At 63.1% G+C, this 112,345-nt stretch carries 108 protein-coding genes and 2 tRNA genes (1 of these 110 cut by a window edge); 48 read left to right on the top strand and 62 right to left on the bottom strand.

Annotated features, from left to right (window positions below):
- Positions 1-15: 15 nt before the first annotated feature.
- From NKH90_RS06870 to NKH90_RS06810, 13 genes are all read right to left on the bottom strand, one after another.
- Complete coding sequence (locus NKH90_RS06870; RefSeq protein ID WP_352469451.1) at positions 16-525, bottom strand: NUDIX hydrolase; 510 nt, start codon at positions 523-525, stop codon at positions 16-18.
- Between the two features lie 130 nt (positions 526-655).
- Complete coding sequence (locus NKH90_RS06865; protein WP_352818280.1) at positions 656-961, bottom strand: hypothetical protein; 306 nt, start codon at positions 959-961, stop codon at positions 656-658.
- Positions 962-1,082: 121 nt separating this feature from the next.
- On the bottom strand, positions 1,083-1,775 hold the full coding sequence (locus tag NKH90_RS06860) for a response regulator transcription factor (protein WP_352818277.1): 693 nt from the start codon (positions 1,773-1,775) through the stop codon (positions 1,083-1,085).
- Positions 1,772-4,513: a DUF4118 domain-containing protein gene (locus NKH90_RS06855; protein WP_352767753.1), complete on the bottom strand. Its 2,742-nt coding sequence runs from the start codon at positions 4,511-4,513 to the stop codon at positions 1,772-1,774. The genes NKH90_RS06860 and NKH90_RS06855 overlap by 4 nt, the downstream gene beginning before the upstream one ends.
- Before the next feature lie 53 nt (positions 4,514-4,566).
- Entirely contained in the window at positions 4,567-5,136 is a 570-nt protein-coding gene (gene kdpC / locus NKH90_RS06850) for a potassium-transporting ATPase subunit KdpC (protein WP_352818274.1), read from the bottom strand.
- Between the two features lie 12 nt (positions 5,137-5,148).
- Positions 5,149-7,242, bottom strand: a complete 2,094-nt coding sequence (gene kdpB, locus NKH90_RS06845; RefSeq protein ID WP_352818271.1) for a potassium-transporting ATPase subunit KdpB — start codon at positions 7,240-7,242, stop codon at positions 5,149-5,151.
- A gap of 213 nt (positions 7,243-7,455) precedes the next feature.
- Positions 7,456-9,159 (bottom strand): potassium-transporting ATPase subunit KdpA, encoded by a 1,704-nt coding sequence (gene kdpA, locus NKH90_RS06840; protein ID WP_352818268.1) that lies wholly within the window; start codon positions 9,157-9,159, stop codon positions 7,456-7,458.
- A 25-nt stretch (positions 9,160-9,184) separates the two neighbouring features.
- On the bottom strand, positions 9,185-9,559 hold the full coding sequence (kdpF, locus tag NKH90_RS06835; RefSeq protein ID WP_352767747.1) for a K(+)-transporting ATPase subunit F: 375 nt from the start codon (positions 9,557-9,559) through the stop codon (positions 9,185-9,187).
- Between the two features lie 45 nt (positions 9,560-9,604).
- A complete protein-coding gene (locus tag NKH90_RS06830) occupies positions 9,605-11,086 on the bottom strand; it encodes a hypothetical protein (RefSeq protein ID WP_352767745.1) in 1,482 nt (493 codons plus the stop codon).
- A gap of 108 nt (positions 11,087-11,194) precedes the next feature.
- Positions 11,195-11,377, bottom strand: a complete 183-nt coding sequence (locus NKH90_RS06825; protein ID WP_352469832.1) for a hypothetical protein — start codon at positions 11,375-11,377, stop codon at positions 11,195-11,197.
- Complete coding sequence (locus NKH90_RS06820; RefSeq protein WP_352469459.1) at positions 11,377-11,565, bottom strand: DUF3606 domain-containing protein; 189 nt, start codon at positions 11,563-11,565, stop codon at positions 11,377-11,379. Before NKH90_RS06820 ends, NKH90_RS06825 begins: the two co-directional genes overlap by 1 nt.
- Before the next feature lie 232 nt (positions 11,566-11,797).
- Entirely contained in the window at positions 11,798-12,028 is a 231-nt protein-coding gene (locus NKH90_RS06815; protein ID WP_352469460.1) for a hypothetical protein, read from the bottom strand.
- Positions 12,029-12,400: 372 nt separating this feature from the next.
- The gene (locus NKH90_RS06810) at positions 12,401-12,835 is read right to left on the bottom strand and encodes a DUF3597 domain-containing protein (RefSeq protein WP_352539401.1); all 435 of its coding nucleotides are present in this window, start codon (positions 12,833-12,835) and stop codon (positions 12,401-12,403) included.
- Between the two features lie 321 nt (positions 12,836-13,156).
- On the opposite strand from NKH90_RS06810, the gene NKH90_RS06805 reads away from it, so the two are divergent.
- The 4 genes from NKH90_RS06805 (at position 13,157) to NKH90_RS06790 (ending at position 15,714) form a co-directional block, all read left to right on the top strand.
- On the top strand, positions 13,157-13,582 hold the full coding sequence (locus tag NKH90_RS06805; RefSeq protein WP_352465923.1) for a cupin domain-containing protein: 426 nt from the start codon (positions 13,157-13,159) through the stop codon (positions 13,580-13,582).
- A gap of 120 nt (positions 13,583-13,702) precedes the next feature.
- On the top strand, positions 13,703-14,302 hold the full coding sequence (locus tag NKH90_RS06800; protein WP_352818264.1) for a YdeI/OmpD-associated family protein: 600 nt from the start codon (positions 13,703-13,705) through the stop codon (positions 14,300-14,302).
- A 462-nt stretch (positions 14,303-14,764) separates the two neighbouring features.
- Positions 14,765-15,037 carry a hypothetical protein gene (locus NKH90_RS06795; RefSeq protein ID WP_352818262.1) on the top strand — a complete coding sequence of 91 codons (273 nt, stop codon included), beginning with the start codon at positions 14,765-14,767 and terminating at the stop codon, positions 15,035-15,037.
- Between the two features lie 269 nt (positions 15,038-15,306).
- Entirely contained in the window at positions 15,307-15,714 is a 408-nt protein-coding gene (locus tag NKH90_RS06790) for a hypothetical protein (protein ID WP_023675307.1), read from the top strand.
- A gap of 202 nt (positions 15,715-15,916) precedes the next feature.
- On the opposite strand, the gene NKH90_RS06785 is transcribed toward NKH90_RS06790, so the two are convergent.
- Positions 15,917-16,006, bottom strand: a tRNA-Ser gene (locus NKH90_RS06785).
- Between the two features lie 430 nt (positions 16,007-16,436).
- Here NKH90_RS06785 and NKH90_RS06780 point away from each other — a divergent pair.
- From NKH90_RS06780 to NKH90_RS06765, 4 genes are all read left to right on the top strand, one after another.
- The gene (locus NKH90_RS06780) at positions 16,437-16,760 is read left to right on the top strand and encodes a hypothetical protein (RefSeq protein ID WP_352469464.1); all 324 of its coding nucleotides are present in this window, start codon (positions 16,437-16,439) and stop codon (positions 16,758-16,760) included.
- A 66-nt stretch (positions 16,761-16,826) separates the two neighbouring features.
- The gene (gene msrA / locus NKH90_RS06775; protein WP_352469465.1) at positions 16,827-17,489 is read left to right on the top strand and encodes a peptide-methionine (S)-S-oxide reductase MsrA; all 663 of its coding nucleotides are present in this window, start codon (positions 16,827-16,829) and stop codon (positions 17,487-17,489) included.
- A 215-nt stretch (positions 17,490-17,704) separates the two neighbouring features.
- Entirely contained in the window at positions 17,705-18,694 is a 990-nt protein-coding gene (locus tag NKH90_RS06770; RefSeq protein ID WP_352469466.1) for a BMP family lipoprotein, read from the top strand.
- Positions 18,695-18,807: 113 nt separating this feature from the next.
- Positions 18,808-19,248: a GNAT family N-acetyltransferase gene (locus NKH90_RS06765; protein ID WP_352469467.1), complete on the top strand. Its 441-nt coding sequence runs from the start codon at positions 18,808-18,810 to the stop codon at positions 19,246-19,248.
- A gap of 12 nt (positions 19,249-19,260) precedes the next feature.
- Here the strand turns inward: NKH90_RS06765 and NKH90_RS06760 are convergent, their stop codons facing one another.
- On the bottom strand, positions 19,261-19,470 hold the full coding sequence (locus NKH90_RS06760) for a SlyX family protein (protein WP_352469468.1): 210 nt from the start codon (positions 19,468-19,470) through the stop codon (positions 19,261-19,263).
- A 181-nt stretch (positions 19,471-19,651) separates the two neighbouring features.
- On the opposite strand from NKH90_RS06760, the gene NKH90_RS06755 reads away from it, so the two are divergent.
- From NKH90_RS06755 to deoA, 6 genes are read left to right on the top strand one after another with little or no spacing between them, the layout of a single operon-like run.
- A complete protein-coding gene (locus NKH90_RS06755; protein ID WP_352818257.1) occupies positions 19,652-21,184 on the top strand; it encodes an ABC transporter ATP-binding protein in 1,533 nt (510 codons plus the stop codon).
- Positions 21,181-22,320 carry an ABC transporter permease gene (locus NKH90_RS06750; RefSeq protein ID WP_352469470.1) on the top strand — a complete coding sequence of 380 codons (1,140 nt, stop codon included), beginning with the start codon at positions 21,181-21,183 and terminating at the stop codon, positions 22,318-22,320. Before NKH90_RS06755 ends, NKH90_RS06750 begins: the two co-directional genes overlap by 4 nt.
- A 1-nt stretch (position 22,321) precedes the next feature.
- Positions 22,322-23,293: an ABC transporter permease gene (locus NKH90_RS06745; RefSeq protein ID WP_352469471.1), complete on the top strand. Its 972-nt coding sequence runs from the start codon at positions 22,322-22,324 to the stop codon at positions 23,291-23,293.
- A 6-nt stretch (positions 23,294-23,299) separates the two neighbouring features.
- Positions 23,300-23,692 carry a cytidine deaminase gene (gene cdd / locus NKH90_RS06740; RefSeq protein WP_352488680.1) on the top strand — a complete coding sequence of 131 codons (393 nt, stop codon included), beginning with the start codon at positions 23,300-23,302 and terminating at the stop codon, positions 23,690-23,692.
- Positions 23,689-24,507, top strand: a complete 819-nt coding sequence (locus NKH90_RS06735; RefSeq protein ID WP_352448279.1) for a purine-nucleoside phosphorylase — start codon at positions 23,689-23,691, stop codon at positions 24,505-24,507. The genes cdd and NKH90_RS06735 overlap by 4 nt, the downstream gene beginning before the upstream one ends.
- Positions 24,507-25,826 carry a thymidine phosphorylase gene (gene deoA, locus NKH90_RS06730; RefSeq protein WP_352818252.1) on the top strand — a complete coding sequence of 440 codons (1,320 nt, stop codon included), beginning with the start codon at positions 24,507-24,509 and terminating at the stop codon, positions 25,824-25,826. Before NKH90_RS06735 ends, deoA begins: the two co-directional genes overlap by 1 nt.
- Here the strand turns inward: deoA and NKH90_RS06725 are convergent, their stop codons facing one another.
- The 3 genes from NKH90_RS06725 to NKH90_RS06715 all read right to left on the bottom strand — a co-directional run bounded on the left by NKH90_RS06725 (position 25,827) and on the right by NKH90_RS06715 (position 28,220).
- On the bottom strand, positions 25,827-26,387 hold the full coding sequence (locus NKH90_RS06725; RefSeq protein ID WP_352818250.1) for a TIGR02281 family clan AA aspartic protease: 561 nt from the start codon (positions 26,385-26,387) through the stop codon (positions 25,827-25,829).
- A 100-nt stretch (positions 26,388-26,487) separates the two neighbouring features.
- Entirely contained in the window at positions 26,488-27,117 is a 630-nt protein-coding gene (upp, locus tag NKH90_RS06720; RefSeq protein ID WP_023675320.1) for a uracil phosphoribosyltransferase, read from the bottom strand.
- Between the two features lie 128 nt (positions 27,118-27,245).
- Positions 27,246-28,220, bottom strand: a complete 975-nt coding sequence (locus NKH90_RS06715) for an adenosine deaminase (RefSeq protein ID WP_352612969.1) — start codon at positions 28,218-28,220, stop codon at positions 27,246-27,248.
- A 167-nt stretch (positions 28,221-28,387) separates the two neighbouring features.
- Here NKH90_RS06715 and ubiE point away from each other — a divergent pair, with 167 nt between their 5' ends.
- From ubiE to coaBC, 3 genes are all read left to right on the top strand, one after another.
- The gene (ubiE, locus tag NKH90_RS06710; protein ID WP_352818247.1) at positions 28,388-29,164 is read left to right on the top strand and encodes a bifunctional demethylmenaquinone methyltransferase/2-methoxy-6-polyprenyl-1,4-benzoquinol methylase UbiE; all 777 of its coding nucleotides are present in this window, start codon (positions 28,388-28,390) and stop codon (positions 29,162-29,164) included.
- 64 nt (positions 29,165-29,228) lie between these two features.
- Positions 29,229-30,803, top strand: a complete 1,575-nt coding sequence (gene ubiB / locus NKH90_RS06705) for a 2-polyprenylphenol 6-hydroxylase (RefSeq protein WP_352469478.1) — start codon at positions 29,229-29,231, stop codon at positions 30,801-30,803.
- Between the two features lie 65 nt (positions 30,804-30,868).
- The gene (gene coaBC, locus NKH90_RS06700) at positions 30,869-32,326 is read left to right on the top strand and encodes a bifunctional phosphopantothenoylcysteine decarboxylase/phosphopantothenate--cysteine ligase CoaBC (protein WP_352818243.1); all 1,458 of its coding nucleotides are present in this window, start codon (positions 30,869-30,871) and stop codon (positions 32,324-32,326) included.
- On the opposite strand, the gene NKH90_RS06695 is transcribed toward coaBC, so the two are convergent.
- The 4 genes from NKH90_RS06695 to rpsU all read right to left on the bottom strand — a co-directional run bounded on the left by NKH90_RS06695 (position 32,323) and on the right by rpsU (position 36,080).
- Positions 32,323-33,780, bottom strand: coding sequence for an MFS transporter (locus tag NKH90_RS06695; protein ID WP_352818240.1), 1,458 nt, complete (start codon positions 33,778-33,780; stop codon positions 32,323-32,325). The two genes, coaBC and NKH90_RS06695, sit on opposite strands and share 4 nt — an antisense overlap.
- A 410-nt stretch (positions 33,781-34,190) precedes the next feature.
- Positions 34,191-34,664: a DUF992 domain-containing protein gene (locus tag NKH90_RS06690; protein ID WP_352469481.1), complete on the bottom strand. Its 474-nt coding sequence runs from the start codon at positions 34,662-34,664 to the stop codon at positions 34,191-34,193.
- 136 nt (positions 34,665-34,800) lie between these two features.
- The gene (locus NKH90_RS06685) at positions 34,801-35,646 is read right to left on the bottom strand and encodes a tetratricopeptide repeat protein (protein ID WP_352469482.1); all 846 of its coding nucleotides are present in this window, start codon (positions 35,644-35,646) and stop codon (positions 34,801-34,803) included.
- Positions 35,647-35,807: 161 nt separating this feature from the next.
- Positions 35,808-36,080: a 30S ribosomal protein S21 gene (gene rpsU / locus NKH90_RS06680; protein ID WP_023675331.1), complete on the bottom strand. Its 273-nt coding sequence runs from the start codon at positions 36,078-36,080 to the stop codon at positions 35,808-35,810.
- Positions 36,081-36,287: 207 nt separating this feature from the next.
- Here rpsU and NKH90_RS06675 point away from each other — a divergent pair, with 207 nt between their 5' ends.
- The gene (locus NKH90_RS06675; RefSeq protein WP_352448269.1) at positions 36,288-36,575 is read left to right on the top strand and encodes a type II toxin-antitoxin system RelE/ParE family toxin; all 288 of its coding nucleotides are present in this window, start codon (positions 36,288-36,290) and stop codon (positions 36,573-36,575) included.
- A 1-nt stretch (position 36,576) separates the two neighbouring features.
- On the top strand, positions 36,577-36,867 hold the full coding sequence (locus NKH90_RS06670) for an addiction module antidote protein (RefSeq protein ID WP_352448268.1): 291 nt from the start codon (positions 36,577-36,579) through the stop codon (positions 36,865-36,867).
- Positions 36,868-37,002: 135 nt separating this feature from the next.
- On the opposite strand, the gene NKH90_RS06665 is transcribed toward NKH90_RS06670, so the two are convergent.
- The 3 genes from NKH90_RS06665 to NKH90_RS06655 all read right to left on the bottom strand — a co-directional run bounded on the left by NKH90_RS06665 (position 37,003) and on the right by NKH90_RS06655 (position 38,757).
- A complete protein-coding gene (locus tag NKH90_RS06665) occupies positions 37,003-37,389 on the bottom strand; it encodes an SET domain-containing protein (protein WP_352454023.1) in 387 nt (128 codons plus the stop codon).
- Positions 37,390-37,517: 128 nt separating this feature from the next.
- Positions 37,518-38,276 carry an SDR family oxidoreductase gene (locus tag NKH90_RS06660; RefSeq protein ID WP_352469483.1) on the bottom strand — a complete coding sequence of 253 codons (759 nt, stop codon included), beginning with the start codon at positions 38,274-38,276 and terminating at the stop codon, positions 37,518-37,520.
- A gap of 106 nt (positions 38,277-38,382) precedes the next feature.
- The gene (locus tag NKH90_RS06655; RefSeq protein WP_352777097.1) at positions 38,383-38,757 is read right to left on the bottom strand and encodes a YrdB family protein; all 375 of its coding nucleotides are present in this window, start codon (positions 38,755-38,757) and stop codon (positions 38,383-38,385) included.
- Between the two features lie 199 nt (positions 38,758-38,956).
- On the opposite strand from NKH90_RS06655, the gene NKH90_RS06650 reads away from it, so the two are divergent.
- The 6 genes from NKH90_RS06650 to NKH90_RS06625 are packed head-to-tail and all read left to right on the top strand — an operon-like array spanning position 38,957 to position 44,776.
- On the top strand, positions 38,957-40,210 hold the full coding sequence (locus tag NKH90_RS06650; RefSeq protein WP_352818235.1) for a sarcosine oxidase subunit beta: 1,254 nt from the start codon (positions 38,957-38,959) through the stop codon (positions 40,208-40,210).
- Complete coding sequence (locus NKH90_RS06645) at positions 40,210-40,632, top strand: hypothetical protein (protein WP_352818233.1); 423 nt, start codon at positions 40,210-40,212, stop codon at positions 40,630-40,632. Before NKH90_RS06650 ends, NKH90_RS06645 begins: the two co-directional genes overlap by 1 nt.
- An 8-nt stretch (positions 40,633-40,640) precedes the next feature.
- Positions 40,641-40,937 carry a sarcosine oxidase subunit delta gene (locus NKH90_RS06640; protein ID WP_023675338.1) on the top strand — a complete coding sequence of 99 codons (297 nt, stop codon included), beginning with the start codon at positions 40,641-40,643 and terminating at the stop codon, positions 40,935-40,937.
- Positions 40,934-43,927 (top strand): sarcosine oxidase subunit alpha, encoded by a 2,994-nt coding sequence (locus tag NKH90_RS06635; RefSeq protein WP_352818230.1) that lies wholly within the window; start codon positions 40,934-40,936, stop codon positions 43,925-43,927. The genes NKH90_RS06640 and NKH90_RS06635 overlap by 4 nt, the downstream gene beginning before the upstream one ends.
- Complete coding sequence (locus NKH90_RS06630; RefSeq protein WP_352818227.1) at positions 43,920-44,498, top strand: sarcosine oxidase subunit gamma; 579 nt, start codon at positions 43,920-43,922, stop codon at positions 44,496-44,498. Before NKH90_RS06635 ends, NKH90_RS06630 begins: the two co-directional genes overlap by 8 nt.
- Before the next feature lie 53 nt (positions 44,499-44,551).
- Positions 44,552-44,776, top strand: coding sequence for a hypothetical protein (locus NKH90_RS06625; RefSeq protein WP_023675341.1), 225 nt, complete (start codon positions 44,552-44,554; stop codon positions 44,774-44,776).
- Between the two features lie 102 nt (positions 44,777-44,878).
- On the opposite strand, the gene NKH90_RS06620 is transcribed toward NKH90_RS06625, so the two are convergent.
- Positions 44,879-45,118, bottom strand: a complete 240-nt coding sequence (locus NKH90_RS06620; protein ID WP_352818223.1) for a DUF680 domain-containing protein — start codon at positions 45,116-45,118, stop codon at positions 44,879-44,881.
- Between the two features lie 177 nt (positions 45,119-45,295).
- Positions 45,296-45,937 carry a TetR/AcrR family transcriptional regulator gene (locus NKH90_RS06615; protein WP_352818220.1) on the bottom strand — a complete coding sequence of 214 codons (642 nt, stop codon included), beginning with the start codon at positions 45,935-45,937 and terminating at the stop codon, positions 45,296-45,298.
- Positions 45,938-46,126: 189 nt separating this feature from the next.
- On the opposite strand from NKH90_RS06615, the gene NKH90_RS06610 reads away from it, so the two are divergent.
- Positions 46,127-46,828 carry a hypothetical protein gene (locus NKH90_RS06610; protein ID WP_352682470.1) on the top strand — a complete coding sequence of 234 codons (702 nt, stop codon included), beginning with the start codon at positions 46,127-46,129 and terminating at the stop codon, positions 46,826-46,828.
- A gap of 41 nt (positions 46,829-46,869) precedes the next feature.
- Here the strand turns inward: NKH90_RS06610 and NKH90_RS06605 are convergent, their stop codons facing one another.
- The 3 genes from NKH90_RS06605 to NKH90_RS06595 form a co-directional block, all read right to left on the bottom strand.
- Positions 46,870-47,364 (bottom strand): MaoC family dehydratase, encoded by a 495-nt coding sequence (locus NKH90_RS06605; RefSeq protein WP_031211357.1) that lies wholly within the window; start codon positions 47,362-47,364, stop codon positions 46,870-46,872.
- 39 nt (positions 47,365-47,403) lie between these two features.
- Positions 47,404-48,219, bottom strand: coding sequence for an SDR family oxidoreductase (locus NKH90_RS06600; protein WP_352818215.1), 816 nt, complete (start codon positions 48,217-48,219; stop codon positions 47,404-47,406).
- 505 nt (positions 48,220-48,724) lie between these two features.
- Positions 48,725-49,552 carry a MurR/RpiR family transcriptional regulator gene (locus tag NKH90_RS06595; protein ID WP_352469495.1) on the bottom strand — a complete coding sequence of 276 codons (828 nt, stop codon included), beginning with the start codon at positions 49,550-49,552 and terminating at the stop codon, positions 48,725-48,727.
- Positions 49,553-49,699: 147 nt separating this feature from the next.
- Here NKH90_RS06595 and NKH90_RS06590 point away from each other — a divergent pair, with 147 nt between their 5' ends.
- The 13 genes from NKH90_RS06590 (at position 49,700) to NKH90_RS06530 (ending at position 64,661) form a co-directional block, all read left to right on the top strand.
- Positions 49,700-50,524 (top strand): N-formylglutamate amidohydrolase, encoded by an 825-nt coding sequence (locus NKH90_RS06590; RefSeq protein ID WP_352818212.1) that lies wholly within the window; start codon positions 49,700-49,702, stop codon positions 50,522-50,524.
- Between the two features lie 22 nt (positions 50,525-50,546).
- Positions 50,547-52,109: an amino acid permease gene (locus NKH90_RS06585; protein ID WP_352448255.1), complete on the top strand. Its 1,563-nt coding sequence runs from the start codon at positions 50,547-50,549 to the stop codon at positions 52,107-52,109.
- Between the two features lie 100 nt (positions 52,110-52,209).
- The gene (locus NKH90_RS06580; RefSeq protein ID WP_352469498.1) at positions 52,210-53,580 is read left to right on the top strand and encodes a glutamine synthetase family protein; all 1,371 of its coding nucleotides are present in this window, start codon (positions 52,210-52,212) and stop codon (positions 53,578-53,580) included.
- A 180-nt stretch (positions 53,581-53,760) separates the two neighbouring features.
- Positions 53,761-55,149, top strand: a complete 1,389-nt coding sequence (locus NKH90_RS06575) for an aldehyde dehydrogenase family protein (protein ID WP_352818209.1) — start codon at positions 53,761-53,763, stop codon at positions 55,147-55,149.
- 42 nt (positions 55,150-55,191) lie between these two features.
- The gene (locus NKH90_RS06570) at positions 55,192-55,683 is read left to right on the top strand and encodes a DUF2569 domain-containing protein (RefSeq protein ID WP_352818206.1); all 492 of its coding nucleotides are present in this window, start codon (positions 55,192-55,194) and stop codon (positions 55,681-55,683) included.
- Between the two features lie 38 nt (positions 55,684-55,721).
- Positions 55,722-56,894 carry an iron-containing alcohol dehydrogenase gene (locus NKH90_RS06565; RefSeq protein ID WP_352818203.1) on the top strand — a complete coding sequence of 391 codons (1,173 nt, stop codon included), beginning with the start codon at positions 55,722-55,724 and terminating at the stop codon, positions 56,892-56,894.
- 242 nt (positions 56,895-57,136) lie between these two features.
- Positions 57,137-58,243 carry an ABC transporter substrate-binding protein gene (locus NKH90_RS06560; protein ID WP_352469502.1) on the top strand — a complete coding sequence of 369 codons (1,107 nt, stop codon included), beginning with the start codon at positions 57,137-57,139 and terminating at the stop codon, positions 58,241-58,243.
- A gap of 64 nt (positions 58,244-58,307) precedes the next feature.
- Positions 58,308-59,222: an ABC transporter permease gene (locus NKH90_RS06555; RefSeq protein WP_023675356.1), complete on the top strand. Its 915-nt coding sequence runs from the start codon at positions 58,308-58,310 to the stop codon at positions 59,220-59,222.
- Positions 59,219-60,010 (top strand): ABC transporter permease, encoded by a 792-nt coding sequence (locus tag NKH90_RS06550; protein WP_352454042.1) that lies wholly within the window; start codon positions 59,219-59,221, stop codon positions 60,008-60,010. Before NKH90_RS06555 ends, NKH90_RS06550 begins: the two co-directional genes overlap by 4 nt.
- A gap of 16 nt (positions 60,011-60,026) precedes the next feature.
- Complete coding sequence (locus tag NKH90_RS06545; RefSeq protein ID WP_352818200.1) at positions 60,027-61,091, top strand: ABC transporter ATP-binding protein; 1,065 nt, start codon at positions 60,027-60,029, stop codon at positions 61,089-61,091.
- A 162-nt stretch (positions 61,092-61,253) separates the two neighbouring features.
- Positions 61,254-62,804 (top strand): cation:proton antiporter, encoded by a 1,551-nt coding sequence (locus NKH90_RS06540; RefSeq protein WP_352818197.1) that lies wholly within the window; start codon positions 61,254-61,256, stop codon positions 62,802-62,804.
- Between the two features lie 89 nt (positions 62,805-62,893).
- A complete protein-coding gene (locus NKH90_RS06535; protein ID WP_352818194.1) occupies positions 62,894-63,808 on the top strand; it encodes an endonuclease/exonuclease/phosphatase family protein in 915 nt (304 codons plus the stop codon).
- Between the two features lie 7 nt (positions 63,809-63,815).
- Positions 63,816-64,661 (top strand): EamA family transporter, encoded by an 846-nt coding sequence (locus NKH90_RS06530; protein WP_352818191.1) that lies wholly within the window; start codon positions 63,816-63,818, stop codon positions 64,659-64,661.
- Here NKH90_RS06530 and NKH90_RS06525 read toward each other — a convergent pair whose 3' ends face one another.
- The 13 genes from NKH90_RS06525 to NKH90_RS06465 all read right to left on the bottom strand — a co-directional run bounded on the left by NKH90_RS06525 (position 64,662) and on the right by NKH90_RS06465 (position 79,349).
- Positions 64,662-64,973, bottom strand: a complete 312-nt coding sequence (locus tag NKH90_RS06525) for a Dabb family protein (protein WP_352448247.1) — start codon at positions 64,971-64,973, stop codon at positions 64,662-64,664.
- Between the two features lie 11 nt (positions 64,974-64,984).
- Positions 64,985-66,613, bottom strand: coding sequence for a GMC family oxidoreductase (locus NKH90_RS06520; RefSeq protein ID WP_352818187.1), 1,629 nt, complete (start codon positions 66,611-66,613; stop codon positions 64,985-64,987).
- Between the two features lie 12 nt (positions 66,614-66,625).
- A complete protein-coding gene (locus NKH90_RS06515; RefSeq protein ID WP_352818185.1) occupies positions 66,626-67,387 on the bottom strand; it encodes a 3-ketoacyl-ACP reductase in 762 nt (253 codons plus the stop codon).
- The gene (locus tag NKH90_RS06510) at positions 67,384-68,904 is read right to left on the bottom strand and encodes a GMC oxidoreductase (protein ID WP_352818182.1); all 1,521 of its coding nucleotides are present in this window, start codon (positions 68,902-68,904) and stop codon (positions 67,384-67,386) included. The genes NKH90_RS06515 and NKH90_RS06510 overlap by 4 nt, the downstream gene beginning before the upstream one ends.
- 5 nt (positions 68,905-68,909) lie before the next feature.
- Positions 68,910-70,025, bottom strand: a complete 1,116-nt coding sequence (locus NKH90_RS06505; protein ID WP_352818179.1) for an ABC transporter ATP-binding protein — start codon at positions 70,023-70,025, stop codon at positions 68,910-68,912.
- A 4-nt stretch (positions 70,026-70,029) separates the two neighbouring features.
- A complete protein-coding gene (locus NKH90_RS06500) occupies positions 70,030-70,974 on the bottom strand; it encodes a carbohydrate ABC transporter permease (RefSeq protein WP_023675367.1) in 945 nt (314 codons plus the stop codon).
- A complete protein-coding gene (locus NKH90_RS06495) occupies positions 70,971-71,930 on the bottom strand; it encodes a carbohydrate ABC transporter permease (protein WP_352469510.1) in 960 nt (319 codons plus the stop codon). The genes NKH90_RS06500 and NKH90_RS06495 overlap by 4 nt, the downstream gene beginning before the upstream one ends.
- 144 nt (positions 71,931-72,074) lie before the next feature.
- A complete protein-coding gene (locus tag NKH90_RS06490; RefSeq protein WP_031194023.1) occupies positions 72,075-73,328 on the bottom strand; it encodes an ABC transporter substrate-binding protein in 1,254 nt (417 codons plus the stop codon).
- A gap of 59 nt (positions 73,329-73,387) precedes the next feature.
- Positions 73,388-74,899, bottom strand: coding sequence for an aldehyde dehydrogenase family protein (locus NKH90_RS06485; protein ID WP_352501929.1), 1,512 nt, complete (start codon positions 74,897-74,899; stop codon positions 73,388-73,390).
- A 14-nt stretch (positions 74,900-74,913) separates the two neighbouring features.
- Positions 74,914-75,690 (bottom strand): enoyl-CoA hydratase/isomerase family protein, encoded by a 777-nt coding sequence (locus tag NKH90_RS06480; protein WP_352818174.1) that lies wholly within the window; start codon positions 75,688-75,690, stop codon positions 74,914-74,916.
- A complete protein-coding gene (locus tag NKH90_RS06475) occupies positions 75,683-77,284 on the bottom strand; it encodes an acyl CoA:acetate/3-ketoacid CoA transferase (RefSeq protein WP_352818171.1) in 1,602 nt (533 codons plus the stop codon). The genes NKH90_RS06480 and NKH90_RS06475 overlap by 8 nt, the downstream gene beginning before the upstream one ends.
- The gene (locus NKH90_RS06470; protein ID WP_352818168.1) at positions 77,281-78,297 is read right to left on the bottom strand and encodes a Gfo/Idh/MocA family protein; all 1,017 of its coding nucleotides are present in this window, start codon (positions 78,295-78,297) and stop codon (positions 77,281-77,283) included. Before NKH90_RS06470 ends, NKH90_RS06475 begins: the two co-directional genes overlap by 4 nt.
- The gene (locus NKH90_RS06465) at positions 78,294-79,349 is read right to left on the bottom strand and encodes a LacI family DNA-binding transcriptional regulator (protein WP_352818165.1); all 1,056 of its coding nucleotides are present in this window, start codon (positions 79,347-79,349) and stop codon (positions 78,294-78,296) included. The genes NKH90_RS06470 and NKH90_RS06465 overlap by 4 nt, the downstream gene beginning before the upstream one ends.
- A 244-nt stretch (positions 79,350-79,593) precedes the next feature.
- Between NKH90_RS06465 and NKH90_RS06460 the strand changes: the two genes are divergently transcribed.
- Positions 79,594-80,748: a dihydrodipicolinate synthase family protein gene (locus tag NKH90_RS06460; RefSeq protein ID WP_352818162.1), complete on the top strand. Its 1,155-nt coding sequence runs from the start codon at positions 79,594-79,596 to the stop codon at positions 80,746-80,748.
- A gap of 161 nt (positions 80,749-80,909) precedes the next feature.
- A complete protein-coding gene (gene fcl, locus NKH90_RS06455) occupies positions 80,910-81,872 on the top strand; it encodes a GDP-L-fucose synthase (RefSeq protein ID WP_352814368.1) in 963 nt (320 codons plus the stop codon).
- Between the two features lie 66 nt (positions 81,873-81,938).
- On the opposite strand, the gene NKH90_RS06450 is transcribed toward fcl, so the two are convergent.
- Positions 81,939-82,013, bottom strand: a tRNA-Val gene (locus tag NKH90_RS06450).
- A 104-nt stretch (positions 82,014-82,117) separates the two neighbouring features.
- The gene (gene cpdR, locus NKH90_RS06445; RefSeq protein WP_006199474.1) at positions 82,118-82,480 is read right to left on the bottom strand and encodes a cell cycle two-component system response regulator CpdR; all 363 of its coding nucleotides are present in this window, start codon (positions 82,478-82,480) and stop codon (positions 82,118-82,120) included.
- Between the two features lie 153 nt (positions 82,481-82,633).
- Here cpdR and NKH90_RS06440 point away from each other — a divergent pair, with 153 nt between their 5' ends.
- Entirely contained in the window at positions 82,634-83,575 is a 942-nt protein-coding gene (locus NKH90_RS06440; protein ID WP_352539364.1) for an N-formylglutamate amidohydrolase, read from the top strand.
- A 328-nt stretch (positions 83,576-83,903) separates the two neighbouring features.
- Entirely contained in the window at positions 83,904-84,677 is a 774-nt protein-coding gene (gene hisN, locus NKH90_RS06435) for a histidinol-phosphatase (protein ID WP_352818158.1), read from the top strand.
- Positions 84,678-84,822: 145 nt separating this feature from the next.
- On the opposite strand, the gene NKH90_RS06430 is transcribed toward hisN, so the two are convergent.
- Together NKH90_RS06430 and NKH90_RS06425 are read right to left on the bottom strand one after the other, a co-directional pair.
- Positions 84,823-85,281, bottom strand: a complete 459-nt coding sequence (locus tag NKH90_RS06430; protein ID WP_352469520.1) for a styrene oxide isomerase — start codon at positions 85,279-85,281, stop codon at positions 84,823-84,825.
- 133 nt (positions 85,282-85,414) lie between these two features.
- Positions 85,415-86,389, bottom strand: coding sequence for an alpha/beta fold hydrolase (locus NKH90_RS06425; RefSeq protein ID WP_352818154.1), 975 nt, complete (start codon positions 86,387-86,389; stop codon positions 85,415-85,417).
- A gap of 475 nt (positions 86,390-86,864) precedes the next feature.
- Between NKH90_RS06425 and NKH90_RS06420 the strand changes: the two genes are divergently transcribed.
- Positions 86,865-87,329, top strand: coding sequence for an Hsp20 family protein (locus NKH90_RS06420; RefSeq protein WP_023675381.1), 465 nt, complete (start codon positions 86,865-86,867; stop codon positions 87,327-87,329).
- A gap of 90 nt (positions 87,330-87,419) precedes the next feature.
- Here NKH90_RS06420 and NKH90_RS06415 read toward each other — a convergent pair whose 3' ends face one another.
- On the bottom strand, positions 87,420-88,472 hold the full coding sequence (locus NKH90_RS06415) for a threonine aldolase family protein (protein WP_352767672.1): 1,053 nt from the start codon (positions 88,470-88,472) through the stop codon (positions 87,420-87,422).
- A 475-nt stretch (positions 88,473-88,947) separates the two neighbouring features.
- Here NKH90_RS06415 and gltB point away from each other — a divergent pair, with 475 nt between their 5' ends.
- Both gltB and NKH90_RS06405 read left to right on the top strand, forming a co-directional pair.
- A complete protein-coding gene (gltB, locus tag NKH90_RS06410; RefSeq protein ID WP_352818151.1) occupies positions 88,948-93,678 on the top strand; it encodes a glutamate synthase large subunit in 4,731 nt (1,576 codons plus the stop codon).
- Positions 93,679-93,821: 143 nt separating this feature from the next.
- The gene (locus NKH90_RS06405) at positions 93,822-95,276 is read left to right on the top strand and encodes a glutamate synthase subunit beta (RefSeq protein ID WP_352818148.1); all 1,455 of its coding nucleotides are present in this window, start codon (positions 93,822-93,824) and stop codon (positions 95,274-95,276) included.
- A 22-nt stretch (positions 95,277-95,298) separates the two neighbouring features.
- Here NKH90_RS06405 and NKH90_RS06400 read toward each other — a convergent pair whose 3' ends face one another.
- Positions 95,299-96,546, bottom strand: coding sequence for an SGNH/GDSL hydrolase family protein (locus NKH90_RS06400; protein WP_352818145.1), 1,248 nt, complete (start codon positions 96,544-96,546; stop codon positions 95,299-95,301).
- Between the two features lie 26 nt (positions 96,547-96,572).
- Positions 96,573-97,799 (bottom strand): lytic murein transglycosylase, encoded by a 1,227-nt coding sequence (locus NKH90_RS06395; protein ID WP_352564889.1) that lies wholly within the window; start codon positions 97,797-97,799, stop codon positions 96,573-96,575.
- Between the two features lie 207 nt (positions 97,800-98,006).
- Between NKH90_RS06395 and galU the strand changes: the two genes are divergently transcribed.
- The gene (galU, locus tag NKH90_RS06390) at positions 98,007-98,912 is read left to right on the top strand and encodes a UTP--glucose-1-phosphate uridylyltransferase GalU (RefSeq protein WP_352469528.1); all 906 of its coding nucleotides are present in this window, start codon (positions 98,007-98,009) and stop codon (positions 98,910-98,912) included.
- A 132-nt stretch (positions 98,913-99,044) separates the two neighbouring features.
- Here the strand turns inward: galU and NKH90_RS06385 are convergent, their stop codons facing one another.
- The gene (locus tag NKH90_RS06385; protein ID WP_502896416.1) at positions 99,045-100,784 is read right to left on the bottom strand and encodes an outer membrane beta-barrel protein; all 1,740 of its coding nucleotides are present in this window, start codon (positions 100,782-100,784) and stop codon (positions 99,045-99,047) included.
- 177 nt (positions 100,785-100,961) lie between these two features.
- On the opposite strand from NKH90_RS06385, the gene NKH90_RS06380 reads away from it, so the two are divergent.
- Positions 100,962-101,963 (top strand): KpsF/GutQ family sugar-phosphate isomerase, encoded by a 1,002-nt coding sequence (locus NKH90_RS06380; RefSeq protein ID WP_352777220.1) that lies wholly within the window; start codon positions 100,962-100,964, stop codon positions 101,961-101,963.
- A 7-nt stretch (positions 101,964-101,970) separates the two neighbouring features.
- On the opposite strand, the gene NKH90_RS06375 is transcribed toward NKH90_RS06380, so the two are convergent.
- The 11 genes from NKH90_RS06375 to NKH90_RS06325 all read right to left on the bottom strand — a co-directional run.
- The gene (locus NKH90_RS06375; RefSeq protein WP_352454064.1) at positions 101,971-102,435 is read right to left on the bottom strand and encodes an NfeD family protein; all 465 of its coding nucleotides are present in this window, start codon (positions 102,433-102,435) and stop codon (positions 101,971-101,973) included.
- A 10-nt stretch (positions 102,436-102,445) separates the two neighbouring features.
- Positions 102,446-103,396: an SPFH domain-containing protein gene (locus NKH90_RS06370; RefSeq protein WP_352539357.1), complete on the bottom strand. Its 951-nt coding sequence runs from the start codon at positions 103,394-103,396 to the stop codon at positions 102,446-102,448.
- Positions 103,397-103,527: 131 nt separating this feature from the next.
- Positions 103,528-104,592 carry a ferrochelatase gene (gene hemH, locus NKH90_RS06365; protein ID WP_352767130.1) on the bottom strand — a complete coding sequence of 355 codons (1,065 nt, stop codon included), beginning with the start codon at positions 104,590-104,592 and terminating at the stop codon, positions 103,528-103,530.
- Positions 104,593-104,742: 150 nt separating this feature from the next.
- The gene (locus NKH90_RS06360; RefSeq protein ID WP_352767132.1) at positions 104,743-106,770 is read right to left on the bottom strand and encodes a 5'-nucleotidase C-terminal domain-containing protein; all 2,028 of its coding nucleotides are present in this window, start codon (positions 106,768-106,770) and stop codon (positions 104,743-104,745) included.
- 190 nt (positions 106,771-106,960) lie between these two features.
- Complete coding sequence (gene omp10 / locus NKH90_RS06355) at positions 106,961-107,335, bottom strand: outer membrane lipoprotein Omp10 (protein WP_023720183.1); 375 nt, start codon at positions 107,333-107,335, stop codon at positions 106,961-106,963.
- A gap of 187 nt (positions 107,336-107,522) precedes the next feature.
- A complete protein-coding gene (locus NKH90_RS06350; RefSeq protein WP_352742062.1) occupies positions 107,523-108,968 on the bottom strand; it encodes a homospermidine synthase in 1,446 nt (481 codons plus the stop codon).
- A 122-nt stretch (positions 108,969-109,090) separates the two neighbouring features.
- Positions 109,091-110,329, bottom strand: a complete 1,239-nt coding sequence (locus NKH90_RS06345; RefSeq protein ID WP_352818139.1) for a hypothetical protein — start codon at positions 110,327-110,329, stop codon at positions 109,091-109,093.
- Entirely contained in the window at positions 110,313-111,269 is a 957-nt protein-coding gene (locus tag NKH90_RS06340) for a heme-dependent oxidative N-demethylase family protein (RefSeq protein WP_352539353.1), read from the bottom strand. The genes NKH90_RS06345 and NKH90_RS06340 overlap by 17 nt, the downstream gene beginning before the upstream one ends.
- Positions 111,266-111,553 (bottom strand): YciI family protein, encoded by a 288-nt coding sequence (locus NKH90_RS06335; protein ID WP_352469536.1) that lies wholly within the window; start codon positions 111,551-111,553, stop codon positions 111,266-111,268. The genes NKH90_RS06340 and NKH90_RS06335 overlap by 4 nt, the downstream gene beginning before the upstream one ends.
- 17 nt (positions 111,554-111,570) lie before the next feature.
- Entirely contained in the window at positions 111,571-112,233 is a 663-nt protein-coding gene (locus tag NKH90_RS06330) for an aminotransferase class IV family protein (protein WP_352539352.1), read from the bottom strand.
- On the bottom strand, positions 112,182-112,345 hold the 3' portion of the coding sequence (locus NKH90_RS06325) for an aminodeoxychorismate synthase component I (protein WP_352539351.1). Its footprint extends 988 nt past the window's final position; 164 of the gene's 1,152 nt are visible here — the last part of the coding sequence; the start codon falls outside the window, past its right edge — the gene reads right to left on this strand; its stop codon occupies positions 112,182-112,184. Before NKH90_RS06325 ends, NKH90_RS06330 begins: the two co-directional genes overlap by 52 nt.

Raw genomic sequence — 112,345 nt, 5'->3', positions numbered from 1 at the left:
GCATGCCTCCATCTTCTATTGAGCGGGATCTTTTCCGAACGCCGGACTCTGCTTTTTGGGATTATGCTCCAGTTCGGCAATCCTGATGTTCCTCACCAGCGTCGAAAGATCCGGCTCGTCGATCAGCAACGCCGCGTCGGTCGGCGTCAGCCATGCCCGCTGCCGTCTCTTGGCTTCTTGCCACTTGGCAAGTTCCTCGGTTACCTCAAGCAAATAGACGACGACATCGACGCGAACGAAGCGGTTCGCCAGCCGCTTCCAGTAGTGGTAGGTGCCGGCAGGCTGTTTCAGTGTCTTGCCGAGAACACCGGCTTCTTCCTGTGCTTCGATGGTGGCTGCCTTGCGGCCGCTCTTGCCCTTCATCGGCCAGCCCTTCGGTACGATGAAGCGCCTCGTCGTTCGCGATGTGACCAGCATCACCTCGACATCGCCATGCTCGTTCAGCCGAAAGGGAATCGCCGCGACCTGGCGAACCCCGTCGCCCTTCCTTGCCTTGCGTACAACCTTCTTCTTGCTGGCTGCCATTCGATAATCCAGTCGAATCGGTGCCCAGACGGCAAGGGCAGCGTTGCAAACTCGCCCGCTTTCAATGGGGCGCAGGCGGAGCGGTTTCCCCAGTATATAAGTCGGCTAAATAAATGAAAGGGACCGGTCGTCAGCGGCAGGTGCTGACAAAGCCGCTCCCTGACGGCAGCAACTGGCAAGTTGGCCTCATCTGCGGCACCTCCTGCCGTTGCGGTATTGGGATTTGGCGATCCAGGGCACGGTACTGCTGTTGCTGCTGCTGGTATTGCTGCCGCCGCAGCCTGTTCTCCAACATCTGCAACTGGTCTTGCTGGATCAACACGTTGCGATCGGCGGGACTGCCGACCTGTGCCGATGCAGCAGGATTTACGCCCGACAGCATCGACGCAGTCAGCATTGCCGACCCTAAAAACGTCAATAGACGAAGCCGTGGCATTCGTTCATTCCCGCACAAAACCAATCTTCTTTTAATATAGGGCTTTTGTCCGGCGACGCCATGGCCGCCGCTGATTTGAAGCAGATTGGAAGAGGCATTTCGGCTTCGGATGCTCGTCGCGTCAATCGACTTCGCGCAGCCGGTATCCGACGCCGGTCTCGGTCGTGATATAGCGGGGCTGGTCGGGCGTCTTTTCAATCTTTAGCCTGAGTTGCCGGACATAGACTCTGAGATATTGAACGTCGGTGGAATCGCCCCAGACCTGCTTCAGCAGGAACTGGTGGGTGAGAACCTTGCCGGCGTGCTGCACCAAGGTGCGAAGAATGTCGTATTCCTTCGGCGAGAGCTTTATCTCCTTGTCCTCGATCTTGACGACGCGCTTCACCAGATCGACGGAGAGGTCGCCGGTCTGGAACACCGGTCTCTCACCCTGCTGCTGGAACTTGTGGCGAAGCGCGACGCGGATGCGTGCGACAAGCTCGTTCATACCGAATGGCTTGGTGACATAATCGTCGGCGCCGAGTTCGAGGGCCGAGACGATGCCGGCCTCGTCGGTGCGGCTGGAAAGAATAACCACGGGAATGTCCAGGCCATCATCCCGCCATTTGCGGAGCAGCTCATGCCCGCTCATGCCGGGCAGGCCGAGATCGAGCAGCACAAGGTCCGGCTTTTCCGTCGCGATGAGTTCAATCGCCGCCCTGGCGTTCGGCGCCTCGCTGATCGCATAGCCTTGGCTGCCAAGCCCGACGCGAAGCAGTTTCCGGATCGGCGGTTCGTCGTCGACCACCAATATCCTGACGTCCAGGCTCGTCATGCCAGATCGTCCATATTTTGATGGCCCGTCTCGGGTTCGCCGAGATTGGGCAGTTCCGCCGGCACCAGTTGCATCCTGATGGTGAAAACCGCCCCCGAGCGGTCGGACCTGTTTGCCGCCAAGAGCGTCCCGCCCATCGCTTCGATGAAGCCGCGGCAAATCGACAGGCCGAGCCCCGTGCCGGCACGCACCTGGTCACCCTTGCGCACACGGTAGAAAGTGTCGAAAACGCGCTCTAGATCCGCTGGCGGAATGCCTGGTCCCTCATCCATGATCTGCAGGATGACGAAGCCGTTGTCGGCCCAGGCTTGCAGGCGGATCGTCGAACCTGGCGGCGCGTATTTTGCAGCATTGTCGAGGAGGTTGAACAGCACCTGTTCGAACAGAACGGGGTCGACCCGCAACATCGGCAGATCCGATGGAATGTCGATCTCGGTCTTATGCTCGCCGACGATTTTGCGGGCCCGATACAGAGCTGAACCGACAATGTCGCCGAGATAGTGAAACGCATAGTTCGGCTCCATCGTGCCGGATTCGATCTTGGTCATATCGAGCAGATTGGCGATGAAGCGGTTAAGCCTCTCCGCTTCATCGAGCACGGTCGACAGCAGTTCCGCCCGGTCCTGCTCGGGAAGCGCGGCCTCGAAGTCCCTGAGTGTTCCGGCCGCGCCCATGATGGCGGCAAGCGGCGTTTTCAAATCGTGGGAAATGGAGGTGAGCAAGGCCGAGCGCAGACGGTCTGCCTCGGCCGCAAGCTTGGCCCGGTCAACATCGGCGACGAGCTGGATGCGCTCGATGGCGACCGCCGCCTGGTCGGCGAGCGCATCGAGCAGACGCTGCTGCTCGGGTGTCAGCAGCGGACCTTGCTTGTCGTTGTCGAGGCCGACAACGCCTACCGCCGTGCGTCCGGTCCGCAAGGGCAGATAGAGGCGCTTTGCTCCGGGCAGCGTGTCGGCGCCGCGCCCGGCGGCGCGGTTATGCTCCCAGGCCCAGCGGGCTGCTGCGATGTCGGCCTCGGCCAGCGTGTCGTCGGGTGGGTAGCCGGCTTTGACCGCAATCGTGCCGTTCTCCGGCAGAAGCAGCACCACGCGCAGCTTCAGCATCGAGGCGATCTGGAAGGCAGTCGCCCAGAGAACGTCATCAAGCGTCCCAGCGCCGGCGAGCTTCTTTGAGAAGAGATAAATATCTTCTGTGGCGCGTGCCCGCGAGCGCGCGGCGACCGCCTGACGCTGCACGCGCGCTGTTAGATTGCTGCCAATGACCGCAACAACCAGGAAGACAGCCAGCGCAACGATGCTCTCCGGATCCTCGATCGTCAGCGTGTAGCGTGGTTCTAGGAAGAAATAGTTGAAGGCAATGGCGCTGATGAGGCAGGCATACAAAGCCGGCCAGAGACCGCCGGTCACCGCCGACGTCAGGACCCCAATGAGAAAGATGATCGCCAGATTGCGGACGTCGAGAAACTGGTCGAGAAGGACGGCGAAGGCGAGCGAGCCAACAACATAGGCCGTGGCCCTGAGATAGGGCCAGATCTCGAACTGCCACTGCTCGTCCGCCGCCTTGACGGTCCTCGAAGTCGCCTCGGCGTTGCGTTCGTTTCCCGAAATGACATGGACGCTGATGTCGCCGGCATTGCGGATGAGATCGTAAGTGAGCGAGCCTTCGATCAATTCCCGCCAACGCGATCGGGTCGGCCTGCCGATCACGATATGGGTGAAGTTGTTCGCCGTCGCATGCCGAACGATGTCTTGCGCGACGTTCTGACCCGGAATGGTCGTCACCTCGGCACCGAGCTGCTCGGCAAGGCGCAGCTGCGTCGCCAGCCGATCCTTGTCCTCCTCGGGCATGGCCGCTGAATGAGGGGTATCGACATGAAGCGCCGTCCAAGGGGCGCGGAGCCGGTCGGCCAACCTCCGCGCATAGCGTACACGGGCCGCCCCGCCCGGACGCGCATCGACGCAGACGAGAACCCTTTCCCCCGCCGCCCAAGGCCCGGGTATCGCGTGGGCCCGCATGTGGGTCAGCAACTGCTCGTCGACCCGCTGGGCAGTGCGGCGGAGCGCCAATTCCCGGAGCGCCGTCAGATTGCCCGGCGAGAAATAGTTCTCGATGGCGCGCTGGGCGGTGCTGGGGATGTAGACCTTGCCTTCCTCAAGCCGTTTGATCAGATCGTCGGGGGTGAGGTCGATGATCTCGATGTCGTCGGCCTGGTCGATTATGGAGTCGGGGACAGTTTCCCGCACCCTGACGCGGGTGATCTGCGCCACGACATCGTTCAGGCTCTCGACGTGCTGGATATTCAGCGTCGTGTAGACATCGATGCCGTGCGTCAGGATTTCCTGGACGTCGAGATAGCGCTTGGGGTGACGGCTGCCGGCGACGTTGGTGTGGGCGAGTTCGTCGACCAGAACTAGCGCCGGGTGCCGGGCGAGGATGGCGTCGAGATTCATCTCCTCAAGGATCCGCCCCTTGTAATCGATCTCAAGGCGAGGAATGACCTCGTAGCCTTCGACCAGCGTCTGGGTTTCCTTGCGGCCGTGCGTCTCGACGATGCCGATCACCACGTCGACCCCGTCGGCCAGCCTGGCGCGGCCCGACATCAGCATCTCGTAGGTCTTGCCGACACCGGGGGCGGCGCCGAGAAATATCCTCAGGCGGCCGCGCTCCTCCCGCTCGGCATGCTCGAGCAGCGCGTCGGGAGAGGGCCTGGTTTCGGCGGTGCGTCTGTCGTCTGGCATACGGGTCAATCATGAACGGCGCCGGCTTCGGTGTCGATCCCGGCGCCGGTCCTTCACTGTTTCATGGCATCGTCCAGCGCAAGGTTGAGGGCCAGCACATTGACTACCGGCTCGCCGATGAATCCCAATTCGCGATCTTCGACATGGCTGTCGACAAGCGATTTGATCCTGGATTCATCGACGCCCCTGGCCTTGGCCACCTTGGCAACCTGAAAATAGGCCGCATCGGGGCTGATATGCGGATCGAGGCCGCTGCCGGACGTGGTGACCAGATTCATCGGTACCGGCTGGCTCGGGTTTTCGGCTCTCAGCTTTTCGGCGTCGCTCTTGATCCTGTCGATGAGCTTCGGGTTGGTCGGGCCGAGATTCGAGCCGCCCGAGGCGGCGGCATTGTAGCCGTCGCCGGCAGCCGACGGGCGGCCATGGAAGTAGCGGTCGCTTTCGAAAGCCTGGCCGATCAGCTCGGAACCGACGAGCTTGCCGTCCTTCTCGATCAGGCTGCCATTGGCCTGGCGCGAAAACAGCGCCTGGGCAATGCCGGTCATGCCGGTCGGATAGACCAAACCCGTCAGAATGGTGAAGAAGACGATCATGACGATCGCGGGCCTGATTTGATTGAGCATCGACGTGGTTCCTTAGGCGAGACCGAGAGCGGTGATGGCCATGTCGATCATCTTGATGCCGACGAAGGGCACTACGACGCCGCCAAGGCCATAGACAATGAGATTGCGGCTGAGCAGCGCACCGGCGCCGACCGCGCGGTATTTGACGCCCCTCAGCGACAGCGGGATCAGCGCAATGATGATCAGCGCGTTGAAGATGATGGCCGAGAGGATAGCGCTCTGCGGCGTCGCCAGATGCATGACATTGAGCGCTTGCAGCGGCCCGGCGGTCTGGCCCGGGGCGATGTAGAAGACGGCGAATATTGCCGGGATGATGGCAAAATACTTGGCCACGTCGTTGGCGATGGAGAAGGTGGTCAGCGAGCCACGCGTCATCAGCAGCGCCTTGCCGATTTCGACGATCTCGATCAGCTTGGTCGGATCGCTGTCGAGATCGACCATGTTGCCGGCCTCGCGCGCCGCGACCGTGCCGGTGTTCATGGCAACGCCGACATCGGCCTGCGCAAGGGCCGGCGCATCGTTGGTGCCATCGCCGCACATCGCGACCAGTTTGCCTTTGGCCTGCTCGTCGCGGATCAGCTTCAACTTGTCCTCGGGCGTCGCCTGGGCAAGGAAGTCGTCGACGCCGGCTTCCGCCGCGATCGCCGCCGCGGTCATCGGATTATCGCCGGTGATCATCACCGTGCGGATGCCCATGCGGCGCAATTCGGCAAAGCGTTCTGCGATGCCGCCCTTGACGATGTCCTTCAGATGGACGACGCCGAGCAGGCGCCCGTCGCGCTCGACCGCGAGTGGAGTGCCACCCGATTTGGCGATCTCGTCGGCGATCGCCTGAAGGTCGCGGACGGTGTCGCTGCCGGGGCGCATACTGCCTGTGGCAACGGTCGAGAGGTTGACGTGGGCAAGTACCGCATCGACTGCGCCCTTGCGGACCGAGGAGCCTTCCAGATCGACACCGCTCATGCGGGTTTGCGCGGTGAAGGGCACGAAAGTCGCGTGCAGGCTTGCCATGTCGCGGGCGCGGATAGCGTATTTTTCCTTCGCCAGGACGACGATCGAGCGGCCTTCCGGCGTTTCGTCGGCAAGCGAGGCAAGCTGAGCCGCGTCGGCCAGTTCCTGTTCGGTGACGCCCTTGACCGGACGAAATGCCGTCGCCTGACGGTTGCCCAGCGTGATGGTTCCGGTCTTGTCGAGCAGCAGCGTGTCGACATCGCCGGCCGCCTCGACGGCGCGGCCCGACATGGCGAGCACGTTGAAGCGCACCAGGCGGTCCATGCCGGCAATGCCGATAGCCGACAGCAGGGCGCCAATTGTGGTCGGGATCAGGGTAACGAACAGGGCGACCAGCACGGTCACCGAGATATAGCCGCCCGAATACGAGGCGAAGCTCGGGATCGTCGCCGTCGCCAGCACGAAGATCAGCGTCATGCCGACGAGCAGGATGTTGAGCGCGATCTCGTTGGGTGTCTTCTGGCGCTCGGCGCCCTCGACCAGCGAGATCATGCGGTCGAGGAACGTATGACCGGCAGCCGCAATGATGCGCACGCGGATCCAGTCGGACAAGACCTGCGTGCCGCCGGTCACCGCCGAACGATCGCCTCCGGATTCGCGGATGACCGGTGCGGATTCGCCGGTGATGGCCGCCTCGTTGACCGACGCCACGCCTTCGACCACCTCGCCGTCCGAGGGGATGATGTCGCCGGCTTCGACAAGCACGATGTCGCCGACCTTCAGGCTGGTGCCGGGCACCAGTTTGAACTTGCTGCGGTCGCCACCGTTCAACAGCTTGGCCTGCGTCTCGGTTCGCGCCCGACGCAGCGAGTCAGCTTGCGCCTTGCCGCGGCCTTCGGCCACCGCTTCGGCGAAATTGGCGAAGAGCACGGTGAACCACAGCCAGATGATGATCTGCAGCGTGAAGCCAAGATCGCCGCCGCTGGTAACGAGATCCTTGACGAACAGCACGGTGGTGAGCGCCGAGACGACGGCGACGACGAACATCACCGGGTTTCGCATCAAGGTGCGCGGGTTCAGTTTTCTGAAGGAACCGCCGATAGCGGGCCACAGAATGCGGGTATCCATGATGCTCACGGATTTCGACGGGCTCATTTGGTAGCTCCAGTGTCGATGTTGTTGACCGGTCGATCGTGTGCCGAACGAAGGTGCGGCGGCCCGTAAGCCAGCAGCCAGATCATGATCAAGGCTGCCGCAATAGCGAGGAATGTGGACAGCGTCGGGAAAGGAGGGGGCGTTTTCTCCCCCTCCGGCTCGGGGCGATGCCGGACCTTTCGAGGTATGATCTTGAACCAGGGCATCGCCGTTTCAGAATGTCTGACCGTGAATCATCGCCAGGTGCTCGACGATCGGTCCGACCGCCAGGGCCGGGAAGAAGGTCAGGCCGCCGACGATCAGGATGACACCGGCCAGCAGCCCGACGAACAGCGGACCGTCGGTCGGGAAGGTGCCGGCGGAGGCAGGGACGGTCTTCTTTGCAACCAGCGAGCCAGCAATCGCCAACGCCGGAATAATGACCAGGAACCGGCCCATCAGCATGCCGATGCCGAGCGTTACGTTGTACCAGGGCGTGTTGCCGCTGAGGCCGCCAAAGGCGGAGCCATTGTTCGCCGCGGCCGAGGTGTAGGCATAGAGAACCTCGGAGAAGCCGTGCGGGCCGGCATTGGCGATGGAAGCAACGCCGGTCGGCAGCACCACCGCGATAGCGGTGAAGATCAGCATTGCAAGCGGCAGGCAGAGCACGCCCAGCATAGCCATCTTGACCTCCTTGGCCTCGATCTTCTTGCCGAGATATTCGGGCGTGCGTCCGACCATCAGCCCGGCGACGAAAACGGCAATGACGATGAACATCAGGATACCGTAGAAGCCGGCGCCGACGCCGCCGACAATGACCTCGCCGAGTTGCATGTTGATGATGGGGATCATGCCGCCGAGTGCGGTGAAGCTGTCATGCATGGCGTTGACCGCGCCGCAGGATGCGGCCGTGGTGATGACGGCAAACAGTGCCGACAGGGCGATGCCGAAGCGGCTCTCCTTGCCCTCCATGTTGCCGCCGTCGACGCCCAGCGCATGGACGAGCGGATTGCCGGCGGCTTCTGCCCAGTAGCAGACGGCAACGCCGGCGATGAACAGCACGCCCATCGCCGACAGAATTGCCCAGCCCTGGCGCTGGTTGCCTACCATGCGGCCGAAGACATTGGTCAGCGCCGCGCCGAGGGCAAAGATCGTCACCATCTGGATCAGGTTGGAGATTGCATCGGGATTTTCGAACGGGTGCGCGGCATTGGCGTTGAAGAAACCGCCGCCGTTGGTGCCGAGCATCTTGATGGCAACCTGGGAAGCGACCGGCCCGACCGCGATAGTCTGTTGCGCGCCTTCGAGCGTCGTCGCGTTGACGTAGGCAGCGAACGTTTGCGGCATGCCGAGATAGACATAGACAAGAGTCAACACGATGCAAAAGGGCAAAAGCAGGTAGAGCGTGCCGCGGGTCATATCGACCCAGAAATTGCCGATCGATTTGCCTGAGGCTCTAGCAAAGCCGCGGATCAATGCGACCGCAATGGCGACGCCAGTCGCCGCCGACAGAAAATTCTGTACGGTCAAGCCGGCCATCTGCACGAGATAGGACATCGTGCTTTCGCCGCCGTAGTTCTGCCAGTTGGTGTTGGTCATGAAGCTGGCGGCGGTGTTGAAGGCCAGCCCAGGTTCGACGGCGGTCATGCCGGCCGGATTGTAGGGCAGGCCGCCTTGCAGCCGTTGCAGCAAATAGAGCACCAGGAAGCCGGCCAGGTTAAAGAACAGCAGGGCCGCCGCATAGGAGGTCCAGTGCTGCTCCTCGCGCTCGCTGGTCCCTGATATGCGGTAGAGCCCGCGCTCGAGCGGGGCCAGAATTGACGACAGGAATGTGCGCTCGCCGCTGAAAACGCGATGCATGTAGCCGCCGAGCGGCTTGGCCAGCAAAACGACGATCCCGCAATAGACGAGGATCTGCAGCCATCCGTTGATTGTCATGGGGTTGGCTCCTTGCCAGTGGAGATCAGAAGCGTTCCGGGCGAAAGAGGGCGTATGTCAGGTAGGCGAGAAGAAACAAGGTCACGGCGCCGCCGAGGATATAGTCGAATAGCATGTTACGATCCCCTAAACTTACAGCTTGTCGCAGGCTTTGATGTAGCCGAAGCATAGAGCAAAGAACGCGATTCCAATCGCGACAACAACTATGTCCATCATGAAATTTTCCTATATTGTGTTTGTTATTTGGAAAAAACTGTCCAAGCCCGTTCACCGCATCATGTCGGCGGCTGGATACATCGCTGCGGCGAATATGGATCAAAGTGCCATAAAGGTTCGAGACGGGACGCGGAGCAAAGAAATCAAAATCCCATAAGGATTTCGCCGCCTCGGCGCTGGCCACAGCTTCAGGAGGGAGGTGCGCACCGGCGCGCGAAGCTGCCGGGGCTCAGTCCGCGCGGGTGTAGATCACCGCGTAATCGTCCGCATAGGCCCGCTTCCAGCCCAGTTCGTCGAAGAACGGAATGCGGCTGTCGTCGGCGGTCAACAACGCCCAGCCTATCGTATATTTGTCGAGTTGGGCTTTCAGGATCGGCTTGCCCCGGCTGTGCCCAGTCCGCTCATCCGTTTCCGTAAAGCCGTTCAGGAAGAGCTGATCCGCGCGGCCGTCGATAAACGTCTTGACGCCGTGGAAAATCAGCGTGCCACCGAAATCGTAGGAGTTCAGCAGATTGCCCGACAGATTATGGGTTTGGGCAAAGGCCAGTGCGTCCCTCGCCGAGGTCTTCTGGCTCGGCGCGACCGGATAGGTCGTGAAGGCGGCAGCCGCCAAAACCAGCAAAACGGCAAGTCCAGCACAAATCCTGGAAAATTGCCGTGCGAAAAATTGTTCAAGTCCGTCACGCTTTTCCGCCGCCCATTTCTCGGCTGAAAGCGCTGGATATTGTTGCGCGACCTCGACGGCAAGGACCACCGGCACGAGAAGAAAGAATAGGTACATGAACCGTATGTGGGTGAGATAGACGTGCAACGTGAAGACAAGGAACAGCGCCTTGGCCCAGCCAATGCGCAATCTCGACACGAGCAGCCCGAAAAACGCCACCAGCAGGGCCACCTCCTGGAGGGTGTGCCGCGCGGCGTCGAAGGGCTGCCACTCCGCAATGTAAGGCACCGCCTCATTGCCATAGGCCACGGTGAATGTGGCGAGTATGGCCTTGACGCCATAGGGATTGAGCAGGCTGACCAGTGGGCAAAGCAGCCCGAAAAGGATCCACTTGGCCAGCAGCCGGGGGTTCGACAAGCGTGTGCGCATGACGAGATCGAGGCCGGCGAAGGCGGCGATGACGAAACCGAAGGTGAAGGTGGCATGGAGATTGGCCCACAGGCAAAGCAGCGCCAGCAGCCATAAGGGCGGCGCTTTCTCGTTGCGTGCGGCCTGGAAAAGACCGGCGGTCCAGACGACGATGATGGGCAAGGTAAAGATGTGCGGCCGGGCGACATAGATTGGCCCGATCAAGAGCGCGAGAACCAGCGTCAGTCCTATCGCCAGCGTCGGCTTCAACCACGCGCTGAGATACCACGACGTCAAGAAGACCGTCAGCGCGATTACTGCAGTCGCCAGCAGCACCACGCCGTTCCAGCCGCCGGCTTCAAAGGCAATTGCAAGGAGAACCTGGCTAAGCCATTCCTTGGCGATCCATGGCTGGCCGGCAAAAGTGTAGGAATAGATGTCGACGGTGGGGAATGTGCGGCTTGCCAGCATATCCATGCCGACCTTGATGTGCCACCAGCTATCGGGATCCTGCAGGAGGGAGGTGGCAAAGGCGAGGAGCGCCGCCGCCATCACGACCGCCGCCACCAGGCAAAACATCAGCCTCACATGCCGTATGTCGTCTATCGACGGCCTCGCCTCACCAGATATCCCGCGCATATGGCATCCCTGAGCCGCGATAGCGGAAGGGATAGGCCGAACTTGTTAGAAAACCGATAAGCCGCAGGATAGCGGCCTCTATGCCGCGCGTCCAACCGGCTGGGCGGCTCAGCCCTCGGCCTTGAAGTTCTTGGCTTCCTTCTCGACCTTCGGGCTGTCCTTGCCGTGCTTGCGCATCAGATCCTTCGCCTGCTTCGGCGAAACGTCGGTGGTTTCGGCCAGGCGCAGAGCCTCCTTTTCGTCCAGATCGCGCGTCTTGCGGTCGGCCATTGCGGTTTTCTTGTCAGCCATTACGACGCTCTTATGCTCTCGGCGATTTCGTTCAGCACCTTGCGGTCGGTGCCGTGGCGCTTGATCAGCGTGCGTGCCTGCTCAGGGGTAATGCCCGCTTCCTCGGCGAAGTGACGTACCTCGTAGTCTTCGCCGCCCGCCATTCGTGAGCGGTCGCGACTGTCGGTCTTGGTTTTGTCGTCGGCCATGGCAGCTCTCCTCATCTCAACGAGAGCATAACGGGCAAGATTTCAGCGAGTTCCTTCGAGCGTGTCGCCCAACTACCGGCTTCGGGCATGACCCGGCATGAGCAGCGGTTTTGCTCAAAGCAAGGGCTTGGTGCCAGGCCGACCTTCACGCACAAACAGGCCGGCCTCTTTGGCGGCGCTGCCACCGCCCGCCATGCTCCTGGGCGCAGCCTGATGTTCGTTCCAGATTGTTTTAATGGGAGCGATGGTCGAACACGACGCCCATGGTCCTACCAACCGCCGTCATGACGATAAGCTCGACCAGATCGTCGTCACTGTTGCCGCAGGCCGGAGCCGTCCTGCGAACGATGTCCAGCATCGCCCTCGTCGATATGGTGTCGCCGGCACCAAACCGTGAAAGCGCAGATGAAACAAGCTCTTGGGCTGTCAAGTCGGCGACCGTCACCCGCTTCACCACGTTCATTGGCTTCCTCCCACCATGAACCCTCTCCCGGGAGAATGATACGCCGAACGTCGCGTTTCGCCAGCAAAATGGTGGTCCTACCAGCGCGTGGGCAGCGACCGAAATCGTCGGTTTTGCGGGAGGCAATCCGGGCGCGAGGCGGCAGCGCTTTGTGCCATGCGACTTCCCATGGACCCAATCCCGGCGGCCGGGATCGGTCTCAGTTTTATCTAATGGCAGTCTGATGCTTGGCAGTGTGGTCTGCTCGGTTGCGGCCGAAGCCGGCGCAGCAAGAACCACGGTGCGGGCAGAACCGGTCTGTCTTTTTCGTTTGACGCAATTCCGCACGGAAAACCGTTCACACGTTTTCCTGGAATTGCTTGTCTTGTGACTCTAGGCGGCCAGGTCGCTCGGAAGCTTGCCGCCGTTCTCGGCCAGCTTTTTCATCAGTGCGTCGTGCAGCCACAGATTCATCGTTACAGTGTCGTTCATATCGCCGGTGTAGTTCAGCTCGTGGGCAAGCTCCTTGCGGGCGCCGAGGCTGCTGTCGATATTCAGAGCCTTCATCAGGTCGACGATCGAATTCTTCCAGTTGAGTTTCTGCCCCCTCGCGGCCACCGCCTTGTCGAGAATGGCAGCGATGTCCGGGGCAGAGGACGGCGCGGCCGGCGCGGCCGGAGCCGGGGTTGCAGCCGGGGCGGATCGGGTAGGCGCCGTCGGCTGGGTGGCCGTGCTCGAAGCAGGCGCGGGAGACGGTTGCGCCGGCGGCGCTTCGCCCGCAACCGCGTTTCCGAAAATCGCACCTTTGATACTGTCGAAAATGCCCATTGCTATCTCCTGTATTGGCTCGACGGTGTGTTGCCCTGACGGTCGGTGAGGCGACCGTTGCCGAATGCCGCATTGAGCGCCCTGGTTGTACCGGACCACGAACGCAACGCAGGGGCAACTCAAAACTGACTAAAAGGTAAAGGCTTGGTTGCATTGGGGTATCGGCTCAGTGATCCGGCCCGAGAGTAGAATAGGTCGGATCGCGGCCCGACAAATCGTCACGCGCAATGCACGAGGGAACGGTCAGCAGCCAGTTTTGCTGACGCAGACCAGAAAAATCATCTAGATTCGTGTTCGCAATTCGCTGAGAGGAACGAAGCCATGACAGCAGTCGTCGCATCCGACAGGCTCGAACGTTCGCTGGTTTGGGCAGAGGACGATCCGTCGGTCAAATGGGCCGGCGCTTTCGCGGTTTACGGCGGGCACGGCACCACCCAGTCCTCGGTCATTGTCTACGAGATCGAGCCCGGCAAGCGGCTCGGCTGGCACAGCGACGCCACCGAAGAGACGCAATACATCATCGCCGGCACCGGCGAGCTACACATTGAGGGCGGCACCACCCACCCGGTCGGGCCGGGCAGCGTCCTGGTACTTCCGACGCCGGTCAGGCACGACCTCGTCAACACCGGCACCGAAACCCTGCGCGCCGTCGCTTTCTTTGCGGCGGCGATGTTCACGCAGACATTCGACAACGTCATGCTGCCGCCGAAATCCCATGTCCTCGGAACGCCCAATCGTGCGGGCTGAATGCGTGCCGGCGAGAATCACCAGGCCTGCGGATTGCGGACTCGGAGCTGAGGTGAGCGCGCGCGCGGCCGGCAAGCGGTTTGGCGTCGTTACGCGCCTGCGTCGTGGGCGGACCGGCTGATGGCGCCCGTCAAGGTCGACCCCGCCAAGGTGCGCGAGTTCAGGGATGCCGAAAGCTTCCATGCCTGGCTTGGCGAGCATCACGACAGCGAGGACGAAGTCTGGATCAAGATCCATAAGCTCGATTCGGGACTGCCGTCGATCACTCCGAAGCAAGCCATTGACGTGGCGTTGTGCTGGGGCTGGATCGATGCCGTGCGCAAGGCCTTGGACGGCAAAAGCTACCTGCAGCGCTACACCCCGCGCGGCAAGAAGAGCACCTGGAGCCAGATCAATGTCGACAATGTCGCCCGGCTGATCGAGGAGGGCCGGATGACCGAGCACGGGCTGAGGCAGGTCGATGCGGCCAAGGCCGACGGCCGCTGGGCGCGCGCCTACAAGAGCGGCAAGGGGATGAAGATCCCCGACGACCTCCAGGCGGCAATAGACGCCGAGCCCACGGCGAAAGAGATGCTGGCAAAGCTCAGCGGCCAAAACCGCTTCGCACTCGCCTTCCGCATCCACAACATGAAAACCGAAGCCGGACGCAAGAAGAAGATCGCGGCGTTCGTGGAGATGCTGAAGCGCGGCGAGACGATCTATCCGCAGGGCAGAAAGTAACATCTGACGAGGCGTGCCGGCGCTGCGTCTTGTGCTTGTCCCGGTCGGCGAGCCTCGAATGCGGCCGGATCACTGCTCAGGCCCACCTTCGATCCAGGCGATGTCGCCGACGATTTGTTTTCTACGAGCGTCGCCCGGCACTTCGACACCAGCTCTCATTCGTTTAGTTGATGCAGGAAAAAGTCTCGTCCTCACAGTCGGCATAGTATATTAGCAGGCGCTGTTATGAGGTTTTTGCCCGTTCAGGAGCCGACTGGCACGTGGGCCGTGTTTGATGCGGCCGTGGATGTGCCTGCGGATTTCGCTGGCAGTTGCCTTATCGGCTTGCCGCGGGAGCGGGCGGAGTGGCTCGCAGCAAGAGCCAATCGAGATGCTGCAAAAGGCACTTCGATTTGCCCGTTGTCAGCTGCCGGACCGGCACAAGCCGCGGTTCTTAGACTTAGACCGATAGGAGAGATTTCGATGATGCAAGAAACGGTAATGGCGGCTGCGTTGGCAGCCAGGAATCAGGAAGCGGATATTCGTGGTGTCTTCGATATCACCAACAAAACCGATGCGCCAATTGGCCCCCGCCGATTGGGCGAGGCTATCCACTTTGTCGCCAATGCACCTATCGTTGGCTATGATGTTCACGCCGCCGTCATCAGATATGGCCCAGTCGGAACCCCCAGCCTCAGAGCAACAGATTGCGCACAGCTGTGGGAGAAGTTCGGCGAGGCCTTGCTGCAACACTGACGGGCAGACCTTTGGCGCGTATGGCACCACCATCGTGCAGGACACTTCCCTGGCGAGAACGACATGCAAGCCTGGCCGGTAATGTTGCAATTAAATTAGCGTGAGTGCATATTTTTTGCTGGCTGGACTCGCAACCGGCCAGGCCCGGCGGCCGGCCGCCAACGGGCTGTCAGGCCGGCGACAAATGGCTCCGCAGGCCCGACGGTCCCTTGGCAAGATCGCCGGAACCACAGCATGATGCGGCGGCAAAACGGGTTTGGGAGAATGACATGCCTAAGGTTTCGGAACTCTTTTTCAAGACAGCCATCATCTTTCTTATTCTGGGAATTGCAGCTGGCCTGCAGATGGCAATTTCAGGCGATCACGGCGCGTTTCCGGCTCACGCGCACATCAACCTGCTGGGGTGGGTCACCAGTGCAATATTCGGCGGCTATTATGCGCTGAACCCGGCGAAGGCTGCCCGCAGGAGCGCGATGATCCACTATGGCGTCTACAATCTCGGCCTGGTCGTGATGCTGCCGGCTCTTTACCTGATGCTGCAGGGAAATCCGGCGCTCGAGCCGATCGTCGCCACCGGCTCAATGATCGTCGCTGTCGCCGTGCTTATCTTTGCCTTCGTGGTTTTCTCCGCCGAAACAGAGCGCTCAGTCTCGGGGATACAAGCGGTCCCGCGCTAGACGGGGCGGGCGATGGTGCCGAGTCGACCAAGCCCGCGCTTCTGGTGAAGCGCGGGCCGATTGGTTGTAGGCTGATCTGAGGTAAGAGTGCGGCGAAGATGAAAGCCGCTCGCGCCCCCCTCTGCCTGCCTCAAGATACTGCATCGCAGCGGCAGTCGCCGTCCAGTGTCCCTTCAGACTCGGCGAGCCGGTGAGATTTAACTGGCGGAGAGAGCGGGATTCGAACCCGCGTTACGGTTTCCCGTAAACACACTTTCCAGGCGTGCGCCTTCAACCACTCGGCCACCTCTCCGTCTTTTTAGCATTTTCGACGCGGCCGGTTTCGCCGCGCGGGTTGGGGAGATGCATCTCCTTTGGGATTCCGGTGCCGGAATTCCGGCCGTGGGCGCCGTCAACCAGCGGATACCCTTTCCCCGCACCTGAGCCGTCAAAGCAACAGGCGCGGGGCTCATCTAGTCGATCCGGTGCCGAATGCCAAGACATAACGGCAGTCTATTCGCTTTGCCGGATACGGATGCTCAGCCCATGCCGCTGGGGCACCCGTTGGGAGCCTATCGAAAGGAGCGGCGGAGGTGTGCTTGCCGTCACCGGCGCGCCACCGGTCCCGGCGAACCGGCGGCCGCAGGTTCAACTTCGCGTGTCGCGATTGCGGATAAAGCACGCAGATCCTATTTAACAGTCCACACGACATTCTGATAAACTCCTGGGGAGGAAGGGTCCGGATGTTCCGCTTTATCTTCCGTCTTGCCGCAATGATCGCGCTTTCGGTTTCGGTCATCATGGCCGTGCTCGATGCGACCCGCTCGGTGGCGGCTTCGGCGCTGGTGATGACTCCGCTCAACACCAGCTGGCTCGCGGTTTCGCCGGATACGCGCAGCGCCTTCGAAAGCTTCGTCCGCGACAAGGTCAACCCGCTGCTGTGGGACGGTGCCATCGCCTGGGTGCTCAGCCAGCCCGGCTTTGCCGTGTTCGCGGTGCTGGCGTTCATTCTTTATGCAATCGGTTACAGGCGGCAGCGCCCCAGCGGGCGGTTCGCCGCAACCTGACATTTCCAGCCTGACCCGGTGATCCCGTACCCGGAAGGCTCAACCAAGAAGAAAAGGAAGCCACACATGTTTCTCAGCGACATGCTGAACAAGAAGCTCAACCTGCCGAAACCCTCCGAGGCGTTGCCCGGCCGCGACCGGCCGATCCCGACGGCATCGAAGCACTTTGTCTCGAACAGGCCGCTCAAGGGTCCTTATCCCGAAGGGATGGAAACGGCGATGTTCGGGCTGGGCTGCTTCTGGGGCGCCGAGCGCCTGTTCTGGCAAGTCGAGGGCGTATGGGTCACGGCGGCCGGCTATGCCGGCGGCGTCACGCCCAACCCGACCTATCAGGAAACCTGCACGGGCCTGACAGGCCATGCCGAAGTCGTGCTCGTCGTCTACGATCCCAAGATCGTGTCCTATGCCGAGCTCTTGAAGCTGTTCTGGGAAAGCCACGACCCGACGCAAGGCATGCGCCAGGGCAATGATGTCGGCACCACCTACCGTTCGGCGATCTATACGTTCAACGACGCGCAGTACCAGGCGGCGCTCGCCTCGCGCGATGCCTACGAGGCTTCGCTGCGCGGTGCCGGACGCGGCAAGATCACCACCGAGATCGCGCCGGCGCCGGAATTCTACTTCGCCGAGGAAGACCACCAGCAATATCTGGCGAAGAACCCTTACGGCTATTGCGGCCTGCAGGGAACCGGCGTCACCTGCGCCATTCCGGCCGCCGTCTCCGCCTGATTTTATGCCCCTGACGCAAGGAATATGCTGTGGCGCCGCGATGCGGCGCCATGCTTTTCCAAAGGGTCAAAATTCCACGTGAATTTTGTTTCGGGCCGTGCCAGATTGACCCGAAGCGGGAGGAAGACACTCCTGCCCGACACCGTATGCCTGCCGGAGAACCGGGCCGGCATGCGGTGCATAATGGACAAATAACCGACAGGGGTGTGGATCACATGAAACGTATCGTTCTCGGCCTCATGGCCGCAGCTGCAATGGTTCTTCCGGCCTTCGCCGCGGACATTCAACCCGCGATCCTCTATGATCTCGGCGGCAAGTTTGACAAGTCGTTCAACGAGGCATCCTTCCACGGCGCTGAAAAGTTCAAGACCGAGACCGGCATCCCCTATGTGGAATTCGAGGTCAGCAACGCCACCCAGCGCGAGCAGGCGCTGCGCCGTTTCGCCGAGGACGGCCGCAACCCCATCGTCATGGCGGGCTTCTCGTGGGCTGACGCGCTTGACAAGATCGCAACCGAGTTCCCCGACACCAAATTCGCCATCATCGACATGGTCGTCGACAAGCCCAATGTCCGCTCCCTGGTCTATAAGGAGCAGGAAGGCTCGTACCTCGTCGGCGTGATGGCGGCGATGGCTTCCAAGACCAAGAAGGTCGGCTTCGTCGGCGGCATGGATATTCCGCTGATCCGCAGGTTCGGCTGCGGCTATGTCGGCGGCGCCAAGGCGGCCGGGGCCACCGACGTCATCCAGAACATGACCGGCGATACGCCGGCAGCCTGGAACGATCCGGCCAAGGGCGGCGAGATCGCCAAGACGCAAATCGACCAGGGCGCCGACGTAATCTACGCAGCGGCGGGCGGCACCGGTGTCGGTGTGCTGCAGGCAGCGGCCGACGCCGGCAAGCTCGGCATCGGCGTTGATTCCAACCAGAACGGCCTGCAGCCCGGCAAGGTGCTGACCTCGATGGTCAAGCGCGTCGACGTTGCCGTCTACAACACCTTCATGGATGCCAAGAACGACAAGTTCACGGCGGGCGTCAACGATCTCGGCCTCAAGGAAGGCGGCGTCGACTACGCCATGGACGACAACAACAAGGCGCTTGTCGACGATGCGATGAAAGCGGCGGTCGAAAAAGCCAAGGCCGACATCATCGCCGGCACCATCAAGGTGCACGACTACATGTCGGACAATGCCTGCCCGTATTGATCCGCCGGCACTGATTGCGAACCGCCGGGCGTGGTCCCGGCGGTTTTGTTTTGGCAAACGCCGGTGAACCATCAACCCCCCCGGGGACGCAGATGCAGCCGACAGTCGAACCGATGCGCGAGCGCGATGTTGAGGCAGTCGCGCAATTGCGCCTTGCCGCCTTTTTTGATGGCACCGCAAGGACGCTCGAAGATGACATCGCCGGCCTTCGCAAGCTGCTGGCTGGTGACGGATTCGAGACTTCCCTGGTTGCCCGGATCGGTGATGTCCCAGTCGGTACGTGTTTGCTGGTCCGCCGTGAACTGGAGCTGGCGCATGAACTGACGCCATGGCTAGCCGGGCTGGCTGTCGCTCCGAAGCACCAGCACCAAGGGATCGGCACGGCACTGGTTAGGGCGACCGAAGCGCGCGCAGCATCGGCCGGCGTTGTCGAATTCTATCTTTATACCTGGCAGGCGCGCGATTTCTATGCGGCGCTCGGCTGGATGACGGTCGAAACGTTCGAACAAGATTGCGCACCCATGTTGCTGATGTCGCGAAGGCCCAGCCTATAACCGTTGCTCGCCTCACCAGTGCGGCGGCTTGGTCACCGGCACGTCGGGCGCGGCCTGTTCCTCCAGCGCCAGGAAGCGCTCGGCCAGCGCGTCCAGCTTGCGCTGCATGCGCTCGATCACCTTCCACTGCTCGGCGATCTGGCCGGACAGTTCCTCAATGATCTTCTCCTGCTCGGCGGCGCGGATTTCCAGCGTCGTCAGCCGGTCCTCGGGCATGGTCATTTGAAATCCTCGATCAGGCGATTGTGCAGGGTGCGGCCACGTTGGAAATTGACAAGCATGGCGGGATTTGTCGAGAGTGAACCCTGCTCCGGCCAATTGGTAGGGACCCAATTGGCACAGACTGGGCGTCATGCTAGGCGTTTGACCAAGCGGTAAAAAAATAACAGTGGGAACAGGCTGCATGGCGCAAGCCGCAATCGAGCTGATCGGCATCGACAAGAGCTTTGGCGCCGTGCGCGCCAACCGCGACATCAATCTGGAGATTATGCGCGGCACTATCCATGGCATCGTCGGCGAAAACGGCGCCGGCAAGTCGACGCTGATGTCGATCCTCTATGGTTTCTACCAGGCCGATTCCGGCGAGATCCGTGTCGGCGGCCAGCCGGCATCGATCAAGACGCCGAACGATGCGATCGCGCTCGGCATCGGCATGGTGCATCAGCATTTCATGCTGGTCGACAATTTCTCGGTGCTGGAAAACGTCATTCTCGGCGCCGAAAGCGATGCGCTGCTGAAGAAGAGCATTGCCAAGGCGCGTTCCGAGCTGGAGCGGCTCGAGCGCGAATACGGGCTCGAAGTCGATCCCGACGCCATCATCGAGGAGTTGCCGGTCGGCCTGCAGCAACGCGTCGAAATCCTCAAGGCGCTCTATCGCGGCGCCGAGATCCTGATCCTCGACGAGCCGACAGGCGTGCTGACGCCGGCCGAGGCCGACCACCTGTTCCGCATCCTCAAGCAGTTGAAGGAGCAGGGCAAGACGATCGTGCTGATCACCCATAAGCTGCGCGAGATCATGGCGATCACCGACACGGTCTCGGTGATGCGCCAGGGCACCATGGTGGCGACACGCGAAACCAGGAAGACCACGGTCGAGGAGCTGGCCGAGCTGATGGTCGGCCGGCGCGTCCTGCTGCGCGTCGAGAAGGGCGAGGCGAAGACCGGCGGCGTCAAGCTCGCGGTCGAGAACCTGACGGTCAAGGATTCCCGCGGCGTCACCATGGTCGACGACGTCTCTTTCGATGTCCATGCCGGGGAGATCGTCGGCATTGCCGGTGTCGCCGGCAACGGGCAGTCCGAACTGCTCGAGGCGATTTCCGGCATCAGGCATGCCGTTTCGGGCTCCGTTATGCTCGACGGAAAGCCGATCGACCTCACCGGCGCCGCCGATCCCGGTGAACTGCGCGAGCGCGGCCTCGCCCATGTGCCGGAGGACCGCCATCATGTCGGCCTGGTGCTGGCCTTCGAGGAGAACGAGAATTCGATCCTCGGCTACCAGGACGACGAGCGCTATCTGAAGGGGCCGTTCCTTGACATTGATGCCATCCGTAACGATGCCAGGGACAAGATCGTCAAATATGACATCCGCCCGGCGGACTGCCGCCTCAAGACCGCCAATTTCTCCGGCGGCAACCAGCAGAAGATCGTGCTGGCGCGGGAAATGGAACAAGATCCCGGCGTGTTGATCGTCGGTCAGCCGACACGCGGCGTCGATGTCGGCGCCATCGAATTCATCCACAAGCGCCTCATAGCCATGCGCGACCAGGGCAAGGCGGTGCTGGTGGTTTCGGTCGAGCTCGACGAAATCCGCTCGCTGTCCGACCGCATCCTGGTGATGTTTGCCGGCCGCATCGTCGGCGAACGCGGCCCCGACGCGACCGAGGGCGAGCTCGGCCTGCTGATGGCCGGCGTCGAGCAGCGCGAGGCGGCGGAATGAGCACTCCCTATGCCAAGCTGCCGGCCTGGGCCGACTACGTGCTGATCCCGCTGATCAACCTGTTCGTCGCCTTCGTCGTTGCCGGCTTCGTCGTCATATTGGTTGGCGAGAACCCACTGCGCGCAGCCGTCGTCCTGGTCGAGGGTGCCTTCGGCCGCGGCCAAGGCATCGCGTTCACGCTTTTCTATGCCACCACCTTCATCTTCAGCGGGCTTTCGGTGGCGGTTGCGGCGCATTGCGGCCTGTTCAACATCGGTGGCGAGGGCCAGGGCTATATCGCCGGTCTCGGCATCGGCATTGTTTGTCTGGCCTTCGACAGCTTCCTGCCTTGGTGGCTGACCTTCCCGATCGCCATTATCGCCGCCGCGGCGATGGGCGCGCTGTGGGCGCTGATCCCGGCCTATCTGCAGGCCAAGCGCGGCTCGCATATCGTCATCACCACCATCATGTTCAACTTCATCGCTGCCAGCGTCATGGTCTATGCGCTGGTGGGGATGCTGAAGCCGCCCGGCTCGATGGCGCCGCAGACGCGCACCTTCCTCGAAGGCGCGCAATTGCCGAAGCTCAACTGGGTCATCGAATTGTTCGGCGCCAAAATCCGTTCGGCGCCATTCAACGTCAGTTCCCTGCTGGCGCTAGCCATGGCCTTTCTGGTGTGGGTGCTGATCTGGCGCACGAAGCTCGGCTACGAGATGCGCACCTATGGCCACAGCCCGAAAGCGGCGCGTTATGCCGGCATTTCGGAGATCCGCATCATCATCATTGCGATGATGATCTCGGGCGCGCTGGCCGGCATGATGGCGCTCAACCCGACGATGGGCGACCAGCACAATGTCGCGCTCGAATTCGTTTCGGGCGCCGGTTTCGTCGGCATCGCGGTGGCACTGATGGGACGCCTGCACCCGGTCGGCATCGTGCTGGCGGCGATCCTGTTCGGCATGCTCTACCAGGGCGGCGCCGAGCTCGCCTTCGAGATGCCGGTGATCAGCCGCGACATGATCGTCATCATCCAGGGCCTCGTGATCCTGTTCGCCGGCGCGCTCGAGCATATGTTCCGGCCCTACGTCCAGGCGTTGTTCGCCTCGCTCAGCCCGAAATCGGTCGGCATGGAAGCGGTCAAGGGGAAGGGCGCCTGAGATGGATTTCTTCAACGCTATCGTGCAGGTCCTGGACTCGACCATCCGCCTGTCTGTGCCCTTGCTGCTCGCCTGTCTCGCCGGCCTCTATTCGGAGCGGGCCGGCGTCTTCGACATCGGGCTCGAGGGCAAGATGCTTGTCGGCGCCTTCGCCGGTGCGGCCGCCGCCTCGGTCTTCCACTCGGCCTATCTCGGCCTCGGCATGGCCATCCTCATCTCGGTTGCCTTCGCGCTGATCCACGGCTTTGCCTCGATCACCCATCGCGGCAACCAGATCGTTTCCGGCGTCGCGATCAATTTCATTGCCGCCGGATCGACGATCATGCTCGGCCAGGCCTGGTTCCAGCAAGGCGGGCGCACGCCGGCGCTGGCCGCCGGCGAGCGCTTCGAGGCAATCATCTGGCCGGGCGCAGAGGCGCTCAGGAGCGTTCCGATTCTCGGGCCGATCTATTCGGAACTCATCTCCGGCCATTCCGTGCTGGTCTATCTCGCCTTCCTGGCCGTGCCGTTCACCTGGTGGGTGCTGTTTCGCACCCGCTTCGGCTTGCGCCTGCGCGCCGTCGGCGAGAACCCGGCCGCGGTCGACACCGCCGGCATATCAGTCGCCTGGCTGCGCTATCGGGCGCTGATCTGCACCGGCGTGCTCACCGGCATTGCCGGAGCCTATCTGTCGATGGTGCAGAATGGCGGCTTCGTGAAGGACATGACCGCCGGCAAGGGCTATATCGCGCTGGCCGCGCTGATCTTCGCCAAATGGAAACCGGTCAACGCCATGTTCGCCTGCCTGCTGTTCGGCTTCCTCGACGCCGCGTCGATCCGCCTGCAAGGCACGCCGCTGCCGCTGATCGGCAAGGTGCCGGTGCAATTCATGCAGGCGCTGCCCTATGTGCTGACCGTCATCCTGCTTGCCGGCTTCATCGGCAAGGCAATCCCGCCGCGCGCCGGCGGCGTGCCTTATGTCAAGGAACGCTGATCTATTATGGCTCATGATCTGTTCGAAGCGGCGAAAGCCGCCATGGCCAAGGCCTATGCGCCCTATTCGAAATTTCCGGTCGGCGCGGCGTTGCGCACCGAGGACGGCCGTGTCTTCACCGGCGCCAATGTCGAGATCGCGTCCTATCCGGAGGGCTGGTGCGCCGAAACCACCGCACTTGCCAACTACATCATGGGCGGCGGCGGCAAAATCACGGAAATCGCCGTGATCGCCGAACGCGTGGCAAAATGCTCGCCCTGCGGCGGCTGCCGGCAGCGGCTGGCGGAATTCTGCCGGCCGGAGACGAAGTTCTATCTCTGCGATGATAGCGGCGTGGTCGAAACCGTGACCATGGGCGAGTTGCTGCCATACGGGTTTGAAGGCGATGTGCTGAAATGAAGGAAGCGCTCGATCACCTCGTCGAAAGGCTGGACGGGCTGGCGCCGACTACCGCCTTGGTGCTGGGGTCAGGGCTTGGCGGGCTTGTCGACCAAGTCGAGGATGCGGTGCGCATCTCCTACGCCGACTTGCCGGGGTTTCCCCGAAGCGGAGTCAGCGGCCATGCCGGCGAGGTGGTGGCGGGGCTCTTTGCCGGCACGCCGGTGCTGATGCTGTCCGGCCGGGCGCATTATTACGAGCACGGCAACGCGGCGGCGATGCGGCCGGCACTCGAGGTGCTCGCCGGCCTCGGCATCTCCAGGCTGATCCTCACCAACGCCGCCGGTTCGGTCGATCCCGGGATGGGCCCGGGCTCGGTGATGCTGATCACCGACCACATCAATTTCTCGGGCTCCAACCCGCTGATCGGCGAACCGAGCGACCGCCGTTTCGTCGGCCTGACCGAAGCCTATGACGCCGGTCTCCGCTCCGCCATCGAGCAGGCGGCGAAGGCCACCGGTACCACGCTGCACAAGGGCGTCTATATGTGGTTCTCCGGCCCATGCTTCGAGACGCCCGCCGAGATCCGCATGGCGCGCGTCATGGGCGCCAACGCGGTCGGCATGTCGACGGTGCCGGAGGTCATTCTCGCCCGCTTCCTTGGGCTGCGCGTCGCCGCCTGTTCGGTCGTGACCAACCTTGCTGCCGGCATGACCGGAGCCGAGCTGTCGCACCAGGAGACCAAGGACATGGCGCCGGTTGGCGGTGCGCGGCTGGCGACCATTCTGCAGCGTGTTTTTCAGGACGGGCTTCCGGAGCACAGGGTCGACGCCTGATGCTTCCCCAGGAAATCATCCGCCGCAAGCGCGACGGCCAGAAGCTCTCGGCTGAGGAGACAGCGTTCTTCATCGAGGGTCTGACCGCCGGCACAGTCACCGACGCGCAGGTCGGCGCCTTTGCCATGGCGGTGTTCTTCAACGGCATGAGCCGCGACGAGGCGGTGGCGCTGACTATGGCGATGCGCGATTCCGGCGATGTGCTCGACTGGTCGGATCTGCCCGGCCCGGTCACCGACAAGCATTCGACCGGCGGCGTCGGCGACAATGTCTCCTTGATGCTGGCGCCGATCGTCGCTGCCTGCGGCGCCTATGTGCCGATGATTTCCGGCAGGGGTCTGGGCCATACCGGCGGCACGCTGGACAAGATGGATGCCATCCCCGGCTATATCAGCCAGCCGGATGTTGCGCGCTTCCGCAAGACGGTGCTCGAAACCGGCTGCGCCATCATCGGCCAGACCGCCGATCTCGCACCCGCCGACGCCAGGCTCTACGCCATCCGCGATGTGACGGGAACGGTCGAATCGGTGCCGCTGATCACTGCTTCGATCCTGTCGAAGAAGCTGGCCGCCGGCCTCAATTCGCTGGTGCTTGACGTCAAGGTCGGCAACGGGGCCTTCATGGAGAAATCGCGCGACGCAACCGCACTGGCCAACAGCCTGGTCGACGTCGCCAATGGCGCCGGCCTTAAGGCCTCGGCGCTGGTCACCGGCATGAACGAGCCCCTGGCGTCCGCCGCCGGCAATGCGGTCGAGGTGCGCAACGCCGTCGATTTTCTCACCGGCCGCTTTCGCGACCGGCGGCTGGAGGACGTGACGCTGGCGCTGGCCGCCGAGATGCTGCAATCGGCAGGCCTGGTGTCGTCCAACCAGGGCGGCCTGCGCCGCGCCGCCGAAACGCTGGCCGGCGGCCGCGCCGCTTCCATCTTCGCGCGCATGGTGGCGGCACTGGGTGGTCCCGTCGACTTTGTCGACAATCCGGAAAAATATCTGCCGAAAGCGGCAACGGAATTCGCGGTCAAGGCGAGCGCGAACGGCTTTGTCACCGGCATCGCGACCCGCGAGATCGGGCTTGCCGTGGTCGGGCTTGGCGGCGGGCGGACGCGGCCCGACGACAGGATCGATCACGCCGTCGGCATCACCAGGCTGTTGCCGGTCGGCGCTGAAGTGCGGGCCGGCGAAGCGCTGGCGCTGGTCCATGCCCGCAATACCGGGGATGCCGAAGCGGCCGCGGCCGCGGTGCTTTCGGCCTATACCATCGGCACTTCCAAACCGGCCACGGAGAAAACCGTCATCCGGCGGATCCTGCCGCGCGGGTAATCACTGAACCAGCAGCAGCTTGCCGTCTTCGACCTGGTATTTGTCGAGCCGCTGCAGAAAGCTCATGCCGATCAAGTTGGTGTGCAGCGCCCTGTCGTCGAGCACGACGGCCTCGACGCCCTCGACGGTGATCTTGCCGATCTGCAGGCGGTCAATCGTCACCACGGCGGCCTTGATCGCACCATTGGCGGTGTTGACCTGATGGCTGAAGTCCGTCGAATTGAGCGAGATGCCGATCCTGCGCGCGGTCGAGGTGTTGATGGCGACGAGCGTCGCACCGGTATCGATCATGCCGTCGACCTGGCGACCGTTCAACTTGAAGACCGACATGAAATGCCCGCGCGCGTCCGCGGTGACGACGACCTTGCGGCCGAGCGGCTGCGGCGTTGCCGGCCTGTCCGGGACGGCGGCGAGATTCAGGTTGGTTTGAGTGTCGGCCGGCCTGGCTCCGATGGCGGATTTCAACAGCCGCTCGATTACCTGTGAATTGGACTGATACACGATCGGCAGCGATGCCGACGTTCCGGCAAACACGCCAAGGATGAGGAGCTTGCGCAGCATGGACCGGCCTTTGTGGTTGCCGATCCTTAGTCCGACATGGTGATTGCCGCTTTAACGAGTGCGGAAACCAGCCGTTTGCGTAAACAATCGGTAAACGGATCTATTTGGTGCCGTACATGCGGTCGCCGGCATCGCCGAGACCCGGCATGATGTAGCCCTTTTCGTTGAGTTGGCGGTCGATGGAAGCGGTGAAGACCGGAACATCGGGATGCGCCTGGGTAAAACGCTCGAGGCCCTCTGGTGCCGCCAGCAGGCAGAGGAAGCGGATGTTGGTGGCACCGCGGCCTTTCAGCTTGTCGATCGCCGCGATCGCCGAATTGGCGGTCGCCAGCATCGGGTCGACGACGATCACCAGTCGGTCGGCGAGGTCGCCCGGCGCCTTGAAGAAATACTCGACCGCTTCCAGCGTCTCATGGTCGCGATAGAGGCCGATATGGGCGACACGCGCCGCCGGCACCAGATCGAGCAGGCCTTCGAGCAAGCCGTTGCCGGCGCGCAGCACCGAGGCGAAGACCAGTTTCTTGCCCTCCAGCGTCGGCGCCTCCATCGTTTCGATCGGCGTCTCGATGGTCGTCGTCGTCAGTTCCAGGTTGCGGGTGACCTCGTAGCCGAGCAGCAGCGAGATCTCGCGCAGCAGCCGCCGGAAGCCGGCCGTCGAGGTTTCCTTCTTGCGCATGATGGTCAGCTTGTGCTGGACAAGCGGATGGTCGACGACGGTGACGCCCTTCATGGTGTTCTCCAACTGCGCAAGTGAATGGTGAATGGTGAATAGTGAATAGTGAACTGGTTTGCGAGTCCTTGGTTGCGCGGAAAAACTCGCGGCTGACGGACCGAAGCGCCGGGTGAACCATTCACCATTCACCTGCCCTTGGCGCCGAGCCTGCCCAGCAGCACCGCCCTGGTCTTCCTGTCGACGAAGGCTGCCTCGATGGCCGTCCTGGTGACGGCGGTGAGCGCCTTGTCGTCCATCGCAAAATGCTCGGCAGCGATGTCGTATTCGCGTTTCAGCGAGGTCCAGAAGTAGGGCGGGTCATCGGAGTTGAGCGTCACCTTGCAGCCCGCTGCCCGCAAGGCGGGGAAGGGATGGTCGGCGAAGCTGTCGAAGATTTTCAGGGCGATGTTGGAGCCAGGGCAGCATTCGAGCACGACGCCTTCGTCGGCGATGCGCCGCACAAGCTCGGGGTTCTCGATGGCGCGCACGCCATGGCCGATGCGAGACGGGCGGATGTGGTCGAGTGCCGCCTCGACGCTCTCCCAGCCCATCAATTCGCCGGCATGGACGGTGATGCCGAGGCCGGCCTCGCGGGCGATCTCGAAGGCCCTGACATAATCTTCCAGGTCGCCTATCCGCTCGTCGCCGGCGACGCCGAAACCGGTGACCAGCGGATGCCCGCAGCGCGCGGCGAAACGCGCCGCCCGCTCGATCGATTCGACACCGAAATTGCGCACGCCGGTGACGATCATGCGGCCTTCGATGCCGGTCTTCGCCTTGGCGCGGGCCATGCCTTCGCCGAGCGCGTCGGTATAGGCCTTCGGCGACAGCCCGGCCTTGCTGGCATGGTCGGGCGAGGTGAAAACCTCGGAATAGATGGCGCCGTCGCGGGCGAGGCTGGTCAGGTAATGATCGGCCAGCCGCGCATAGTCTTCTTCGGTGCGGAACAGGTCCGACGAGAAGTCGTAGGCGGCGAGGAAAGAGGTGAAGTCGCGCCAGACGAAGGAGCCGTCCTGGATGTAGGGCGAGGCATCCTTGCCGTATTTCTCAGCTTGGCGGAGGACGAGTTCAGGCGCCGCTGCCCCTTCGATGTGGCAGTGCAGTTCTGCTTTCAAAGGCATTCAATTATCCCGTCAGGCTTTTTCTTATGACGCAAGTTCCTGTCGGAAAACCGTGTGACACTTTTCCGGAACCTGCTTCGAAGCGCGGCCGAACACCGCGCCTTAAACAATAGCGCCCGCACCATCGATCGGCTATGGTCCCGCCGATTTTATGGCGGATCAAAACGATGTCGGTTGAAAGAACCACTGCTGCGGGCGGCATGGAAACCTCTTATGGTTTCAAGCGGGTAGGGCCAGGCGACAAGCAGTCCCTGGTCAATGATGTTTTCCACAAGGTGGCGAACCGCTACGACCTGATGAACGACCTGATGTCGGCCGGCTTGCATCGATTGTGGAAGGACGCCATGGTCGCCTGGCTCAATCCACCGAAGCGGCCGGGCTGGAGCGTTCTCGACGTTGCCGGCGGCACCGGCGATGTCGCCTTCCGCATCGTCGAGGCGAGCGGCAGGCACGCTCATGCAACGGTTCTCGATATCAACGGCTCGATGCTCGCCGTCGGCCGCGACCGGGCCGAGAAAAAAGGCCTGTCGGCAAATACCGATTTCGTCGAAGCCAATGCCGAGGAACTGCCTTTTGCCGACGCTACTTTCGACGCCTACACCATCGCTTTCGGCATCCGCAACGTGCCGCGCATCGATGTGGCGCTTGCCGAAGCCTATCGCGTGCTGAAGCCTGGCGGGCGCTTTCTCTGCCTTGAATTCTCCGAGGTCGAGATGCCGCTGCTCGACAAGGTCTATAAAGCATGGTCGTTCAACGCCATTCCGCGGATCGGCAAGGTGGTGACCGGCGATGACGAGCCCTATTCCTATCTGGTCGAATCGATCCGCAAGTTTCCCAATCAGCAGAATTTCGCGGCGATGATTTCGCGCGCGGGCTTCGAGCGCGCCTCGTTCCGCAATTATTCCGGCGGCATTGCCGCGCTTCATTCGGGCTGGAAGCTTTGAGGCTGGCCCGCATTTTCCGACCTGCCTTGCGCCAGTTCAGGAAACCGGCAGGGCAAAGCCAGCCATGAGCAGCATCGGCGCTGGTTTCAGGCTCGTGCGGGCCGGCTGGGTGCTTGTGCGCGAGGGCGTCATCGCGGCTTTGCCCGGTGACGAGCTCTTCGGCTTGCCGAAATTCGGCTGGCGCATGGCCCGGCTATTCACCCGCCGTCGGGCGCTTGCCTATGAGCGCGGCGACAGGTTGGCCAAGGCGGTCGTGCGGCTCGGCCCATCCTACGTCAAGCTCGGCCAGTTCCTGGCGACACGGCCGGATGTCGTCGGCAACGATATCGCGCTTGATCTTGCCATGCTGCAGGACAAGATGCAGACCTTTCCCAAGGCCGAGGCCATAGCGGCGATAGAAGCATCGCTCGGACGCAAGGTCGGTGAGCTCTATGCCAGTTTTGGCGAGGCCGTCGCCGCCGCCTCGATCGCCCAGGTCCATACCGCTGAAACCCTGCAGGACGGCGTCGTTAGGCGAGTGGCGGTGAAGGTCATCCGGCCGGGCGTGCGCCGCCGCTTCTTTCGCGATCTCGAAAGCTATTTCCTCGCCGCCCGGCTGCAGGAAAAGTACATCCCGTCGTCGCGCCGGCTGCGGCCGGTCGAGGTGACGGAGACGCTGGCCCAGACTACCAAGATCGAAATGGATTTGAGGCTGGAGGCAGCGGCTTTTTCGGAGCTCGGCGAGAATACCAAGGACGATCCGGGCTTCCGTGTGCCGTCGGTCGACTGGGAGCGCACCGGTCGTGACGTGCTGACCATGGAATGGGTCGACGGCATCAAGATGAACGATATTGCCGGCCTGACCGCCGCCGGCCACGACCTGAAGGCGATTGCCGCCAACCTCGTTCAGTCGTTTCTGCGCCATACGCTGCGTGACGGTTTCTTCCACGCCGACATGCACCCCGGCAACCTGTTTATAGAAGCCGACGGCACCATCGTCGCCGTCGATCTCGGCATTGCCGGCCGGCTCGGCAAAAAGGAGCGCCGCTTCCTCGCCGAAATCCTCTACGGCTTCATCACGCGCGATTACCAGCGCGTCGCCGAGGTGCATTTCGAGGCCGGCTACGTGCCGCGCCAGCACAATGTCGCCGCCTTCGCCCAGGCGATCCGGGCGATCGGCGAACCGATCCACGGCCAGCCTGCCGAGACCATCTCGATGGCCAAGCTGCTGACGCTGCTGTTCGAGGTGACCGACCTCTTCGACATGGCGACGCGGTCCGAGCTGGTGCTGCTGCAGAAGACCATGGTCGTCGTCGAAGGCGTCGCCCGCACGCTCGATCCGGCCTTCAACATGTGGAAGACGTCGGAGCCGGTGGTGAGCGGCTGGATTGCCCGCAACCTCGGCCCGCGCGCCCTGCTGGCCGATGCGCGCGACGGTGCCAACGCGCTGCTGGCGCTGGCCCGCCAGGCACCGGACCTCGCCGCCCGCACCGAGCGGCTGTCGCGTGAGATCGACCTGATGGCCGAACACGGCCTGCGCTTCGACGAAAGGACCGCACGCGCGATCGGCAAGGCCGAGGCGCGCTACACCCGCTCCGGCCGGCTGGCGCTGTGGGTGATCGCATTGACGCTGGTGTATATCGCCTGGCGTATTTTCTAGCGCTTGTTGCAAAGTGATTGCATTGCTATCATTGCACTCAGCAATTCCGGGCAAGGTGCAATCAGATGGCCAGCATCACGATCCGCAACCTTGATGACGAGGTCAAGGACCTGCTGCGCCGACTGGCGGCGGAGAATGGCCGGTCGATGGAAGACCAGGCGCGGGTGATGATCCGCGCAGCGGTCGAAGGTCAGTTCGGTTCGGCCGGTCGCATCGACCAGATCGAGAAAACACTGCGCGAACTGACGAGTTCGCAGAGTCCAGCAGCGCCGGTGGTCGTCGTCTCCAGCCCGCGAGGCATCCTCTCCGGCAAGCGCATCCTGCTGATCATCGGCGGCGGCATCGCCGCCTACAAGGCGCTCGACCTGATCCGCCGGCTGCGCGAGCGCGGTGCTTCGGTGCGCGTGGTGATGACCGCGGCGGCGCAGGAGTTCATCACTACGCTGTCGGCCGGGGCGCTGTCGGCCGACCACGTCTTCACCGAATTGTTCGACCGGCAGGACGAGCACGACATCGGCCATATCAGGCTGTCGCGCGAGGCCGACCTTTTGGTCGTGGCGCCGGCCACCGCCGACCTGATGGCAAAGCTCGCCAATGGCCATGCCAACGACCTTGCCTCGACCGTGCTCATCGCCACCGACAAGCGAGTTTTGGTGGCGCCGGCGATGAACCCGAAAATGTGGGCGCATCCGGCGGTCCGCCGCAACCGTGCGACGCTGAGCAAGGACGGCGTCGCATTCGTCGGCCCGGCGAAGGGCGAGATGGCCGAGAGCAACGAGGTGGGCGAGGGCCGCATGGCCGAGCCGCTGGAGATCGTCGCCGCGATCGAGGCGCTGCTCGACAGCCGGCCAAAGCCGCTGGCGGGCAGGAAGATCATCGTCACCTCCGGGCCGACGCATGAACCGATCGACCCGGTCCGCTACATCGCCAACCGGTCGTCGGGCAAGCAGGGCCACGCCATCGCGGTGGCGCTGGCCAGGCTCGGTGCCGACGTGCGTCTCGTCTCCGGCCCGGTCGGCATTGCCGATCCGGCCGGCGTCGCTACGCTGCACGTCGAAACGGCCGTCGAGATGAAGGACGCCGTCGAGCAGCTGCTGCCGGCCGACGCGGCAGTGTTCGTCGCGGCTGTCGCCGACTGGCGCACTCAAAATTCGGCCGGGGAGAAGATCAAGAAGGTGGCGGGCGAGGGGCCACCGGCGCTGCAGATGGTGGAAAATCCCGATATTCTCGCCGGTGTCGGGCATCACAAAAAGCGGCCGATGCTGGTGGTCGGTTTCGCCGCGGAGACGCAGGACCTGGTCAGGAACGCCGAGGCCAAGCTTGCAAAAAAGGGTGCCGATCTTATCGTTGCCAATGATGTCTCGCATGAAGATGGTTCCCCGGGCGTGATGGGCGGCGACCGCAACAAGGTGCGGATCGTCTCGAAGGCCGGCGTCGAGGAATGGCCGGAGATGAGCAAGGACGAGGTGGCGACGCGGCTCGCGGCGCTGATCGCCGACCGGATGAAGACGGTCGTTGTCTAGTCAATCTCCCCCACGGAGATTGACAGCTTCGCCGGCTTCGTGTCGGTCGCCCCCGAAATCCGCAAGGCGGCAAGGCATCCCAGGATTCCGAGCGGGATAAACGCCAGGAACAGCCAGGCGGCGACACTTGCCGCGGCCTCACGGTTCAGGCCTTCGGAAAAGCCGCTGGCGTTGGCGACGATGCCGGTCAGTGCCGCCCCCACGGCATAACCGATGCGCTGCATGGTCGGCACAGCGGCCGAGGCGATCGTCTGCTCGCCTTCCTTGGCCGATGCCACGATGACACGCGTGACGAACGGCCAGGCGATGCCGAAACCGCCGCCTTGCAGCAAGGCACAAAGCAGGATCAACGGGATAGAGCCGGCCGGCACCGTATAGGCGAAACCGGCGACGCCCGTGGCGATCATCAGCGCCCCGCCGACGATGATCAGCCGCTCGCGTTCCGGCGGCGCATTGGCGACGAGGATCGACAGGATCGACCAGGCGATCGATTCGGCGGCGATGATGTAGCCGGTGGTCAGGATCGGAATGCCGTGCAGGCTGGTCAGAAGCAGCGGACCGTAGACGGTAAAGGAGCAGGTCGCCACCGAAAACGCCGCGACCATGGTCATGCCCGCGCCGACCGGCGAGCGCCATGAGAACAGCCGCGACGGGAACAGGCGCGAGCGCGGCTTCAGTGCATCGATATGGATGAACAGCGCCAGGCTGATCAGGCCGAGGGTGAGCAGCAGCGACGAGCGCAGCAGGGCGATGTCGATGCCAGCGGTGGCGATCAGCACGACGCTGACGGCGAGGCAGCCTAGTGCCGCAAAGGGGAAGGGCGGCGCCGAGCCGCCCGTCGCCTGCGGCCTCGTTGCTTCAGGCGTATCGAGCACAAGGAAGCTTGCCAGCGCCATGGCCGTGCCTCCGAGGGTAAAGACGCCGAAGGCCCAGCGCCAGGACGAGAATTCGGTCATGACCGCGCCGAGCACCGGCCCGCTGAAGGCGGCGACACCCCAGATCGCCGACATGACGCCGAAAAGCTGCGGCCAGATCGCGCGGGCAAACAGCCGCTCGACCGAGACGAAGGCGAGCGACACCAGCGCGCCGCCACCGAGCCCTTCGATCAGGCGGCCGCAGAGGAACAGCGGCATCGAAGGCGCGGTGGCGCAGACCAGCGCGCCGGCGGCATAGAGCATTGCGGCGACCATCATGTTGGTACGCAGCGCGACATAGCTCACCAGCCGTCCGGCGGCCGCACCGGCAACGAGGGCGCCGAGCTCGTAGATCGCCAGCGACCAGCCGACCAGTTGCACGCCGGCAAGTTCGCCGACCATGGCCGGCATGACCGTTGCCACCATGGTTTCGTTGGTGGCGTGCAGCAGGATGCCGAGGCTGATGAAGCAGAAGCGCGCCAGGTCGCCGCCCGCCCACAGCGCGCGCCAGTCGACCCTGTTTGTGCTTGTCTTGGTCATCCGGTCCCCCAGGCTTTCTCAGACGCTGGTCTGAAGTATTGGAGCGTTCTTTACGTCCAAATGAGTACATGCCGCAGTATGGGAGGACTTCTAGAACCTCAACCGTAGTTGAGATCAAGCGGTCTTGATCGCCGTTGACGTGGCGGATTTCAAAATTGTGCGGTGGGGGACGATCACGAGGCGTTGAGATTCTGGTCAGACCGAAGACAAGCAATATTGGATCGCCGCAATCTTCGGTGACGGTAACGGCATGAACACAGTTGCCATGCCGTGATCTTCGAGCGCCGCAACTTTGAACATCAGGGCGGCCCATCCTCTGCGGAGTGGGCCTGCCGGAATCTATGAGCCTTCGGCAGCCATTCGCAGGCCGACACCTACGCTCCCCGCCGCTCGGGAGCCATGCTGCGCCGTTATTTGAACGAGTGGATCAGGTCGAGCGAGGTGACGGCGACCGCCAGGTTGACGCCGGTCTGTGCCTGGACACTGAGCGGCTGCAGCGAAAAGGCGCTGTCGAGGCCGCCGACCAGGAGATTGGCGCCGCCACCGGTGACCACGCTGGCCTCGGCGTTCACGCCATAGTAGCTGCCGGCAAGGTCACCTTCATCGTGGTTGCGGGTCGCCGCCAGAACCGCCCATACCAGCTGGCCCTGATGCGTCCGGCCGACATCGACGCCGAGCTTGGAAATCACCCCGGTATAGACTTCAGAGGGGCCGCCACGATGCGGACGAAAGACACAGGAAACACCCTTGTTGGAGGTGACGAGATAGGCCGTGCCGCCGTCGATGGTGCAGTCGAGCACGCCGAGCTGGAGTTTGCTGGCGCTGGCGGGAGCGGCAACGACGGTCGTGGCGAGAACAGCGGCACAAGCGAGTTTCTTGATCATGGCAGGGTCCTTTCGAAATTGCCTTGTACAAACGGCTGAGCACGCCGAGCGTTCCGCCGAAAACTTGGCGCCAGCAAGGCGAAGCTAAACGCAGGGTTGTCGGAGTGCGGAAACGGAGGCCCGATTAACCGGCCGCTCAGCCGGCACTGGTGCGGGCCAGGCCGTCCTTGGCCGGCTGGTAGGTCGGATTGAGGTGCACGGCCTCGCGGTAGGATTTCGCGGCCCTGACCTTGTCGCCGCGCCGCTCGTAGATCAACGCCTGGTTGGACCAGGCCTCAGCATTCTTGCCGTCGAGCTTGATCGCCATGTTGAAGTCGGCGAAGGCATTGTCCTCGTCGTTCATGGCAAGGTAGGAGAGGCCGCGCCCGTTGTAAGGCTCGGAGGCGTCCGGCGCCAACGAAATGGCGGTCGAGAAATCCTCGATGGCAAAGGCGTGCTGGCCCTGACTCTGGTAGATCAGGCCGCGATTGTGATAGGCGCGCGCATCGGTCGTGTCGAGCTGGATGGCTTTCTGGAAATCGTTGAAGGCTTCCTGGACCCGGCCCGCCCTGCGGTAGAGATTGCCGCGGCCGATATAGGCGGCGTCATAGTTGGAATTGATCTGGATCGAGCGATTGTAGTCGGCGAGCGCGCTCGCCTGATCGCCGAGGAAGCGCTGGATGAGCGCACGGTTCGAATAGGCCTGGTAAAAATTCGGATTGAGCTGGATGGCGGTGTTGAAGTCCTTCAGCGCCGCCTGGTACTGGCCGCCGCGGCCATAGGCCGAGCCGCGCACATTGTAGGCTTCCGGATCCTGGGGGTTGCGCTGGATCACCGCCGACAGCGAGGAGATGTTCTCGCTCGAGCCTTGCGCCTTGTCGATGTTGTTGAACTCGCCGGTCGGAACACTCTGGCAGCTGGCAAGCGCCATCCCGGAAAGCAGGGCTGCCGTCAGGGCGAGGCCGCGCCACGCGGTTCTGCGCTCTACGGTGATTGCGTCCATGTCTGCCCTGTCCTTACTGCGCCGTCTGGTCCGTTCCCCCTCCGAACCGGCATCTCCCCCAACCGGTCCTCTCGGACCGGGTCGAACTCACAACAAAAAGGTGGCGGCGATTCCGCATCGCGCCACCTTGGATATCCTTGGAAAAGGACGAAAAATTGACGTCAGAACCGCGGCGGACGCGGAGCACCGGCACCGGCAGCACCGGCCGCGACCGGACGCGGCGTCATCGGCAGCAGGCCTTCGCGCTGGGCGCGCTTGCGGGCCAGCTTGCGGGCACGGCGCACGGCTTCCGCCTTTTCACGGGCGCGCTTCTCGGAGGGCTTTTCGTAATGTCCGCGCATCTTCATTTCGCGGAAGATGCCTTCGCGCTGCATCTTTTTCTTGAGCGCGCGAAGCGCCTGATCAACATTGTTGTCGCGGACGAGTACCTGCACGTGCAATCCTGTCTTTCGGGTTTGAAATCAACAGGCAAGCGGCCATAGCCGCAAGCCTCCGCGGCGCGTTACACCACGAATTGGGGCGGCTGATAGCAGAATCAAGGGGCTCTGTCCACAGCCGATTGAGAGGCGGTGCCGTCCGGGCGGGCACGACAGTCCCACATGGCGGCTTGATTTTTTCAATCTGTGAACTATAGTTCACGAGTGACCATCGTTGAGCAAACCGCCGAGTTCCGGGACTGGCTCAAGGGTCTAAACGATATGCGGGCGGCCGAGCGGATTGCGATCCGCGTGGCACGTATCCAGTCCGGACTGATGGGAGACGTGAAGTTCTTCGATGGCATCGGCGAGCTTCGGATAGACTACGGTCCCGGTTACCGACTGTACTTCGTCAAGCGCGGCAGCGCGCTCGTTATCCTGCTCTGCGGCGGCGACAAGTCCTCGCAGAAGCGCGATATCAGGAAGGCCATTGAAATGGCCAAGGAGATCTGAAATGCCCCACGAGACCTTGCCTTTTGATCCTGCCGAACATCTCGGCCGCGCGGAGGCCCAGGCCGAACTTCTTGCCGACGCCTTTGCCACGGGCGATACCGGCTATATCGCGAATGCTCTCGGCATAGTTGCCCGCGCGCGTGGCATGTCCAAGGTGGCGAAAGATGCCGGCGTCACCCGGGAGGCCCTGTACAAGGCACTGAGCCCCGATGGCGACCCGCGCCTCTCGACATTGCTTGGCGTGGTGAAGGCCTTAGGGGTGAAACTCACCGCCGAAAAGACCGAAGCCTGAGGCCGCCGAATCCCGAAACGAAAAAACCCGCCTCGGCGGCGGGTCGCTGGTGTGAATCAGCACCGTAGGGAAATTAATAGCATAGCTGCCGGCACAAAGCAAGAACAAAATTCGCCTTGGGCCAGATAGGCGCCGCTACGCCGTGGCCAGGTGGAGCTGCTCGAAACCCTCGAAGAACTCGCCGTAGTCGCAGGTTATTTCCTCGCCGGCGGCGATGTCGCGGGTCGCGGTGGCCCCGCCATATTGCGAAAAGTCGGTGTTCGGCTTGTCGGCGTGGTTCATGAAGCGGCCATTGTCGACCTCATACACCATGAAGCCCGGCCGGTCCGGACTGGGATAGGCATATCTGTCGAGCAATTCCTTGAGGTGCGGCGGCGCCGTCTCGTATCTTTCCATCGGGATCAGCCGGTCGAAGTCCGGATCGAGCCGCCAGATCTGCGCCCCTTTCCGGATCGGCTCGGCGGCGAACACGCCGACGCCTTCGATTGCGCTTGCAGCGATATAGGTCCTGATCAGCAGCATGTTTCCAACCCGTTTTCGAGGAGAAGACGGAATCGTCAAATCGCCGGGAAAAGCAAGACCGGTTTTTCCGGCATTGCGGCTGGCGGCCGACATTGCGGCTGGCGGGCCGACGCCAACCGCGAAACGCTTCACGTGCGGGTGATCGAGACACCGCCGTCGGCGAACAGTGCCGTGCCGGTGGTGAAGCTCGATGCATCGGAAGCCAGGTAAAGCGCCGAGCGGGCGATCTCCTCTGGCTCGGCGACGCGCTTCAAGGCATGCAGGTTTTCGACGAACGCCCGCGATTCAGGTGTGTTGAATGTCGCCGAAGGCGTGTCGGTGCCGCCGGGCAGCAGCGCGTTGACCCGGACGCCCTTGGCGCCAAATTCGGCGGCCAGCACCTGCGTCAATCCGATCAGTCCGGCCTTGCTCGCGGCATAGCTGGTCATGCCGGGCATGCCGACCGTGTAGCCGACGAAGGTTGAGGTGAAGATCAGCGAGCCGCCGCCGCGTTCGACCATCGCCGGCACCTGGTATTTCGCGCCGAGAAAGGCGCTGGTCAGATTGGTATCGAGTGTCTCGCGCCAGCCCTCCAGCGACAGCTCAGAAACCGGCCCCATCCTGCCGACGGAGCCGGCATTGTTGAAGGCGATGTCGAGCCCGCCGAATTTCTCGACCGCCAGGTCGACCAGGACTTTCGCGTAGGCCTCGTCACGGACATCGCCGGCAAGAGCGATAGCCGTGCCGTCGGCGTCTTCGATTTCGGCAACCAGCGCATCGAGTTCCGCCTGGCGGCGGGCGGCGACGACGAGCCTGGCGCCTTCCTCGGCAAAGAGCTTTGCCGTGGCGCGGCCGATGCCGGAACTGGCGCCGGTGACGATGGCGACCTTGTTGGTGAGTGTGAACATTTTCTGCATCCTTTTTTCGCGCCGGTTCTGGCCGGCAATTGGATGCTTGGTCGCAAATCGGGGCGGTGCGGACCACCCGATACCTGCGAGGTGGTGTCGGCCTGGACTATTGCCTGAGCAGCCAGCCGAGCCGATCGAGCGAAAATGCGTAGCTGACGGCGATCAGAAGGGCGACGGCAATGCCGGCTGTCGTGTAACCGGCCAGGTGGAATCCGGCAGCGCCGCCGAACAGGACGGCGAGTTCGAGCACCAGCCGCAAACCGCCCGGCACCGGAACCGGCGCCCGCCCCGAGCGGCTCGGATCGTTCGGCACCGCGAAGACTCCCCAGAGCGCGGCGGCAACGAACGGCAATGCCACGGCAAGGATCCAACTCCACATGCCCGCTGAGAGGCTCCAGCCCGCCATGCCGAGGCCGAGCAAAGCGGCGAGCTCCAGCAAGAAGCGCAATGTCAGGTTCCACCAGACGTTAGCCACCGCCATAATCCTCCGATCGTCAGGCGACGGATAGCGGTGGAAGGCAATTGCATCAACCTGCCCGGATGCGGCTTTTTCACCACGGCGCAAAACGGCAAGCGCCGTCGCAAACAGTGCAAGGCTGGCAGCGCCGTTTCGCTAGTGATACAGCTCGCGCGCCGGCGTTCGAGTGAATGCCCGGCCGTCATTTGCGAGGCCTGCGACGTTGAAGAAATACTCGGTATTCGCCATCGCCCGCGAGGCCATGCGCGGTCACAAGGGCTGGGAGGAACAATGGTCCTCACCGGAGCCGAAGAAGGAGTACGACGTCATCATCGTCGGCGCCGGCGGCCACGGCCTGGCCACCGCCTATTATCTCGCCACCGTGCACGGCGTCACCAACGTCGCGGTATTGGAAAAAGGCTGGCTCGGCGGCGGCAATACCGGCCGCAACACCACCATCATCCGTTCCAATTATCTCTATGACGAAAGCGCCGGCATCTACGACCATGCGCTGAAGCTGTGGGACGGGCTCAGCCAGGAACTCAACTACAACGTCATGTATTCGCCGCGCGGCGTCATGATGCTCGCCCACAACATCCACGACATCCAGGTCCTGAAGCGGCACGTCCATGCCAATCGGCTGAACGGCATAGACAATGAATGGCTGACGCCGGAGCAGGCCAAGGAATTCTGTCCGCCGCTCAACATTTCGCGCGATGCGCGCTATCCGGTGATGGGTGCAGCGCTCCAGCGCCGCGGCGGCACGGCGCGTCACGATGCGGTCGCCTGGGGCTATGCGCGCGGCGCCTCGGCGCGCGGTGTGCACATCATCCAGAATTGCGAGGTCACAGGCGTCAAGCGCGCCGCCAATGGCGCAGTCATGGGCGTCGATACGACGCGCGGCTTCATCGGCGCCAAAAAGGTCGGCGTGGTTGCCGCCGGCCACTCATCGGTGATCATGAACATGGCCGGCGTGCGCATGCCGCTGGAAAGCTATCCGCTGCAGGCGCTGGTGTCGGAGCCGGTCAAGCCGGTGGTGCCCTGCGTTGTCATGTCGAACACCGTGCATGCCTATATCTCGCAGTCCGACAAGGGCGAACTGGTCATCGGCGCCGGCACCGACCAATATGTCTCCTATTCGCAGACCGGCGGGCTGCACATTTTGCAGCATACGCTGGACGCCATCTGCGAGATGTTCCCGATCTTCACGCGCATGAAGATGCTGCGCTCATGGGGCGGCATCGTCGATGTGACGCCGGACCGTTCGCCGATCCTGGCCAAGACGCCGGTGCCCGGCCTCTATGTCAATTGCGGCTGGGGCACAGGCGGCTTCAAGGCGACGCCGGGTTCGGGCCATGTCTTTGCCCATACGATCGCCAGAGACGATCCGCACCCGATCAACGCGCCCTTCACCATCGAGCGCTTCCGCACCGGCCGCCTCATCGACGAGGCGGCGGCGGCAGCGGTGGCGCACTGATGATGACCGAGATGGCCGTCGCCATGCCGCTGATGCTCGCCGGCGAGCAAGGCCTGTTCCATATCCCCACGCCAGAGGAGGTGCGCCTGCAGCCCATCAGCCGCGCCGGCAATGAAGCAGATTGGCCGTTTTCCGTCGACGAGGGTGTACTCGCCTGCGCCTGGAGCGCCGGTCAGAGAGTGGTCACCTTTATGGAGAACCGGCCAGCCGATCGCGAGGAGGGCGAAAAATTCGAGCGGCGCTACGTCATCGTGACGACCGAACCGATGACGCTTTCGGTCGGCAATATGGCGTATCGCGACCTTTTCCGCCCGGTAGCCAGCATCGAGGAGCGCATCCGGCTGGTCGCGCCCTTCGTGACGATGGGCCAGAGGCTTTGCGACCAACCTGCCGGCGCTCGCGTCGGCCACGGCGAACTGTAGGACCAACCATGCTTCTCATCCGCTGCCCCTATTGCGAGGAAGAGCGTCCGGAGCTCGAATTCCGCAACGCCGGCGAGGCGCATATCGCGCGTTCCCCAAACATCGCCAGCGAGAGCGACGACGATTTTGAAAAGTTCTTTTTCATCCGTTCCAATCCCAAGGGGATCATCTATGAGCGCTGGCGGCACATGCATGGCTGCGCGCGGTTCTTCAATGCCGTGCGCGACACCGTCAGCGACAGGTTCCTGATGACCTACAAGGCGGGCGAACCGAAGCCCGTAAAGCTGCCGGGAGCCGCCAAATGAGCGCCACGTTCCGCATTGCCGGCGCCGGGCGGCTCAAACAGGCAAAGATAGCTGGCTTCAGCTTCGACGGCCGCCCCTATACCGGCATCGAGGGCGATACGTTGGCCTCGGCGCTGCTTGCAAACGGCGTCCATCTCGTCGGCCGCTCGTTCAAGTACCACCGGCCGCGCGGTTTTCTGTCGGCCGGCGCCGAAGAGCCGAACGCGCTGGTCGAGATCAAGCGCGACGCGGCACGCAAGACGCCGAACGTGCGTGCCACGGTGCAGGAGCTCTATGACGGATTGACCGCACAGTCGCAGAACCGATGGCCGTCGCTCGCTTTCGACGTCGGTGCGGTCAGCAGTATTGCCTCGCCGATGCTTTCGGCCGGCTTCTACTACAAGACCTTCATGTGGCCGAAGGCTGCGTGGAAAAACCTCTACGAACCCAAGATCCGCGCCGCCGCCGGTCTTGGCGTCGCTCCTGACCAGCCGGATCCCGACCACTATTCGGCGCGCTTCGCCCATTGCGAGGTGCTGGTGCTTGGCGGCGGTGCCGCGGGCATCGCCGCGGCATTGGCCGCGGCCGAGACCGGCGCGCGCGTCATCCTTGCCGACGAGCAGGCGGAATTCGGCGGCAGCCTGCGCTTCGAGAGCGGCGCGAAGATCGAAGGCCAGGACGGTTTTTCCTGGGCGCAATCGGCTCTCGCCAAGTTGAGCGCGATGGACAATGTCCGCGTGCTGCCGCGTACCACGGCCTTCGGCTATTACGCGCAGAATTTCGTCGGGCTGGTCGAGCGCGTCAGCGACCATCTGCAGAACCCCGGCCGCGACCTGCCGCGCGAGCGGCTGTGGCAGGTTCGCGCTAAACGCGTGGTACTGGCGACCGGCGCCATCGAGCGCCACATGGTGTTTGCCGACAACGACCGGCCGGGCATCATGCTGGCGTCGGCGGCGCGCACCTATCTCAACCATTACGGCGTCGCCGTCGGCAGGAATATCGGCGTCTATACGGCGAACGATTCCGCCTATGCGGCGGCGATCGACCTGAAAAAGGCCGGCATCAACGTGGCGGCGATCGTCGACCTGCGCGACAACCCGACCGGGCCGGCGATCGACGAGGCGAGGGCGCTCGGCATCGAGGTCAATTTCGGCCGCGCGGTGATCCGCGCCGGCGGCAAATTGCGGGTGTCGTCGATGACCGTGCAGCCGAAGAATGGCGGCGGCGAGCGCACCATCCCGGTTGACGCGATTCTGATGTCGGCCGGCTGGACGCCATCGGTGCATCTGTTCTCGCAATCGCGCGGCAAGGTCGCCTTCAATGACGAGACCAAGCGCTTCGTGCCCGGAATTTATGCGCAGGACTGCGTCTCGGTCGGCGTCTGCAACGGTACCGACGGGCTGTCGGCGACGATCGACGAGGCCTATGCAGCGGGCGCCAAGGCGGCCAAGGACGCCGGCAGCAGGCCGGCCAAGGGCTCCAAGCCGAAGGTCGACGCCGGCGAGAGCTGGTCGCGCGGCATGCTGGGTGCAGCACCCGGTGCCGGATCGGATACGACGGTCAAGGCCTTTGTCGACTTCCAGAACGACGTCACCGCCAAGGACATCCGCCAGGCAGTGCATGAGGGCATGCGCTCGATCGAGCACGTCAAGCGCTTCACCACCAATGGCATGGCGACCGACCAGGGCAAGACCTCCAACATGCACGGCCTGGCGATTGCCGCCGAGACGTTGGGCAAGCCGATCCCGCAGGTCGGGCTGACGACGTTCCGCGCGCCCTATACGCCGGTGACATTCGGCTCGATCGTCGGCCACGCGCGGGGTCCCCTGTTCGACCCGACCCGCAAGACGGCGATCCATCCCTGGACCGAGCGCCAGGGCGCTGTATTCGAGGATGTCGGCCAGTGGAAGCGCGCCTGGTATTTCCCGAAGCCGGGCGAGGACATACATGCCGCCGTCGACCGCGAATGCGTGACGGTGCGCAAGACGGCCGGCCTGTTTGACGCCTCGACGCTGGGCAAGATCGAGGTGGTCGGGCCGGATGCGGCCAAATTCATGGAACTGCTCTACACCAATCCATGGGAGAAGCTCGAGCCCGGCCGCTGCCGGTACGGCATCATGCTGCGCGAGGACGGCTTCATCTATGACGACGGTGTCGTCGGCAGGCTTGCACCCGACCGTTTCCATGTGACGACGACGACCGGCGGCGCGCCGCGGGTCATGAACCATATGGAAGACTATCTCCAGACCGAGTTCCCGCATCTCAACGTCTGGCTGACCTCGATCACCGAGCAGTGGGCGGTGATTGCCGTGCAGGGACCGAAGTCTCGCGACATCATTGCGCCGCTGGTCGAGGGCATCGACATGTCGGATGAGGCGCTGCCGCATATGTCGGTGCGCGAAGGCCGGATCTGCGGCGTGCCGACAAGGCTGTTTCGCATGTCGTTCAGCGGTGAGCGCGGCTTCGAGGTCAACGTGCCGGCCGATTATGGCGAGGCGGTCTGGGAAGCGCTATGGGCCGAGGGCCAGAAGCACGGAGCCTGTGCCTACGGCACCGAGTCGATGCATGTGCTGCGCGCCGAAAAGGGCTACATCATCGTCGGCCAGGATACCGACGGGACGGTGACGCCGAACGATGCCGGGCTCGACTGGGCCGTCGGCAAGAAGAAGACCGATTTCGTCGGCATTCGCGGCATGGCGCGGCCGGATCTGGTTGCCAAGGGCCGCAAGCAGCTTGTCGGCCTGAAGACGAGGGATCCCAAGGCGGTGCTGGAGGAGGGCGCGCAGATCGTTGCGGACCCGAAGCAGGCAATCCCGATGAAGATGATTGGCCATGTCACCTCGAGCTATTGGTCGCAAAATTGCGGCCGCTCGATCGCGCTGGGGCTGGTCGCCGGCGGCCGCGATCGCACGGGCGAGAGGCTCTATGTGCCGATGCCGGACGGGGTGATCGAGGTGGAGGTCACCGGCATGGTGTTCTTCGACGAGAAGGGGGAGCGCCTCAATGGCTAAGGCCGCTTTGAAAACCGACGCCGCCGGACCCTCAGTCGAACGCCGTCCGGCTCTCGCCGGCCAGTCGCTTTCCGCCGCCGGCGTTACACTTGCCGTGCTGCCGCCGGCCGAGCGCATATCGCTGCGCGCGCCGGAAGCCTCGATTGCGGCACTTTCGAAGGCGCTCCGCGTCGTCCTGCCGCAAAGGCCGAAAACCTCGGCGGCAAAGGCCGGACGCACGGCCTTGTGGCTCGGGCCGGACGAATGGCTGGTCATCGACGAGAACGGAAAAGATCCGCGCGCCGACTGCGCCAGCATTTCCGTACTGCATTCGGCGGTAGGCATCTCTCACCGCAACGTCGCCATATCGGTTACCGGTCCGGCTGCCGCGGCGACGATCAATGCCGGCTGCCCGCAGGATCTGTCGCTCGACGCCTTTCCGGTCGGGGCGGCGTCGCGTACCATTCTCGGCAAGGTCGAAATCGTGCTGTTGCGCACGGCGGCCGACGCGTTCCGCGTCGAATGCTGGCGTTCCTTTTCCGATTATGTCTTTACTTTTCTGTCGGAGGCAGCGCGCGACGCGGCAGCATAGGCATGCTCGCCGCGCCCGACCGTTCTGCGACAGCGAGCCGAGGGAGAATGCAAATGCCGCCGAACTCCGCGCCGAAGTCGCCGGTCAAGACGCCGGCCGTGCGCTCTTTCGAAGACGAGCAGCGCACTGGGACGGATATCGAAGAGGAACTCGAGGAAGGCCTCGAGGATACATTCCCGGCCAGCGATCCGGTGTCGATCACCGGAACGGCCATTCCCGGCGCACCTGCAAGACCCGGCAAGCCCAAAAGCGTGGTGGGACAGAAGCGCAAGAAGTGATCTGCGCGGGGTGACAAAAAGCAGGGCTGAGGCCGGCACGATGGGCGGCCGGAAATTCCTGCCGCCCTTTCGGTGCATCACCGCGTGTTGTCGCCCGTCGGCTCAGAAGCTGCTTGGCACGATCCACGGGTCGATGCCGATGCCGAGCCTCGGGCCCTTGCTGCCGGCCTTGTGGGCCGCGGCGTCCGCCTTTTCAAGCGATCCGGTCGGCGCGCAATCGAGCTTCACATCAGCCTTGGTGTCGATGCAGGCCGCTTCTTGCTTGCCTGTCTGACTGCTGCCGGCAAATGCGGCGCCAGAGAGCGCCAGCAGGGCGGCGAGCGTGAGGATTGCCTTCTTCATCGTCGGTCTCCGGTTCAGCTATTGAATTTCTCGTACATGTACGGTATTGCGTACAGATACGCCCTGAACTCCCGATGTTCAAGCAAAATCGTACGCGTACGGAGAATTGCCGAACGCTTGGCGCCGCAGCGCGGATCGTTCGGAGAAGATCCTGCAGATCGGGAGGAGCGCCGCTCTTCAGCAGTTGACCGGCGGCGTGAGCGGCGCAATCTCGTGCGCGGCGATGGCTTCGACCATGATGTCGCCGATCCGTGTGATGAACGTCGTCTGGTCGCCGAACGGGTAGAACGGGAAGGTGATCAGCAGCGAGATGGCGCCGTGGCCGACCGCCCACAGCATGGTGGCGATGGCGCGTGGATCGCCTTTGAGCCTGCCGGCGGCAACGCAGGCTTCGACCCTCTCGATCAGCACTTTCATCGCCGGGTTGCCGCCTTCCATCTCGGCAAAGGTCTTGCCGGTCGGCGGCTTGACTTTTTCGGTCATGAAGACGGTGCGGTACTCGTTGGGATTTTCCAGCCCGAAGGCGGCGTATTCGACAAGCACCGCCTTGAGCGCCTCGATCGGGTCGTCGGCCGTATGATTTGCGATGCGCCTGGCCAGGGTCTCGAAGGCGTCCTCGGCCAGCGCGAACAGGATGTCCTGCTTGTCGGCGAAATAGGAATAGACCGACATCGGCGCATAGCCGACGCGCTTGGCGAGCTTGCGGATGGTGAGGCCGTCATAGCCTTCTTCCTGGACAAGCTTGTGCGCGGCGTCGACAAGTTCGGAACGCAGTTCGGCCTTTTGTTTTTCGCGGCGCTCCTGGACGCTTAGCTGCAACTTTCTACTGCCTTATGACTGATGCTGGATGCAGCATATATACGCTGTACGGCGTCGGGCAAGGGCGGTGTGAAGCAGAGGCTTGACCTCACAAAACGATGTAACCAGGCAATAAAGCCGGCAACATCGGACTGTTACAGACGAAGACTAATTCGCGGCTCTGCAAAAATTTCGTTTCGGGAGGCCGTTATGACCGGAACTGAGCTTTCGTCCGGCGTGCCGGACGTGGACCCGCTTTCTCATCGCGCCAGGATGGCGCTCAGGCGCGTCGTCATGGTCGCATGGCTGGCGATCGCGCTCGGCTTCGCCATGGAAGCTCTCATTCTGACCGTCAGATTTGCGGCAGGTGCCTACCCGGCGACGACGCAGGTTCTGATCGAACTGGCGCAAGGCGTGACCTGGTCGTTCTTCGTCTGCGCCGGCGTCAGCCTCGGCACGGCGCTCACCAAGGTGCGAGCCTCGCTCGGTGGCCTGATCGGTGCGATTTCGGCGCCACTGGCGATGGGCATCGCCAAAGGGACGCAAAAGGTTATGGTCAGCGCGCTGGACGCGGCGGCAAAGCCGGCCATCCTGTCGCTCACGACGCTCGGTGTGCTGCGGGCGATCGAATACGGGCTGCTCGGCTGGGCACTGGCGTCGCTGGCATCGAAGGAAGAACCGCGTCCGCTCCATTTCGCGCTGGCAGGCGCCCTGATAGGCGCGGTATTCGGCGGCGGCATCACGGTGCTGACCATCGAGACGGCCGCGACGAACGACGCTGCTCTCGCAATGCCGCAGGCGATCGCAACCGGCCTCAACGAGATCGTGTTCCCAATCGGTTGTTCACTGGTCGTCTACATTGCGCTGCAGGTCAGCCGTCACATGAAGTACGTCGCGGCCGAAGCCAAATAGATTTGGCACAGATAGATTCGGGCTTCTCCGCCCGACGAGAGTCAGACCGCTTCCGGCTGGCGTTCGATCAGCGTCAGCGTCAGCCAGCGCGCGGTCAGCGCCGGTTTTTTCGAGCCCTCGATCTCGATCGTCACGTCGTGCGCCGTCTGCACCCACCCCGACGGCCTGACCTTGACGTCGGCCAGCACGAAACGGGTGCGGATGCGCGAGCCGGTCTTCACCGGCGCCAGGAAGCGCAGCGAATCGAAGCCGTGATTGACGCCCATTTTGCTGTTTTCCAGCGGCGGCATGGTTTCGAAGGTCATCGCCGACAACAGCGAAAGCGACAGGAAGCCATGCGCGATGGTGCCGCCGAACGGCGTTTCGCGGCTGGCACGTTCCGGATCGCAATGGATGAACTGATGGTCGTCGGTGGCATCGGCGAACTGGTCGATCATGCGCTGGGTGACGACCCGCCATGGCGACACGCCGACTTCCTTGCCGACGTTGGCCAGAAGCACATCGAGACTGATCGGTTCCACGCTGATGTCCTCCATCTTCACCCCCGGCATTTCACTCGCCGGATGGCGTGCGTCTCATTCCTTGAACAATGTCAGCCCGTGTTGCACCGACTGCCCGCCATCGATCGGCAGGATGGCGCCGGTGACATAGCTGCCGGCCCGGCTGCACAAATAGAGCGTTGCGCCGGCAATGTCATCCGGTGCGCCGATGCGGCCGATCGGAACGTGGTTGCCGATATGTCTTGCTTGGTCCTCGGTGCCGGTGGCGAAGGCCGTCATCCGGCTCCGGAAAGGGCCAGGCGCAAAGGCGTTGACGGTGATGCGGCGGGCGGCGAACTCGATCGCCAGGATGCGCGTCAGGTGGTGAACCGCGGCCTTCGAGGCCGAGTAGGAGTAAGCGTCTTCGGCCAAAGGCTGCGTGCCCATCACCGATCCAAGATTGATCACCCGGGCCGGGTCGGCATCGCTGGCGGCGGCCTCGAGCAGAGGCAGCAATTCGCGCGTCAGGTGGAAGACCGCGGTGACGTTGACGCCGAACACCTTGGCCCAGGCATGGTAGGGAAAGCTTTCCAGCGGCGCGCCCCAGGAGATGCCGGCATTGTTGACCAGGATATGCAGCCGCTCGGTCCGCGCCCTGACCTCGGCCACAAGCGCCGCAATGCCGGCCTCGCTGGAGACGTCGCCGGCAAAACCTTCCGCCCGGCCGGGTGCGCCAAGGCCGTTCAACTCGCCCGCTACCCTGACGCAATCCTCGCTCTTGCGCGAGGCGATCATCACCGAGGCGCCGGCCATGACCAGAGCGGTCGCCGCCATGCGGCCGATGCCGGTCGCGGCGCCGGTGACCAGCGCCGTCTTGCCGGCGACTGAGAACAGCTCGTCCAGATAGCTCATCGTACCCTCTGTGCAGTTCACCGCGCTTTGGTTCAAGGAAGCGGCTTCACGTCGACAAGGCTAGCCGAACTTCGATCATGCTTGCCATGGGTAAAGTAGCTGGGGTGGGGCACGCTCAGTGGCTGAATGGTTAAGCCCGAAATGCAAGGTGGTCATTCGGCCGTGACATGGGTCGGATGAATGATGCGGCCGTGCCCGTTAGCGAGCACCTTGGTAAGCGGTTCATTTCGCACGTGAACCAGTCGTCATTACTCCTCCGCCCAAGCCGCAGGCGGGTCTTGAGGAGTTGGGAGGTGGCCGAGCAGTGGGGCGGGACTGATATTCGCAGTCGTGGACGGGGACTATGCTGTCGGGGGGAAAGCCATGGGTAAGAAACAACGCACCGTCCTGCTGGCAGCGGTGGTTGCGACTGTCTTTGGCGTCCTTTTGCTGATCCTGATCCTGCAGATGATCAGTTTTCTAGTGGACTAGACCGAAGCGAAAGGCGTGCCTTTCCGGAGGAGCTCTACCGCAGGCTTTCCAGTTCGCGGATGCGTTTGGCGCCGTCGGCTTCGAGCTGCCTTGTGACCGCGCCGATCAGGGCTTCGGCAACGACGAAAAGCGCGGCGGATGAGTCCCAGGCCGAAGGCACGGCGGTGCGCCCGGCGATGACATGGCGGGCGAAGCGGGCGATCGGCGACAGCCACTGGTCGGTAAACAGCACGATCTGCACGCCGCGCTGGTTGGCCGTCTCGGCGAAACGGACCAAGCTGTCCTGGTAGCGCCTGATGTCGAAGATCACCAGCACGTCGCGCTTGCCCATGTCGATCAGTCGGTCGCGCCAGACGCTTTCCTGCCCGCCGAGGTGAAAAACGTTGGGCTGGATGATGGCGAGGTGGGCGGCCATGTAGCGCGCCAGCGGGTCGGTGAAGCGGCCGCCGATCAGGAATGTCTTGCCGCGCCGGTCGGCTAGCTTGGCGACGATGTCGGCAAGCTGTTTGTCCGAGAGATGCCGGAATGTCTCGCGCATGTTGTCGAGGGTCGCCTCCAGCATCGGCGACACGGCGCTGCTGCCCTGCGAGGGGGGATTGAGCGTGCGCGAAGCCGGCGACTGCAATTGCGCCGCCAGCTCGTCTTGCAGCGCCGACTGGAATTCCGGATAGTTCTGGAAGCCGAGCCGGGCGACGAAACGCAGGATCGTCGGCGATGATACGCCGGCCGTAGCCGAGAATTCGGCGACTGTCTTCAGCCCGATCAGCGGATAGCTGGCGATCAGCGCTTGCGCCGCGCGCCGCTCGCCGGCCGGCATGGTGCCGATACGGTCGGAGATCAGTTCGGCAATGCTCGAAACCATGCTTTTTCCCCACCCTGGCCGTGCCGTTAGCGCATTATCGAAATCACGTTTGACAAAGCCGGCCAAACTGTATGAAATCATCCGCAGGGACGCAATGAGGACAAAATACGTAACATACGATACAGCGCTCCCCGGGGACAGCAGACAATGGAGACAGCACGGCCCGCCAGCCTTGCATCGCCTGAAACCGTAAGGGTGACGAACCCCGGCGGATCAAGCCCTTTCGTGCTGACCTGCGACCACGCCTCCAATTTCCTTCCACCGGAATTCGGAACGCTCGGCCTTGCCGCCGAGGAACTTTCCCGCCACATCGCCTGGGATCCCGGCGCCTTGCCGGTGGCGCGCCGCATGGCCGAGGCGCTCGATGCGACGCTGGTCGAGACCTGCATCTCGCGGCTCGTCATCGACTGCAACCGCCCGCTCGACGCGCCGGACCTGATAGTGACGGTCAGCGCCAGCGAAAAAACCGTGGTCCCGGCCAACCAGGGACTTTCGGCCGACCAGCGGGAGGCGCGCATCGCGCTGGCGTGGCGACCGTTTCACGAGCGGATCGCAACGGTCATCGACGAGCGCCTGGCGGCCGGGCGGGAGACCAGGCTGGTCTCGATCCATTCCTTCACGCCGCTCTACAAAGGCAAAAGCCGGCCCTGGCACATCGGCATCATCCACGACGAGGATCGCCGGCTGGCGGCGCCGCTGATCGCGACACTGAAGCGGCTTGCCGGCGTCAGCGTCGGCGTCAACGAACCCTATTCGCCGGCCGACCGGGTCTATTTCACGCTGGAACGCCATGCGCGCTCGCGCGGGCTGCCCTGCGCAATGATTGAAATCCGCAACGACGAGATCGCCGGCGCGGCCGGGCAGCGGAAATGGGCGGATCTGCTCACCGGTATTTTTCTCAATCTGGAGCCCGAAGCGGCCAAGGACTCCAGACCAAGCGCAGTCGGAAAGTCAGTTCAATCGGCCAGCTAAGAAACCAAAAGGGGACTTTAAAATGGTAGCACCGGGTTACAGCGAAGTTGACAAGAAGGAGGACCTGAAAGTTCTCCACGGAATGGGCTATGCTCAGGAACTGTCGCGAAGCATGAGCCGCTTCTCGAATTTCGCGATCTCGTTCTCGATCATCTGCATCCTCTCAGGCGGCATCAATTCCTTCGCGCAAGCGACGTCGTCCATCGGTGGCGCCGGCGCTGGCATCGGCTGGATCGTCGGGTGCATGGTTTCGGGATTTTTCGCGCTCGCCATGGCCCAGATCGCCTCTGCATTTCCGACCGCCGGCGGCCTCTATCACTGGGCATCCATCCTAGGGAACCGTTTCACTGGCTGGCTCACCGCATGGCTCAATCTGCTCGGCCTGATCACCGTGCTCGGCGCCATCAACATCGGTACTGCTTTCTTCTTCGTCGGCACTTTCGGCGGAGCCTTCGGCATGACTGGCACGCCTGGTGAGATCGTCGGGTTTGTCGCCTTCATCACCGTGTTGCAGGCGCTGCTCAATCATTTCGGCATCAAATTGACGGCTATGTTGACGGACGCCTCCGGCTTCCTGATCCTGGCAACGACAGCCGTGCTGATCGTCGCCTGCCTGATGTTTGCTCCAGCGATCGACATCACGCGGCTGTGGACGTTCACGAACTATTCGGGCGACGCGGGCGGCGGTGTTTTCCCGCAGTCCGATTCCATGACGTATCTCTTCCTGCTCTGCCTGCTGCTGCCGGTTTACACCATCACTGGCTATGACGCGTCGGCGCATACTTCGGAAGAAACGTTGAGGGCGGCGCACTCGGTTCCGCGGGCAATCGTTTCGTCCGTAGTCTGGTCGTCGCTGATCGGCTGGGTGATGCTGTGCGCGATCGTACTGGCGATTCCGGATCTGGCGGCCGGCGCCAAGCAGGGCTGGAGCGTGTTCTTCGCCACGATGGACGCGATCTTGCCGGCGTGGCTGAAGACACTGCTCTATCTGGGCATCCTGATCGCGCAGTTCCTCTGCGGTCTGGCAACGGTCACCTCTGCCTCGCGCATGCTTTTCGCCTTCTCGCGTGACGGCGGCATGCCGGTCGGCTCGGCCTCGCTAGCCAAGGTCAGCCCGACCTGGCGCACGCCGGTCAATGCGATTTGGACGGCTGCTGTGCTCGAGGTAATCTATGTCTTTCTTGCCCAGTTCATCTCGGTCGGCGGCACGAACATCTATACCATCGTCGTCAATTCGACATTGGTGTTCCTGTTTCTGTCCTTCATCATTCCGATCGTGCTCGGCATGATGGCTTTCGGAACGGAAAAATGGCCGAACCCCGGCCCATGGAACCTCGGCGCCGGCCTGTTCAAGCTGTTTTGCATCCTGTCGGTCATCGGCATGGCGATCATCTTCTACATCGCCATCCAGCCGCCGAACGACAAAGTGCTCTATATCACCTTGGGCTTCATTGTGCTGACCGCGGTGCTTTGGTTCGGTTTCGAGAACCGCCGCTTCCAGGGTCCGCCCATCGGCGACCAGATCGCAAAGCGTCAGGCGGCGATCAAGGCAGCCGAGCTAGCCATAGGCGAAGCCGGCGCCTGACCCCCTCTCATGACCATGGCCGGCATTCGCGCCGGCCGTGGTTTTCGTTTCCTTTTCAAAGTGACAAGCCCGAAACGACAAGCGCTGGAGTGCCAAAGGAATGGCCGGAAATTTCTCGTTCGATCAGTTGAAGCAAGCGGTCTCCAGCGGCGAGGTCGACACGGTGCTGGCCTGCATCGTCGATATGCAGGGGCGGCTCGCGGGAAAGCGTTTCCTGGCCCGTTATTTCGTCGATTCCGCGCATGACGAGACGCATGGCTGTAACTATCTCTTGGCGGCAGACATCGATATGGAACCGGTGCCCGGCTACAAGGCGGCGAGCTGGTCGAAGGGTTATGGCGATTTCGTCATGAAGCCGGACCTTGCGACGCTGCGGCTCGTTCCGTGGCTGGAGAAGACGGCGCTGGTGATCTGCGACGTGCTCGACCACCATACCCATGACGACCTGGCGCATTCGCCGCGCGCCATGCTGAAGAAGCAGGTCAAGCGGCTGCAGGATCGCGGCTATATCGGCTATTTCGCTTCCGAGCTCGAATTCTATCTGTTCAGCGAAACCTACGATTCCGCCCGCAAGAAGCACTGGCAGGGCCTCGAGACGGCATCGCCCTACATCGGCGACTACCAGATCGGCATCACCACCAAGGAAGAAGGCGTCATGCGCCGGCTGCGCAACGAGATGGAGGCGGCCGGCATCCCGATCGAGAATTCGAAGGGCGAGTGGGGGCCAGGCCAGGAAGAGATCAATGTCCGCTACGCCGAGGCGCTCGACATGGCCGACCGCCACGTCATCCTGAAGAACGGCGCCAAGGAAATCGCCGAGTCCGAAGGCAAGGCGATCTCGTTCATGGCCAAGTACAATTACGGGCTCGCCGGCAATTCCAGCCACATCCATAATTCGCTGTGGAGCGCCGACGGCAAGACGCCGTTGTTCTACGACAAAAATGCCGAGTGGACGCTGTCGACACTCGGCCAGCAATGGGCGGCCGGCCAGCTCAAATATGCCAAGGAATTCACCTGGTTCCTGGCGCCCTACATCAATTCCTACAAGCGCTTCCAGGCCGGCACGTTTGCGCCGACCAAGATCATGTGGAGCGAGGACAACCGCACCGCCGGCTTCCGTCTTTGCGGCGAGGGCACCAAAGGCATCCGCATGGAATGCCGCATCGGCGGCGCCGATTTGAACCCCTATCTGGCTTTCGCCGCGCTGATCGCGGCCGGGCTTGCCGGCATCGATGAAAAGCTTGAGCTGCAGAAGCCCTTCGTCGGTGATGCCTACCAGGCCTCGCAGCTGCCTGAAATTCCAAAGACATTGCGCGACGCCACCGCGACGCTGGCGGAATCGAAAATGCTGAGGCAGGCGCTCGGCGACGATGTGCTGGAACATTACGTCCACACGGCACACTGGGAACAGTTCGAGTACGACCGCCGGATTACGGACTGGGAACTGCACAGGGGGTTCGAGCGGTATTGAATAATCTGGCAACGTTGGCGCCGCTCCTCACCCTCAGCCTCTCCCGTGAAGAACGGGGGAGAGGGGGCCCGGCGCTGAGCTTGTCCCTTCTCCCCGTCAGTATACGGGAAAAGGTGCCGGCAGGCGGATGAGGGGCGGCGCTAACCAACGACATTATTGTAGAATGCGAGGACCCAAGGCATGACCGAAACGGTCAAGATAAAATCCCCCGTCGACGGTTCGATCTATGCCGAACGGCCTCTTGCCACCGACCAGGCGATCGGTGCCGCGGTCGAACGTGCCAAGGCGGCGCAGGAGAAGTGGGCTGAGACGCCGGTCATCGAGCGCGGCAAATACATGCTTGCCATGCTGGAAGCGCTGGTCGCCATGACCGACGAGATCGTGCCGGAGATCGCCTGGCAGATGGGCCGGCCGGTGCGCTATGGCGGCGAGTTCGGCGGCGTCAGGGAACGCGTCAGCTACATGGTCGAGATCGCCGAGGCGGCCCTGAAGCCGGTCATGGCCTCCAATCCGAAGGACGGCTTTCGCCGCTATGTGAAGAAGGTTCCGCTCGGCGTGGTCATGGTGATCGCGCCGTGGAACTATCCCTATCTCACTGCCGTCAACACCATCGTGCCGGCGCTGATGGCGGGCAGCGCTGTCATCCTCAAGCATGCGGCACAGACATTGTTGGTCGGCGAACGTTTTCAGCAGGCGTTCGACAGAGCAGGCCTGCCCAAGGGCCTGTTCCAGAACCTCGTCCTGAACCACGCGCAGACCGAAAGGCTGCTCGGCTCCGGCAAGATCGACCATGTCAACTTCACCGGCTCGGTCGCCGGCGGCCGCGCCATCGAGAAGGCGGCGGCGGGCACCTTCATGACGCTCGGCCTCGAACTCGGCGGCAAGGATCCGGCCTATGTGCTGCCGGACGCAAAGATGGACCATGCCGTTGCCAATCTGGTCGACGGCGCTTTCTACAATTCCGGCCAGTGCTGCTGCGGCATCGAGCGCGTCTATGTGCATGAGACGGTCTACGATGAATTCGTCGAGGGCTTCATTGCCGAGACCAGGAACTACGTCGTCGGCAATCCGCTCGACCAGGCGACCACCATGGGGCCGATGGCGCAGGCGCGCTTCGCCGACCTGATCCGCGAGCAGAAGGCCGAGGCGTTGCGCAAGGGCGCCAGGGCGCACATCGATATGAAGGTGGCCAACGACAGGCAAGGTTCGCCCTATCTGGCGCCGGAAGTGCTGACCCAGGTCGACCACCAGATGAGCGTCATGCGCGAGGAAAGCTTTGGCCCGATCGTCGGCATCATGAAGGTGCGCAACGACGAGGAGGCGATCGCGCTGATGAACGACAGCCCCTATGGGCTGACGGCCTCGATCTGGACGCACGACATTGAGCATGCGGCGGCGATCGGCGATCGTGTCGAGACCGGCACCGTGTTCATGAACCGCTGCGACTATCTCGACCCGGCGCTGGTCTGGACCGGCGTCAAGGACACCGGCAAGGGCGCGGCACTGTCGGCCATCGGCTACGACAATCTGACCAGGCCGAAATCATACCATCTGCGCGAGGTGATCTAAGGTGGCGATCGACAGGCATGCGATCGCTGTTGAGGGGGAGTAATGGCGGATACACAACAATCGGCGCTGCCAGATCGTGAGGGTCCCGAGGGTATCGGCGGGTGGCTTGTCCTGCCGATGCTCGGGTTGATGCTCACGCCGATACTGGGGTTGGTACAACTGCACAATTCCGACTATCTCGGCATGTTACAGAACTGGCAGGCCTACAGTTTGTCCCAAGGTGTGCTGATTCTTGCCGAATTGGTGATATCCGGCATACTAAACCTTACGGCCCCGGCCCTGTTATTGTTCTTCATGTTCAAGCGCTGGCAGATATTCCCCGGCTGGTACATGATTTGGGCATTGGCGATGCCGGTATATGCCGGTCTCGATCCATGGGCTGTGCATCTGGCTTTTCCCACCGTCGTTCCAGAGTTGCCCGATGCGTACGACGCAGACACCGTGGGCGGAATTTCGCGCTCGATATGGGCCGCAGTCATCTGGGTTCCGTACATGATGCGGTCGGAACGTGTGGCCAACACCTTTGTGAACTAATGACATCCGAGAGCACGAAAGCAGTCAAGAAGGTCGAAATGACAAAACTCGTTTCCAAATGGAATTACCCGACGACCGTCCGCTTCGGCGCCGGACGCATCAAGGAGCTGCCGGAGGTGCTGGCGGCGACCGGCATCAAGCGGCCGCTGTTCGTCACCGATCCGGGACTGGCCAGGCTGCCGGTGGTGGCCTCGACGCTGAAGATCCTCGACGACGCCAAGGTGCCGTATGGCGTATTTTCCGAGGTCAAGCCGAACCCGGTGGATTCCAACCTGACCGCCGGCATTGCCGTGTTCAAGAAGGGCAAGCATGACGGCGTCATTGCCTTTGGCGGCGGCTCGGCGCTCGATCTCGGCAAGCTCATCGCCTTCCAGGCCGGGCAGACACGGCCGGTCTGGGATTTCGAGGACGTCGGCGATTGGTGGACGCGCGCCGATGCCGATGCGATCGCGCCGATCATCGCCGTGCCGACCACGGCCGGCACCGGCTCGGAAGTCGGCCGCGCCGGCGTCATCACCAATGAAGCGACCCATACCAAGAAGGTCATCTTCCATCCAAAGCTTTTGCCGGCGATCGTCATTGCCGATCCGGAGCTGTCGGTCGGCATGCCGGGCTTCATCACCGCCGGCACCGGCATGGATGCGCTTGCCCATTGCCTCGAAGCCTATTGCGCGCCGGGCTATCACCCGATGGCCGACGGCATCGCCGTGGAAGGCATAAGGCTGGTCTTCGAAAACCTGCCGAAAGCCTATGCCAACGGCAAGGATCTGGTCGCCCGCGCCAACATGATGAGCGCCGCTGCCATGGGAGCGGCCGCCTTCCAGAAAGGGCTTGGAGCGATTCATTCGCTGTCGCATCCGATCGGCGCGCTCTACGACACCCACCATGGCATGACCAACGCCGTGTTCATGCCCTACGTGCTGGCCTTCAACCGCGAGGCGATCGAGCCGCGCATCGCCCGGCTTGCCGCCTATTGCGGCATCAAGGGCGGCTTCGACGGTTTTGCCAAGGCTGTTGTCAAGCTGCGCAAGGAGCTCAAGGTGCCGCACGCGCTGCCCGGCCTGATCAAGGGCCTCGACATGGACAAAGAGCGCAAGGGCCTGATTGCCGACATGGCGGTGGTCGACCCGACCGCCGGCGGCAACCCGGTCAAGCTGACCAAGAAGGCGGCGCTGGCGCTGCTCGAAAACGCCATCGCCGGCACCGTCTGAGACAATTTTCGTATCGGGAATAGACTTGAGAAAAGAGGCAAAGGAAAGGGGGAAAGATGAAAGGCAAGATCGAAACTAGTTAGCCGGAAAAAGAATCGCGAAGCGATTGCTACAGCCGGTTAAAAAGAGTTTACTTTTTCATACTGCGGGGCGTCGCTTTCACAAAGCTTTCATCTGGCTGTCACACGAAAACGATACCGCATCGCAGGCGTCCAACGGCGTCAGTTCAACGGAGAGAACACATGTTCAAATTCACGGGAAAACTGCTTTCCCTTTCGGCCGTCGCCCTGATGGCGACCTCTGCCATCTCGTCGGCCCAGTCCATGGATGAACTGGTCGCCGCAGCCAAGGCTGAAGGCCAGCTCACCACCATCGCGCTGCCGCATGACTGGTGCGGCTACGGCGCGGTCATCGACGGCTTCAAGGCAAAATATCCGGGGATCACCGTCAACGAGCTCAACCCCGATGCCGGCTCCGGCGACGAGGTCGAGGCGATCAAGGCCAACAAGGACAACAAGGGCCCGCAAGCGCCCGACGTCATCGACGTCGGCCTGAGCTTCGGCCCGACCGCCAAGAAGGATGGCCTGATCCAGGCTTATAAAGTATCAACCTGGGACTCGATCCCGGACAGCGCCAAGGATGCCGAAGGCTTTTGGACCGGCGACTACTACGGCGTGCTTTCGTTTCTGGTGAACAAGGACCTAGTCAAGGAAGCGCCGGCCGACTGGGCCGATCTGCTGAAGCCGGAATTCGCCAATACCGTGGCGCTCGCCGGCGACCCGCGTGCTTCGAACCAGGCCATCCAGGCAGTCTATGCCGCCGGCCTTTCCGGCGGTGCGGCTGCCGGCGAAGCCGCCGGCACGGCTGGTCTCGACTTCTTCAAGAAGCTCAACGCCGCCGGCAATTTCGTGCCGGTCATCGGCAAGCCCGCGACGCTTGCTCAAGGCCAGACGCCAATCCTGGTGACCTGGGATTATAACGCGCTTGCCGGCCGTGATACGCTGAAGGGCAATCCGCCGGTCGACGTCGTCGTGCCGAAGACCGGTGTCGTCGCCGGCGTCTATGTTCAGGCGATCAGCGCCTATGCGCCGCACCCGAATGCTGCCAAGCTGTGGCTGGAATATCTCTATTCCGACGAAGGCCAGATCGGCTGGCTGAAGGGCTATTGTCACCCGATCCGCTTCAACGACCTCGCCAAGAATGGCAAGCTCCCGGCTGACGTGATGGCCAAGCTGCCGCCGGCCGAGTCCTATGCAGCCGCGGTGTTCCCGACGCTCGACGAGCAGGGCAAGGCCAAGGAAGCCATCACCAAGAACTGGGATGCCGTCGTCGGCGCCAACGTCAAGTAAGACTTGAGATCAGCCGGGCGGCTTAGATGGCCGCCCGGCATACCTCCAGGACGGTAGCCGGCGCATGACCGATATCTCGTTGTCCGATCACGCTGTTGCCGGGAAGACCGCGCCTCCTGCCGACGCCCGCAGCATGAGGCTGCCGACGCAATGGCTTGGCGTTGCGCCTTTCTTCATCTTCGCCATCATGTTCCTGATCCTGCCGACGCTCTATCTGATGCTGGGCGCATTCCGGAACGATGCCGGCGAATTCACTTTCGAAAACATAGCGGCCTTGGCGCAGCCGTCGATCGTTGCCGCCTACTGGATCTCAATCAAGGTCAGCCTCGCCTCGTCGCTGATCGGTGCTTTCGCGGGACTTGCCATTGCCATCGCCATCGTGCGCGGCGGGCTGCCGGAGTGGATACGCTCGGCGACACTGACCTTTTCCGGTGTGGCCTCCAATTTTGCCGGCGTGCCGCTGGCCTTTGCCTTTCTCGCGACGCTCGGCCGGCTCGGGCTCGCCACGGTGCTGCTCAACGTCTTGGTCGGCTTCAACATTTATGCCCATGGTTTCAACATCCTGTCGTTCTGGGGCCTGACGCTGACCTATGTCTATTTCCAGATCCCGCTGATGGTGGTGATCATCGTGCCGGCGATCGATGGGCTGAAGAAGGAATGGGGCGAAGCGGCGGCAACGCTTGGCGCGACCCAGGCGCAGTTCTGGCGCATGGTCGTCATTCCGGTGATCTGGCCAAGTTTCCTCGGCACCGTCATCCTCTTGTTCGCCAACGCCTTCGGTGCCATCGCCACCGCTTACGCTCTGACCGGCTCCTCGCTTAACATCGTCCCTATCCTGCTCTACGCACAGATCCGCGGTGACGTGCTGCACAATGCCCATCTCGGCTACGCCATCGCCTTCGGCATGATCGTCATCACTGGGCTGGCCAATGTCTTCTACATCTGGTTCCGGACGCGCTCTGAGAGGTGGCTCAAATGAAGTCCGGCAGATTCTGGGCCTGGATCGTCTTCGCGCTGGGCGCGGCCTATTTCTTCATTCCGCTGATCGCGACCGTGGAATTCTCCATGCGCATGCGGCGCGGCGCGTATTCCTTCGATGCCTATCAGGTCGTGCTCGGCGATCCCCGCTTCCAGGCGACCTTCATCTATTCGGTGGTCGCAGCCATCTTCACCATCGTCCTTGGCGTGCTGGTGGTGGTGCCGGCGGCGTACTGGATTCGTCTGCGGCTGCCGCAGATCAGGCCCGTCGTCGAGTTCATCACGCTGCTGCCGCTGGTCATTCCGGCCATCGTTATCGTCTTCGGCTACATCAGAATGTACGGGTCGAACTCACCGCTGCCGTTCCTGGCCAGCGAGACAGGAGCCAATGCCTTGCTGGTCATCGGTTATGCGACACTGGCGCTGCCCTATATGTATCGTGCCGTCGACACCGGGCTTCGCACCATCGACGTGCGGACACTGACCGAAGCGGCGCAGATCCTCGGCGCCGGCTGGGGCACGATCATCACCCGGGTCATCCTGCCCAATGTGCTGATCGCGGTGCTGTCAGGCGCCTTCCTGACCTTCGCCATCGTCATCGGTGAATTTACCATGGCCAGCCTGCTCAACCGGCCTGCTTTCGGACCCTATCTGCAGAACGTCGGCGCCAACCGCGCCTACGAGCCGGCGGCGCTTGCCATCATCGCCTTCGCCATCACCTGGGGCTGCATGTCGCTGATCCAGATCCTGTCGCGCTTCGCGCCGCGATCGGCGAACCGTCCGAACTGACCCGAAGGAAAAAGCCATGACCGAGCCATTCCTCTCAATCCAGCATGTGCAGAAATCCTTCGGCGCCGCCATTGTGGTGCAGGATTTCAACCTCGACGTCGAGCCGGGCGAATTCGTCTCCTTCCTTGGCCCGTCGGGCTGCGGCAAGACGACGGTGCTGCGCATGGTCGCCGGTTTCGAGGAGCCAAGCGCCGGCAAGATCGTCGTGGCCGGCAAGGACGTCACCCGGCTCAAGCCCAACCAGCGCAATATCGGCATGGTGTTCCAGGCCTATGCGCTGTTTCCGAACCTCACCGTGGCGCAGAATATCGGCTTCGGGCTGAAGGTCGCCGGTATGCCGAAGGCCGATGCCGACAGGCGCGTTGCCGAGATGCTCGACATCATCAAGCTGCCGCAGATGGGCGACCGCTATCCCTACCAACTGTCCGGCGGCCAGCAGCAGCGCATCGCGCTGGCGCGGGCGATTGCGCCCAAGCCGAAACTGCTGCTGCTCGACGAGCCGCTGTCGGCGCTCGATGCCAAGGTGCGCGTGTCGCTGCGCGAGGAAATCCGCTCGATCCAGAAGAAGCTCGGCATCACCACCATCTTCGTCACCCACGACCAGGAAGAGGCGCTGTCGATCTCCGACCGCATCGCCGTCATGTATGGCGGCAAGGCCGAGCAGGTCGGCACGCCGTTCGAGATCTACAACCGGCCGGCAACCAAATTCGTCGCCAATTTTGTCGGCACGCTGAACGTGCTCGAAGGCACGGTCACCGACGCCGCTTCGGGCAAGGTGCGCGTCAACTCGCAAGAGGTCTCGCTCAAGGGCAAGCTCAACGGCTCGAAATCCGGCGACACGCTGTCGCTGGCGTTGCGGCCCGAGGCGATCTCGCTCGGCCGACACCCCGGTCGCGATTCCAGCCTTTGGGGCGAAATCGCCGAGGTGCATTTCCTCGGCTCGGTCATCCGGGTTCGCGTCGGCATCGGCGGCAGCACGGTCTCGCTCGACACGTTCAACAGTCCGGCCACACCGCCGCCGGCCGTCGGCGAAAAGGCCGAGATTTCGTTCTCGTCGGGCGACATGCTGGTGCTGCATTAGGAGAAGAGTGAATAGTGAACAGTGAATAGTAAGAATGCGCTTTACGCGCCGAAATTCCTCTGCACGCAGCCATTCACCATTCACCATTCACCATTCACCAGCAGCCAAAGCCGTCGTCGTTTTTGCAGTGCCAATCGCCCGGCTTCACCGCTACGATAAGGCATGGCGCTTTTTGAACTCACCCTTGTCCTGCTTCTCATCGCGGTCGCCCTGACTGCGCTGTCGCGGCGTCTGCAGATTCCCTATCCGTCATTGCTGGCGCTGGCCGGCGCCGGCATCGCCTTCCTGCCGTTTGCCCCGACCATCGAGATCGACCCGGGGCTGGCGCTCGCTCTGTTCATCGCGCCGGTTCTGCTCGACGCGGCCTATGACACGTCGCTGCGCGATCTCAACCGCTACAAGGTTTCGCTCATCCTGCTGGCGCTTGGCGCCGTCATCTTCACCACCGTGACGGTCGCGCTGGTCGGCTGGACGATGGCAGGCTTGCCCATCGCCGCCGCCATAGCGCTCGGCGCGATCGTAGCGCCGCCCGATGCGGTGGCGGCGGCGGCCGTGCTCGGACAGTTCAAGGTGCCGCACCGCATCACCGCCATCCTGGAAGGCGAGAGCCTGCTCAACGACGCCACGGCGCTGTTGATCTACAGGATGTCGGTTTCCGCAGCCGCCGGCTCCATCCTGTTGAGCAGTGCCGTTCCAATGATCCTGCTGTCGACGGTCGGCAGCCTTGCCGCAGGCTATGTGCTCGGCCGGTTGTCTCTCGCCATACTCGGCCGCATCGACGACCCGGCGAGCGGCACCGTAGTGCAATTCGCCTCGACCTTCGGCGTCTGGATCCTGGCCGACAGGATAGGGCTTTCCGCCATCATCACGATCGTCGTCTATGCCATGACGATCGCACGTACATCGCCGCGCCGCATGCCGGCAAGGAATCGTGTCAGCTCCTACTCTGTCTGGGAGACGGCGGTGTTCGTGCTCAACGTGCTGGCCTTCGTTCTGATGGGCCTGCAAGCGCGGTCCATCGTCGGGCGACTTGCTGAGCAAGGACAAAGCGAGGCGTTCGTCTTTGCCCTGGCTGTGCTGGCCGTCGTCATCGTATCACGGCTCGTCTGGGTTCTGGGCTGCGGCGCGGTCCTCAGAGCGCTGGCACGTCTGGGCGACGAGGACAGGCAAAAAGACGCGCCGACATTTCGCGGCGGCGTGCTTATCGGCTGGTGCGGCATGCGCGGCCTGGTGACGCTTGCGGCCGCCTTCGCCTTGCCGGCCGACTTTCCGGGCCGTGATCCTATCGTGCTCGCCGCTTTCACGGTCGTGCTCGGCACATTGGTGCTGCAAGGCGTCAGCCTGAAACCGTTGCTGCTTCTGCTCAATCTCGACCTCGACCGGACGGTCGACCGGGAGGTGGCGCAGGCGCGCGTCGCCATCATGCAGGCGGCGCTGGACGTGCTCAGCGGCAAGACATCGAGCGCGGCCGGGGCGGTGCGAGAGCAATATGCCGCCCAGCGCGCCATCGCCGAAAACCCGGAGGATGCCCAGGCGGCGACCGAGTATGACAGATTGCGTCTTTACGCCATCAAGAGCCAGCGCGATGCACTGGAGCGTTTGCGCATCGACGGAACGATCGGCGACGAAGCCTACCACCGCCTTGAGGAAGAAATCGACTGGTCGGAACTGGCAGCATCCCCGCCCGGTCGGTTCCAGCCGCTGACCACTTAGCATCTGGCCCAAGCTCCCTCCGCCCGGCTGCACATTGCAAGGCTGTCAGCGAACGGCTACTGCCAGCAGGAAACTGAGCCGGATAAGCAATGAAGCTGGTCAGCTATAACATCCAGTACGGCTTCGGCAGCGATGGCCGCTACGACCTGGCGCGTTGTGCCAAGGTCGTGGCCGGCGCCAACATCGTCGCCTTGCAGGAGGTGGAACGGCACTGGTTGCGCAGCAACGAGGACGACCAGCCGGAACTTCTTTCGCAATTTCTGCCCGCCTATCATTGGGTCTACGGGCCGGCCTTCGACATGGATGCCAGCCACCGGCGTGAAGGCCGCATCGTCAACCGGCGGCGGCAATTCGGCACCATGGTTCTGTCGAAGCTTCCGATCGTCTGGTCGCGGCTGCATACGCTGCCGCTCAGGCGCACGCTGCGGCCGCTCAACACCCGCAATGCCGCACTCGAATGCATGATCCGCACCCCTGCCGGTCCGGTGCGGGTGCTGTCGTTGCATCTGGCGCATATCGCGGTCGAGGAGCGGCTGGAGCAGATCGACTATTTGCTCGCCGAGCATCGCCGCGCGCCGTCCGAGGGCGGCCCATGGAGCGGCGCCGACGACGAGCCGGCGCGCAACTGGAGCAATGGCGAACAGGAGCCAGAAAACCCCGTAGCGGCGATCTGGTTGGGCGACTTCAACATGGAGCCGGATAGCGCCGAGTACCGGCGCATTGTCGGCAGCGCGCCCTATCATCGCGGTGCCGCCTATCTCGACGGTTTTGTCGATGTCGCCGCCGTCGCAATGGAACCGACAGCGGATTTCCACACCCATGTGAAGACTATCGATGGCAGGCTGGCAAAGCGCCGGCTCGACCATTGCTTCGTCGGCGGCATGTTTGCCGGGCGCGTGCGCTCGGTCAGCGCCGATATCGGCCAAATCGCTTCCGACCATTTTCCGCTCTGGGTCGATATCGACCTGGAGACGCCGATCGTCATCGGGACGGGCGGCGGATGAACCGCCGATGAGCCTGTTTGTCTTTTTCGCGGTGCTCGCCGCCGCTTCCATGCATGCGATCTGGAACGCGCTGGTCAAGGTCCACCTCGACCGTTTCCTGTCGATCACACTGATGACGCTCGGCATGGGTGCCGCTGCGCTGGTGACGTTGCCTTTCGTCGAGGTGCCGAAGCCGGAAGTGTGGCCATACATCCTCGCCTCGGTTGTCTTCCACATGGGCTACAGGACGTTCCTGATCGGCGCCTACAAGGCCGGCGATTTCGCCCAGACCTATCCGCTGGCGCGCGGCACCGCGCCATTGCTGGCCGCTTTGGGGGGCGTTGTGGTGGTTGCCGAGATGCCGGCGCCGCTCGCCATTCTCGGCATCCTCTTGTTGTCGGCGGGCACGCTGGTGCTGTCGTTTCGCGGCGGCGCGCATCTGGAGAAATTGAACCTGCGCGCCGTCGGTTTCGCGTTGGGCACATCGATCTTCATCGCCAGCTACACGCTGTCGGACGGCAGCGGCGCGCGGCTGGCCGCCACCGCGTCGAGTTATGCCGCCTGGCTGTTCGTCTGCGATGCGCTGTGGGCGCTGGTGCTATGCGTCGTCTTTCGCGGCCCACAGGCGCTGCCGGTGCTGGCGCGCGACTGGAAGGCCGGAACCTATACCGGCGTGCTCAGCGGCGGCGCCTACTGGATCGTGATGTGGGCGATGACCAAGGCGCCGATCGCCTCGGTGGCGTCGCTGCGCGAAACATCGATCCTGTTCGCCATGATGATCTCGGTGTTCGCGCTCGGCGAGAAGATGACGGCATGGCGAGGTGCCGCGGTGCTTAGCATCGTTGCCGGCGTCGTTGCGCTGAGAATGGGATAGTCACGCGATCTCCAGGTCAAACACCATCAGCCCGTCGGTGCCACCTTCGAGCGCCGCGACCAGTTTTGCGCCGGCTCGCTGATGCGCTTCATGCTCCAGATAGGCATCGCGTGCCGCAGCGTCGCGAAAGTCGATGGTGAAGCCGTGCGTGAAGCCGCGGGCGAAGGGTTCCGGGCTGGTATTGGCGCTGAATTCGACCTTGCCCATGCCGTCGATCACCGCCCGCAACGCTTCGAGATCGGCATGGATTGCCGCGCGCTCGGCGTCGGCGACATCGTTGCGAAATCTGACGAAGACACAGTGCCTGATCATTCTTTTGTCCCTCATGCCGCTCGGTTGGTGGAAACCACCGCCGGCGGCAACGGCTCGCGGCCAAGGATCAGATCGGCGCCTTTTTCGCCAACCATGATCGTCGGGGCATTGGTGTTGGAGGAGGGGATGCGCGGCATCACCGAGGCGTCGCAGACGCGCAGGCCCTCGATACCGCGCAGCCTGAGATCTGGCGTTACCACGCTCATTGCATCGTGGCCCGTGCGGCAGGTGCCGACCGGGTGATGGTCGGTCTTGGAACTGCGGCAAGCGTAGTCGAACAACTCGTCGCCGCTCTGCAGGTCGGGTCCCGGCAGTACCTCGCGCAGTACATAGGGCTGCAGCGCCTTCTGCCGCATGATCTCGCGCGCCAGCCTCAGCCCCTTGATCGACATGTCGCGGTCATAGGGATCGGACCAATAGTTCGGATCGATCAGCGGGCGGTCGGCGGGATCGGCACTGTTCAGCCGCACGGTGCCGCGCGAGCGCGGGCGCAGGAAGGCCGAGTTCAATGTCACGCCCGGATTGTTCAGCTTCTCGACGCCGGCCTCGATGCCGGAGCCGAGGCCGAGATGCAGCTGGATATCGGGAGAGGCGGCGGTCGGATCGGCGTACCAGAAGCCGCCGGTCTCGAACAGGCTGGAGGCTACTGGGCCTTTCTTCAGGAGCAGATACTGCAGGCCGGCCCACGCCGTCCAGTGCAGCTTGGCGTAGTTGTCGTAGGTGTGATCGCCGGTGCATTCGGCGATGACGAACAGGTCGAGATGATCCTGCAGGTTGGAGCCGACGCCGGGCAGATCGTGCATCGGTGTGACGCCGACCGCCTTCAGATGGTCGGCCGGGCCGATGCCCGACTGCATCAGAAGCTTCGGCGAGCCGATAGCGCCGGACGAGACGATCACCTCGCGCTCGGCGCGCAGGACCGTTGGCTGGCCGCCCGGCCTGTCGACGATCTCGACGCCGACGGCGCGGCCCTTGTCGACGACGATGCGTGTCACCAGAACGCCGGTCCTGATGGTGAGATTCTTTCGCTCGCGGATCGGCCGGAGATAGGCGACAGAGGCGGAGGAGCGCTTCGCGTCCTTCTGCGTCAGCTGATAGTAACCGACGCCCTCCTGGGCTACCCCGTTAAAGTCGGGATTGAAGGGGATGCCCATCTCCTGTCCGGCACGGAAATAGGCCTCGCAGATCGGCAGCGGCGCGATCGGGTTCGACACGCCGAGCGGGCCCTGGTCGCCGTGGAAATCGTTGGCATAACGTTGATTGTTCTCGGCGCGCTTGAAATAGGGCAGCACGTCGCGATAGCCCCAGCCGGCAAGACCTTCTTCCTTCTCCCAGGCGTCGTAGTCGCGGGCGTTGCCGCGCGTGTAGATCTGGGCGTTGATCGAAGAGCCGCCACCGATCACCTTGGCCTGCGTGTATCGGAAGACGCGGTCCTGCATGTGCTTTTGCGGCACCGTCGACCAGCCCCAGGCGGCGATGCCCTTGGTCATCTTGGCGAAACCGGCCGGCATGTGGATCAGCGGATGCCAGTCCTTGCCGCCGGCTTCGAGCAGCAGCACCTGATGCGACGGATCTTCGCTCAGCCGGTTGGCGAGTACGCAGCCGGCCGGGCCAGCGCCGACGATGATGTAGTCGGTCATGGCGTCACCTGTTCATAGCCTCGGCACCGACAGCGCGCCGTCGACATTGATGACCGAGCCGGTCGAAAAGCCGAACTTGCCACCGGCGAGCGCCGCCACGGCGGCACCGATATCTTCGCCCTCGCCCCAGCGCATCGCCGGCACCAGCCCGCCGTCGATCAGCCCGTCATATTTGGCGGTCACACCGGCGGTCATGTCGGTGCGGATGATGCCCGGGCGCACCTCGAACACGGCGATATTTTCGGCGGCGAGCCGCAGTGCCAGGTTCTTCACCCACATCGAAAGCCCAGCCTTGGAGATGCAGTAATCGGAACGTTCCGGCGAGGCCATGGCGGCGCTGACCGAAGTGATGGTGATGATCGATCTCGCACCATCGCTTGGCAGGCCGAGCATCGCTTTGGCGACGGCCTGGCTGAGGAATACGGTGCCGCGCAGATTGATGCCGAGCACCCGGTCGAAATTTTCCGGCTTGAGCTCGAGCAGATCGCCGCGCAGGACAGTGCCGATGCCGGCATTGTTGACCAGGCAGTCGATGCGGCCGAAGGCGCTTGTCGCGGCATCAATCAGCGCTGCGTGGCCGTCGAGGTCGGCGATGTCGCAGCTGACATAGGCGAATTTCGCGCCGCGCCCGGTGATGTCGGCGGCGAGCCCGTCTGCGGCTTCGTCAGCAAGGTCGGCGACGAGGATGTCGAAGCCTGCGCCGGCCAGCGCCTCGGCACAGGCAAGGCCGATGCCGCGCGCGCCGCCGGTGACGATCGCTGCCGGGCGGCTCATGTTGCGAGCTCCGTCTTGCGGATATGGTCGGCGACGCGCAGCGCCTGTGCGGCGATCGACAGCGCCGGATTGACGGCGGCCGAATTCGGCAGGAAGCCGGCATCGACGACGAATAAATTGCTGTGGTCGAAGGAGCGGCAGAACGGATCGAGCGGCGAGGTCGCTGGATCGTTGCCCATCTTCACAGTGCCGCATTGGTGCGAGGGCGTGCGCTTGTCAAACGGACGCGACAGGACGATCGGATAGCCGCAGGCGCGGAAATTCTCGCGCATCACCTTGGTCAGTCCGTCGAGCGACTGCATGTTGGAGCGCCGCCACTGCATGACGATGTCCTTGCCGTCGATCATGATGCGGCTCTCGGGATCGGGCAGGTCCTCGCACATCAGATACCAGTCGACGGCGTGGCCGGCCATGAAATCGAGCGCGAATTTGGGCGCGCGCCTGACATTGGCCTTGAGGATGTTGCCGTCGATCTTGCCGAGGAGCTGGACATTGCCGAGCGGCTTGCCGCCCTTGCCGTCGGACAGATAATAATCGTTCAGCATCAGCGTCTTCTGGTAGACGGATTTGTTCCGGCGGCGTGGATCGATCGCCAGCATGGCGCTCGAATTGTGGTTCATGAAGTTGCGGCCGACCTGGTCGGAACGGTTGGCCAGGCCTTTGCCACCTCCCTTGCCCTTGGAAGAAGGGGAAGGCGAACGCAGCAGGACGGCGGCTGAATTGACCGCGCCGGCCGACAGGATCACCAGCTTCGGCGCGACTTTCTTCAGCGCACCGTTCTGGCGGTAATGGACGGTCTCGATCGTCCTGGCGTCCGGCGATGCCTCGAGATATTCGACATGGGCGCCGGTCTCAAGCCGGATATTCTGATCGGCAAGGGCTGCTGCCAACGGCCCGGATTGCGCGTCGATCTTGCCGGTCCCGGTGTTGGGAAACGCGTCCCACGGCGTGCTGCCATCTTTCAGCCAGGCTTCGATGTCGACGCCGAGCGGCAGCGATGCCGGATGCAGGCCTAGGCTCTTCAACTCGGCGCGCGCACGCGCGATCGACGGCTCGTCTGGTACCGGCCCGAAAGGGTAGGGCGTAGAGTGGAACGGCTCGGTCGGGTCTTCGCCGAGTGCACCGCGCACGTGAAAAAGCTGCTCGGCCCTGGAATACCAGGGTTCGAATTCCTCATAGGAAAACGGCCAGGCCGGCGAGATGCCGCCATAGTGCTCCATCTCCGAAAAGTCTTCCCTGCGGTAGCGGATCAGCACAGCGCCGTAGAATTTCGAATTGCCGCCGACATAGTAGTAATTGCCCGGGTTGAAAGGCGCTCCGCCGGCCTCGAGCCACATCTCCTTCGGCCGATAATGACCATCGACGAAGATCGCGCGGGTGTCGCGTGTGTGCGGCGTTGCCGGCAGGGCTTCGCCGCGCTCCAGCATCAGGATCGAGGCGCCACTGCCGGCAAGGCCGGAGGCGATCGTGGCGCCGCCTATGCCGGAGCCGATGATGACGATGTCGGGATTTGTCATGGCCGTTAGACGATGCGTTTCTCGGTCGCCGGATCGAAGAACACCGCCTTGGTCAGGTTGAAGGCGAGCGGCGTGACCGTGCCGGGCTGGATTTTGGCATCGGCGCGCAGCCGCGCCACCACCGCCTTGCCGCCGAGATTGGTGACCGCGAACGTATCCGAGCCGGCCGGCTCGATGACCTCGATGTGACATTCGGCGCGGGCGATGTTCGAGGCGTTGCGTTCGGCACCCTCGGGATCGGTCAGTGCTTCCGGGCGGACGCCGAAAATGATCGGTTTTCCCTGGAATGCCGACAGGCCGGCCGGCGCATTGCCCAGCGGCAGCGAGATCGGCTGGCGCGCCTCGCGCTCCATGACGACGGAGAAGCCGCTGCCGTTGCTGCCGATCGTCGCCGGGATCAGGTTCATCGCCGGCGAGCCCATGAAGTCGGCAACAAACAGGTTGACCGGATTGTTATAGATTTCGGCTGGCGTGCCGAACTGCTGCACCTCGCCGTCGCGCATCACCGCGATCTTGGTGGCCAGCGTCATCGCCTCGATCTGGTCGTGGGTGACGTAGACGATGGTGGTGCCGGTGGTGGCATGCAGGCGCTTGATCTCGATGCGCATGTCGACACGCAGCTTGGCATCGAGATTGGACAAAGGCTCGTCGAACAGGAACAGCTTTGGATCACGCACCAGCGCCCGGCCCATGGCAACACGCTGGCGCTGGCCGCCGGAGAGCTGGCTTGGCTTGCGCTTCAGCAGATGGCCGATCTGCAGGACCTTCGCCACCTTGTCGATTGCCTTCTGGCGCTCGCCGGCCGGCACGCCGCGCATCTCCATGCCGAAGGCGATATTGCCGGCAACCGTCATGTTCGGATAGAGCGCGTAGCTCTGGAAGACCATGGCGATGTCGCGCTTGGAGGGGTGGAGATCGTTGATCGTGCGTCCGTCGACGCGGATTTCCCCTTCGGTGATGGTTTCCAGGCCGGCAATAGTGTTGAGCAGCGTGGACTTGCCGCAACCGGAAGGCCCGACCAGCACGAGGAAGCCGCCCTTTTCCAGGTCGAGGTCGATGCCTTTCAGGATCTCGACCGCTCCGAAACGCTTCTTCAGCCCGTCAATTTCCAGAAAAGCCATGCGATTATCCTTTGACGGCGCCGGCCATCAGGCCGCGCACGAAATAGCGGCCGGCGAGCACGTATACGAGGAGCGTCGGCAGCGCGGCGATCATCGCCGCCGCCATGTTGACGTTGTATTCGACGACGCCGGTCGAGGTGTTGACGACATTGTTCAGCGCCACCGTCATCGGCATCACGTCGCCTGAGCCGGCATAGGCGGAAGCGAAGAGGAAGTCGTTCCAGATGTTGGTGAACTGGTAGATCACCGTCACCACGATGATCGGCAGCGAGTTGGGCAGCATGATGCGCCGGAAGATCTGGAAGAAGCTGGCGCCGTCGATCTGCGCCGCCTTCACCAGCTCGTTCGGAAACGCTTCGTAATAATTGCGGAAGAACAGGGTGGTGAAGCCGATGCCGTAGACGACGTGAACGAACACCAGATTCACGGTCGGATTGCCGAAGCCGAAGGTGAGGCCGGTCGCGTTCTGCAGCTTGACGCCGAACCGGCCGAGGCTGCCGAGGATCGTTGCCATCGGCAAGAGGACGGACTGGAACGGAATGAAGCAGGCAAACAGCATCAGCCCGAACACCAGCGTCGCCCCGCGAAAGCGCCACTTCGTCAGCACATAGCCGTTGAGCGCGCCGAGCAGGGTCGAGATGATGACGGCCGGAACCACCATCTTGATCGAGTTCCAGAAATAACCCTTCATGCCGACGCAGGTGAGACCCGAGCAAACCTCGCTCCACGCCCTTATCCAAGGTGCGAAGGTCGGCTCCTGCGGCAGCGCCAGCATGTTGCCGTTCTGGATTTCGTCCATGGTCTTGAACGAGGTCACAAGCATGACGAACAGCGGCATCAGATAGAACAGCGCGAACAGCGCCAGCAGCCCGTAGATGACAATACGGTTGACCGTCCTGGCGCTGATACCGCCAGTGCTCTGGCGAGCAGGAGTGGCCACGGCGCTCATCGCGGCTTCTCCCGAAGCTCGGAATAGAGATAGGGAACGATGATCGCGGTGATGGTCATCAGCATGATCACGGCGCTGGCCGAGCCGACGGCCATCTCGTTGCGCTTGAAGGTGTACTCATACATGAAGTTGGACGGCAGCCAGGCCGAACCGCCCGGCCCGCCGCTGGTCAGCGCGACCACCAGATCGTAGGATTTGATGGCGAGATGCGCGAGGACGATCAAGGCGGACAGGAAGATCGGCCGCAGCAGCGGGATGACGATGCGACGGTAGAGCTGGAAGGTGGTGGCGCCGTCGATCTGCGCCGCCTTCAGGATCTCGCCGTCGATGCCGCGCAGGCCGGCCAGGAACATCGCCATGATGAAGCCCGACGCCTGCCAGACGCCGGCGATGACCACCGTGTAGATGACGAAATCCTTGTTCTTGATCCAGTCGAAATGGAAGCTCGTCCAGCCCCATTGGTGCAGTGTCTGCTCGAGGCCGAGGCCGGGGTCCAGAAACCATTTCCAGGCAACGCCGGTGACGATGAACGACAGTGCCATCGGGTAGAGGTAGATCGGCCGCAGCACACCTTCGCCGCGGATCTTCTGGTCGAGCAGGATCGCCAGGAACAGGCCGAGCGCCAGGCAGATGGAAATGTAGAGGAAGCCGAAAATCCCCATATTGGTGATCGACGTGTACCAGGAGGACGGCGGATCGCTTTCGAAAGTCCAGCGCCATAGCCGCTGATAGGCGCGTGGCCCGGTGATCGCATAGGAGGGAAAGGTCTTGGAATTGGTGAAGGACAGATAGATCGTCCACAGGATGAAGCCGTAGACGAAGACGATTGTGGCGGCGAAGCTCGGCGCCAGCACGAGCTTCGGCAGCGCATTCTGAAGGCGCGAGCGCACCGTGGCGCCCGGACGGGCATCGTGCTCCGGCGTCAGCGTGATACTGGTTTCAGCAACTGTGCTCATCTGTCCATTCCGTATGGCGGGTCCGGAATTCTGCTGTCTCGGGCTCTGCGGCACGAAAGCGTGCCGGTCGGCGCAACCGCAAAACCTCGCCGCAGGGGATCTCCCCGGCTTGCGCCGGGGAGATCATTCACATGGGCGGGTGCCTTACTTGGCGTCTTCGATCGCGCTGACCAGTTGGGTCACGGCCTCGTCCGAGGTCTTGATCTGGCCGTGCACGAATTTCGAGACGACATCCTTGTAGGCGTTGGCAACCGCGGGAGGCGCGCCATAGCCCTGCGCCAGCGAACCGAACAGCGTGCCGCCTTCATTGGCGGCCTTCAGGTCGGCCATGCCCTTCTTGCCGCAAGCGTCGAAGTCGGTGTCCGGCACGTCGGTGCGGGCCGGGACAGAGCCCTTGACGACGTTGAAGGCCGACTGGAAGCTCTTCGACAGCGTGGCGGTGGCCAGGGCGATCTGGGCGGCCTTGCGGTCCTCCGGAACGTTGAACATGCCGAACATGTCGGAGTTGTAGACGACGCTGCCGTCGGTGCCCGGGAAGCGGTAGCACAGGAAGTCGGTGCCCGGGACCTTCTTGGCGGCGTTGAATTCGCCCTTGGCCCAGTCACCCATCACCTGCACCAGCGCATCGCCCTTGATGACCATGGCGGTGGCGAGGTTCCAGTCCCGGCCCGAGAAGTTCGGGTCGACATAGGTGACGAGCTTGGCGAGATTGTCGAACGACTTCTTCATCGTGTCGGACTTCAGCGACTCCTCGTCGAGGTCGTTGAAGGCCTTCTTGTAGAACTCAGGCCCGCCGGTCGACAGCACGACTGAGTCGAACATTGTCGCTTCCTGCCAGTTCTGGCCGCCCAGCGCGAGCGGGATGACGCCCGCCGCCTTGGCTTTGTCCAGCAACGCAATGAAGTCGTCGAAGGTCTTGGGCTCGGTGCCGCCGATCTTGTCCATCACCGCCTTGTTGATCCATAGCCAGTTGACCGAGTGGACGTTGACCGGAGCCGCGACCCACTTGCCGTCATAGACGGAGAATTTCTGCAGGGCCGCGGGAACGGACTTGTCCCAGCCTTCCTTTATCGCCGTCTCGGTCAGGTCGCCCATAACGCCGGCTGCGGCGTAATCGAGCACGGTATAGCCAAGCATCTGCGAGGCGGTCGGGTAGTTGCCCGCTGCCACCATCGCCTTCAGCGCGGTCATGGCAGCGTCGCCGCCGCCGCCGGCCACCGGCACGTCCTTCCAGGCAAAGCCTTCCTTGGCCAGATCCTGCTTGAGCACGTTCAGAGCGGCAGCTTCGCCGCCCGACGTCCACCAATGCAGCATCTGGACTTCCTTGACGTCCTCGGCATGGGCCGCGAACGCAACGCCCGATGCGAGAGCCGTCCCGATAAGCAGTTTGCGCAACATGTACTTCCTCCCTTGTTGAACTTACACGACCGGCGGATGCCCGCCGGGTTCTTCCCAACTCAGCCGACCCACCATCCGGTGCGCTGGCCGCGATGAAACTGGATTGTCTTTTCCTCGGTATAATCCTCGACGGCGCGCTTGCCGAGTTCGCGTCCGAGACCGGACTGCTTGTAGCCGCCGAAAGGCAGCTCGGGGTAACCCTCCATGAACGTGTTCACCCAAACGGTTCCCGAACGCACATTCCGCGCCACCGACATGCAGGTATCGATGCTGGCGCTCCACACGCCCGCCGACAGACCATAGGGCGTGTTGTTGGCGATGTGCAACGCCCTTTCAATCGATTCAAAAGTCAGCACCGAGAGCACCGGACCGAACACTTCCTCGCGTGCAATGGCCATGTCTTCGGTGACATCGCGAACGATGGTCGGATCAAGATACTGGCCGGCGCTCGAAGCAAGCTGATTGCCGCCGCTACAGATCCGGCCGCCGCCGTTTTCCGCTGCCGTCACGTAGCCGGTGACCTTGGCCATATGGTCGGCGGAGATCATCGCGCCGACCTTGGTGCGGTCGTCGAGCGGGTCGCCGACAACCACCTTGGCGGTGAGGGCATTGACGGCGCCGAGGAACTCGTCGGCGATCGCCTCATGGACGATCAGCCGGCTGCCGGCATTGCAGCATTCGCCGGCATTGAAAAAGCCGCCGAACACCGCTGCGTCGGCGGCGGCCTCGAGGTCGGCATCGGGAAAGACGATCTGGCCGTTCTTGCCGCCGAGCTCCATCGCGACTTTCTTCAGCGAGTTGGCGGCAGACGCCATGGTCATCTTGCCGACGCGGGTGGAGCCGGTGAACGACACCATCTCGACCAGCGGATGGCTGACCATCGGTGCGCCGACATCGGCGCCCAACCCGGCAAGGATGTTGACGACGCCATCCGGCAGGCCGGCCTGCATCAGGATCTCGCCGAGCACAAAGGTCGAGGCCGAGGTCATCTCGCTCGGCTTGACCACCGCCGTGCAGCCGGCGGCGAGCGCGAAGGGTAGTTTCTGGCTGACGATAAGGAACGGGAAATTCCACGGCGTGATGATGGAGACAACGCCGATCGGTTCGCGCAACACGACGCCGAGCATGGCATCGCCGAGATTGGCGTAGCTTTCGCCGTGAAGCGTGCGGGCAAGTGCCGCGGCATAACGCCAGATATCGACGGCGCCGCCGATCTCGCCGCGCGCCTGCGCAATCGGCTTGCCGGATTCCAGTGCGTCGAGCCGGGCAATCTCGTCCAGCCGCGCCTCGATCAGGTCAGCAGCCTTGAGCAGGATCGCGGCGCGCTCGGCGGCCTTCATGCGCGGCCACGGGCCGGTCTCGAAGGCCCTGTGCGCGGCCTGTACCGCAGCCTCCACGTCCGCCGGGCCGGCTTGTGCATAGCGCGAGACGGTGAAGCCGTGGCCAGGGCTGCTGCGCTCCAGCGTGCGGCCGTCCTGGGCGTCGACGAACCTGCCGCCGATCAGCAGCCGGTAGCTTTTCGGCGCTGCGGCTGCCTCGGCGGGCATGGCGATGTTGAGAGGTGCGTTCATGTGCGTTTCAGGTCCTAAGATCTTGAGAACGCCGGTTTCTGCTTGGCGTTGAAAGCATCGACGCCGGTCCTGAGATCGCTTGTCAGCGCGATGAAGCCGCTGGCCAGCGCTTCGGTCGCGGCAGCACTCTCTTCGCCCTCCGCGATGGCAATCATCAGCTTGGCGGCTTCGGTCGCGAGCGGGCCGCGCTCGGCGATCTTGCCGGCCCAGGCCTTGGCTTCAGCGAACGCCTTACCGGTCTCGACCACCCGGTCGACAATCCCCAGAGCAAGAGCCTCGGTAGCCAGAAACACTTCGCCGCCGAGCGCTATCCGCCGCACTGCCTGCGCGCCGAAGCGGCGCACGGCGCGCTGGGTGCCGGACCAGCCGGGAACGACGCCGATCGAGGTTTCGGGGAACCCCAGCTTCACCTGTGTTTCCGCCACGCGGAAGTCTGCAGCGGCCGCCAGTTCCAGCCCGCCGCCCAGCGCATGGCCGGCAAGCACGGCGATGGTCGGCTGCCGCAGCCGCGCCAGTCGGTCGAAGACGCGATGGCCGTAGCGCACCCATTGCACCTGGAAATCGGCGGCGCTCATTTCCGCCCAAGCCTCGACATCGCCGCCGGCGCAAAAGCCCTTGCCTTCGCCGCAGACCAGCACGACGCGGACGCCGGTTGCTGTCTCGGCCTCGTCGAGTGCCGCTTCCAGCGCCCGCAGCATCGGAATATCGAGCGCGTTGAATTTCTCCGGCCGGCGCAGCGTGACAATGCCGATGGCGCCGTCGGTTTCAAAGGTTACCAGACGCTCAGCCATGTGCGCCTCCAAGCGACGCGCCGCCATTGAGCGATAGGCCGATCGGCCGGTCCCGGTAGAGCGCATCCGGCGTCACTTTCAGGTCGTTGGCGACGGCGAGCGGGATCTCGGCCTGCGCCAGCACATCGCGCTCGAGGTCGATGCCCGGCGCCAACTCGGTCACCATCAGCCCCGCAGGCGTCAGCTTCATCACGCAGCGCTCGGTGACATAGGTGATATCCTGTCCCTGCGCGACGGCACGCTTGCCCGAGAAGGAGATATGCTCGACCTCGTCGACGACTTTCTTGACCTTGCCCTCCTGGTCGATGCGGATGCCGCCACCGGCAAGCGACAGCTTGGCGCCGGCGTTGAAGAAACCGGAAAAGACGATCTTCTTCGCCCGCGCGGTGATGTCGACGAAGCCGCCGGCGCCGGCGGTGACGTGGGGCCGCGCCGAAAGCTTCGAGACATTGACAGAGCCGTGGCGGTCGATCTGCAAGAAGGACAGCAGCGAGGCGTCGAAGCCGCCGGCCTGGAAATAGATGAACTGGTGCGGCGAGGGCATGAAGGCGTCGGCATTCGACGAGCAGCCGAACTTGAAGTCGAGCAGCGGCACGCCGCCGACCGCGCCCTGTTCGATGACCCAGGTGACCTTGCCGTGCTGGCCTTCCTCGAGCAGAATGCGCGGCACATTGGCCGAGATGCCGAAGCCGATATTGACCGCCATGCCGTCGGCAAGCTCCATGGCGACGCGGCGCGCAATGACCTTCTGGACGTTCATCTCGGCGTTGCGAAAGCTCGACAGCGGCCGGAAGATCTCGCCGGAGATGGCCGGATCGTAAGGCGTCAGCGTCGTCTGCAACTGGTCGGGCGCCACCACGATATGGTCGACCAGCACGCCGGGCACGCGCACATCGTGCGGCTTCAGCGTGCCGTTCTCGACGACGCGCTTGACCTGCGCGATGACGATGCCGCCATTGTTGCGGGCGGCCAGCGCCTGTTCGAGGCCGCCGAGATAGGCACCCTCATGCTCATAGGTAAGGTTGCCGCGCTCGTCCGCCGTGGTGGCGCGGATGATCGCGACCTGCGGTACGATCGAGCGGAAATAGAGCCATTCCTCGCCGTCGAACTGCTGCACCGAAACGATCGGCTCGCTGGCGGCAGCGTTCATGGCGCAACCCTGATGGCGCGGGTCGGCAAAGGTATCGAGCCCGACCTTGGTCAGCACGCCGGGGCGCTTGGCGGCGGCCTCGCGATGCATGTCGAACAGGATGCCGGACGGCACGTTATAGGCGGCGACCGTATTGTCGCCGATCATCTTCCAGATCTGCGGCGGTTCCGACGATGAAGGCCCGGACGGATAGGAGCCGCACAAAGTGCGCTTCAACAGGCCGGGCTTGGCTACATGGTCGATGCCCTTGATGCCGTACATGTCACCGGCGGCGATCGGGTGCAGCGTCGTGATGTCCTTGGGATGGCCGTCGGCGTCGAAGCGCTCGCCGATGGCGGCAAGCACCGCATCCGGGCAGCCGAGGCCGCTCGACGACGACACGGAAACGACCACGCCATCCCTGATCAGGCCGGCAGCCTCAGCCGCGGAAACGAGCTTGCTCACGCTGCGCTCCCGAGCTTCGGGTCGATGGCAACGGCCCTGCCAGACCTGGCCGACTGCAATGCCGCTTCGGCTGATGTCAGCGACCAGACGCCGTCCTCGCCGGTGGCGGAAGGCTGGCCCTCGCCGCGGATCGCCGCGTGGTATTGGCGCAGCGAACGGGCATAGAGGTCTTCGCGGTCGAAGCTCAATTCCTCCTCACCCTGTGCCGTGCGAAGCAACACCGAGCCGACTGGCTTCTGCGTCATTACGTCCTTGGCGATCAGCGAGCCTTCGCTGCCATGCACCTCGAAGCCGGTGCCGGCGAATTTGGTGGTGAAGCCCTCATGCGATTGGGCAATGATCCCCGATCCGAAGCGCCAGAGGCACATGGCGCCGTCTTCCAGCCCGCCGGCGGCCATGCCGGCCGACTGCGTGAATGCCGAGATATCGACGGGATCGTCGCCGAGCACGAAGCGCAGCGTGTCGGCATCGTGGACGGTGATGTCGAGCACCACGCCGCCGCCGGCGTCCGGCCTAGTGATGCGCCAGCCCTGCAGGTTTTCCGGCAGATAGACGGAGTGGAAGACGCGCGCGGCGATCGGCCTGCCGATGCGGCCGGCAGCGATCGCTTCGCGCATCGCCCGATGCGAGCCGGCATTGCGCAGGTGGTGATTGGTGCCGAGCACGACGCCGGCGGCCCTGGCCGCCGCGACCATCTTGCGCGCGTCGGCGCTGGTCAGCGCCAGTGGTTTTTCGCAAAGCACATGCTTTCCCGCCTCGATGGCGGCGAGTGCCTGTTCGAGATGCAATTCGTTGGTGGTCGAGATGTAGACGGCGTCGATGTCGGAGCCGAGCAATTCATCAATCGTCGCGACCGCCGCCGGAATGCGGTTTTCCAGAGCATAGGCGGTAGCCCGCTCCGGGCTGGAGCTCATCACTGCGGCGATCTCGCCGTCCGGCTGCGCGCGGATGGCGCCGATCATGAACTGTCTTGCGATCGTGCTGGCGCCGATCAGCCCCCAACTGACGGTCATGCCGCGTCTCCCATTCCTGCGCAGCCATGCTCCTTGCGATCGGGGCCGCAGCTTTCCCTGACCACGAGGTTGACGGCGCCGATATGATCCTCGGCGCGCGTGGTGCGCGATTGGATCATCTTCAGCACGACATGGGCGGCGCGCTCGCCGAGGCCGGCGGTGTTCACCGCGACGCTGGTCAGCGCCGGCATATAGTGCTCGGCCTCGGCGACGTCGTCGAAGCCGACGACGGCAAAGTCCGCGCCGGGTTCCAGGCCGCGCTTGCGCAGCGCCAGCAAGACGCCGAAGGCGACCGCATCGTTGAAGCAAAGGGCCGCGGTCGGCGGCGCGGCCATGGCAAGTGCGGTTTCCAGGCAGGCAATACCGCCCTTGCGGCTGGTTTCGCCCTCGAAGACCAGCCTGTCGGCCGGATCGATGCGGAGCGCTTCACAGGCCTCGCGAAAGCCGCCCAGGCGCTCGTGATAGACGACAAGGTCGGACGAGCCGCCGAAGAAGGCCAGCCGGCGGTGGCCCTTGCCGATCAGATGGGCGGTGGCAAGATAGGCGCCGCGATGATTGTCGGGCGTGATCACCGGGATGCGGCTTTCGGGAAGCCGGCGCATGACGAAGACGACCGGAACGCCTGCGGTCTCAAGGCGACGGAACGCGCCAGGCGTGGTGCCGCGCGCCGGCGACACGACGAGCCCGGCGACACCCTGCTCCATCAACGATTTCAGAACCTCTTCCTGGCGCACCGGGTTTTCAGCCGTATTGGCGATGAAAGGCACGACGCCGGCCGACTGGAAGACGCGCTCCATGCCGACCGCGAGCTCGGCGAAAAACGGATTGGTGAGATCGTTGATGACCATGCCGATGACGTTGGAATGGGCCTTGCGCAGATTGGCGGCGCCGCGGTTGTAGACATAGCCGACGTCCTCGATCGCCTTGCGCACCTTGAGCGCGGTTTCGGGCCGGATCAGCCCGCTGCCTTGCAGCACCAGCGATACCGTCGATTTGGACACGCCCGCCTCACGGGCGATGTCGAGTATCGTTGCCTTGGCCCGGCTGGCCATCCAGATCTGTCCTCCCGGTGGTTTCTTGTGCGATTTTATTGGAACGATCTAATCCATGCGGCGCATTTGAGTCAATCGCGTTTTTGCGAAGCCGGGAAAAAATGCGGCTCGGCGGCGCAATCCTCCGGCAAGCAGGGCTTTCGGCTACTGCGATGCAGCAATTTTCGCTGCACGAGGCAGGGGGCAAAATATTCTTGATTTGTTGGAACGTTCCATTTAATAGGCGTTGGTAAGGGAGAGAGCCATGGACATCACCTTGCCCGGGGAAGGCGCCGGCCGTGTCCGCTACCGGCTTGTCGGCCAGCCGGTGCAGCCTGTGGCCGGCGCTCGCTTCTCGCGCATCGCCTACGCCGCCGCCCATGTCGTTGCCGATCCCCTCGCCATGACCGATCCGTGGTCGAGGCCCGCGGTCGACTGGGACAAGACGATGGCGTTTCGCCGTCACCTCTGGCGGCTTGGCTTCCGTGTCGCCGAAGCGATGGACACCTCTCAGCGCGGCATGGGTTTCGACTGGACGAATGCCAAGGAATTGATCCGCCGCTCGATCGCCGAGGCGCGCAGCGTCGAAGGCGCCGCTCTCGCGTCGGGCGCCGGCACCGACCATCTGGCGCCGGGGGGCGCCAGCAGGCTAGACGATGTCATCGCGGCCTATGAAGAACAGCTCGGCTTCATCGAAGGGCTTGGCGGCAAGGCGATCATGATGGCCAGCCGGGCGCTGGCGGCGGTCGCCAAAGGCCCCGACGACTATATCGGCGTCTACGACCGCATCCTGTCCCAGGCCTCCGGCAAGGTCATCCTGCACTGGCTGGGCGACATGTTCGACCCGGCGCTGAAAGGCTACTGGGGCAGCAGCGACCTCGAAACTGCGCTGGAGACGGTGGTCGCGATCATCGAACGCCATGCCGGCAAGGTCGAAGGCATAAAGATATCGCTGCTCGATGCCGGCAAGGAGATTGCGCTCAGGGATCGGCTGCCCGAGGGCGTGCTGATGTTCACCGGCGACGATTTCAATTACCCCGAGCTGATCGCCGGCGACGGCGACAGACATTCGCACGCGCTGCTCGGCATTTTCGATGCCATCGCGCCGGTCGCCAATGCGGCGCTGGCAAAGCTGGCCGACGGCGACCGCGCGGGCTACGACGCGCTGATGGCCCCGACAGTGCCGCTGTCGCGCAAGATCTTCGAGGCGCCGACCGAATACTACAAGGCCGGAATCGTCTTCATGGCATGGCTGAACGGCCATCAGGAGCATTTTTCGATGGTCGGCGGCATGCAATCGGCGCGCGGCATCCGTCACTATGCCGACGTCTTTCGCCTTGCCGACCAGGCAGGGTTGCTGGCCGACCCCGGGCTTGCCATTGCCAGAATGACAAGCCTCTGCGCGGTAGCGGGCGTCTGATCGCGAGCGCTACAGCGTCCGATCCAAAGGTTGCTTCGGGTGGCTTTGCGATTGCCTTGTCTGGGCAAATCTGTATGCGGTATGCGTCCGGCAACAGAGAAGCCGATCCGGCGCTCCGCCGGCCAACTGGCATAGCTGCCGTTCTGCATTGGGGTAAGCTGATGACCTTCGACCTTCAGGGCAAGCGCGTTTTCGTGGCCGGACATCGCGGCATGGTCGGCTCGGCCATCCTGCGCCGATTGGCCGACGAGGATTGCGAGGTCCTGACCGCCTCGCGCGCCGAGATCGATCTTCTCGACCAGGCCGGCGTGCGGCGCTGGATGGCCGACCGCAAGCCGGATGCAGTGGTGATGGCGGCGGCCAAGGTTGGCGGTATCCTGGCCAACAACAGGCTTCCGGTCGATTTTCTGCAGGACAATCTCGTCATGCAGAACAATGTCATCGACAGCGCCTTCCGCAACGAGGTGCAGAAGCTGCTGTTTCTCGGTTCATCCTGCATCTATCCCAAATTCGCGGCGCAGCCGATCTCCGAGGACGCCTTGCTGACCGGGCCGCTCGAACCCACCAACGAATGGTATGCGATCGCCAAGATCGCCGGGCTGAAACTGTGCCAGGCCTATCGGCGCCAGTACGGCGTCGACTACATCTCGGCGATGCCGACCAATCTCTACGGTCCGGGCGACAATTTCGACCTCAATTCCAGCCATGTCGTGCCCGCTCTGATGCGCAAGGCGCACGAGGCCAGACGCGCCGGCCGCAAGAGCCTGGAGGTGTGGGGATCAGGCACGCCGATGCGCGAATTCCTGCATGTCGACGACGCCGCCGACGCGCTGGTCTGGTTGCTGAAGAATTATTCGGGCGACAGCCACATCAATGTCGGCTCGGGGGAAGACATCACCATTGCCGATCTTGCCCGCACCATCGTGTCGGTCGCCGGCGCCGATGCCGCAATAACATTCGATGCGACGAAGCCGGACGGCACGCCGCGCAAGCTGATGGACGTGTCGCGTCTGTTCGCCACCGGCTGGCGCCCGCGTTACTCGCTGCGCAGCGGGTTGGAACAGACCTATGCCTGGTTTCTGGAGCACGTCGAGACCGGCGATCTGCGCCTCGGTGCGGCCTGAGGCCGGTATTGGCCGGGAACATCAGTCGACGAAAAATACCGACGGCCAATTGAGGGATTATTTGGATGGTGGGCGTGACAGGGATTGAACCTGTGACCCCTGCAATGTCAATGCAGTGCTCTCCCGCTGAGCTACACGCCCATCCGAAGCCGCGCATACACCATTTTTGGTTCGGCACGTCAATAGCGGGAAAAGGGAAAGAACGCCTGGCTTGCGGCGTCGGTCAAGACGCGACAAAAAGCGCGTCAGGCGGCCTGCAGCATCTTTTCGACCTCGTTGACGAGGTCGCGCAGGTGGAACGGCTTCGATAGCACCTTGGCGTCTTTCGGCGCCTTGGAATCAGGGTTCAGCGCGACGGCGGCGAAGCCGGTGATGAACATCACCTTGAGGTCGGGATCGATCTCCGTGGCGCGTCGGGCGAGCTCGATGCCATCCATCTCGGGCATGACGATGTCGGTCAAAAGCAGCGAAAAAGGTTCCTCGCGCAGCCGCTCATAGGCGCTGGCGCCATTGTCGAAATCGCTGACCTGATAACCGGCGCGCTCCAGCGCCTTGACGAGGAACCGGCGCATGTCGTCGTCGTCTTCCGCCAGCAGAATGCGTGCCATGTTGTCCCGTCCGAATCACCCAACCGACAATGCCGTTCGGCAAGCCCGTTAACCATGCTGTATATGAGGAGGTGACGGTAAACATCAAGTGAACGTTGGCCGCACAATCCTGATTTGGCTGGCGCTTCGGCGGCTGGACATGCGGGCGGCGAGGTGGCACTTTCCCATCATGATGCATTGGTATTCCCGGGTTCGTCCAAATTGAAAACGGCAGCCGAGGATTTTTCGGTCGTTCCACCCTTCGAAATCCGATCGGGCGCCGAACAGCGCGTTCCCTTCCTCTTCAACTCGCCGCATAGCGGCCGCTACTATCCGGACCGGTTCATGGCTATGGCCAAGCTGGACCGCAACGCCATCCGCCGCTCCGAGGACTGCTATGTCGAGGAATTGTTCGGCGGCGCCGTCGCGCTCGGAGCGCCGATGCTGGCGGCAAACTTCCCGCGCGCCTATCTCGACGTCAATCGGGAGCCGTGGGAACTCGACCCGCGCATGTTCGCCGAACCGGTGCCGTCATTCTGCAACATCCGCTCGGCGCGGGTGGCCGGCGGGCTCGGCACCGTGCCCAAGCTGGTCGGCGAGGGGCTCGACATCTATTCCGGCCGCTTGCCGCTGGCGGAAGCCGTGGCGCGCATCGAAGCGGTCTACAAGCCCTATCACGAGACGCTGAAACGGCTTTTGACCAGAACCCATGCGCGCTTCGGCTACGCCGTGCTGATTGACTGCCACTCGATGCCGGCAAGCATAAGGGTCGGCGACAGCGGATTGCGGCCGGATTTCATCGTCGGCGACCGTTTCGGCATCTCGGCCGCGGCGGCGTTGACCGAGACGGCGATCGGCCTGCTCACCGGCATGGGCTACAGCGTCGCCCACAACAAGCCCTATGCCGGAGGCTTCATTACCGAGCACTATGGCCGCCCCGTGCGCCATCTGCATGCGCTGCAGATCGAGGTCAATCGCGGGCTCTACATGAATGAGCGGACGTTCCAGAGATCGGCTGGTTTCGACGCACTGGCCGACGATCTGGCGCGGTTTTCGGCCGAACTGATGGCGATGCCCGATCACAATTTCATGGATCTGCCGCTGGCCGCCGAATAGCCGCGGAATCGCGGTACCCGCCGCTCATGCGGCAGCGTAAAAAAAGACCGCATCGTTTGCACGACACGGTCGAAGTCTAGGGAGGAAACGCCCAAGGAGGGCATGGACAGGAACCCCTGTCCGAGAACAAACGTATTGTGCGCTGCACAAATGTCAAGGCGCGTTCCGGCTTTTTTAATTCACTGTGAAGTGGAAACTGCATTTCCATGACGGCGGCGTTGCATTCGAGCAACAGTTGGCACCATGCGAAAGGCTCCGAACGCCCTTGTTTCGGCATAAATCCGTAGGCAAACGGGTATCTCCAAACATGCTGGAGCGGGAGAATCAGTTGGACATCAACATCGAGTTCATGCGGCGCATTGCGCGTGCCGCCGCAGCCGAGACCTTGCCGCGCTTCCGCAACCTGGGCGCGGTCACCAACAAGGAGCGCGGCAGCTTCGACCCGGTCACCGAGGCCGACCGCGAGGCCGAGCGCGCCATCCGGGCGCTGATATCAGCGCAATACCCCGATCACGGCATTCTCGGCGAGGAACATGGCAGCGAAAACATCTCCAGCCGGCATGTCTGGGTGATCGATCCGATCGATGGAACGCGCGCCTTCATTTCCGGCCTGCCGGTATGGGGCACGCTGGTCGGGCTGACGGTCGACGGCGATGCCGTCGCAGGCATGATGTCGCAGCCCTTCACCGGCGAGTTGTTCTACGCCAATGCCTCCGGCTCGCATTATGAAGGTCCCGGTGGCCCCCGAAAACTCGCTACGCGCAAGACGACGAATCTCGCCGAGGCGACGCTGTTCACCACCACGCCGGCGCTGTTCAAGGGAGACGCGCGCCTGCGCTACGACCTGTTCGAGCAACAGGTCCAGCTCGCCCGTTACGGCACCGACTGCTATGCCTTCGCGATGGTGGCGGCGGGCAGCGTCGATATCGTTGCCGATCCCGGATTGAAACCGTACGACATCGTCGCGCTGATCCCGATCATCGAGAAGGCAGGCGGCGTTGTCACCACCTTCGAAGGCGGCCCGGCGGAAAACGGCGGCGACATCCTGGCGGCGGCGACACCGGAGCTGCACGCAGCCGCGATGGCGGCGCTGCGCGGCTAAGCATCCGGTGCACCCACGCGTCTGTTTTGCGCAAATCCGACGGAAACCGCGGTACGGTCCTAAAGCAAAGCGCGTCGCGTTTGAGTGAACTTATGTGACGCGCTTGTTTTGTGCGTGTTATCGCAAAACCGCTGCGCGACATGCATTAGCTGTCGGCAGGCCAAGCGTCCGAGAGACGCAGGCCCCACAAAATGAGCACGAAAGAGATGAGGCCGGTCGGCGCGGACGAATACGCCACACCTTTGATCACAGCTTCCTGAAAGGCACTTCCGTGGAAGGCTCCGGCCGCCAACGGCATAGTCTCGTTGCCGGCCGCCCAGGCGCTGGCGATCACGTAGGCGGCCAGGATCGCCAAAGCCGAATAGATCAGCAGCCAGAAAGCAATCCGCGACGTCGCCGCGCCGAGATTGAGCCTAGACCATGTGAGGCCTAGAGCCAGCAAGAGAACGCCCTCCAGGGCGCTGAGCGTGTGCGCGGACAGTCCGAGCCGCGGTGCGGCGAGATACGGTATTGCAAACCCTTCGAATGACGAAAACAGCAGCAGCGCGACGCCAATCTGCAGTAGCCGATGCCCCTGACGTGACAGCGTATTCGATGCGTTCATGGTCGTTTTTCTCCCGGCGAATGGCCTCCATTCTCTTTGGCAGCAACCTAGCGCTCGATGCCTTAACGGGAATAAGGGGCTGCGCCGGACAAGCGACCCGTGCGGGCTTTGTTGGCGGGCGCCGGCGAAGCGGTCAAACAGCGTCGCCGGTTCCGGGGATGAAGGCATCGAATGCCGCAAACAACTGCTCGCGATAGAGGTCGGCTTCCTGGAGGATCTCATGGCGGGCGCCGTCGATCATCACTAGCGAGCCGACGCGCAGACGTCTCGCATAGGCTTCGACTGCCCTGGTCGAGACGACCTGGTCGGCGCCGGCGGCGATCATCAGCAAGGGCACCTGGATCTTGGCCATGAAATCCGGGTCGCTGACGATCAAGGATGCCTCGGTGGCCGCCTTCAGCCAGCGGATCGTCGGTCCGCCGAGCGCCAGCTGCGGATAGGTTTCGTAGATCAGCGTGTTGCGCCGATAGCGTTCCGGGTCGCTGGTCAGCTTGTTTATGGCGAAGGGCACCGATTCCTTGGGCCGCGGCCCCCATGCGGCATAGAGCCGGCCAAGGCCGAGAAGGCAGAACAGCGAACAGAGGCGGCGGACGGTTTTTACCGAAACCGGCAGGTCCGGCACGGTGAAGAACGGTGCGATCAGCACCATGCGGCGCACGCGGTTCGCCATCGAGGGCGCGGCGAGCAGCGCAATCACCGCGCCGGCCGAGTGGGCCAGTATGTAGTAGGGTCCTCGGCAATCGGGCAGCACGATCTCCTCGAAGAACTGCTCCAGATCGCCGGTGTAGTCGAAGAAGCTCCGGACGAAGCCGCGCTGTCGGTCGCCGATCAGCCGGTCGGAAGCGCCCTGTCCGCGCCAGTCGAGGGTTGCCACGCCAAAGCCCCGGTCGGCAAGGTTGCGAATGGTCTCGAAATACTTCTCGATGCACTCGTTGCGGCCGGTCAGGACGACGACGGTGCCCTTCATTGGGCGGGCAACCGCGGCAAACAGCCCATAGCGGATCTTCTTGCCGTCGCGCGTGGTGAAGAAGCCGCCGGCCGCGTTTTCCGGCAGCGGATTGCCCGGACTTTCCTGGAAGAGAGGGGGCTGGTGGAGAAGATCGGTCATGCGGTTTTTGGTTGGTGTCGGTGCCGGCGTGGGCGCAAGTCAGGCATAAACGCCCATGCGCCAAAAGCAAAGGAATTTGGGACGCCGGGGAGCTCGACCGCCAGGCAGCGAACAAGTAAGGCCGGAAGCAGCCTTGGCGTGCTTCCGGCCTCTGTCGACCGGGAGGAAGGGACGTTACACCCGGTTCGGCCTCGTCGTGTCGCCTTTTTCGCGACCTGTTCGTTATCTCGAGAACAGTTCTAATGCCGCCTGGCTGAACGCTCGCCGAAGCCACGGTTCATCTGCCGTTCATCGGCATCGGGACGTGGGCCGGGGACCGGTCCCGTTCGGACGCGGGAAAATCTTGAAATGCCGTCGTCGGCTTCCCAAATTTGGCATGCGGTCGCCAATGTCGGGGCCGCTGGCCCATCCGGAACGCCGTCACGGGTTTCGCACCGGCCATACGCAACCTTGTTGCTCAACAGGAGAACACACCATGCGTCACGTTGATTTTTCCCCGCTCTACCGTTCGACCGTCGGTTTTGACCGGTTGTTCACCATGCTCGATTCGCTTGCGCAGCCGGAAGGCCAGACGTATCCGCCTTACAACATCGAGCGCACGGGCGAGGATGCCTATCGCATCTCGATGGCTGTGGCCGGCTTCTCGGAAGATGAGATTTCGATCGAAGCTCACCGCAATGTGCTGACCGTGAAGGGTGAGCGCAAGGAGGAAGGCAATGGCGAAGGCTCCGAACTGCTCTATCGCGGTATCGCCAGCCGAGCCTTCGAGCGCCGCTTCCAGCTTGCCGATCACGTCGAGGTTGTCGGCGCCGCGCTGAAGAACGGCCTGCTCTTCGTCGACCTCAAGCGCAACATCCCCGAAGAGCTGAAGCCGCGCAAGATCGCGATCACCTCGGCTCCGGCCAAGGCCAAGCAGATCGAGGCCAAGACTGCCGCCTAAGCCAGGCAGCTAAACTCCGGGACGCCAACTCCCCGGGAAGAAAGGGCGGTGCAGCAATGCGCCGCTCTTTTTGCTGGTGGGCAAGGCTTGCTATCCGGCGAGCAGGTAGCCGAAACGGTCGACCTCGTCGGGCGTGGTCGCGAAGCTGGTGACAAACCGATAGAGCGCTTCGTCTTCGCCAATGTAGCCGTCGTAGCCGAGCGGCCTGTGCCAGTCGTGGAAGGCCGCCCCTGCCGCTTGCATTCTTTCGGCCTCGGCCTTTTTCATGACTGCGAAGACCTCGTTCGCCTGCGGCAGCCAGGCCAGCCGGGCCGAAGGGGAATCTTCTATCGCCGCGGCAAGCCGTGCCGCCATCGCATTGGCGTGCCGTGCTGTGTCGAGCCACAGCCCACCCCTGAAATAAGCATCGAATTGCGCGGCGATGAAGCGCGATTTCGAGAACAGTTGGGCCGCGCGCTTGCGCAAAAAGGCCAATTCCTTGGCTCGCTCGAGGTCGAACAGCACGATCGCCTCGGCGCACCAACAGCCATTCTTGGTGCCGCCGAAGGAGAGGATGTCAACGCCATGCTTCCAGGTCATTTCGGCCGGCGTCGTTTCCAGCGCGACGAGCGCATTGGCAAAGCGGGCCCCATCCATGTGCAGCGGCAGTCCATGCTGCTTTGCGATCGCCGAAATCCTGGCGATTTCGTTCAGCGTGTAGACGGTGCCGACTTCGGTCGACTGGGTGATCGAAACGGCAACCGGCCGCCCGGAATGGACGTTTTCGGGTGCGAAACGGTCCACCGCCCGTTCCAGATTGCCGGCATCGATCCTGCCGAGTGCGCCTTCGACTGTATAAAGCCGCGAACCGCCGGTGAAATATTCCGGTGCACCGCATTCGTCCTCGATGACGTGCGATTCGCGATGGCAGAAGGAAATGCCGCCTGGCTTGTTATAGGTAGTCAGCGACAGCGAATTGGCAGCGGTGCCGGTGGCGACGAAAAACACCGCGACTTCGCATTCGAAGATCTCATTGAAGCGCTGGTAAACGGTCTTGTCGAGGGCACCGTCGCCATAGGCGGTGGAGAAGCCGTCGGCATGGGCCGACAGGCCGGCAGCGATACGGGGATGGGCGCCTGCCCAATTGTCGGAAGCGAAAATCATGCGTCTGCCTATGCTGGGGAAAACGGTGCGAGCTTGGCCGCTTTCGCATGCCGGCCGCAAGGGGCAGATACCGAAAATCCGCTAAAGCCAGTGAAACGCATGAGCGTAGATGCAGCGACGGAAGGTTACGCTGACACGGCGTTCCGCGCAATTTTCTGTCGCGAAAGCTTCAAGAAATTTGTGAATCGGTCTTGTGTGCATCCAAAATTTCTGTCATAAAAATTTAGGACAGTAGTGCTGTCTTATTTTGTCGCACAAAACTGGCCGCATTGGCATATGATTGCGCCTCTGCGGCCATTGCCGCGAGCGACAGCTAGACAGTCTGGCTCCGGCCTGTACGAATACCATATGCGAACCATGCGGAAAGCCGCACGGTCGGCAAGAATTTCGCAAGACGTGCCGCAGATTGAAAGGGGAGCCACGCGCTTCCCGACGGAAACCAGCGCCCGAAGGGGACGGAACGGAGGACAGGACGATGACGGACATGACGCCATCTGCGACGAAGGCCGCGCAGACGACAGCGGCAGCCGTCAAAAATCCGTCCCTGACCAATATTGGGCGAACCAACACCGGCTATGCCGCGCACGGCCTCTATGATCCGCGCAACGAGCATGATGCCTGCGGCGTCGGCTTCATCGTCAACATGAAGGGCGTGAAGTCGCACCAGATCGTCGAGGACGGCCTTGCCGTGCTCGAAAACCTGACGCATCGCGGCGCGGTCGGCGCCGATCCGCTGATGGGTGACGGCGCCGGCGTGCTGGTGCAGCTGCCGGACCGCTTCTTCCGCGAGGAGATGGCCAAGCAAGGGGTCGAACTGCCGAAGCCCGGCCACTATGCCGTCGGCCAGGTGTTCATGCCGCGCGACCCGGAGCTGCAGGCGCATATCGAAGGCATCATCGCCGAGGTGGCGCAACTCGAGGGCCAGCCGCTGCTCGGCTTTCGCGACGTGCCGGTCGACAATTCGTCGCTGTCGAAGGCGCCCGACATAGCCGCTTCCGAGCCGGTGCACCGGCAGGTGTTCCTGGGCCGCGGCGCCGAGATCGAGAACGACGACGATTACGAGCGGCGGCTCTACATCCTGCGCAAGGTCATTTCCGGCCGTATCCACGAAGAGACCAAAGGCGTCGACAACGGCTTCTATGTCGTCTCGATGTCGTCGCGGACCATCGTCTACAAGGGCATGTTCCTGGCCTATCAGGTCGGCGCCTACTACAAGGATCTCACCGACCCGCGTTTCGAGACGGCGCTGATCCTGGTTCACCAGCGCTTCTCGACCAACACGTTCCCGTCGTGGAAGCTGGCGCATCCCTACCGCATGGTCGCCCACAATGGCGAGATCAACACGCTGCGCGGCAACGTCAACTGGATGGCGGCGCGGCAGGCTTCGGTCGATTCCGAACTGTTCGGCAACGACATCTCGAAGCTGTGGCCGATCTCCTATGAAGGGCAGTCGGACACCGCCTGCTTCGACAATGCGCTCGAATTCCTGACGCAGGGCGGCTATTCGCTCGCCCACGCCATGATGATGCTGATCCCGGAAGCCTGGGCCGGCAACAAGCTGATGGGTCAGGACCGCAAGGCCTTCTACGAGTATCACGCAGCCCTGATGGAGCCGTGGGACGGGCCAGCGGCGGTTGCCTTCACCGACGGCCGCCAGATCGGTGCCACGCTCGACCGCAACGGGCTGCGGCCGGCGCGCTACATCGTCACCGATGACGACCGCGTCATCATGGCCTCGGAAGCCGGCGTGCTGCCGGTGCCGGAGGAAAGGATCGTCAAGAAGTGGCGGCTGCAGCCCGGCCGCATGCTGCTGATCGACCTGGACAAGGGCCGCATCGTTTCCGACGAGGAGATCAAGTCGGAGATCGCGACCAGGCATCCCTACAAGAGCTGGCTCGCCAACACACAGCTCATCCTCGAGGATCTGAACCCGGTCGAGCCGCGCGCCCTGCGCAGGGATGTCTCACTGCTCGACCGCCAGCAGGCGTTTGGCTACACCCAGGAGGACACCAAGCTGTTGATGTCGCCGATGGCGACCACCGGCCAGGAAGCCGTCGGCTCGATGGGTACCGACACGCCGATTTCGGCAATGTCGGACAGATCGAAGCTGCTCTACACCTATTTCAAGCAGAATTTCGCACAGGTCACCAATCCGCCGATCGACCCGATCCGCGAGGAGCTGGTGATGAGCCTGGTGTCCTTCATCGGGCCGCGGCCCAACATCTTCGATCTTGTCGGCAATTCGCGCCGCAAGCGGCTCGAAGTGCGCCAACCGATCCTGACGAACGGCGATCTGGAGAAGCTGCGCTCCGTCGGCCACACCGAAGACCGTTTCGACACCAAGACGATCGACATCACTTACGGTTCGAATGAAGGCGCGGCCGGCATGCAGGGCGCCATCGACCGGCTGTGCGAGCGCGCCGAGGCGGCGGTCGCCGGCGGCTACAACATCATCATCCTGTCGGACCGTCAGCTCGGGCCGGATCGCATTGCCATTCCGGCGCTGCTGGCAACGGCGGCCGTGCACCATCATTTGATCCGCAAGGGATTGCGCACCTCGGTTGGGCTCGTCGTGGAATCCGGCGAGCCGCGCGAGGTGCATCATTTCTGCTGTCTCGCCGGCTACGGCGCCGAGGCGATCAATCCCTATCTCGCTTTCGACACGCTGCTCGATATGCACAAGCGTGGCGAATTGCCAGCGGAGGTCGATGCCTACGAGGTCGTCTCCCGCTACATCAAGTCGATCGGCAAGGGCATCCTCAAGGTGATGTCCAAGATGGGCATCTCGACCTACCAGTCCTATTGCGGCGCGCAGATCTTCGACGCCATCGGCCTCAAGTCGGACTTCGTGCAGAAGTACTTCACCGGCACGGCGACGCTGATCGAGGGCGTCGGGCTGGACGAGATCGCCGCCGAAACCGTCAGCCGCCACACCGACGGCTTCGGCAACGACCCGGTGCTGCGCAACAGCCTCGAGGTCGGCGGCGAATACATGTTCCGCATGCGCGGCGAGGCCCATATCTGGTCGCCCGACGCAGTGGCGACCTTGCAGCACGCCGTGCGCCAAGGCTCGTGGGAGACGTTCAAGGACTATTCCGCCCAGATCGACAGCGAGACGGCGCAGGCGCAGACCATTCGCGGCCTGTTCACGATCAAGCTTGCGCAAGAGACCGGGCGCAAGAAGGTCAAGCTCGACGAGGTGATGCCGGCGGCCGATATCGTCAAGCGCTTCTCGACCGGGGCGATGTCCTTCGGCTCGATCTCAAGGGAAGCGCACACGACGCTGGCGCGCGCCATGAACGCCATCGGCGGCAAGTCGAACACCGGCGAGGGCGGCGAAGAGGCCGATCGCTATCTGCCACTGCCGGGCGGCGGCAAGAACCCCGAACGCTCGGCGATCAAGCAGGTCGCCTCGGGACGCTTTGGCGTCACGGCGGAGTATCTTGTCAATTCCGACATGATGCAGATCAAGGTCGCGCAAGGGGCGAAGCCAGGCGAGGGCGGCCAGCTGCCGGGTCACAAGGTCGATGCGACCATAGCAAAGGTCAGGCACTCGACGCCGGGCGTCGGCCTGATCTCGCCGCCGCCGCATCACGACATCTATTCGATCGAGGATCTGGCGCAGCTCATCTACGACCTGAAGAACGTCAATCCGGCGGCCGACGTATCGGTCAAGCTGGTCTCGGAAGTCGGCGTCGGCACGGTTGCGGCCGGCGTCGCCAAGGCGCGTGCCGACCACATCACCATATCAGGCTATGACGGCGGCACCGGTGCCTCGCCGCTGACCTCGCTCAAGCATGCCGGCAGCCCGTGGGAGATGGGCCTTGCCGAGACGCACCAGACGCTGGTGCTCAACGGCCTCAGGTCGCGCGTCGCGCTGCAGGTCGATGGCGGCCTGCGCACCGGGCGTGACGTCATTATCGGCGCACTGCTCGGCGCCGACGAGTTCGGCTTTTCGACTGCGCCGTTGATCGCGGCCGGCTGCATCATGATGCGCAAGTGCCATCTCAACACCTGCCCCGTCGGCGTCGCGACACAGGACCCGGTGCTGCGCAAGCGCTTCAAGGGCACGCCCGAGCACGTCATCAACTTCTTCTTCTATGTGGCGGAAGAGGTGCGGGCGCTGCTTGCCGAGATGGGCTACACCCATCTCGACCAGATCATCGGCGACACCGACCTTCTGGAAAAGCGCGAGCTGATCCAGCACTGGAAGGCACGCGGGCTCGACTTCAGCAAGATGTTCTACAAGCCCGATGCGCCGCACGAGGCGGTGCACTGGACCGAGCGGCAGAAGCATCCGATCGACGACGTGCTCGACCGCAAGCTGATCGAACTCGCAAAGCCGGCGCTCGAAGCCAGGCAGCCGGTCAGTATCGAACTGCCGATCCGCAACGTCGACCGTTCGACCGGCGCCATGCTGTCGGGCGAGGTGGCAAAGCGCTTCAAGCACAAGGGCCTGCGCGAGGACACGATCTCGGTCAAGCTCACCGGCACGGCCGGCCAGTCCTTTGGCGCCTTCCTGGCGCGCGGTGTCTCGTTCGAACTGGTGGGCGCCGCCAACGACTATGTCGGCAAGGGCCTGTCGGGTGGCCGCATTGTCATCCGCCCGCCGGAGAACACGAAAATCGTTGCTGCCGAATCCATTATTGTCGGCAATACCGTGCTCTACGGCGCAACCGAGGGCGAGGCCTATTTCTGCGGCGTTGCCGGCGAGCGTTTTGCCGTGCGCAATTCGGGTGTCGCCGCCGTCGTTGAAGGCGTCGGCGACCATGGTTGCGAATACATGACTGGCGGTATCGTCGTCGTCATCGGCCAGACCGGCCGCAACTTCGCCGCCGGCATGTCGGGCGGCGTCGCCTATGTGCTCGACGAGGCGGGTGATTTCGCCGAACGCTGCAACATGGCGATGGTCGAGCTGGAGCCGGTTCCGGAAGAGGACGACCTGATGGAAAAGCTGCTCCACCATGGCGGCGATCTCGACCATAAGGGCCGTGTCGACGTATCCGGCGATATGACCAGCCATGACGAGGAGCGGCTCTACCAGCTGATCTCCAACCACGTCCACTACACCGGCTCGGTACGAGGTCGCGAAATCCTCGACGACTGGGCGACTTTCCGGCCGAAATTCCGGAAGATCATGCCGGTCGAATACCGCCGCGCGCTGATCGAGATGGAGCGGATGCGCATGAACGTGGCGGCGGAATAGATTTGGAAATTGCCGGGAGGCCATGCGTCCCGGCAACCATCTTCATCAACAATCCTGACCTCGGACTGAAGGTTGCCACAGCTGCCTTATGAGGTTAACGGGTGCGTCGCCAGGCGTGCCTTCCGGACAGCAGGGACTGGACTATGGGCAAGGTAACAGGGTTTCTCGAGATCGACCGGCAGGTGCACAAGTACCAGCCGGCTTCCGACCGCATCCGGCATTTCCGCGAGTTCACGCTGCCGATGTCGGACAAGGAGGTCGAGAAACAGGCCGCGCGGTGCATGGATTGCGGCATTCCTTATTGCCATGGACCGACCGGCTGCCCGATCCACAACCAGATCCCGGACTGGAACGACCTCGTCTACAATGGCGACTGGGAAAACGCGATCCGCAACCTGCATTCGACCAACAATTTTCCGGAATTTACCGGCCGCATCTGCCCCGCACCTTGCGAGGAAGCCTGCACGCTGAACCTCGAGGATATTCCGGTCGCCATCAAGACCATCGAGCAGGCCATTGCCGACAAAGCCTATGAAACCGGCCATATCCGGCCCTATCCGCCGGAACGGAAGACCGGCAAGCGCGTCGCGATCATCGGCTCGGGGCCGGCAGGCATGGCGGCTGCCCAGCAACTCGGCCGCGCAGGCCATGACGTTCACGTCTATGAGCGCGAGAGCCGGCCGGGCGGGCTGATGCGCTACGGCATCCCCGATTTCAAGATCGAGAAGCATTATATCGACCGGCGCATCGAGCAGATGCAGGGCGAAGGTGTCAGCTTCCATTGTGGCGTCAATGTGGGCGTCGACAAGCCGGTCGCCGAACTGCTCGCCGAATATGACGCCGTGCTCTATTGCGGCGGCTCCGAAACGCCGCGTCCGGCCAACATCCCGGGCGACGATCTCGACGGCGTGCACGACGCCATGCCGTATCTGGTGCAGCAGAACAAGCGTATCGGCGGCGAGCCGATCCAGTCGGTGGCATGGCCGTCGCGCCCGATCGTCGCCGGCGGCCAGCACGTCGTCGTCGTCGGCGGCGGCGACACTGCCTCAGACTGCGTCGGCACCGCCTTCCGCCAGGGCGCGGTGCGCGTCACCCAGCTCGACATCCGGCCGCAGCCGCCGGAAAAGGAGGACAAGCTGTCGGTCTGGCCCTACTGGGCGACCAAGATGCGCACGTCGTCGTCGCAGGCCGAAGGCGCCGAGCGCGAATTCCAGGTGGCGACGCTTGAATTCATCGGCGAAGACGGCCAGCTGACCGGGGTCAAATGCTGCGAGGTCGACGAAAAGCGCAAGCCGATCGCGGGCACGGAATTCGTCATCCGCGCCGATCTCGCGTTCATCGCCATCGGCTTTGCCGGGCCAGCCGCTCGCGGGCCGATCTCGGAACTCGACGGGCAGATGAAGATCGTCATCGACAGCCGCCGTTCGAAGAATGTCGAGGCCAATGACCGGGACTACAGGACCAGCGTCGAAAGGCTCTATGCGGCGGGCGACGTGCGGCGCGGCCAGTCGCTGGTCGTCTGGGCGATCCGCGAGGGTCGCCAGGCGGCGCGCGCCATCGACGAGGCGCTGATGGGATCGAGCGTGCTGCCGCGCTGAGCCCGTTCCGAAGAGGTTCTGTTTACTGGCGGATCGCCGTCGTCGTATCGGATGCGGCCGCCGTCGCAGGCTGTGTCTTGGGCGGCCAGGAGAAATCGTCGGCGCGGCCCGGTGAGGCGTCGGGCGCCTTGCCCTCGACGATCAGCCTTTCGCCCGGCAAATTCTTGTCAGCTTTTGCCGGCGGGGCGGCGCCGAGAAGTTCCGAGCCGCCGTCCAGCGCCGGATCGCTGAGCAGCATCGGCACGGTGCGATCGACAGCTATCGGTGCCGCGGCAGGTGCCGGCGCCTCGACGGGAGCGCCGGCCGGGGCAGAAGCCGTCACCACGCTTCCTGGCGCGGCCAGCCCCAGGATCTTCATCAGCGGCTTTTCGGTATAGAAGGCGAGCTTGCGCTTGCCGGCCTTCGACATGTTGATGCCGTCGTCGGAGCGCAGGCGCACCGATTGGCCGTTGATGTCCGGTCCGCTGGTGATGAAGGCGCCGTTCTCGTCGACGAACCCGTCCCAGACGTCGACGAATTCGCCGCCGTGGCTTTCGGCGGACGAGCGGAAGATGTCGTTGAAGGCCAGCATGTCGGAGGTCATTTTCGAGACCCGGAAGGCCGGCATGCCGACCCACAGATACGGCACCTTGGTTGCGGCGATGGCCTTGCCGAACGCATCGGTCCGGCGCTCGTATTCCTTGGTCCAGTTTTCGGATCGCGGCTGCTCGCGTACATCGCCGACGCGCATCTGCTGCCGGTCGTTGGATCCGAGCATGACGACGACGGCTGCCGGTTTTTCGGCAGCGATCAGCGACTTGACCTGTTCTGGCCAGTTGTAGACATCGTCACGCACGAAGCCCGACGATCCGTTGGCACGGACGACGATCCTGACGCCGGTGTTTTCAGCAAACGCGGCGTCGAGCCCCTCAGCCAGCCCAGACGCCATGAAATCGCCGACCACCAGAACGACGCGTGCACCCGGCGCCTTCTCGGCCACTGGGGTTGTCGGCTCGGCCGGCGGCGGCCGGCTAACTGACCGGGGCTTTCTCAGCTTGGGCCTGGGCTTTGTTCTCTGGAATTCTCGCTGGTATTCGGGCGGCGGCTGCTCAAACCGCTCGCTTCTGCGCGGAAACAACAGGTCGCGCAGCGACCAGCCACGACTTTCCGGCTCCTGCGCCATGGCCGCGGTATGAAAGGCACTGGCGCCGCCGACCGCCAGAACGGCGATCGCCAGAACGAGGATCGGCACGCGACGAACGATTAACCGGATGCGCGCAGCCGAAACCAATCACCCTCTCCATCCCGCAACCGGCTCTAGTTCTGCCTGAGCCATTTCAGCACTTCCTTGCTCGGATACCCGTCCTGGGTCAAGCCAGCCTTTGCCTGGAAGGCCATGATGGCGGTTTTCGATCCGTCACCGATCTTGCCGTCGAACTTGCCGTCGTAATAGCCGTGCTCGGAAAGTCGCTTCTGAAGCTCCTGCCTTTCCTCGAAGGAGAGCTTGGTAAACGGTCGCTTCCAGTCCTGCACAAGCCCGCCATAGCCGGCAATTTCGTCGGCAAGAAGGCCCACGGCGAGCGCATATTTGTCGGCATTGTTGTAACGCTTGATGACCGAGAAATTCTTGATCATCAGGAAAGCCGGCCCGCCGCTGCCGCCGGGCAGCTTCAACGTCGCCTTGTCCGCACCGTTCTTGAACGGCTTGCCGTTGGCACGGCTGACCCCCAGCGCCTGCCATTGCGACAGCGACTTTGAGCCTCCGGGCAGCTTCTTGCCGTCCGGAAGGCTGACCTCATAACCCCAGGTCTTGCCTGCCTGCCAGCCGTTCTTCCTCAGCAAATTGGCGGCTGTCGCCAGTGCGTCGGGAATCGAATTCCAGATGTCGCGCTTGCCGTTGCCGTCCATATCGACCGCATAGGACTGGTAGCTGGTGGGGATGAACTGGGTATGGCCCATCGCGCCGGCCCATGAGCCGCTGAGATGGCTTTCGTCGATGTCGCCGGTCTGCAGGATCTTCAGCGCCGCGATCAGCTGGGTGCGGGCAAATTTCGCTCGCTTCGGATCGGCATAACCAAGCGTCGCCAGCGAGCGCACGACATTGCGCATGATATCATCGCGCTTGAGAGTTTCGCCGTAGTTCGATTCCATAGACCAGATGGCCAGCAGGATGTAGCGGTCGACGCCGTATCTTGCCTCGATCCTGTCCAGCCAAGGCTTCCATTTCCTTGCCATCTGCTGGCCGACGGCGACCGACTGGTCATGGACGCGGTTGTCGAAATAATCCCAGGCGGGTGCGGTGAATTCGGGTTGAGTACGGGCCTTTTCCAGTACCACCGGGTCAGCATCGTTGATGCCCTTGAATGCCTGGTCGTAGACGGAGCCGGAAACGCCGCTCGCCACGGCGGTAGCACGGAAGCTGGCGACCCATTGGCGGAAGCCGGCATCGGCAAAAGCCGGCCCGCTGGGCATGAGCAAAGCAAGCGAGAGGCTGGCGGCCGTCAGGACGCTGGTGAAGCGCCTTGCGGCGTTGCGAACGGACATCTTTTCCTCCTTCTTCATCTCAGGAAGACTATTCATCGCCGAACCCGGTTAGCATTTGGTTTACCATAGGTGCCGTGCGGGGTGAAAAGATGCGTCAATGCTTTACCAGCTGAGATTTATGACCCGCCGTTCAGTAATCCTCGATTTCGGCATGAAAATGTCTCGAATCGGGATTGCCGAACAGGCATGCAAATGGATAATTGGCACATGAAGAGAGTTCGCAAGGCAGTGTTCCCGGTTGCCGGTCTCGGCACGCGCTTTCTCCCTGCTACCAAGGCCATTCCCAAGGAAATGCTGACGGTCGTCGACAGGCCGGTCATCCAGTATGTGGTCGATGAGGCGCGCGATGCCGGGATCGAGCATTTCATCTTCGTGACCGGCCGCAACAAGGCGGTCATCGAGGATCACTTCGATGTCCAGTTCGAGCTCTACGACACGCTTGCGCAGCGCGGCAAGGACGACCAGCTCGCCCGCCTGCAGCGGCTGCAACCGGCGCCGGGGCAGACCAGCTTCACCCGCCAGCAGGTACCGCTCGGCCTTGGCCACGCCGTCTGGTGCGCGCGCGAGCTCGTCGGCGACGAGCCCTTTGCGCTGCTATTGCCCGACATGATCATGCAGTCGGAAAAAAGCTGCATGAAGGACATGGTCGAGCTTTACGCCGAGACCGGCAACAACATCGTCGCCGTGCAGGAATGCGATCCGGCCGAGGCGCACAAATACGGCATTGTCGGCCGCGGCGAGGACGCGCATCACGGTTTCCGCATCACCGGCATGGTGGAAAAGCCGAAGACCGGCACGGAGCCGTCGAACCTCTACATCAACGGGCGCTATATCCTGCAGCCGGAGATATTCAAGATACTCGAAGGTCAGGAAAAAGGCGCCGGCAACGAGATCCAGCTCACCGATGCAATGCTGAAGCTGCAGAAGCAACAGCCCTTCTACGGCTACCACTACCGCGGGCGGACGTTCGACTGCGGCTCGCCCGAAGGCTTCGTCGAGGCCAACGTTGCCTTCGCACTGTGGCGCAGAGACATGAATGCGAGCATGGCCGGTGTCATTCGCACGCTTCTCGACGAACTCGCGCCGTCAGAACGCCGCGGCATAGCCTTGTAGTTTCAACACCGGTTGCCGCGCTGATCGGCTAAAGCGCGCCGCGTTCGACCGGCCTCATGCGACGCGCTTTAGGTTCTTGTTTTAGGCAAGTCGTTATCGCAAAACCGCTGCACACTTTTGCGCGACATGCATTTAGCGCTGCAACTTCAAGCCGACGAAGATACTGTTGGCCGTGTAGTCGCGCCCAATCAGGTTGCTGGTCAGTTTTTCAGTCCTGGCGCGGGTGGTGAGCCCGGTGTAGCGGTTCAGCCACCACGTCAGCCCAGCCTCGGCGCTCAGCGTCAAATCATGATCGTCGGAGCCGGTATAGTCGCGCCATTCGAGGCCGAGAGCGGCATTTCCGGTCAGGTTGGCGCGGATCTGCCGCTCGCCGGTGAGGCTGCCGGAATAGAGCATGTCGCCGCTTTCGCCCGCATTCGTCGTGTTCTCGGCGGTCGTCTGTGCGGTGAGCCCGATCGTGGTGCCGCGTTCCGGCGACCATTTGAGATCGGCATTGACCGTCGCGCCCGAAATAGCCGGCAGGGCATCGTCGTCGATAGCTTCGCGCAGCCAGCCGACCGAGAACTCGCCGGTAAGCTTCTCGCGGAGATCGAGCTCGACGCCGGCCCGTGCGCCAAGCCTGGTCGAGGAGCGCTGGAAGCCGTTTGGATCGACGCGCAAATCATAAGCGCGCCGGCCGATCTCGATTTCGGTGAACGGGGTGATGGCAGGCGAGATCTCGTAACCGGTACGCAAAATGGCCGTGTAGAGCGTCGAGTCGCGGCCCTTCTGCGACAGCGATCCGCCCGACGAAAGCTTGGCGTCGCCAAAGATGTCGTGCTCGATCGCGCCGGTCAGCGCGAAGCGCATCTTGCCGGCATCCTTCTCGACGGCGAGACTGCCGTTCACGGTCTGGCGCACCGGCTGGCCAACGGCGCCGACGACCGCGTCCGGCGCCGAGGCCGATTCGGGCACGGCCTCATAGCCCAGCTTGGCGATGGCGCGCAGATCATTGTCGAGATCGATGTTGAGTGTGCCGTCGACGCGGCCTTGCGCCTCGTGAATGTCATAGCCGGACAAGGTTTCGCGGAAGATGCCATAGCCCTCAACCGTCGCCGAATTCTCCCTCCAGTCGGAGACGGCGTTGAAGCGCAGTGTCGTTTCCGACAGCAAGGCCGGCTTGCCGAGGCTGCTCGAATCGGCGTTTGTCGAAGACGTCAGGCCTTGCTCGAGCGTCGGCCGGATTACGAAAGAGCCGAGCTTGATGCCGGTGGCGGCGAACGGGTCGTCCTCGTTCTTTTTGTTCTGGCCTTCGATGGCTTCGGTGCGCTCGGCACCGGGGTCGAGCCTGAGCCTCTCGGCGGAATCGATGGTGACGGCACGGCGGTTGACCGTATCCTGCTCGTCTATAGCGGCGGTATCGGTGTCATCGGTCGCCGCCGCGGCTGCAGTCGCGGCTCTCTTGCGCTTCTGGCTGTCAGCGGTCTCGTCTTCGGCGTTGGCCGCATTGGCGGCGCGTGGCGTCGCGCTTGGCCGCCGTCGGGGTGGCGGAGCAGGGTTGTCGGGAAATGGGTCGCCGCTGGCCGCTGGTTGATCGAAAGTGCCGCCGGTTGTGGCCGCCTCGCCCGTGCCGTCGTCAGGCAACGCCCCTTGGCTGGCCGGGCGATAGGTAGGCAGCGGCGTATTGTCGTTGGCGGTTGCAGCAGCCTGCGCGGCTTGGGTTCCGGCTATGCTCGATTGCCTGATCTTGTACTGCTGTTCGTCCAGGATTGTCGATTCCGAAACCTCGCCGCGCAGCTCGGTTTCCTGGGCGCAAAGCAGTGCCGGCCGCGACAACGCAAAGACACTGGTTGCCAGCAGCAAAGCGCAGACCGCCTTGCCCTTTCGTCCCATTTTGTTTTGAGGCTGAAACCCGGACATCGGCACCACTGCTTGCGCGGCGCACGCGCGCCATACTTACGAAACCGTAAATGGGGATGGTTAACGGAGCGTTGAGGCATGGCCCATCAGGAGGTTCGGCACGGCAATTCCGTTGGACAGGCGCGCGCCGAAGCGCTAATCGCATCGTCCATGAACGTGAAATCCCCAGACAGGAAGCGGCATGACGGGCAGGCCGCGATTGCCTCGGCGCTGAGAACCGTGGCGACGGAGCAGGCCGGCGTCGCGGCACTGGCAGACGCTCTCGAAAACGGGCTGGCCGAGCCGTTCGCACGAGCCGTCGGCATGGTGTCGCAGATCGATGGCCGCGTCATCGTCACCGGGGTTGGCAAAAGCGGCCATATCGGCTCGAAGATCGCCGCAACGCTCGCCTCGACCGGCACGCCGGCCTTTTTCGTCCACCCTGCCGAAGCCAATCACGGCGACCTTGGCATGATCGCCAGAAACGACGCCATAATCGCGCTTTCGTGGTCGGGCGAAAGCCTTGAGCTCAAGGGCATCATCGCCTATTCGAGGCGCTTCTCGATCCCGCTGGTCGCGGTCACCGCGGGTGAAAAATCGGCTCTGGCGCGCGCGGCCGACGTTGTGCTTCTGCTGCCGCGAGCACCGGAAGCCTGCCCGCACGGGCTTGCGCCGACGACCTCGACACTATTGCAAATGGTGATGGGCGATGCGCTGGCCATCGCGCTGCTCGAGGCACGCGGCTTCACCCCGGACCATTTCCGCACGTTCCATCCCGGCGGCCAGCTCGGAGCCAACCTGACGCAGATCCGCGAGATCATGCATGTCGGCGACAGGCTGCCGCTGGTGTCGTCAGGTACCGGCATGCGCGAGGCAATCCTCGAATTGTCGCGCAAGGGGTTTGGCTGCGTGGCCGTGACTGCCGCGGACGGCAAGCTGATCGGCATCATCACCGATGGCGACATCAGGCGCCATATCGGCAGCGATCTCCTGGCAATGAGCGTCGATCAGGTGATGACCAGAGAGCCGAAAATGGCTTCGCCCGACACGCTTGTTGCGACGGCGCTGCAGACAATCAACGACTCGGCTATCACCAGCCTGATGGTGGTCGAAGGCAGGCGGCCGATCGGGCTCGTCCATCTGCACGACCTGCTGCGCATCGGTGCTGCCTAGCGGGCTTCTAGACCGCCTCGACCGTCAGTTCCAGGTCGGTATCAGCGGCGCCCGTCACGCGCACTTGCGTGCCGGCCGGCAGGTCAGGGCCGGAGACGCGCCACAACGTGTCGCCCAGCTTTATGCGGCCGCGCCCGTCCTTGATCGGCTCGGCAAGGGTCGCCGTCCGGCCGACCATCTGTGCGCCGCGACGGTTGAGCAGGGGCTGGTCGGTTTCATCATGGCGCCCGCCCACCAGCCGCTTGCCGACATAGGCCGAGACCAGCGACAGAGCGAGGAAGGCGAGGACCTGGACTTGCCAGGTCCAGAAACCGGCATCCCAGATGAGCAGTGAGACGACGCCGATCAACAGCGCGGCAATGCCGATCCACAGCATGAAAATGCCCGGCGCGATGACCTCCATTACCAGCAGGACGAAGCCGAGGACCATCCAGCTCCACGGGCCGAGTTCGGAAACAATGCGGTCGAGCATGGCTGTGGCCTCAGGTTTCGCTCGGACGAACGACCGGCGGGCGGGCGGCCTGTCGTGCGGCACCGGCGGTGCCTTCGCTTCGGAAAACTTCCTTGGCGATTTCGCCAATACCGCCGAGCGTGCCGATCAGCGATGAGGCCTCCATCGGCATCAGCACGAGCTTGCTGTTTGTCGCTGAGCCGATCCTGGTCAGCGCTTCGGTGTATTTCAGCGCGACGAAGTAGTTGAGCGCCTGCACGTCGCCTTTGGAAATCGCCTCCGACACCACCTGCGTGGCGCGTGCTTCAGCCTCGGCCGAGCGCTCGCGCGCCTCGGCATCGCGGAAGGCGGCTTCCTTGCGCCCTTCGGCCTCCAGGATCTGCGATTGCTTGAGGCCTTCGGCGGCGAGGATCTGCGCGCGCTTATTGCGCTCGGCCATCATCTGTCGGCCCATCGATTCGACGAGATTGGCCGGCGGGTTGATGTCCTTGATCTCGACACGAGTGATCTTGATGCCCCAGGGATGCGCCGCCTCGTCAACGACGCGCAGCAGGCGCTCGTTGATGGCGTCGCGGTTCGACAAAAGTTCGTCGAGGTCCATCGAGCCCATCACGGTGCGGATGTTGGTCATCGTGAGATTGAGAATCGCATTCTGCAGGCCGGAGACCTGGTAGGCGGCCTGCGCCGCGTTGAGCACCTGATAGAAGGCGATGCCATCGACGGCAACGGTGGCATTGTCGCGGGTGATGATCTCCTGCGTCGGAACGTCGAGCACCTGCTCCATCATGTTCATCTTGGCGCCGACACGGTCGACGAAAGGCACGATCAGGTTGAGGCCTGGGTTCAATGTCTTGGTGTAACGGCCAAAACGTTCGACGGTATAATTATAGCCTTGCGGAATTGTTCGGATGCCCTTGATAAGCACCAGCACGACAAGGGCGACAAGAACAAGAAGCGCGATATCAAAACCACTGAAACCCATTTGGCTCTCCCCTCAAAGGCCGGCCATGTTGGATATTCCACGCGACCGATTCCCATCAAACACTTAAGTGTGTTTCAGCAATGTTACAATCAGGTGATCACGGATTGCGGGTGCATAGACGGGTGATCTGTTCAGGCCCAGCCGGACAGCTCGCGCCGCACCATCGCCTCGATTACCGCCATGCCCTCGGCGCTGTCGTTGAGGCAAGGGATGTGTGCGAACTTTTCGCCGCCGGCATGATGGAAGGTCTCGGACGCTTCCCTGCCGATCTCGTCCAGCGTCTCGATGCAGTCGACGGAAAATCCTGGATTGACGATGGCGACCGATTTCACGCCTTCGCGCCCTAGTCTTTCGACCGTCTTGTCGGTGTAGGGCTGCAGCCACTCCTGCGCGCCGAAGCGCGACTGGAAGGTGGTAATCAGCTTGTTTTCATCCCAGCCGAGCTTTTCGCGCAGCAGTCGGGTCGTCTCGAGGCAATGGGCCTGGTAGGGGTCGCCCTTGTCGGAATAGGGTTTCGGAATGCCGTGATAGGAAGCGATGACAATTTCCGGTTCGAAGTCGAGGCTAGCCAGATGCTTTTCAATCGAACGGGCGAGCGCCTCGATATAGGCCGGCTCGTTGTAATAGGGTGGCACGCTGCGAATGGCCGGGGCGCGGCGCATCTTCATCAGCGCGCGAAACAGCTGGTCGTTGGCAGTCGCAGTCGTCGTCGCCGAATATTGCGGATAGAGCGGGAAAGACAGGATGCGGTCGCAGCCTTGCTCGACCAGTCTCTCGGCCACGCTCTCGGTCGAAGGGTTGCCGTAGCGCATCGCCCAGTCGACGACGACATTGGGTAGCTCGCCGAGCGCGAGCCCGAGCTTCTCGGCCTGGGCGCGGGTGTAGGTTCGCAGCGGCGACTCGTTGCGCTCCCGGTTCCATATCCTGGCATAGTTGGCCCCTGATTTCTTCGGCCGGGTGGTGAGGACCACGCCGTAGAGGATCGGATACCAGATCGCCTTGTTGAGCTCGATGACGCGCGGATCGGACAGGAACTCCCGGAGGTAGCGCCACATCGGCTTGAACCCGGTGCCGTCCGGGGTGCCGAGATTGATCAGCATGACACCGACCTTGCCGGTCCTGACCAGAGGGCGCCCTGCCGACGGCGAGGCGGCAGTCTGCTCGGCTTTGATTTCAGCAGGGTTGGCAAGCGTCATGAGGTTCTCCAACACCGCGAACCAACGGTGCCGCGGCGAAAGTAGCGATGCCGCGCCGGTTTTCAAATGCTGCGTCTGGCCGCACCTTATCCCAGAAATGCAACACCCGCCCGGTCTGCCGGGCGGGTGCATTGCGTTCCTGCGGCCGGATTACTTTGAGGCCGCCGGGATCGTCAAGGTTGCGCCGACCGGAAGGCGGCGTGGCTCGTAGGCATTGTTGGCATCGGAGATTATTTTCCATTTGGTGCCGTCGCCATAAGCCTTCACCGCGAGATCCCAATAGGTATCGCCGGCGACGATTACATGGCTGCTTTCGGCCGGTGCCGGCTCAGCCGGAGCAGGGGTCACCGGAGCCGGTGTGGCCGGAGCCGCAGGTGCCGCCGGCTGGGCCGGCTCGGCGGGTGCGGGTGCCGGCGCTGTTTCAGCCGGGACGGCCGGCGGCGTCTTGGAAATGTCGCCGGAGCCGGCCGGCATTTCGGGCATTGCCGGCTCAACTGGCTTTGCCGGCGCAGCCTCAGCAGGTTTTGGCGGTTCGGCAGGGTTGGCAGGTTCTGCGGCCGGGGCCACGGTCGCGGCGATCTCGGTGATGCGGCCGTCGAGCTTCGGCGTATAGGGCCGGTGCGCGCCTAGGTAGTCGGCGACGACCTGTTCCAGCCCCGGGCCGTAATCATAGGCGTTCTTGGCCTTCTCGGCGAACACCTTGTAGCCGTCGCCGCCCTGGCGGACATAGTTGTTGGTGGCGACCAGGTAATCCTTGTCCGGCTTAATCGGCGTCCAGGCGCCGCCTTCCATGACCTCGACCGATTTGACGCGTCCGTTAGGCGGCGCCGATTTGTCGAACGCATATTTCAGGCCGGCAACCTGCGGGAAGCGCCCGGCGCCGTCCTCGACCTGGCTGAGGCCGCTTTCGAGGCCGGCAACCAAATCCTTGCCGGAGATCTGGAAGGTCGCCAGCGTGTTCTGAAACGGCAGGACGGTGAGAACCTCGCCCATGGTGACGGTGCCCTGGTCGATGGAGGCGCGCAAGCCGCCGCCATTCGAGATGACGATCTCGACACCTTGGCCCTTGACCCGGTCGAGGACGGCGTCGGAGACCAGATTGCCCATCTCGCATTCGCGGGCGCGGCAGTTTTCGCGACTGCCGTCGATCGCCTTGGTGGTCTCGGCGACTTCCTTGTTCTTCAAGGCCTCGATCGGCGCGCCGAGTTCCTTGATGCGGGCAAGCACGGCGGGGTCGGGCGTGATCGATTTGTCGAGATGGATGGGATCCCCGCTTGCCTCCTTGACGACGCCGTTGTCGTCGAACACGACCTTGAACTCGCCGAGATATTTCGAATAGGACGCCGCCTGCACGACCGGCACTTTGTAACCGTCCGGATTGTCGACCATCGTCGGATACGGGCCTTCCGCCTTGGGGTCGGTGTTGGACAGCAGCGAATGGCTGTGGCCGCCGACCACCACGTCGATGCCCGGGATCTTGGCGATCACGTCGCGCTCGCGCTTGTAGCCGATATGGGTGACCGCGATGATCTTGTTGACGCCCTCTCGCTTCAGTTTCTCGACCTCAGCGGTGATCGACTTGACGTCATCTTCAATGGCAATGTTCGGGCCAGGGGTGGCAAGCTCCGGCGTGTCGTTGGTGACCGCTCCGACGATCCCGATCTTCTGGCCGCCGACCTCGACCACGATCGACGGCTTGACGCGGTCGCCGAGCTTGGATTGCGCATTGGCCTTCACATTGGCGCCGAGCACCGGAAACTGGATCATGTCGAGAAACGGCGCCAGCGCCGACTCGCCATCGTCGAACTCATGGTTGCCGAGAGCCTCGGCATCGAATTTCATCTGGTTGAGGAATTCGCCTTCGGTCTTGCCTTTGTAGGTCGTGTAGAAGAGCGAGCCCTGGAAATTGTCGCCGGCGCTGAGCAGCAGCACGTTCTGGCCCTCCAGCTTCTTGCGCTCCTGCGCAATCGCGGTGACCAGGCGGGCGGCACCGCCGACGCATTCGCCCTTGGTCTCCTCCTCGGCCGAGCAGGTCGATTCGTACTTGTTGTTGCTCTCGATGCGGCTGTGCCAGTCGTTGATGTGCAGGATGTTGAGCGTGTAGTCGGCAAAGGATACCCCTGCCGACAGGCCAAGCGCCGATGCCGACAGCGCGGCGATGGCAGCAATCTTCTTCATTCTCGTCTCCCGGATAACTTGACCAGAGGCGTTTAACGCTCTTGTTTGACTGGGATGTAACAGCCCTCTTGGGCTATGTTCACATCGCGTTTCAGTCGATGCAAGCGGAAATCGGCATCAGCTTTGCCGGCGCAAGAAGACGGCGGCTTGAAGCCGCCGCCCTTGTGCAAAGTAAATTCGGAATCGGATTTCAGGTGCGCCTGGTCAGCACAAAATTCTGCCCGCTCGCGCTGGTGCAATTGAGCTGGCTGGTGGAGACCATCAGGCAGTTGAAGCTGATCGGCGTCTGGCGGATCAGCGAAGTGCCATGAATCTCGACCGAGGTGCCGCCGGTCATGGTGTAGCTGCCATCGGCAAGCTTCTGGCCGGTGTCGGTTGCGACGGTCGCGAAGCTGCCGCCCTTGAAGGTGGACAAGCCCGTGCCCTGCGCGTCGATCCAGGAGCCTTCAACCCCCTTGGCCGTGATCACCGGCGGCTCGCCTGGGCCGGTTGTCGTGCAGGCCGCCAACGCGACCGTAGCGGCCGCGGCAATGCCAGCCGAAAGCAGTCTTTGCGCAATCGTCATCTTCAAGATCCTCTCCTCTCGCATCGGCCCGAAAATCGATCCGATTTTCGGAAAGCACGATGCGCACATTCAAAGTGCTAGAGCGTACTTTGTGCGTCCAAATGGACGCACGTGGCTCTAGGCCGCCCCTCTTCAATCGCCCGATTTCCGGGCGATTGCAAGCTGGCCGAGTGTCGAGGCAACGCTGCTATCGAACGAGGATGTTGCGGAATTGCCACGGGTCTTTGGTATCGAGATCCTCGGGAAACAGACCAGGCCGATTGTCGAGCGGTGTCCAGTCGGTATAATAGCTCCTGACCGGCCCGAGATAGGGGCCCTGCACGTCGAGGCAGCGCTTGTAATCCATCTCGTCGGCCTCGACGATGCCGGCCTCGGGATTTTCCAGCGCCCAGACCATGCCGGCCAGCACCGCCGACGTGACCTGCATGCCCGTAGCATTCTGATAGGGCGCCAGCTTGCGCGCCTCGGCCAGCGACAGCTGCGAGCCGTACCAGTAGGCGTTCTTGGCGTGGCCGTAGAGCAGCACGCCGAGTTCGTCGACGCCATCGACCAGTTCATTTTCGTCGAGCACGTGATGCACGGGCTGAGCCTTGCCGGCGACACCGAACATCTCGTGCAGCGACAGCACTGCGTCGTTGCAGGGATGATAGGCGTAATGGCAGGTCGGCCGGTATTGCACCTTGCCCTTCTTGCCGCGCAAGGTGAAAAAATCGGCGATCGAGATCGCTTCGTTGTGTGTCACCAGGAAACCGTATTGCGGGCCGGGCGTCGGACACCATGTGCGCACGCGTGTATTGGCGCCGGGCTGCTCCAGATAGATCGCGGCCTTCGAACCGTTCTTGTGGCTTTTGGCGTTCTTCGGCATCCACGCCTCATGCGTGCCCCAGCCGAGCTCGGCCGGCTGCAGCCCTTCCGAAATGAAGCCTTCGACCGACCAGGTGTTCCAGAACACGTTCATCGGCTTGGGCTTCTTGGTGCGCTGGGTGTCGCGCTCGGCGATATGGATGCCCTTGACGCCGGCCTTCTTCATCAGCCTGGCCCAGCCTTCGCGATCGTGCTGCGCGGGTTCCGAGAAGTCGAGGCCAAGATCTGTGGCGAGGTTGACCAGTGCCTGCTTGACGAACCACGAGACCATGCCGGGATTGGCGCCGCAGCACGAGATCGCCGTGGTGCCGCCCGGGTTCTTCGCGATTTCAGTACGCACGGTCTCGCGCAGCGCATAGTTGGTGCGTGAGGCGTTGTCGGCCTTCTCGTCGAAATAAAAGCCGAGCCAGGGTTCGACCACCGTGTCGATATAGAGGACGCCAAGCTTGCGGCAGAGCTTCATCAGCTCAAGCGAGGAAGTGTCGACCGAAAGGTTGACGCAAAAGCCCTGGCCGCCGCCATTGGTCAAAAGTGGTGTCAGCAGCTTCTTGTAGTTGTTTTTGGTCACCGCATCCTGCATGAAAGTGATGCCGCGCTCGTCGAGCAATTTACGGTCGGTGTCGCGCGGGTCGATGACCGTCATGCGCGACTTGTCGAATTTGAAATGGCGCTCGATCAGCGGCAGCGTTCCCCGTCCGATCGAGCCGAAGCCGATCATCACTACAGGGCCGGTGATCTCACCGTAAACGGGCCAGTTTTCATTCGCCATTTATCGATTACTCCCTCAAAAAACGCTTCGGAACAGCGGCTTGGCCGCGGCGCGACAAACCATAGATCATTGTCACAATAAAGCGAAAAGCGGACGGCCGGCCTCACGCCGCGCCATCCCGGCTACGGCTCGACCAGTCTTGCGAATGCAGGCTTGAAGAGGTCACGTGCCTCGGAGACCGGCAGTTCCAGCAGATCGTCGGCGCAGGCCTGGATGGCATGCGGCAGGGTCTGGAGCCCGAAAACCAGAACCTGCTTGTCGCCCTCACGCCAGAGGCTGACCGCTAGATATTCGCCGATGAGATCGTCAATGCCGCATTCGGCTTCGTGATCGATATCGGTCTGATCGATCGGTTTCTTGCGCCGCTGCTTGACGAAGGAGGCCAGGGAAGGACCGGGCTTGCCATCCACCGTATCCGAGAAAATGTCCTGAAGGCCAAGCAGGACGCCGCGCCGCACATCCATGATGTAGGCGTCCGAATAGTTGGTCGGATGCGCTCCGCCGCAGAAGATGCTGCCGGACTCCCGCCAGCTCATCAGCCGCGGAGTCAGCGACGTCACTTCGAATGTGCTGTCCTCATAGCCGCCGAGCGTGCCGCCGTTCATACCGTCAATTGGCCCGCCGTCGTTGAAACCGGCATATTGCGCCGCCACGCAGCCCAGTGCGCCGATGTTTGCGCGCCAGTGCCTCTCTTGCAGCAGAGCATTCGCGGCCTCGATCGGAACGTCGCCGGACAGTTCGACAATGCGCGGCGTGGCAAACCTGGTGCGGGGGTCGACGACATAGCGGTAGGTTGCGTCCGGCCAACCAGTCGTCTTGCCGTTATCGAGCTGAGTGTCCATCCGCAGATAGTCATAAGGGGACGTTTCCATAGTGAGCGGCGTGTCATTGGCGAAGAACTTCATGAAGCTGAAATCGTAGAGATCGAGCGGGGTGCCGGGCTCGTTCCCGGTCACTTGCCGACTTGCGACCCGTTCCAATCTGAGCGGCAGCGCCTTCTTTCCGTTCCAGCTGCCTTCAAGGGTCTTGCCGTTACTGGATGAGGCCAGGCGCCACACAGCGGCAATCGGCGCGGCCTTTCCGTCATCGCAATTGTCGGCGCCGCATGCCTCCTCCTCGGCCAGTTCGAACTTGCTGCCCCTTTGAGACCGGGCCTGCAGCGGGATGTCAACGCCCTTCGAGCGGTAGAAATAGCGGCCGGCCAGCGGGCCGCCGGGCGCCGCGGGGTCGCCGGTGAATTCGACGACGATATCGGCCTTTCCAAGCTTGCCGGCATAAGTCACCGGCTCCGCCTCGGCTGCTGTCGACAGCACCAGGATCGCGGCCATGAACGTGACCGGCCTGCTAAGATGCTGGATCATTGTTCCCCCCAGCGATCATTTTCAGTGTTTCCACCAGCCGGTCACGGTCGGCGGTCATCCCCTTGTAGTCGAGTTGTGCCTCGTCCAGCGCCAGAAGTTGTTCGGCCAAGGACGCCGCGAGCGCCGCGCGGTCGGGGTGGCGTTCCAGCACGGCGAGCGGGTCGAGATGGATGCGGATGGTGAAGAGTACGTCGCCCGAAACGGGGAGCTTTCTCAGCGTCTGCCGCTCGACGCGGATAAAGGCATGGGCGTCGATGTCGCCATCCGGGAATCTCGACGGGCGATTGCTGGCGCGGTCGACGCGTTCGAGGTTGGAGAGCGGGTGGTAGAGTGCGTCGCCCGCCTGGATCGACCAGTTGTAGCGCTCGACGGCTTGGCCCTGGAGGCCGTCGAACATGCGGTTGATGAGATCGGCCGGGCGTGTGCCCGGGCCGAAACCCGGTACCGGCGCGTGGATCTGCTGCAGCGGCTTGCCGAATTTTTCGATCAGCGACCATGACGACGGGAAGCAGAGCGAGCCGGCCGCCAGACGCCAGCCGCTCTCGTCGCGACGCATCAGGATCAAATCCTCCTGGACGAGCAACGAGGCCGCGACAAGCGGCGCATCGCTGAAAGAAGCTGAGGTGCCTGAGCCCTCGAGATTGTCGATGCCGCCGATCACCTCGATCGCATTGTCGGTACGCCTGTGGGTCTCAGGAAAGTTCGCCGCCAGATGCGCACCGAGCAGATCGAGCACTTCGCGCTGAGCGTCGCGCGTTGTTTGCTCCTCGACAAAAACCTTGCCGGGAATTTCCGCATAAAGCCGGCGTTTCTCGGCAAGATAGGGCAGCAGATATTCGTCGACCTCGATCCAGCTATCGAGATTGAGCGGCTTCAGCCCGATGGTGAACAGTTTCGACGAGCCGTCATAGGGTGTGTGGGTCGGCGGGCGGAAGCTCATGCCTCTTTGTAGGCTTCCAGTGCGGCGGCGGCCATTCTCGCCGTGAATTCGGTGATTTCGTAATCGGCGGCACCTGCCTTGGCGAAGGGATCGTCCGCCAGTCTGGCTTCGAGCACTTCGCGTGGACCACGCGCGATGATGATGCCGCCGGTCCTTGGCCGCTTTGGCCCGGAGGCGACAAAGATACCTTGCGCATAGCAGGCCTTCAGCCACTCGACATGCGCTTGCTGCAGGCGGTCGATCTCGGTCAGCGGCACCTTGTAGTTCAGCGAAACCACGAACATTGTTGTCTCCAGATGCTTCAGCCCAGCCGCGCCGGGATCAATCCGCGCAGCGAGTTGCCGACGAACAGCGCCTTGGCCGATTTCAGTTCGTTCCACGTGTAGACCGCTTCACCGGCGCGGCCTTGATCCAGCAGTTCGCCGCGCAGGACGCCAGGCAGCAGGCCGCAATCGAGCCGCGGCGTGGCCAGCACGCCGTCGCCGAAATCGGCAAAGACATTAGTGATCGTGCCCTCGCAGATTTCGCCGCGCTCATTGGCGAGCAGCACCTCGTCGGCGCGCCCGGCGAGATATTCGGCGCGCGCGCGCGTATAGGTTTGTCGGCGGCTGGTCTTGTGGCGCAGCAGCATATCGCTCGAATCAAGCCGCACGCGCGCCAGCTGCAGGGTCCAGACCTTGTCTGCGGCGAGCGGCTCGTAGGGCTGCACCGACACCGCCATTTCGCCCTTGCGCGACAGGACGAGGCGGGTGCGCAACGCGATCTGTTGGTGGCCGACCGCATTCATCAGCGCTTCGCCGACCCTTGTCGGATCGCAGGCGAAACCGAGTTCGCTTGCCGAGCCGTAAAGCCGCGCGAGATGGCGGTCGAAACGGAGGAAACCCGATCCGGGTTCCCAGCGCATTGTTTCGATCAGTTCGAAATCGGCAGTGTTCCTGTCGCGAAACGGGCTTTCAGCAGACACTCCTGGTACTCCTCTTCGGCTGTCGAATCGAAGACGACGCCACCGCCGACATTGTAGACCGCCTCGCCATTGGCAAAGAGCGAGATGGTGCGGATCGCCACGGAAAAACGCA

This window comes from Mesorhizobium sp. M0898 (assembly GCF_040319695.1).
Lineage (GTDB): Bacteria > Pseudomonadota > Alphaproteobacteria > Rhizobiales > Rhizobiaceae > Mesorhizobium.
The sequence above is the reverse complement of the archived record's forward strand: the minus strand, read 5'-3'. Positions and strand labels throughout refer to the sequence as shown.

What these genes read in the sequence shown, in the direction of transcription:
- cdd (WP_352488680.1), top strand. Translation starts at nt 23,300, where the DNA reads ATGGCTCATGATCTGTTCGAAGCGGCGAAAGCCGCCATGGCCAAGGCC.
- NKH90_RS06415 (WP_352767672.1), bottom strand. Translation starts at nt 88,472, where the DNA reads ATGATTTTCGCTTCCGACAATTGGGCAGGCGCCCATCCCCGTATCGCT.
- NKH90_RS06565 (WP_352818203.1), top strand. Translation starts at nt 55,722, where the DNA reads ATGACAAAACTCGTTTCCAAATGGAATTACCCGACGACCGTCCGCTTC.
- NKH90_RS06345 (WP_352818139.1), bottom strand. Translation starts at nt 110,329, where the DNA reads ATGATCCAGCATCTTAGCAGGCCGGTCACGTTCATGGCCGCGATCCTG.
- NKH90_RS06335 (WP_352469536.1), bottom strand. Translation starts at nt 111,553, where the DNA reads ATGTTCGTGGTTTCGCTGAACTACAAGGTGCCGCTGACCGAGATCGAC.
- NKH90_RS06485 (WP_352501929.1), bottom strand. Translation starts at nt 74,899, where the DNA reads ATGAACGCACCTCTCAACATCGCCATGCCCGCCGAGGCAGCCGCAGCG.
- NKH90_RS06530 (WP_352818191.1), top strand. Translation starts at nt 63,816, where the DNA reads ATGAGCCTGTTTGTCTTTTTCGCGGTGCTCGCCGCCGCTTCCATGCAT.
- NKH90_RS06495 (WP_352469510.1), bottom strand. Translation starts at nt 71,930, where the DNA reads ATGAGCACAGTTGCTGAAACCAGTATCACGCTGACGCCGGAGCACGAT.
- NKH90_RS06725 (WP_352818250.1), bottom strand. Translation starts at nt 26,387, where the DNA reads ATGCTGCGCAAGCTCCTCATCCTTGGCGTGTTTGCCGGAACGTCGGCA.
- NKH90_RS06375 (WP_352454064.1), bottom strand. Translation starts at nt 102,435, where the DNA reads ATGCTCGACCGCATTGTTTCCGAACTCGGCCCGTGGAGCTGGATGGTC.
- NKH90_RS06665 (WP_352454023.1), bottom strand. Translation starts at nt 37,389, where the DNA reads ATGCTGCTGATCAGGACCTATATCGCTGCAAGCGCAATCGAAGGCGTC.
- deoA (WP_352818252.1), top strand. Translation starts at nt 24,507, where the DNA reads ATGCTTCCCCAGGAAATCATCCGCCGCAAGCGCGACGGCCAGAAGCTC.
- NKH90_RS06560 (WP_352469502.1), top strand. Translation starts at nt 57,137, where the DNA reads ATGTTCAAATTCACGGGAAAACTGCTTTCCCTTTCGGCCGTCGCCCTG.
- NKH90_RS06865 (WP_352818280.1), bottom strand. Translation starts at nt 961, where the DNA reads ATGCCACGGCTTCGTCTATTGACGTTTTTAGGGTCGGCAATGCTGACT.
- NKH90_RS06790 (WP_023675307.1), top strand. Translation starts at nt 15,307, where the DNA reads ATGCCTAAGGTTTCGGAACTCTTTTTCAAGACAGCCATCATCTTTCTT.
- NKH90_RS06420 (WP_023675381.1), top strand. Translation starts at nt 86,865, where the DNA reads ATGCGTCACGTTGATTTTTCCCCGCTCTACCGTTCGACCGTCGGTTTT.
- NKH90_RS06470 (WP_352818168.1), bottom strand. Translation starts at nt 78,297, where the DNA reads ATGACCGTCAGTTGGGGGCTGATCGGCGCCAGCACGATCGCAAGACAG.
- NKH90_RS06715 (WP_352612969.1), bottom strand. Translation starts at nt 28,220, where the DNA reads ATGCCTTTGAAAGCAGAACTGCACTGCCACATCGAAGGGGCAGCGGCG.
- NKH90_RS06575 (WP_352818209.1), top strand. Translation starts at nt 53,761, where the DNA reads ATGACCGAAACGGTCAAGATAAAATCCCCCGTCGACGGTTCGATCTAT.
- NKH90_RS06360 (WP_352767132.1), bottom strand. Translation starts at nt 106,770, where the DNA reads ATGAAGAAGATTGCTGCCATCGCCGCGCTGTCGGCATCGGCGCTTGGC.
- galU (WP_352469528.1), top strand. Translation starts at nt 98,007, where the DNA reads ATGAAGAGAGTTCGCAAGGCAGTGTTCCCGGTTGCCGGTCTCGGCACG.
- NKH90_RS06735 (WP_352448279.1), top strand. Translation starts at nt 23,689, where the DNA reads ATGAAGGAAGCGCTCGATCACCTCGTCGAAAGGCTGGACGGGCTGGCG.
- NKH90_RS06855 (WP_352767753.1), bottom strand. Translation starts at nt 4,513, where the DNA reads ATGCCAGACGACAGACGCACCGCCGAAACCAGGCCCTCTCCCGACGCG.
- NKH90_RS06810 (WP_352539401.1), bottom strand. Translation starts at nt 12,835, where the DNA reads ATGGGCATTTTCGACAGTATCAAAGGTGCGATTTTCGGAAACGCGGTT.
- NKH90_RS06795 (WP_352818262.1), top strand. Translation starts at nt 14,765, where the DNA reads ATGATGCAAGAAACGGTAATGGCGGCTGCGTTGGCAGCCAGGAATCAG.
- NKH90_RS06350 (WP_352742062.1), bottom strand. Translation starts at nt 108,968, where the DNA reads ATGGCGAATGAAAACTGGCCCGTTTACGGTGAGATCACCGGCCCTGTA.
- NKH90_RS06660 (WP_352469483.1), bottom strand. Translation starts at nt 38,276, where the DNA reads ATGTTCACACTCACCAACAAGGTCGCCATCGTCACCGGCGCCAGTTCC.
- NKH90_RS06535 (WP_352818194.1), top strand. Translation starts at nt 62,894, where the DNA reads ATGAAGCTGGTCAGCTATAACATCCAGTACGGCTTCGGCAGCGATGGC.
- NKH90_RS06800 (WP_352818264.1), top strand. Translation starts at nt 13,703, where the DNA reads ATGGCGCCCGTCAAGGTCGACCCCGCCAAGGTGCGCGAGTTCAGGGAT.
- NKH90_RS06425 (WP_352818154.1), bottom strand. Translation starts at nt 86,389, where the DNA reads ATGACCGATCTTCTCCACCAGCCCCCTCTCTTCCAGGAAAGTCCGGGC.
- NKH90_RS06585 (WP_352448255.1), top strand. Translation starts at nt 50,547, where the DNA reads ATGGTAGCACCGGGTTACAGCGAAGTTGACAAGAAGGAGGACCTGAAA.
- NKH90_RS06750 (WP_352469470.1), top strand. Translation starts at nt 21,181, where the DNA reads ATGAGCACTCCCTATGCCAAGCTGCCGGCCTGGGCCGACTACGTGCTG.
- NKH90_RS06625 (WP_023675341.1), top strand. Translation starts at nt 44,552, where the DNA reads ATGCCGCCGAACTCCGCGCCGAAGTCGCCGGTCAAGACGCCGGCCGTG.
- NKH90_RS06620 (WP_352818223.1), bottom strand. Translation starts at nt 45,118, where the DNA reads ATGAAGAAGGCAATCCTCACGCTCGCCGCCCTGCTGGCGCTCTCTGGC.
- NKH90_RS06385 (WP_502896416.1), bottom strand. Translation starts at nt 100,784, where the DNA reads ATGGGACGAAAGGGCAAGGCGGTCTGCGCTTTGCTGCTGGCAACCAGT.
- NKH90_RS06765 (WP_352469467.1), top strand. Translation starts at nt 18,808, where the DNA reads ATGCGCGAGCGCGATGTTGAGGCAGTCGCGCAATTGCGCCTTGCCGCC.
- NKH90_RS06395 (WP_352564889.1), bottom strand. Translation starts at nt 97,799, where the DNA reads ATGTCCGTTCGCAACGCCGCAAGGCGCTTCACCAGCGTCCTGACGGCC.
- NKH90_RS06405 (WP_352818148.1), top strand. Translation starts at nt 93,822, where the DNA reads ATGGGCAAGGTAACAGGGTTTCTCGAGATCGACCGGCAGGTGCACAAG.
- NKH90_RS06780 (WP_352469464.1), top strand. Translation starts at nt 16,437, where the DNA reads ATGTTCCGCTTTATCTTCCGTCTTGCCGCAATGATCGCGCTTTCGGTT.
- kdpC (WP_352818274.1), bottom strand. Translation starts at nt 5,136, where the DNA reads ATGCTCAATCAAATCAGGCCCGCGATCGTCATGATCGTCTTCTTCACC.
- hemH (WP_352767130.1), bottom strand. Translation starts at nt 104,592, where the DNA reads ATGACGCTTGCCAACCCTGCTGAAATCAAAGCCGAGCAGACTGCCGCC.
- NKH90_RS06590 (WP_352818212.1), top strand. Translation starts at nt 49,700, where the DNA reads ATGGAGACAGCACGGCCCGCCAGCCTTGCATCGCCTGAAACCGTAAGG.
- NKH90_RS06520 (WP_352818187.1), bottom strand. Translation starts at nt 66,613, where the DNA reads ATGACCGACTACATCATCGTCGGCGCTGGCCCGGCCGGCTGCGTACTC.
- ubiE (WP_352818247.1), top strand. Translation starts at nt 28,388, where the DNA reads ATGTCGGTTGAAAGAACCACTGCTGCGGGCGGCATGGAAACCTCTTAT.
- NKH90_RS06745 (WP_352469471.1), top strand. Translation starts at nt 22,322, where the DNA reads ATGGATTTCTTCAACGCTATCGTGCAGGTCCTGGACTCGACCATCCGC.
- NKH90_RS06340 (WP_352539353.1), bottom strand. Translation starts at nt 111,269, where the DNA reads ATGAGCTTCCGCCCGCCGACCCACACACCCTATGACGGCTCGTCGAAA.
- msrA (WP_352469465.1), top strand. Translation starts at nt 16,827, where the DNA reads ATGTTTCTCAGCGACATGCTGAACAAGAAGCTCAACCTGCCGAAACCC.
- NKH90_RS06610 (WP_352682470.1), top strand. Translation starts at nt 46,127, where the DNA reads ATGACCGGAACTGAGCTTTCGTCCGGCGTGCCGGACGTGGACCCGCTT.
- NKH90_RS06805 (WP_352465923.1), top strand. Translation starts at nt 13,157, where the DNA reads ATGACAGCAGTCGTCGCATCCGACAGGCTCGAACGTTCGCTGGTTTGG.
- NKH90_RS06690 (WP_352469481.1), bottom strand. Translation starts at nt 34,664, where the DNA reads ATGATCAAGAAACTCGCTTGTGCCGCTGTTCTCGCCACGACCGTCGTT.
- NKH90_RS06515 (WP_352818185.1), bottom strand. Translation starts at nt 67,387, where the DNA reads ATGAGCCGCCCGGCAGCGATCGTCACCGGCGGCGCGCGCGGCATCGGC.
- cpdR (WP_006199474.1), bottom strand. Translation starts at nt 82,480, where the DNA reads ATGGCACGCATTCTGCTGGCGGAAGACGACGACGACATGCGCCGGTTC.
- NKH90_RS06545 (WP_352818200.1), top strand. Translation starts at nt 60,027, where the DNA reads ATGACCGAGCCATTCCTCTCAATCCAGCATGTGCAGAAATCCTTCGGC.
- NKH90_RS06870 (WP_352469451.1), bottom strand. Translation starts at nt 525, where the DNA reads ATGGCAGCCAGCAAGAAGAAGGTTGTACGCAAGGCAAGGAAGGGCGAC.
- NKH90_RS06770 (WP_352469466.1), top strand. Translation starts at nt 17,705, where the DNA reads ATGAAACGTATCGTTCTCGGCCTCATGGCCGCAGCTGCAATGGTTCTT.
- NKH90_RS06830 (WP_352767745.1), bottom strand. Translation starts at nt 11,086, where the DNA reads ATGCGCGGGATATCTGGTGAGGCGAGGCCGTCGATAGACGACATACGG.
- NKH90_RS06655 (WP_352777097.1), bottom strand. Translation starts at nt 38,757, where the DNA reads ATGGCGGTGGCTAACGTCTGGTGGAACCTGACATTGCGCTTCTTGCTG.
- coaBC (WP_352818243.1), top strand. Translation starts at nt 30,869, where the DNA reads ATGGCCAGCATCACGATCCGCAACCTTGATGACGAGGTCAAGGACCTG.
- NKH90_RS06580 (WP_352469498.1), top strand. Translation starts at nt 52,210, where the DNA reads ATGGCCGGAAATTTCTCGTTCGATCAGTTGAAGCAAGCGGTCTCCAGC.
- NKH90_RS06600 (WP_352818215.1), bottom strand. Translation starts at nt 48,219, where the DNA reads ATGAGCTATCTGGACGAGCTGTTCTCAGTCGCCGGCAAGACGGCGCTG.
- NKH90_RS06510 (WP_352818182.1), bottom strand. Translation starts at nt 68,904, where the DNA reads ATGACAAATCCCGACATCGTCATCATCGGCTCCGGCATAGGCGGCGCC.
- NKH90_RS06505 (WP_352818179.1), bottom strand. Translation starts at nt 70,025, where the DNA reads ATGGCTTTTCTGGAAATTGACGGGCTGAAGAAGCGTTTCGGAGCGGTC.
- NKH90_RS06695 (WP_352818240.1), bottom strand. Translation starts at nt 33,780, where the DNA reads ATGACCAAGACAAGCACAAACAGGGTCGACTGGCGCGCGCTGTGGGCG.
- NKH90_RS06465 (WP_352818165.1), bottom strand. Translation starts at nt 79,349, where the DNA reads ATGGCCAGCCGGGCCAAGGCAACGATACTCGACATCGCCCGTGAGGCG.
- NKH90_RS06670 (WP_352448268.1), top strand. Translation starts at nt 36,577, where the DNA reads ATGCCCCACGAGACCTTGCCTTTTGATCCTGCCGAACATCTCGGCCGC.
- kdpB (WP_352818271.1), bottom strand. Translation starts at nt 7,242, where the DNA reads ATGAGCCCGTCGAAATCCGTGAGCATCATGGATACCCGCATTCTGTGG.
- NKH90_RS06595 (WP_352469495.1), bottom strand. Translation starts at nt 49,552, where the DNA reads ATGGTTTCGAGCATTGCCGAACTGATCTCCGACCGTATCGGCACCATG.
- ubiB (WP_352469478.1), top strand. Translation starts at nt 29,229, where the DNA reads ATGAGCAGCATCGGCGCTGGTTTCAGGCTCGTGCGGGCCGGCTGGGTG.
- NKH90_RS06500 (WP_023675367.1), bottom strand. Translation starts at nt 70,974, where the DNA reads ATGAGCGCCGTGGCCACTCCTGCTCGCCAGAGCACTGGCGGTATCAGC.
- fcl (WP_352814368.1), top strand. Translation starts at nt 80,910, where the DNA reads ATGACCTTCGACCTTCAGGGCAAGCGCGTTTTCGTGGCCGGACATCGC.
- NKH90_RS06760 (WP_352469468.1), bottom strand. Translation starts at nt 19,470, where the DNA reads ATGACCATGCCCGAGGACCGGCTGACGACGCTGGAAATCCGCGCCGCC.
- NKH90_RS06820 (WP_352469459.1), bottom strand. Translation starts at nt 11,565, where the DNA reads ATGGCCGACGACAAAACCAAGACCGACAGTCGCGACCGCTCACGAATG.
- omp10 (WP_023720183.1), bottom strand. Translation starts at nt 107,335, where the DNA reads ATGACGATTGCGCAAAGACTGCTTTCGGCTGGCATTGCCGCGGCCGCT.
- NKH90_RS06640 (WP_023675338.1), top strand. Translation starts at nt 40,641, where the DNA reads ATGCTTCTCATCCGCTGCCCCTATTGCGAGGAAGAGCGTCCGGAGCTC.
- NKH90_RS06605 (WP_031211357.1), bottom strand. Translation starts at nt 47,364, where the DNA reads ATGGAGGACATCAGCGTGGAACCGATCAGTCTCGATGTGCTTCTGGCC.
- NKH90_RS06630 (WP_352818227.1), top strand. Translation starts at nt 43,920, where the DNA reads ATGGCTAAGGCCGCTTTGAAAACCGACGCCGCCGGACCCTCAGTCGAA.
- kdpA (WP_352818268.1), bottom strand. Translation starts at nt 9,159, where the DNA reads ATGACAATCAACGGATGGCTGCAGATCCTCGTCTATTGCGGGATCGTC.
- NKH90_RS06525 (WP_352448247.1), bottom strand. Translation starts at nt 64,973, where the DNA reads ATGATCAGGCACTGTGTCTTCGTCAGATTTCGCAACGATGTCGCCGAC.
- NKH90_RS06635 (WP_352818230.1), top strand. Translation starts at nt 40,934, where the DNA reads ATGAGCGCCACGTTCCGCATTGCCGGCGCCGGGCGGCTCAAACAGGCA.
- NKH90_RS06815 (WP_352469460.1), bottom strand. Translation starts at nt 12,028, where the DNA reads ATGAACGTGGTGAAGCGGGTGACGGTCGCCGACTTGACAGCCCAAGAG.
- NKH90_RS06755 (WP_352818257.1), top strand. Translation starts at nt 19,652, where the DNA reads ATGGCGCAAGCCGCAATCGAGCTGATCGGCATCGACAAGAGCTTTGGC.
- NKH90_RS06540 (WP_352818197.1), top strand. Translation starts at nt 61,254, where the DNA reads ATGGCGCTTTTTGAACTCACCCTTGTCCTGCTTCTCATCGCGGTCGCC.
- NKH90_RS06550 (WP_352454042.1), top strand. Translation starts at nt 59,219, where the DNA reads ATGAAGTCCGGCAGATTCTGGGCCTGGATCGTCTTCGCGCTGGGCGCG.
- NKH90_RS06490 (WP_031194023.1), bottom strand. Translation starts at nt 73,328, where the DNA reads ATGTTGCGCAAACTGCTTATCGGGACGGCTCTCGCATCGGGCGTTGCG.
- NKH90_RS06570 (WP_352818206.1), top strand. Translation starts at nt 55,192, where the DNA reads ATGGCGGATACACAACAATCGGCGCTGCCAGATCGTGAGGGTCCCGAG.
- NKH90_RS06860 (WP_352818277.1), bottom strand. Translation starts at nt 1,775, where the DNA reads ATGACGAGCCTGGACGTCAGGATATTGGTGGTCGACGACGAACCGCCG.
- NKH90_RS06380 (WP_352777220.1), top strand. Translation starts at nt 100,962, where the DNA reads ATGAACGTGAAATCCCCAGACAGGAAGCGGCATGACGGGCAGGCCGCG.
- NKH90_RS06370 (WP_352539357.1), bottom strand. Translation starts at nt 103,396, where the DNA reads ATGGGTTTCAGTGGTTTTGATATCGCGCTTCTTGTTCTTGTCGCCCTT.
- NKH90_RS06645 (WP_352818233.1), top strand. Translation starts at nt 40,210, where the DNA reads ATGATGACCGAGATGGCCGTCGCCATGCCGCTGATGCTCGCCGGCGAG.
- NKH90_RS06685 (WP_352469482.1), bottom strand. Translation starts at nt 35,646, where the DNA reads ATGGACGCAATCACCGTAGAGCGCAGAACCGCGTGGCGCGGCCTCGCC.
- NKH90_RS06430 (WP_352469520.1), bottom strand. Translation starts at nt 85,281, where the DNA reads ATGAACGCATCGAATACGCTGTCACGTCAGGGGCATCGGCTACTGCAG.
- gltB (WP_352818151.1), top strand. Translation starts at nt 88,948, where the DNA reads ATGACGGACATGACGCCATCTGCGACGAAGGCCGCGCAGACGACAGCG.
- NKH90_RS06480 (WP_352818174.1), bottom strand. Translation starts at nt 75,690, where the DNA reads ATGGCTGAGCGTCTGGTAACCTTTGAAACCGACGGCGCCATCGGCATT.
- NKH90_RS06825 (WP_352469832.1), bottom strand. Translation starts at nt 11,377, where the DNA reads ATGGCTGACAAGAAAACCGCAATGGCCGACCGCAAGACGCGCGATCTG.
- NKH90_RS06555 (WP_023675356.1), top strand. Translation starts at nt 58,308, where the DNA reads ATGACCGATATCTCGTTGTCCGATCACGCTGTTGCCGGGAAGACCGCG.
- NKH90_RS06460 (WP_352818162.1), top strand. Translation starts at nt 79,594, where the DNA reads ATGGACATCACCTTGCCCGGGGAAGGCGCCGGCCGTGTCCGCTACCGG.
- upp (WP_023675320.1), bottom strand. Translation starts at nt 27,117, where the DNA reads ATGAAGGGCGTCACCGTCGTCGACCATCCGCTTGTCCAGCACAAGCTG.